Below are 115,343 nucleotides of genomic sequence, written 5' to 3' on the forward strand. Positions count from 1 at the left end.
CAAATCGGCTTGGAAGCGGCAATGTGCATGGCCACGTCCTTGCCAATCTGGTCGTCGCCAGCGAAGTCCACCAGCACGCCAATCTTGGCACCGTGCAGGTAGGCAGCCACCTTGCCGGCGGTGTCGTAACGCACAAAGCGACGCACCGACATGTTTTCGCCCAGTTTGGCGATCAGCGCCTTGCGGGCTTCTTCGACGGTCGGGCCTTCGGCGGTGGCCACATTGGCCAGCGCATCCACATCAGCCGGGTTGCCGGTCACCACGGCTTGCGCCACGGCCTTGGCAAATGCCACAAAGCCTTCATCCTTGGCCACGAAGTCGGTTTCGCTGTTCACTTCCACCAGTGCGCCCACTTTGCCGTCGGCGGAGATGAATTGAGCCACCACGCCTTCGGCAGCGGTACGGCCAGCCAGCTTGGAAGCCTTGTTGCCGGACTTGATCCGCAGCAGTTCTTCAGCAGCCTTCAGGTCGCCTTCGGTTTCCACCAGGGCTTTTTTGCATTCCATCATGCCCAGACCCGTTGCAGCGCGCAGGTCAGCGACCATCTTTGCGGTAATGTCCGCCATATTTCACTCCTCAGTTCTTTAACGGGATGCCACATCAAGTATGTCGCAGCCCGATGACAATTCTTCAGATCAATGCGTGGATTTGAAAAAAGGGGCTTGCGCCCCCTTTTCGGTCAGGCCAGCCGGAATTACTCGGCGGCAACCGGCTGCTCGGCAGCAGCAGCGGCGGCGACGATTTCCTGGATGGCCTGAGCACGGCCTTCCAGCACGGCGTCGGCGATGCCACGGGCGTACAGGCGAATGGCGCGGCTGGAGTCATCGTTACCCGGAATCACGTAGTCGATGCCTTCCGGCGAGTTGTTGGTGTCCACCACGCCGATCACCGGGATGCCCAGCTTCTTGGCTTCAACCACGGCACCCTTCTGGTAGCCGGTGTCGATCACGAAGATGGCGTCCGGCAGGCCCTTCATTTCGCGGATGCCGCCCAGCGAGCGCTCGAGCTTTTCCACTTCGCGTTGCAGGTCCAGCAGTTCCTTCTTGGAGTAGCCGCTTTCTTCGCCGCTGGCCAAGAGGGCCATCTTGTCTTCCAGACGCTTGATCGATTGCTTGACCGTCTTGTAGTTGGTCAGCATGCCACCCAGCCAGCGGTGGTCAACAAACGGCACGCCAGCGCGCACGGCTTCTTCACGTACGATTTCGCGGGCCTGACGCTTGGTGCCCACAAACATCACGGTGCCCTTGTTGGCAGCCAGACGACGGATGTAGGTCTGCGCTTCCAGGAACAGCGGCAGGGTCTTTTCCAGGTTGATGATGTGGATCTTGTTGCGGCTGCCGAAGATGTACTGATTCATCTTCGGGTTCCAGAAACGGGTTTGATGGCCGAAGTGAACGCCGGCTTCCAGCATTTGACGCATGGTGACTGCAGTGGTCATGAAAACTCCTAAAGGGTTAGACCGCCATTCACGCACAGAATCCCGCAGCCTTGCGGAACACCCTTCGGCGCGAATGTGAGGATTTTGAGTATATCCAGCCGCCTTTGGCCAACTGGATAACTTATAATTCTAGCACCTTACCCGGCAGTTACTCAAGCGTCGTCGCGCGGCTGGCGGCGCTTGCGCGGCTCGATCGTGCCATCGGCCTTCATGGCCTGACGCCTGCGTACCACAAACAGCAGCAGCCAGGTGGGCAAGGCACCCAGCACGATCAATACAAACACCGTCATCGGCAGGGTGCGCTGGCCCAGGGCGAACATCAGCACCACGTATAACCAGCCAATCCAGATAATGTACATTGCACGTCCCTGTATGGTGATTCCGGAGAGGGAGGGGATTGTAACGCAGGCAACTGGGTCATGTTCCATTCGGTACACCTTGCTGATGCCAACTGTACGCAGTCGCGATTATCTGCACAAAGCCACGACCATGATCAGCCAAAACCACGCGAATAGTGTGTATTGAGGACTTGCAGGGACGGAACATGTCCAAGTCAGCGGCTGGCAACATCGAGCTGCCGGGCAAGAACATCCGCGCCAAATCCGGTATGAACTAAAGCCATTTTTAATCAGAGCGGGTTCGAGCTCAGGGGCCAACTGGATGACAAGCTGGCGTGGAGCGATGGACATCTCATCGCCGCGCCGCCACGAAATACGAGTCGGACGTGTCCGTGCTGTGGCCATGCATCGGCAGACAACCGCCAGACGCAGGTGCTGTTTCTGTGCGTGGCATGCGGTTTCCAGGAAAACACCGATCTGGTTAGCGCGATGAATATTCTAAAGGGCGGGACACGTCCGGTTAGTTGTGCAGAGACTTCGCCTGAAGTTGGGGCGTCGGGCCAGGAACCCACCGAAGCGACGCCTTCCGGCTCGATGCCGGGATGGGCGCCGCAGGAATCCCCTGTCTTTGAGTGGGGGAGGATGTCAAGTCACCCGTTGTTTTTACTGGCGGGTGCCACCCATCTTGCGGTAACGCCCCTGACCATCCCCTTCGGCCAGCCCCAGACAGACCAGCCGTTCCAGGCGCTCGACCCCCCAGGTGGCCGGGTGGTCGGCATGGGCGTCCTGGCCGATGTCCACCGCCGAGCGAAAGTGCCCGCTGAGCAGCTTGTGCGCCTGAAAATCGCGCTCAGTGGCCTGCATCGGTGGGTTGGCGTACAGACGCTGGCGCACTTTGCTGAGCAGTTCAGCGTCGGGCAATATTTCTTCGTCATTGGCTTGGCCGGAGGCGGCCACACTCATGCCGACAATACGCCGACGCAAGTCGCAGGCAAAGTTTTTCAGGCCGCGCTGCGAATCGGACGGGCTGCCGGGGATGGTCACCTTGTGCGAACGGCCATCATGGCTGAATAGAAGATGAGCATGCTTGCCACCCATTTCCAGACGGTGATCATGAATACCATAGCGTTCCATGGTTTCTTCGATGATCTTCTTGTATGCAGAATTAATACGCATATGCTGTAAACCTGACGCTTTCCAGAGTGTCCAGACCAACTGGCCCGGTGTGGGCCTTGTGTGATCATGACGTGCGCTGACCATGGTCAACCTGATTTCGGTGCTGAGATTACCATAATCTGGCATTTGAAAAAAACCTCAGCACCAACTTTAAGTAGTTATACGTAGTCTAGCCGAGCCTGCGCTCGCTTGCCAGCCCCATCCAGGGCAAATTCGTGCAGAACTGAGAGTCATCCCCATTTTGTTGGCCCATTTGGTCAGCACAAGCGGCCATTCAGACAGCGGCTGTCTCCCCGGAGCCGAGTGCAATAGTAAAAAGGCAAGGTGGGATCTGCTTGGCTGGCAAGGGGTTAAGCCGCAAATCAGGCGGCCATTTCAGCACAGTAAAGTTACCTATTGCTTAATTCGAAGCTGGCCAATACGCGGTAAACACGGTGGTCATGCGTCTGGCCCATTGCCCGGCAAAATGTCGCACCATTCAGTACACACAAGCTGCGTTGACGGATCAATTGTTTGTTCCGTAACAAGATCACTCCGCTCATGGTCCGGCTGGTAAAAAAGAAAATAGTGTGTTGGTCAAGAGATCTGAAGAGGGGTCGCTGTGCCTGGGCAGGGGGCGTGGGGAAGATATGCGTTCACAATAGCACAAATAAACTATTGTGCTGGCCTGATGCAGGCCAGCACAAAATGGCACGAGGTGCAGGCGGGCCTTAGCCGTGGAAGCGGATCGGCGTACCCAGGCGAAATTCGGCGCTGAAGGTGGCGCGCTGGCCAAATGCCTGATTCAGCGCCAGCGCATCGCTCAGGGTGACATCAAACACGGTCAGCCCGGTGCCGCGCCGTTCAGCCAGATAGCCCTGGCGTTCGCTGCTCAGTGCCAGTTCGGTCAGCACCTCAAGCTGGCCAGGCAGCGCGCGGATATGCACATCGGCGGCCAGGGGAGCCGGGCGACGGAAATGGGCAGCAGCAGTGGGGCTGACGGCAAAGCCGGTATAGCTGTCAGATTGGCAATCGTACATGGCGGCAAACTCCTGAAAGTGAATGCGAAGCCCGTACGGGCCACGCTTTAGCAAGATTTATCAAGCGCCTGCAAGTTGTGTGCATTAAATCGGCGCTGCCGGGCGGGGCCGGCCAAAACAAAAAACCGCCAGCCAAAGCTGTGCGGGTTTCCGTACGCTTTAGCGGCATTTGTAAAGCGCCCGCAAGCTGAAGCTCAAATCGGCGCTGTGGGGTTAATTTAAGCCGGATGGCTGCGGCTGTCAAGCATGAGTCATGCGGTTCTGTGCGCCGCACTGGCGGCGCGATGGGTATAATTGCCGCTTTGTTCCGTCTGCCAAGGAGTGCCTGTGCTGATTCACCCACAGTTTGACCCGGTTGCCCTGTCGCTGGGCCCGCTGGCCGTGCGCTGGTATGGCCTGATGTATCTGGCCAGCTTTGTGCTGTTCATGGTGTTGGGCCTGCGCCGGATTCGCCAGGGACACACCAGCTTCACCCCAAAAATGCTCGACGACCTGTTGTTTTATGGTGTGCTCGGGGTGATTCTGGGCGGGCGGCTGGGCTATGTGCTGTTTTACAAGCCAGCAGACTATCTGACCGACCCGCTGGCGATTTTGCGGGTGTGGGAAGGTGGCATGGCGTTTCATGGCGGGTTTCTTGGGGTGATGGTGGCCATGGCGCTGTTTGCCCGCCGCCATCGGCTGGATTTTTTACAGGTGACCGACTTTATCGTGCCGCTGGTGCCACTGGGGCTGGCTGCCGGACGGATTGGCAATTTCCTCAATGGCGAGCTGTGGGGACGTGTCACCCAGCCCAGCGCGCCGTGGGCCATGGTGTTTCCGCAAGCCCATCAGGAAGACCTGATCCAGGCCGCGCAACACCCCGAATGGCAAACTTGGCTGGCCAGCTACGGCGGCCTGCCACGCCATCCATCGCAGCTGTACCAGTTTGCCCTGGAGGGCTTGCTGCTGTTTGTGCTGGTATGGTGGTACTCGGCGCGGCCACGGGATACCGGCAAAGTGTCGGCGCTGTTCCTGCTGGGCTACGGCAGCTGCCGGTTTGTTGCCGAATTTGCCCGCGAGCCAGACAATTTTCTTGGCCTGCTGGCGCTGAATCTGTCGATGGGCCAGTGGCTGTCGCTGCCAATGCTGATTGCCGGGGTCTGGCTGTGGCGGCGTGCCGGCCAGCAGTCTGGCCGGTTTATCCGTTACTGATGGGAGCCCGGCCCATGAAACCGGCCTGTTTACTGCTGCTGCTGGTGTTGCTGCCCGGCGTGACTCACGCTGCCAGCGTGTTGCGGTTGTCGGCCATTCCCGATGAAGGTCCGAATGAGCAGCAACGTCGCTACGCACCGCTGGTGCGCTACCTGAGCGCCACCCTCAAGCAAAAGGTTCAGTTTGTGCCGATGGCCGACTACAGCAGCGTGGCCGAAGCGCTGGGCCGGGGCAAGCTGGATCTGGCCTGGCTGGGTGGCTTCAGCTATGTGCAGGCCAGCCAGCTGGGGGCCATTCGCCCGATTGCCCAGCGTGAGGAAGACCCACAGCACACCAGTGTGTTCATTGCCCACGCGGACAACGGCGTGGCCCATCTGAAAGACCTGAAAGGCAAGACGTTTGCCTTCGGTGCGCAAACCAGCGCCGCCGGCCATCTGATGCCGCGCCATTTTTTGCAGCGCGACGGCCTGCGCCCGGACACGGATTTTCGCCGGCTGCGTTATTCTGGCTCGCATGAAGTGACCGCACTGTGGGTGGCGTCTGGCAAGGTAGACGCTGGCGTGCTGGGTAGCGCAGGCTGGCAGCGCCTGCTGGATAGCGACAAGATCGACCTGAACGACGTGCGAGTGATCGCCACCACGCCGGCTTATTCCGAATACAACTGGAGCGTACGCCCCGGTCTGGCGTGGCGTGTCCGGCAAAAGCTCAGCCAGGCACTGCTTGCACTGGACCGCCGCCATCCGGAACAGCGTGAAGTGCTGGACGCGCTGCAAACACAAAGGCTGATTGCCGCCCAGCCCGAGCAGTTTCAGGCGCTGGAGCAAGCTGCCCGCAGTGCCGGGATGCTGGATAAAAAACCGTAGCGCCAGACCAGGCTGTTATCTAGGGAAACGCTGAAAAAATCGTCATTCCCGCGAAGGTGGGAATCCAGGGTGTTGATTTTGCTGGGCTTTTCTTTTAGCAAACACGGTTTGTCTGAATCAATCAGCGCGTCCCTAGCGGCAACAGCCTGGCCCTTTTGAGGGGATGTGCTCAGTCAAAAACCCTATCCCGGCCATTGTTGCCGTGCTGTTTTTTTGTCAGCACAGTGCGTGCTGACTGTCACTGTCCACTCCGTCATGCGGGCCCTAGCATGGCTTCATTGCTGCATACACTGCAGCCCATCCTGACGGAGACCCTGCCATGGACACCCTGCTGCTTCCCCTGATCACCTACGCCACCGTGATGTCAATCACCCCTGGCCCGAACAATGTGATGCTGACCGCCTCTGGCGTGGCATTTGGCTACCGGCGCACCCTGCCGCACCTGCTGGGGGTGAGCATTGGCCATTCAGTGCAGATTGGCCTGGTGTGTCTGGGCCTGGGCAGTGTGTTCATTCAGTGGCCGTGGCTGCACAGCGCACTGGCCTGGGCAGGCTGTGGCTATCTGCTGTGGATGGCCTGGCAGATGCTGCGCGCCGGGGCGGTGGCGGATGCGCCGATGGCGCGGCCACAAAGCTTCTGGCAGGCAGCCGCGTTTCAGTGGATCAACCCGAAAGCCTGGGTGATGGCCACCTCCACCGCCAGCCTGTTTCTGCCACCGGAATGGCCGCTGCTGCTGGCGGCTGGCTGGGTCACGCTGGTGGTGGTGCTGGTCAATTACCCGTGTGTGTCGGTGTGGGCGCTGTTTGGCTCGCTGCTGCGCTCACTGCTGAATCAGCCACAGCGTCGCCAGCGCTTTAACCAACTGATGGCGGCATTGCTGGCGGGCACGGCATTTCTGCTGCTGATGGGACGCTAAGCGCAGGATAAACCCGGCGCAAATTGCCACGCCGGGCCGCTTCACCCGCCATAATGCGTCCGTTCCTGTCCTCTTCGGAGAAAGCCCGATGTTTACCCTCGACCCCCAGCAGCCCGCCACCGACCAGATTGTCAGCCAGATGCTTGCCGCCATCGACAGTGGCCGGCTGGGTGACGGCGCGCGCCTGCCGTCGGTGCGCCAGCTGGCCGCCCAGCTGGAAGTGAGCGTGTTTACCGTGGTGAATGCCTACGACCGCTTGCTGGCACGTGGCTGTATCCGCTCGCGGGTGGGGGCGGGCTATTTTGTCTGTCGCCGGCCTGGCATGGGGGCGCCGGCGCTGGTGGCGGCAGAAACCCCCACCTTGCCCAACACGCCGCTGGGGCTGGTGCAGGGCGTACTGGGCGGCAATCCGTTCAGTGTGCCGGCAGGCTCGGGCTTTCTGCCTGAGGCCTGGCTGGAAGACACCCTGGCCCCGGCTGTGATTACCCGCGCGCTGCGCCGTCACCGCTTTGCCACCCAGCCCGCCCCGGCACAGGGCCACCCGGCAGTGCGTGAACAGATTGCCCTGCGCCTGGCTCAGCAGCAGGTGCAACTGCCCGCCGCCCAGCTGCTGACCACCCAGGGTGCCACCCAGGCGTTTGACCTGGTGCTGCGCGCCAGTGTGCGCCCCGGTGACTGCGTGCTGGTGGAAGATCCGGGCTATTTCATGATTCACGCCCAACTGCGGGCAATGGGGGCCAAGGTGCTGGCAGTGCCGCGCCGGGCCGATGGGCCGGATCTGGACGTGCTGGATGCCCTGGCCAGGGAACACCGTCCCCGCCTGCTGTTTACCCAGACCCTGCTGCACAACCCCACCGGGGGCTGCACCTCGCCCCAGGTGGCGCACCGGCTGCTGTTGCTGGCGGAGCGGCATGATTTCTGGGTGCTGGAAGATGATGTATACGGCGAGCTGGCCAGCCAGCCGGGCATGCGTCTGGTGCAGATTGATGGCCTGCAGCGGGTGCTGTATGTCGGCAGTTTTTCCAAGACGCTCAACCCTGGCCTGCGCCTGGGCTATATTGCCGCGCCCAGCGACTGGCTGCCACGCCTGCTGGAACACAAGGTGATGAGCACGCTGTCGGGCTCGGCGCTGAATGAGGCAGTGATTACCGATATTCTGGAAAGTGGTCGCTACCGGCGGCACACCGAGCAACTGCGTGAACGCCTGGCCCGCGCCCGTCGCGCCAGCGTGCCGGCCTTGCAGGCCTGCGGCATCCAGCTGGAGCACGCCGACGGCGAGGGGATTTTTTTATGGGCGCGTCTGCCCGATGGGCTGGATGCCGATCAGCTCACCCGTGCGGCGGCACAGGTGGGCATTCTGCTGGCACCGGGCACGCTGTTTTCACCCAGCGGCCAGGGCCAGTCGTTTTTGCGCATCCATGCCGCGTATGGCAGCGATCCGGCGCTGCTGGCGTTTCTGCGCGAACAGGCTGCCGCCAGTCAAACGTCAGGCCCGCGTTTGCGCCTGGCGTAAGCCCACCTGCCACTGCGCCCCGGTTATCCGCCGAGTGTTAACGCCGCAGCTTGGCCAGTGCGGCGGCCATGGCGTTATTGCTGGGCGGCGCTTCGCGGGCTGGCTTGCCGCCGCCTTTGCGCGGCGTGCTGTCGTCGCGCGGGCCGCGCGCCGTGCTGGCACCCGGTTCGTCGTCCAGACGCATGCTCAGGCCAACCCGCTTGCGCTTGACGTCCACTTCCATCACTTTCACCTTGACCACATCGCCGGCCTTGACCACCTTGCGCGGGTCATCGACAAACTGCTTGCTCAAGGCCGAGATGTGCACCAGGCCGTCCTGATGCACGCCGATGTCGATAAAGGCACCAAAGTTGGCCACATTGGTGACCACGCCTTCCAGAATCATGCCGGGGCGCAGGTCGGCCAGGTCTTCCACGCCGTCGGCAAAGGTGGCGGTCTTGAATTCCGGGCGCGGGTCGCGGCCCGGTTTTTCCAGCTCGCGCAGGATGTCCATCACCGTGGGCAGGCCAAAACGCTCGTCGGTGTAGTCGCTGGGCTTGAGCGTTTTCAGCGCGCTGACATCGCCAATCAGCGCGGTCACCGGCTTGTTGCAGCGGGCCACAATGCGCTCGACCAGCGGGTAGGCTTCCGGATGCACCGCTGAGCGGTCCAGCGGGTTGTCGCCGTTCATGATGCGCAAGAAACCCGCCGCCTGCTCGAAGGTTTTGTCGCCCAGTCGCGGCACTTTCAGCAGCGCCTTGCGCTGGCGGAACGCACCATGGCTGTCGCGGTAGCTGACAATATTGCCGGCGATGGTGCTGTTCAGCCCGGACACCCGCGCCAGCAGCGCCGCCGAGGCGGTGTTGACGTCCACGCCCACCGCGTTCACGCAGTCTTCCACCACCGCATCCAGCGAGCGCGCCAGCTGGCTTTGGTTCACATCGTGCTGATACTGGCCCACGCCAATCGATTTCGGGTCGATTTTCACCAGCTCGGCCAGCGGGTCTTGCAGGCGGCGGGCAATCGACACCGCGCCGCGCAGCGATACATCCAGCTCGGGAAACTCGCGTGCGGCCAGTTCCGAAGCGGAATACACCGAGGCACCGGCTTCGGACACCACCAGCTTGGTCAGCTTCAGCTCGGGGTGCAGGCGCATCAGGTCGGCGGCCAGCTTGTCGGTTTCCCGGCTGGCGGTGCCGTTGCCAATGGCGATCAGCTCCACCCGATGACGGGCGCACAGCGCAGCCAGAATCGCCAGGGATTTGTCCCATTCATTGCGCGGCACATGCGGATAAATCACCCCGGTGTCCACCAGCTTGCCGGTGGCGTCGGTCACCGCCACCTTCACCCCGGTGCGCAGGCCGGGGTCCAGCCCCAGCGTGGCGCGCGGGCCGGCGGGCGCAGCCAGCAAGAGGTCGTGCAGATTGCGGGCAAACACCTGAATCGCCTCGGTTTCTGCGGCTTCGCGCAGGCGCTGGGTGAGTTCCAGCTCCAGCGACAGCACCATCTTGGCCCGCCAGGCCAGGCGCACACTGTCCAGCAGCCATTTATCTGCCGGGCGGCTCTGGTCGGCAATCTGGAATACGTCGGCGATCATCTGTTCGTAGTCGCTGCGCTGGGTGGTCGGCGTATCTGCCGGCTGCCAGGCCAGCTGCACATTCAGCACGCCTTCGTTGCGCCCACGCAGCAGCGCCAGCGCCCGGTGCGACGGAATCGCCCGGATCGGCTCGGCGTAGGCAAAATAATCGGCAAACTTGGCCCCGGCTTCGGCCTTGCCTTCCACCAGGGTGGCGCGCATTTCGCCCTCTCGCCAGAGTTTTTCCCGCAATTCACCCAGCAGGCCAGCGTGCTCGCCCATGCGCTCGATCAGGATGGCGCGCGCGCCGTCCAGCGCCGCCTTGGCGTCGGCCACGCCAGCGTCGGCGTTGATATAGGCCAGCGCGGCCTGTTGCGGGTCTTGCGTCGGGTCGGCCAGCAGGCTGTCGGCCAGCGGCTCCAGCCCGGCTTCGCGGGCCATCTGCGCCTTGGTACGCCGCTTGGGCTTGTAGGGCAGGTAGAGGTCTTCCAGCGTGGTCTTGTCCTGGGCGGCGTACAGCGCGCTTTCGAGTTCGGCAGACAGTTTGCCTTGCTCGCGGATACTGCCCAGGATGGTGTCGCGGCGGGCGTCGAGTTCGCGCAGGTAGCGCAGGCGTTCGTCCAGCTGGCGCAGCTGGGTGTCGTCCAGGCCGCCGGTGGCCTCCTTGCGGTAACGGGCAACGAAAGGCACGGTGGCACCTTCATCCAGCAGCTGGATGGTGGCGGCCACCTGGGATTCACGAACCGCCAGTTCGGCGGCCAGACGGGAAGCAATCGAGGGCAACATCGGCATCAACAGGTTGGGCAAAAGCGTGACTTTAACGCATTCTGCCGGGCAGGCGTAGCCCTGTGCTTACCTGGGCCGGCGCGAAGTTGACATCCTTCCTCATTTGTAAGGTGAAGGATCCTACGGTGCTCAGGCGCGGCATTGAGGCTACCCCTGAGTCACTTCGTGACGGCATGACTGCAACCATTCACTTGACCGGCTCACCGGGCGGGCGTGCCCTCAACACATTGATTGCGCCGGGTCAGCACCTTCCTAACTCGAACAACTCACGCTCAGGGTGTGTGCCCAGTCTGGCGGCAGGCCGGCGTAGTCGGCATATTCTGGCCGTTCGGTAAACGGATCGCTCAGGCAGGCACGCAGGCGGTTGATTTCCTGATAATTGCCCGCCTGCGCGGCCTGAATGGCCAGTTCGGCCAGGTGATTGCGCAGCACATAACAGGGGTTGATCTGGCGCATGGCGGCACTGCGCTGGGCGTCGGGCTGGCCATCCTGTTGCAACCGGACGGCGTAGCGCTGCCGCCAGGTGTCAAAGCTGGCCCGGTCGAGAAACAGGTCGCGGCAGTGTTCCGGATCGTCGCCGTGGGCGGTGACGGCGCACAGCCGGCGCCAGGTCAGCGTGTGGTCGGCCCCCTGGGCGGCCATCAGGTCGAGCAGGTCGGTGAGCAGGGTCCAGTCGTCGTCCTGCCAGTGCTGCAAGCCCAGCTTGGCCTGCATGCGGCTGGCCAGGGCCGCTTCCAGCGTGGGCTGAAAGGTTTCCAGCGCCTGCAACAGGCGTTCTTCGCGAATCAGCGGCCACAGCGCGGCAGCCAGCCGTTGCAGGTTCCAGTACACGATGTGTGGCTGACGGCGGAAGGCGTAGCGGCCCTGGTGGTCGGAGTGGTTGCAGATATGCTCCGGGTCAAAGCCATCCAGAAAGCCAAACGGGCCGTAATCCAGGGTCAGGCCCAGAATCGACATATTGTCGGTATTCAGCACGCCATGGCAGAACCCTACCGCCTGCCAGTCGGCCACCAGCCGGGCGCTGGCGGCAATCACCTGCTCAAACCAGGCGGCGTAGGGCTGTTCGGCCTGCTGACACTCGGGAAAATGCGCGGCAATCACATGGTCGGCCAGCTGGCGCAGTGCATCGGGCCGGTTGCCGTGGCAAAAATGCTCAAACATGCCAAAGCGGACAAAGCTGGGGGCCACCCGGCAGACCACGGCAGCGGTTTCCAGGCTTTCACGTCGCACCAGGGTGGACGACGCCACCAGTGTCAGCGCCCGGCTGGTGGGAATGCCTAGGCCAGCCATGGCTTCCGAACAGAGAAATTCCCGGATCGACGAACGCAATACTGCACGGCCATCGCCCATGCGTGAAAACGGCGTCGAGCCCGCGCCTTTGAGCTGGATTTCATGGCGCTGGCCATCCTGGCCGTCGCGTTCACCCAGCAGCAGGGCGCGGCCATCGCCCAATTGTCCGGCCCAGACGCCAAACTGGTGGCCGGAGTAGGCGGTGGCCAGCGGCGGCAATCTGGCGGGCGGGCGGCTGCCGGCCAGTACGGCCAGGGTGTCGTCGTCAAAGTCGTGGGCAGGGTCTAGCCCAAGCAGGCGGGCGCAATCTGGGCTGATGGCGGCCCAGTGCGGTTCGTTCAAGGCTTGTGGGGCCACCACCCGGTAAAAGATCGGGGGCAATGCGGCGTAGCGGGGGCTGTGCAGCCCGGTTTCGATGGCAGACATGGCAAGTGCGTCGTGGGGGGAGACACCCCACTATAGCAAGCTTGCCAGGCTGACCATAGACACATGGCAGACAGGGTTTTATCCAGCGGGCCGAGCGGCGGCGCGGCACCGGTGGCAGGATGGAGCCGGTGGACGGCAAGCCCTATGGCTCAGTGGTGGCGCGCGCCCAGATGCTGGCGGGCGTGCTTGACGGCACGCAGTGAGGCAGCGGACAGATTGGTGCAGGCAAACTGGTTGACCTGGCGGGTGGCTTTGGACATGGATTCGTAGGCACAGCCGCCAACCGCCACGGCGGATTCCAGCGCATCGCGGCTGGGGCGGGTCATCGGGGCCTGGTTGAGTTGCTTGACCAGATCGCGGTTCAGGCTGGACACCAGCCGCTCTGACAGCATCATCAGGTCGTTGCCGGCCTGCACCTGGGCAATCAACAGCGACTGGGTGGCCTGCAGCGGGCCATCCAGCGGGCCGTCGTTGGCCGGGTTGGGCGTCGGGGGCGTTTGCAGCGGGCGACAGGCTTCCACCCATTGTCGGTAGACATCAAGCTGGGCATCGACCAGACGGCGCTGATTCTGGGCCAGAACATCGGCCAGCGCGGTCATTGCATGGGTCAAGTGGGTGAATAGCATGGCGACCCTCCATCCGGGTAGTGGCTGCGCAAACAGCCGGTAAGAAAACGGTGTTTCAGTGGCCGGGCACCGTGATCCGGATGCGCGGGATGTGCCAGCACGACCGGCCTGGGGCAGGTCAAGAACCACACAGGCGCTGACTGAGTGGAGTTTACCCCGTTTTGCGTCAGGATCAATAAACCATAAGCATAAAGCCTGGGTATTTTTACGTAGTCATGACCGACAGGCTTGTCAGCACAGGATTTTGTGCCGATTTGGCACATGGGCCGGGGCCACAGACAAGCGTTGTATGCGCGCGACACCTGTCCGCCCCGGACCCATTCAGCCGTGGTGGTGGCTCAGTGGTGCCACATGGCGTCGAGTTCGGTCAGCAAGGCTTCGATGATCGGGTCGCCAGCGCGGTCGGCACTGTAGATGAAATGCAGCTCGGTGGTTTTGCTGTAATCGCCCACCAGCACCACGTCACCGGCTTGCTGCATCACCAGCGCTTCATCCTCACGCATGATGGCCAGCCCCACCCCCGCCCGCACCAGGCTGGTGATGCAGGGGATGTGATCGACTTCGGCCACTTTTTTCGGGGAAATGTTCATTTCCCGCCACAGCTCGCTGGTCAGTTTGTGCAGGCTGGACAGCGGCGAAATGCCAATCCACGGCAATTTGCCCAGCTCCTTGTTGCTCATGCCGCTCAGTCGCTCGCGCCAGGCGGGTGGGGCCACCACGCGAAAGCGCATGTCGGTGAGATATACGGTATTGACATTCACATAGGGGTTTTTGCCAATGTAAAACCCGGCGTCGAGTTCTTTTTTGCGCACCCGGTTGAGCACGCTACCGGTGACGCCATGCTGCAGCTGGATGTCCAGCAGTGGGTATTTTTCAATCAGCGCGGCCACCCACGGGCCGATGTTGATCATTTCTGGTGTGGTGATGGCACCAATGATGGCGCGTCCGGCCAACTGGCCTTTCAGGCTGCGCGAACGGTAGAGCAGTTCGCGGCTGGCTTCCAGAATGGCCTGGGCCTGGGGCAGCAGTTCCTGGCCAATGCGTGACAGGTTCACCCCGCCGGCGGTGCGTTCAAACAGCGGCATGCCGACTTCTTCTTCCAGCGCCTTGATCTGCGCGGTGACGGCGGGCTGGCTCAGGTGCAGCAGCTCCGCCGCCTGGGTCAGGTGGCCTTGTTGCGCCACCGTGACAAAGGTGCGCAATTGATAAATTTCCATGACGATCTCTCTCCCCAGCAGGCAGTGATGTAGTGGGTTGTCTGTGCCGGTCAGCCGGGGTGGGCAAGGCCCGAATCGTCAGCCAGCGCACCCGGATCGCCCTGCCTGGACAGCCTCCGGATGCTGTATTCCCCTGATGCGTCGCCGTGATGGTCGCGCGCAGAGTTGTCGTTTTACCCGCAATTTTACGCCAATTTTGCCTGGCTTTGCTGACTCATCTTGGCGTCATTTTGTGAGTGTAAACCACTGATGTAAAACATATATTGCTACGCAGCATTCAAATGGCTGATTTTTTTCATCAGAAATTGCGATTAGCACGTTTACGCTAACGTTAAGTAGATTCGTCGCAAGCAAGCCTTTCCGGGGTTTGTGTCACAAAGGAGGAAACACATGAACGAAGACGTTCTGAAACGGGTGCAGCAGAACCCGAAGTTCGCCGAACTCGTCCACAAGAAGACGACATTCGGATGGACCCTGTCGATCGTGATGCTGGTGATCTACTACGGGTTCATCCTGATTCTGGCATTTGCACCGAAGTCGCTGGGTGCAACGATCGGTGGCGGCGTTACCACCCTTGGCATGCCGGTGGGCGTGCTGATCATTCTCTCGGCGTTTGTGCTGACGGGCATTTACGTGCGCCGCGCCAACACCGAGTTTGACCAACTCAACCAAGAAATCGTTGAGGAGTCCAAATAAATGAATCGTTGGCTCAAATACGCAGGTTACGCAGCACTGGCGCTGGCGCCAGTGGCTGCATTCGCGGCCGGTGACGCGCTGCAGGGCGAAGTGAAAAAAGCCCCGCTGAACGTCGCGGCCATCGTGATGTTCTTCGCCTTTGTGGCATTTACCCTGGGGATCACCTACTGGGCAGCACGTCGCACCCGGTCGGCCTCTGACTTCTACACCGCCGGTGGTGGTATCACCGGTTTCCAGAACGGCCTGGCCATTGCCGGCGACTACATGTCGGCAGCCTCGTTTCTGGGTATTTCCGCCATGGTGTTCGAAAAAGGCTACGACGGCCTGATCTACTCCATCGGCTTCCTGGTCGGCTGGCCGGTGATCCTGTTCCTGGTGGCAGAGCGTCTGCGTAACCTGGGCAAGTTTACTTTCGCCGACGTGGCCTCCTATCGTCTGAATCAAACCCAGGTTCGCATCCTGGCGGCGACCGGCACCCTGGTGGTGGTGGCGCTGTACCTGATTGCCCAGATGGTGGGCGCAGGCAAGCTGATTCAGCTGCTGTTCGGCATGGACTACGCCACCGCTGTGGTGCTGGTGGGCGTGCTGATGGTGCTGTACGTGATGTTCGGCGGCATGCTGGCCACCACCTGGGTGCAGATCATCAAAGCGGTGATCCTGCTGTCCGGTGCCTCGTTCATGGCCTTCATGGTGCTGGCTTCGGTGGGTTTCAGCCCGGAAGCCATGTTCTCCAAGGCCATTGAAGTACACGACAAGCACGCTGCCATCATGGAGCCGGGCCAACTGGTGTCCAACCCGATCGACGCCGTGTCGCTGGGTCTGGCGCTGATGTTTGGTACCGCTGGTCTGCCGCACATCCTGATGCGCTTCTTTACCGTGTCCAACGCCAAGGAAGCCCGCAAGTCGGTGTTCTTTGCCACCGGTTTCATCGGCTACTTCTACATCCTGACCTTCATCATCGGTTTTGGCGCCATCTTCCTGGTGGGCACCAACCCGGAATTCAAGGATGCAGCCGGCAAGCTGATCGGTGGTAACAACATGGCTGCCGTGCATCTGGCCAAGGCCGTGGGTGGCAACCTGTTCCTGGGCTTCATCTCGGCTGTGGCGTTTGCCACCATCCTGGCCGTGGTGGCGGGTCTGGCCCTGTCCGGTGCTTCGGCTGTGTCGCATGACCTGTACGCCTCGGTGATCAAGAAGGGCAAGGCTGACGAAGCTGCTGAAATGCGCGTGTCCAAGATCACCACCCTGGTGCTGGGCGTGATTGCCATCGTCCTGGGCATCATCTTTGAAAAGCAGAACATCGCCTTCATGGTGGGCCTGGCCTTCTCCATCGCCGCTTCGGCCAACTTCCCGGTGCTGTTCCTGTCGATGTTCTGGAAGGGTCTGACCACCCGTGGCGCAGTGATTGGTGGGTTTGCCGGCCTGTTCTCCGCCGTGCTGCTGATTGTTCTTGGCCCGGCAGTGTGGGTTGATGTGCTGAAGAACGCCAAGGGTACCGAGCTGTTCCCGTACAAAAACCCGGCGCTGTTCTCGATGACCCTGGCTTTCGTGACCACCTGGCTGGTGTCCGTGATGGACAACTCCAAGCAGGCTCAGGAAGAACGCAAGCTGTTTGACGCCCAGTTCGTTCGTGCCATGACCGGTATCGGTTCGGCAGGCGCCTCCAAGCATTAATTTGATCTGAAAGACAAGCTGGTCATGCCGTGGGTGTGGCCAGCCACCCCCCCTGCACTACAAAGGAGCTACTGAATGTCCACCATCGAATCCGTCCTGAAAGAAACGCGCAGCTTTCCGCCGTCCGACGCTTTCCGTCAGAAGGCCACCATCTCGGGCATGGAAGCCTATAACGCACTGTGCGATCAGGCCAATCAGGATTACCCCGGCTACTGGGGCGGCCTGGCCCGTGACCTGCTGACCTGGCACAAGCCGTTCACTCAGGTATTTGATGACAGCAATGCGCCGTTTTTCAAATGGTTTGCCGATGGTGAGCTGAACGTCTCCTACAACTGTATCGACCGTCATCTGGCGCAAAACGCCGACAAAGTCGCGCTGATTTTTGAAGCCGATGGGGGTGAAGTCAACAACGTCACTTACGCAGATCTGCATCGTCAGGTGTGCCTGTTCGCCAACGGCCTCAAAAGCCTGGGCGTGACCAAGGGTGATCGCGTCATTATTTATATGCCGATGGTGGTGGAAGCCATTGTCGCCATGCAAGCCTGCGCCCGTATCGGTGCCATCCACTCGGTGGTGTTTGGCGGCTTCTCCGCTGGCGCAGTGAAAGACCGTATCGAAGACGCCGGTGCCAAGCTGGTGGTGACCGCCAACGAAGGCATGCGCGGCGGCAAGACCGTTCCGCTCAAGGCCACCGTTGACGAAGCACTGACCATGGACGGCACCAGCTCGGTGCAAAACGTGATTGTGTACCAACGTACCCCGACCGACGTGGCCTGGACTGCTGGCCGCGACGTCTGGCTGCACGACCTGGTCAAAGACCAGTCGGAAACCTGCGAACCGGAATGGATGAACGCGGAAGACCCGCTGTTCATTCTGTACACCTCCGGCTCCACCGGCAAACCCAAGGGCATCCAGCACAGCACCGCTGGCTACCTGCTGGGCGCGATGAATTCCTTCCGCACCGTGTTTGACTTCAAGCAGGACGACGTCTACTGGTGCACAGCCGATGTGGGCTGGATCACCGGTCACTCCTACATCTGCTACGGCCCGCTGGCCAATGGTGCCACCCAGATCGTGTTTGAAGGCGTGCCGACCTACCCGAACGCCTCGCGTTTCTGGCGCATGATTCAGGACCACAAGGTCTCGATTTTCTACACCGCCCCGACCGCCATCCGCTCGCTGATCAAGCTGGGTGCCGATCTGCCGAACCAGTTTGACCTGACCAGCCTGCGCCTGTTGGGCACGGTGGGTGAGCCGATCAATCCGGAAGCCTGGATGTGGTACTACGAAGTGGTGGGCGGCAGCCGCTGCCCGATCGTGGACACCTGGTGGCAAACCGAAACCGGCTCGGCGATGATTGCCCCGCTGCCGGGTGCCGTGCCGACCAAGCCGGGTTCTTGCACCCTGCCGCTGCCGGGCATCATCGCGGATATCGTTGACGAATCCGGCGCTCAGGTTGAGCCGGGCCGTGGCGGTTTCCTGGTGATCAAGAAGCCGTTCCCGTCGCTGGTGCGCACCATCTGGGGTGACCCGGACCGTTTCAAGAAAACCTACTTCCCGGACGAATTCAACGGCCAGTACTACCTGGCAGGCGACTCGGCCAACCGTGACGAAAACGGCTACTTCTGGATCATGGGCCGTATCGACGACGTGCTGAACGTGTCGGGTCACCGTCTGGGCACCATGGAAATCGAATCCGCCCTGGTGGCCAACCCGCTGGTGGCTGAAGCCGCCGTGGTGGGCAAGCCGCACGATGTGAAGGGTGAAGCCGTGGTGGCCTTTGTGGTGCTGAAGGGTGCCCGTCCGGAAGGCGAAGAAGCCAAGAAGATTGCAGCTGAACTGAAGGCCTGGGTGGCCCATGAAATTGGCAAGATTGCCCAGCCGGATGACATCCGCTTTGGTGAAAACCTGCCGAAGACCCGCTCGGGCAAGATCATGCGCCGCCTGCTGCGCTCGATTGCCAAGGGCGAGGAAATCACCCAGGACGTGTCCACGCTGGAAAACCCGCAAATCCTGACCCAGCTCAGCGCACCGCTGTAATACGCGCCTCGGCGCAGTCCGGCTGATGCCTGCCCGGCCAGCCGGACCCCAGTTTTCCCTGCGATTGCCGCACCTTATCCCGTGTTTCGGGATAATGGTGCGGTTTTTTTTGTCTGGAAATTAGGCGGGCAGCAGACTTCACGCATAGCCGGATTACACCGGTTTGGTGGCCAGCCGGTACTCCAGCATGGCGACAAAGGCAGACAACGACTGGTCGTGGAGAATTTCCTCCATGGTCAGCGACAGATGCAGGCGACGCTCAATCTCACTGGCCAGCATCAGGCTGCTGAGCGAATCAATGCCATTGTCGGCCAGGGATTGTTCCGGGGAAATGCGATCCACTTCCACGTCCAGAATCTCGGCACATACGGCCTGTAATTGCGTCAGCAGATCTGCGCCACTGGCGCTGATCATGGGGGCGGCACCTGCCACGCTGCGGCCCGAAGCCTCCTGCAGCAGACGCAGCGTGCCAAGCGGCCCGGTCTGCAAGGCGTGCCAGTCGGCACCAAATGGCAGCAGGTGGGCGCTGCGGGTAGTGAACACTTGCGTCAGTGCGGATAGCCCTGACGCGGTGGACAGCGGCAACAAGCCATAGCGGCGGAAAATCGGCAAGGTGCGTGCATCCCGCTCGGCAATGCCACTGTCCCACGGCCCCCAGCCCAGACTCAGGGCCGGCAGCCCCTGGCCACGACGCATCTCGGCCAGCGCATCCAGCATGGCATTGGCGGCGGCATACGCAGCCATGCCAGGCAGGGCCAGCAAGGCACCGAGTGAAGAAAACAGCACAAAATATTCCAATGGCTGTTGGTCGAGTGCCTGATGCAAATGCCAGGCCGACAGGGCCTTGGCGGCAAATACCCGGTCGAATGCCTGTGGGTCCAGATCACGGTATCCCTGATCTTCAAGATGCGCGGCACAATGCAGCACGCCCAGTATGGGTTGGCCGGTCTGCTGGCAAAACTGATGAACATAGTCTGTCAGCCGAACCGGATCGGCCAGATCAACCGCCGCGTAGCGGACTTGCACGCCTTGCTCGCGCAACTGGGTCAGCCACGCCTGTTCCGTATCGTCCAGCGTGCTGCGCCGCCCGAGCAACAAAACATGGCGCGCGCCATGGGTTACTGCCCATTCAGTAACGTGTCGGCCAATGGCCCCCAATCCGCCTGTAATCAGATGCACGCCCACGCGGCTTAAGCGCACCGGAGGCGTGGGCGGCACGGCATGTGGCAGCAGGCGCAAGCCAAAACGCTGACCCGCCCGCAGCGCCAGCTGATCTTCGCCATCATCGGCCAGCAAGGCATCCCGCACGGCACCGGCGGAACTGGCCTGGTCGATATCCAGCAGTCCGCCCCACAAGGCAGGGGCTTCCTGCTGGCCAATCACCCGTAATAACCCCCAGAGCGCCGCCGGAAAAGGATCACCGATCACATCGCTGTCCACCACCTTTTGGGCTTGTTGGGTGAGTACCCATAGCCGCACGGGCGTGGTGCGCCGCGATAGGGCCTGACACAGCTGAATCAGCCGATGGCATAGCGCAGCTGGGCCATGTGGCCAGGCCAGAGGCCATAGCACCAGCAGATGGAGGGCAGCTTGAGGCAGGTCACTGACCAACTGGGCAATATCAGCTTCGCTGCCCGGCAGGCTGGAATACACCCGGCATGGCTGGTCTGGTTGATCCAGCGCAGCACACAGTGCGGCCTGCTGTTCGTCACCGTCGCCAAGCACCACCCATGGGTGGTGCAGCATGCCTGGGCCGGGCGGCGGCAGTGCCTGCCAGTTCAGACGGTGTACGCTGGCCGTGGCGGGGGAAACTGGGCGGGTGCTGGCACGACTGCGCAGGCCACGCACCCGACACAATAGCGTGCCTTGTGGTGTGAAAGCATCGATATCGCTGCACCAGCTGCCATCGTCGTTGGTCTTGAAACAGGCATGTACGCTCACCCGGCCAGTCAGTGGGCCAAACAGGCGGATTTCATCAATCGCCACCGGGGCCGGCACTTCGGTGGGCAAAATGCGTTGCGTCACCGTGGCCGCCCGGATGGCCAGCGCAGCCTGGAACAGGCCATCGAGCGCAGCCGGATGAAAGCCGAACTGGGTGGGTGCCTCAGGCAACGTCAGTTCACACAGGGCATCGTGCTCACCTACGCGTGCCTGTTCAATCGACCGGAACGCACCGCGATAGTCAAAGCGCAGCAAGGCAAATGCCGCGTACACTGCATCGGCCTCCATCAGAAGCGGGCAGCGCGCCGCCACATCCGCCAGCTGGCGCGGTACGCCAGGCCGGCCTGGCGGCAGCACGCGCAAGCGGGCGCTGGCCGCCAGGGTCAGCGGACGACTGTCGTCTGGGCTACTGTAGATGCGCACCTGCCATTGCCGATCATCACAATGGGTTTGCAGGCGAAATGCGCTGCTGGCGTGCAGCGGCAGTGCGTGCGTCAGGGTCAGCTGCTCAATGGCCACGGCATCGCCTGGCAGGGTTTCTGCCGCAACCGCCAGCAATGCTTCAATATAAGCCGCCGCAGGAAACAGCGCTTCGCCCATCACACGGTGATCCAGTAGCCATGGCAAGCTTTCCACCGTCAGGTCAGCATCCCACGCGGGTTCTGCCTGTCTCTGCCGCTCACCCAGCAGCCGGCTTGACCAAGGGCGCAGGCGGTGGTGCTGGCTGGCGGCGGGTTCACGCCAGTAAGGGCTCAGATTCCAGGGGTAGGCAGGCAGATCTATCCGCCGGGCATCGGGCAATACCGCCTGCCAGTCGGGCGCTATCCCTGCCTCATGCAATTCTGCCAGTACCCGCTGGAGTGGGTGTTTGCCTCGGCAGGCAAACACTTTGCCGCGTTGCGGGTGCAGCCAGGCATCCAGCCCACTGGCCAATGTGGCTTGCGGCGAGATTTCCAGCACATGGCGCTGCCGCGCTTTCAACAAGGCGGCGACGGCGTGGTCAAAGCGGATCGGGTCGATCACATTGGCCGCCCAGTGCCCGGCGGCAATCTGGCATGCCTGGATCGCCGTTCCGGTCACGGAAGAATATAAAGGGATGACCGGTTCGGCAGGGGCGATGCTTGCTGCACCTTCGGTTAGCGCAACACGCAGCCCGGCCAGTTGGGGCGAATGAAAGGCAATCCGGGTATTGACTGACTGGCTGGCGATTTTTTGCTGGCGCAGTGTGCGGGCAATGTCCTGCAGGGCGCAGGCCGAACCTGACAGGATGCAACTGTGCGGGCCACTGGCACCGGCAAGTACGATATGGGGGTGATGGCGGCCGGTCAGTTCGGCCAGTCGGCTGGCCATGGCTTCAACCGGCATGGCCACCGCCAGCATGCCTCCACCTGCCGGCAATGGTGCCAGCTGGACATATCGCTGATGCAACAGCGCCATGGCCTGCTCCAGGGTGTAGACCCCCGCCAGGTGAAAAGCCGTCATTTCGCCCGCGCTGTAACCCAGCACGGCTGAGGCTTGCAATCCCCAGTGGTGCCATAGTGCTGCCTGCGACACTTGCAGGGCAAATAACCCAGGCTGCATGATGCAGTCATTGGGTGCCGACCAGAGGCTGCGCAGCGGCACGTCGCAGTGCTTTGCCCATGCCGCTTCGCACGCGGCAAATGTGGCTGCGTAGACGGGCTCCTGCGCCAGCCAGCGTGCGGCGGTGGCCAGACCGGCCCCGCCTATGCCCGGAAACACCCAGACCAGACCGTCCGGCACAGCCGGCCCCGCTGGCTCGCCCAGCGTATCAAGCTGCTGGCGCAGCTCGGCCAGTGAGGTAAACACCAGGGCCTTGCGTCGGTCAAATCGCTGGCGCGTGGTGGCCTGGCTGTAGCTGAGGTCTGCCGGGGTGATGTCTGGCTGCGTGTCGAGAAAATCAGCCAGGCTGCGCGCCACCCGGCGCAAGCCCTCGCTTGAGGGCGCGGACAAGGGCAATACGAAAGCATCAGCGGGTTCAGCGGGTGATGAGGCTGATGACGGCGACTGTCCTGCCAGATCTGGGGCATTGCTCAACACCACATGCACATTGCTGCCGCCAAATCCAAATGAATTGACCCCGGCCAGCAGCGGTCCATGGCTGGCCAGTGGGGTCAGTCGATGGGGTAATTGCAGGCGCAATGCCTCAAATGGTATGCGTGGACTGGGTGCATCCGCATGCAGATTGGCCGGCACCTGGCGATGCTGCAGGCACAGCACGGTCTTGATCAGGCCGGCAATTCCTGCTGCCGCTTCGGTATGGCCAATCACCGATTTGCATGCGCCCAGCAGCAGGGGCCGGCTGACGCCTGGTTCACACCGGCAAACCTGGCCAATGGCGTCGGCTTCGATCGGGTCGCCCGTTGGTGTGCCGGTGCCATGTGCTTCAACAAAGTCCAGCGCCCCCGGGCTGATTCCAGCCTGGGCGCAAGCGGCACGAATCACCGCCTGCTGGGCCTGACCACTGGGCAGGGTGATGGTGGCCGTGTGGCCATCTTGGTTGGAGGCGCTGCCGCGAATCACCGCCAGCACCGGGTCGCCGTCCTGCAGTGCCTGAGCCAGTGGCTTAAGCAATACGGCACCAACGCCTTCACTGCGCACGTAACCATCGGCCCCTGCGGCAAAGCTGCGGCAGCGCTGACGCGGAGACAGAAAGCCTGTGCGGCTTTCCACCACCGAAAAATCCGGTATCAACATCAGCTGGCTGCCTGCGGCCACCGCCAGATGGCTCTCTCCCCGACGCAGGCTGTCGCAGGCCAGGTGCACGCTGAGCAGAGAGGACGAGCAGGCGGTATCGACCGTCATCGACGGCCCCCGGAAATCAAAGGTGTGCGACACCCGGTTGGACAGCATGGTGCCCAGCGAACCGGTGGAGGTATAGCCGGAAGCTTCGCGCAGATTGGCAAACTGCAAGTGCAGATAGTCATGGGTGAACGCCCCGACAAATACCCCCACGGCTTCACCCGCCAGGGTGCCAGGTGCCAGCCGGGCCTGTTGCAGCGCCTCCCAGGTGACCATCAGCATCAGACGATGCTGGGGATCCATGAAAGCCGCTTCGGTGCCGCTGAGGCCAAATACCTCGGGATCAAACCCGGCCACATCGTCGAGAAAGCCGCCCTCCTGGGCAACGGTGCGACCGGGCAGATTACGGTTGCGTGCGGCATACGCCGCAGTGGACCAGCGTTCCGGGGGAACCGGGCGGATGGGGTCGCGACCGCTGCTCAGCAGTTGCCAAAAGGCTTCTGGTGAGCCTACCCCACCCGGAAAGCGGCAGCCCATGCCGATAATGGCGATAGGCATGGCCGTTTCCGGCCCGGAGGGGGCAAGCATCATGGGGCTTCTTCCTGATTTCATCATCCTGCTGGGGCGTGCAAAGGGTTATGTGCACCACTGGTCCGGGCTGGGCACACATTTGGGTGGATGGGGAGGCTGGCCGGGGGTCATCAATGCTTCATAACTGATGCCATTGCCGAGCATTTTGTAACGCAGGCCACTCGGGCAGGTGGTTTCGCCGTTCATGGCCTGAGCCAGTCCAAGCGTTTCACCATAGGCCACCGTAATCGGCTGTAGCGCATTGCCATCTGTGGTGCGAATCACCCGCAATGGCGGCGAACCCGAGGTTTGAATGAATGCCCGTCCGGCCTGAGTGTCCATCACCAGCATGAACTGGGTGTAGCCCCGGGTGACCAGATCGGTGGAGGGCGGGGTGTTGTTGATCAGCCAGCGTTGGGTTTTTTCCTGTACGGTCAGCTTGGCAGCACTGACCAGAGGGTAACCATGATCAATAAATGCTTGCCGCACGCTGGACGACAACACGCCAGTATCCAGGCTGGCAGCCAGGGCAGGATCCATTGGAAACAGCGGCGTGCCAATGGTGCGGGTTGGCCCATTGGGCAATACCAGCGCCACGGCGGCATTGGTCAGGTTGGCCCCAGCCAGGCTGGCTGCAGTGAAGATGGTGCCCTGCAGGGAAGCAAACGCCAGCGACGCCGGTTTCTGGCCCTGGGTCGGATCCAGATTGGCCTTGCTGAAATCGGCATTGACCAGATTGGCGTACGACAGATTGGCACCAAACATCCGGGCCTGGGTGAAGGTCATGGTGGCCAGATTGGCACCCGACAGATTGACCTGTTCCAGATTGGCATTTTCGGCGCGGGCCAGGCTGCCGTACCACTGCGCGCCAGACATGTCCACCGCGTAAAGATTGGCCCCGGTCAGGATGGCATCCGGCATGAAGACATTGGTCAGAATGGCGGCATTGCCCGTGCTTTGCATCACCGCCAGCTGGCCATCCTGCTGGCGACGCACCCGCAAGGCAATATCGCCCTGTTCAACCAGCCAGTCTTCACCGGGCAGGCGTGTGGTCACCTGAATGCCGATCCGGGTATTCAACACCGCCTGACCCTGGTGTTCCAGCGCATGCAATGTGTCGGGCATCTGGCCAAGATCCAGCTGCGCGGCAGCATGCGCATCAAGCTGGCCAATGGTTTGCAGGCTGCCAAACTGTCCGCCGGTGATATCGGTGCGCGCCAGGCTGGCGTTGGAAAAATTCGCGCCCACCATCGATACATTGCCGGTGATGCTGGCCCCGGTCAGGTCAGCCCCCACCAGCACGGCATCGTTGAGCGATGTATTGTCAAATTTGGCCTGCTTGAGCGATGCTCCCTGAAACACCACCCGATCCAGGGTCTGGGCGGTCAGGTTGACGCCGTCCATTTTTGCCTGGGTAAAGTTGGTTTGCGCCGTCAGAGTGGCGTCACGCAGGTCCATGCCGGTCAGCGTGGCCGCCAGCAGCAGGGTATCGCTGAGGTTCAGCCGTGCCGCGCCAGTGACTTTGGACAAGGCCGCATTGGTCAGATTGGCTTGGGCAAAGTTGACGTCGTTGATGTCGGCACCAGTGAAATTGGCACTGGGCAGCGAAGCCTGGACAAAGATGGCGGTTTGCAGCGTGGTGTTCTGCAGATTGACCATGCTCATCAACGCCTGAGTAAAATTGGCCGTGCTCAGGCTGGCATGACTCAAATCCACATCCAGCAGCGTGGCTTTGCTCAGGTCTGCGTGATTCATCACCGCATACGCCAGCCGCGCTCCGGTAAAATCGGCCGCCGTAGCACTCAGATTGTTCATGCGCACAGCCGTGCCATGGCTGTTGCAACGGCGAAAGCTGGCATTGGGCAGGGTGGTGCCGCTGAGCAGGGTGCTGGCGTTGAACGTCACATCGTCAAACAGCACATGGCTGCCTGTGGCACCAGAAAAATCCACTGCCGACAGATCGCAGCCGGTAAAGTTGGCCCGATCGATGGTGGTGCCCACCAGACGGGCGCTGGTCAATGTGCAGCCATGCAGGTCGGCATCCGACAGGGCCGCCCCCATCATCACCAGGCGAGCGAGATTCTCGCCGGCCAGAAAGGCAAACCGCAAGTCTGCCCCCATGGCACCAAAGGCTTTCAGATCGGCCAACCCAGCGGTCACGATGGTGCGGTTGAACAGTGCGCCAGCAGGAGGATTGGCCGTGACCGGCTGCCAGGACAATGTCGTGCCGCTGGCCACCAGATAACTGTCACCACTGCTGCTGCGCCGGCGCAAGCGAAACTGGTCATTGACCGGCTCTGCCGCCAGCAGCGCCACCGCACCATCACGGGGCTGATTGGCGACCGCTACCGCCCCCGATGCTGCTGACAGATACAGGCCATTACCGGCCTGCATCCACACATTGGTGCCAGCCACATCGCCATAGGCATTCAGCATTTGCGAGAGGGCACCACTGTCTGCGGCGGCCAGCGCCAGCGCACCGTGGCTGTCAACCGTGATGGTTTGGCCGGAAGCATTGGCAAACTGCCATTTTCCGGCAAAGGGCATGGGGGCAGTCATCGCATCAGGCTCCTGGAGTATGGGTGATCTGCACCGATCCGGGCTGTCCGCCCGCACCGCCTTGCGCACTGTGGCCGCCATTGCCGTTGCTACCATCCGCCGCAAACGAGCCATCGCCATTCTGCCCGCTGCGCCCGGCCAGGCCGCCAACACCACCTGCCTGGCCCATCCCGCCATCACCGCCATCCGATCTGGCTTTGACCGGCAAAGGCTGATTGCTCTGGGTGTAGCTGACCCAGATGGCTCCACCGTCGGCACCTTGGCCACCATAGCCGCCATTGCCGCCATGCCCGCCATTGCCGCCATGTCCACCGGACATGGTGGGCAGATTGCTGCAGCGGTCATGCTGGCGGCCAGCATTGCCGCCATCCCCCCCATTACCCCCACTGCCAGGGTTGCCGCCATTCCCGCCATGCCCCCCCTGGCTATTGATTTCAATCGGGGCAATCAGGGCAAAATTGGCGCATTTCAGGGCAAACCACCAGGATTCGCCCGGCTGGCCATCGCAGCCACTGCTGCCGGCAGTGCCATCACTGCCGCTGGTGCCACTGGTGGCCGTCTTGCAACCACCAAACAGGCTTGAGGAGCCATTAACGCCATTGCTGCCCTGGGTGCCAGGCGTGCCCGGCGCGCCATTGGCCCCATTGGCTCCATTGACACCGGTAATCAGAATATCTGCGGACATCGTGCTGCTCTCCTTGTCTGTCTATGCAGGAATCTGCACGCCGTTGACGTAAATCTTGCCCGATGCGCCTGCCTTGCCCGCAGTGCCAGAAGAGCCAGTGCCGCCTACGCTGCCGTTGCTGCCGGCAGTTTTGCCTGAGCCACCGCTCCCACCCGCCCCGCCGGAACCTCCGCGCCCCCCCGTACCGCCTTGCCCACCCACCGCCTTGGCTTGAATGGACGGAACCCCGCTGCTGTAAGTGATGTAAATCTGGCCACCATTGCCGCCATCGCCACCCGCCCCGGCATTGCCCCCTTTACCGCCATTGCCACCGGCTCCGCCATTGCCTGCGCTGCATTGGCTGGTAGATGCCCCACCGTTGCCGCCCTTGCCACCGGCTCCGCCATTGCCACCATTGCCGCCGGCACCACCGTTGCCACCCTGGGTCAGCGCGACCACCTTGCCATCCAGCTGATCGACCGCCAGATAGACATCATTGGCCGTTTCGCCTTTGCCACCCGCGACGCCATCTGCGCCAGCGGTGCCACCACCGCCCGCCGTGCCATTGGTGGCCGACTGGGCGCAAGAGCTCTTGTTGTCCTTGCCCGCATTGCCATCACTGCCGGCTGCGCCGTTGTTGCCATTGCTGCCGCTGCCGCCGTTACCGCCGTTGCCGCCAACATTGTTGAAGTTGTAATCCGGTGTGGCATTGGCCACCACCACCATTTTGCTGGCCTTGACGGTGCCGTTGGTCTTGTAAATGATCCGCCCGCCCGGCTCGACGGTAATCGAGTTGTAGGCCAGCACCACAGGGTCACCGTGGCCATCCTTGTCTTCGACAATCAGGTCATGGCCCGGTGACACCACGATATCGTCGCCGGTATACACGGCCACCTGCATCGGAAAACGCTTGCTGTTGAGAATGTCCTGATAATCCTGCACCAGCGCCGAGTTGCCATACATATAGGCACGCAATGCCGTGCACAGATCGGCATGGTTGCCGGTGGCATTCCTGAGCCGCTCAGCCGAGAACGGTGCCGGCAGCGGGTGATGGTCGGGCATGCCATTGCTGCCGTACAGGCTGTCGGGCACGCCACCCAGCGCCTTGAGTTCCTGGATCGAGTTCACCGTGAAAAAGGCCGGTGGCACCGATGCCGTGTCCGGATCGTTGGACAACACCACATCGCCTTCATGATCTGCGGTCTTGAGTATCTTGGGCTGGCGCTCGACACCCATGACACGCTGGGCCAGCAGGTCGGTCAGGCTTTCGCTGTAGGTTTTCAGTTGGCTCATTGGGGAATCTCCTGGGTAAAGGTTTGAACATTGAGGATGAGCGATGCCGCACAACGCAGCAGGCCGCTACGCTCCAGCACCAGCGTATTGACCACCAGCGCCACAGGCTGCCCTGGGTTGCCCTGAATGGTCAGGACTTGCCCGGCGCGAATGATCAGCGTATCGATGGCAAAGACACTGAGCGTCACCGGAAAGCCTACCGGTGGCGAACTGGGAGGAATGCCGGACAAGGCCTGCAATTCATCCGTGGTGGTCAGTGTGGCGCTGAATGCCGGGGCCAGCGACCCGGCATCCGCCGGACTGAGCAAGCCTTCGGTCTGTCCAGCGGGCAGGGAAACCTGCGCGCTGGCGTCTTCCGGAGCAATGCCAAGGCTTTGCAGCACCTGGACAAACCCCGAACTGGAAAGGTGAATCGTCATGACAAACTCCGCAGTCAGAGTGGGAAACCGTAAACCGAAATCACCTGTTGATCGTCACCATTGACAGTGGCAACCACCGGGTAGTGAAGGGGCGCATCCAGCACGTCAAAGTGGCCGGCCGGATTGATCGTGACCAGGGTGGCGCTGGCCGACAGCGGGTGACCCTTGCTGGCAAACAGCGAGCGGATCTGGGTCATGTCGCCTTGCTGGAAGATGGGCAGGGTGGCAATGTCCAGATCAAACAATGGCGTGCTGGGGGTCCACTGGCTGACCACCGGTTCGGTGCGGTCGTTGGGGCCGAGGAAGCTGCCGTAGTTCAGTGCCACCACGGTGCGGAATGGATCGACCACCAGCCGGGCGGCGGCCAGATACTGCCGCTTGGCCGGGTCGGGAATCAGTGCAGCATCCGGCGAGGTCACCAGGAAGCGGCCATCGGGCTGATAGATGTCCAGAATGTAGTCGGACGGGCGCATGCCGTCGCCACGGTGCGACAGCACATAGATGTAGCCCTTGGCTTCGACGGCAATGTCCAGGTAGGTGATGCCTGCCGGCTGGTGTAGCGGCATGTAGGACAGATAATCGGCCACCGAAATCTCGGCAGGCTTGGCCGGGTCAACGGTCAGCAGGTACGAGCGGGCACCTGCGCGGTCGTTGACCTGCCACTTGACGCCACGCGCCATCATCTTGACGTCTACTGCCGTCAGGTCGTCGCTGACCTGCACCGCACCATTGGCCAGCCACAGGGTGTAACTGGCCGGCATTTGCGGGTCGGTCACCACCCAGCGACTGCCTGGCGTCACCACGGTGACCGTGCTGCTGCCAACGGGATCAATCCCGCCTTCGGAGGTCTGGTTGTAGCACAGGAACACGCCTTCTTCGGCAAAGGCGGCAATGATGATTTCATTGAGCACCGCGCCATCCAGCGCCCGGCGGAAATCAGGATTGCTGTTGGCAAACAGGAAGGTCAGGCCGTTGTCGCGGAATGCGGCTTGCAGCGCAGGCGAAAACACCTCGGCGTCCAGTGTGGCCACATAGTCGGCAGTCGGCAGGGTGAAGCGCTGAGCCCCCGGGAAGCTCGGTACCGGGTTGCCCTTGGTGTCAAATGCCTGTACTCGGGCATTCTGGGTTTCCAGCAGCAGTACCCGGCCATCCGGTGTCACCGCCAGTGCAATCGGACCATGCGTCAGGCCTTGCAGCACGCCCTGGCTGGACACGATCTGCGCTTCGGGTGCCAGTGCGTCATCCACCGGGCCTTCACCCAGTTGCAGAATCTGCATCTTGCTGTATTGCCAGCTAACGGCAATCACATAGCCGCTGGGGTGGACGATCATGGCATCCAGATGTGGGATGATGAAGGTTCCCCACGACTTGTTGGCGTCAATCAGCCCAAAGGTGTGGCTGCCGTCGCGCAGGTCGATCTGGCGCAGGTAATACTTGCCAAAACGGGAATCGACAATGAAGTTGTACGGGGTAATGGTTTTTTCATCTGGCCCCACCCCAAAGGTGTTGTAGGCAATCAGCGGCTGCACCTTGAAGCCCACTTCAGATTGTTTCAGCCGTTCGTTCAGCGAATCCACGCTCAAGATGGAAATATTCTGCAGCACATACATCTGGCCACTGTTAGGCGGGCTGTTCGGGTCTTCCAGCGGGATGTTTTCCCCGGAAGCCTGGTAACAATAGCCCACCTGATAATCCTCGTTGAGGATGGTCATGTTGACCAGCTTGCAGATGTTGTGCCCCACATTGCTGCAGTTGATGCCTTCCAGCGTGGTGGCGGGCGGCGAGCCCTTGATCCAGGTATGCTTGTTCTGTGTCTTGTCGTAGTTGAGCTGCTGCCAGTATTCGTACTGGGTGAGTTGGGTCAGCGGCACCAGCATTTCCTTGATGGTGCCATCCACGGCCATGATGCCAATATCGGCATTGTCTGGCTGCGCCGCCAGCAGCTCACTGACGTAGGCCCCGGCCAGCCAGCCATTGGCAGAGAACACATTGGCCTTGATTTTCAGCGTGCCGCCCCAGCCGATATTGGCAAAGTTGAACACCAGCGGGGTATTCGAGCCGGTTTCTGGCAGACGCTGGGTCTGGGTGTAATAGGTGCCGTTGGTGTATTCCACATTCACCACGCAACTGGCCCCCACTGGCGGCCAGATGGCGGTTTCCGGACGGCCTTTTTCGCCATGTGCCGGATCCGGATGCAAGGTGAACGACAAAGTCATTTGACGTTTGATGTCCACTTCCAGGGTGGCCGGGCTCGACAGCAGCTCACCCGTGGTCACCGCCATTTGCGCCATGTCCAGCGCAATGGCGGCCAGACGCACCGCCCAGCCCACCACCGGCGTGGCTTCAATGGCCATCGCGGCGGCAATCCGCGTGGCCACATACGTGGCCAGCACTTCCATGCCCTTTTTGGCCAGAATCCCCATGGCCACATTGGCCACGGTAAACAGCACCTGCTTGGTGTTCAGCAGTGCGGCTGCCACCGTGGTGCCACCGGCCAGCATCGGAAAGGCAATGGCGGCCAGCGCGGCCACGTTGTCCTTGTCGTTGATGAAGCTCTTGTACCACTGGCTGTCGGTCACCGCTGCGCCACCCAGCATGCACAGGGTAGGAATGGCGTACTGGAACATTGAGGTCAGGATCACCCCCGGCCAGACAATCGGATCCTGCCAGTTAGAGGTGCCCAGCCCACCAAACAGGAAGCGTGCAGCCTGGGCCTCACTCGGCCAGGGCGTGGAGAAATTGGTCGGGTCGGTGGGCATCGGAATGCCCATGATGGTGTTGACGTTGGACAGCACGCCAATGGATTTTTGTGAAGGCGTCTCAAACCAGCTGGCCATCGATTGCGGAAAGTAAAACGGCCACGTTCCGTTGACGGTTGGGTTGTTGATCGGCTTTTGCATCGTGGTGTCTTCAAAGAACTCGATGAACACGCCCAGTTGCCGCAGATAGGTGTTCTTGAAGTCGATGGCGAAGTTTTTCTTGACCGGATCGTAGACGATGCTGCCAGGGTAGACATTCATCCCGTGGTTGGGGGTCTGGTTGGTGGCGGTCCAGATCGACGCATTGGCCTTGCCCTGCTCGCTGACTGAGCGGGCGCGGTCGGACTCGGTCAGGTACTCGCGGCTATCAACCGACTGGCTCTGGTTAACGCTCCAGCTCTTGTTCTGCAGGCTGCTGTCGTTGCGGGCGGTGCTCAGGGCATACGAGACGGGGGCACCACAACCGCTTTCGGTTTCTGCCGACAGGTTGTACTGCATCACCGGATCGCCTTGCGGGAAGATCAGCTCACCGTTTTCACCTTCCCAGTCGTACTCGTAAATCATGCCCAGGCCGGTGTTCGGATCCACGACCTGAGCGTAGGTGGCAAAGCCGCCAAACTCGGTAGCAGGCCCCTGGCTGGAAATCAGCAGCGACAACTCGTACACCCGGTTGTATTGCTGCGGGTCAACTTCGGGGGGTGGCGCGATGTGGTCATTCATCACGATCGCGGCAGTATAGCCCTGGCTACTGGCCAACTCCGGATGGGAAAACAGGATCGAGCACGCCGTGTCCCACGGGGTGGCAAGGCTGCTGGCCGCCACAAACAGGTCACTGATATCCAGACTTTTCTGCAGTTGCAGATGTGCCGAAGTGACGCCATAGGCGGCCAGTTTGCCCGGCAGCGCCAGGCCACCATTACGTGCGGCCAGCTTGGCTGCCTGGCGGCGGGCGTAACGGCGTATATGGGCATCCGGAATATGGTAGGACAGATGGTACAAGTCAGGCAGGGAGGACGCATGCGGCCCATTCTTTTCGCCCACGACCTTCATCAGGGTGACATGGTGGGGTAAAAAACAGCTTTCAGGTACTTCGGCGTAATGGCTGAACCCATGCGTGTTGCTGCGCACCGCCATGGCCAATGCCATATTGCTTTTGGCCGCCAGCGCCAGGCTGGTGTCGTCATGCGGCATGAGATCAAACTGCTGGCCGCCAACCCGCAGGCTGAGGGTGGCGCATTGGGTGCGAAGATGTCCTTTGGCCAGATCGAAGTGGAGTGTTCTCATCGGAATTTCCCCTGAGTGAATGCGAGTTGCGGTGGCTGAGGTGAAGGCAGAGGCAGCGCATCGCCCGACCATGCGGTGTGCTGGCCGTGAAGATGCCTGACATGAAAAACAGCTGCCCATACTAAAGCAAGTAATTTGGCATTGCTTGTTTTTGCTGTAATTTAAGATGACTTACGTTTATTTTTTGCGACATCATTACGTAATTCTACTTGGGCGTACTCGCGTTTATTGTTTTTGCCGATAAAGCTATTTGCCATAAAATGGCTTGTAAAAATGGTGCAAAGCAGCATGAATGGCATGCATCTCTTTGATAAAAATCATAATATACCAGCCAAGATTCAATAGCATAAGCTATTGATTTATATTAGTTTTTGTTTTACGTAATTAAAAAAACCCATTTAGTATTCATGGGATTTTCATGCCTTGCTTATCACATTCCAGCCAAACTTCTATTTTAGGTATTTCTACCTTTAGTCATAAGAAATAGTCTGAATGATAGTATATTGGCAAATTTTCCACGTCAATGCCAATGGTAAAAAATAGGGAGGTGATCAAGCCACTGCCGCGAAATTAGCTAAAAATCATACACCGTGCAACCTTCCCTTACGGTAGAATAGCGCGCACAACCAATTGATCAGTATGTAAAAATGACAAAAAAACCGCCCCTCTCAATACTCCAGTTCAATCCATAAAATTCACACCCTCATCACGTCCGTGGACTTCATTGCCCGACATCGCCAGGCTGCTCGCGACTTTACCCGCCGCGCCGTTTTCACCTTCGAGCGTGTCGTCGGCGTCTTGCTCGTCAATCTGATGCGCTCGCTGCAAGTCGAGCTTGATCAGTTCTTCTCCCGGATTTCCTTGCCCTTGGGCCGTCGCGCTCATGACGATGCTTTCCGCATGGCGCGCAAGAAGTTGCGTTGGCAAGCCTTTGTCGAACTTAACCAGGCGGTTCTGGCAGACCTCCATCCCGCACCAGATTGGCACGGCTTGCGTGTGGTTGCCTGCGATGGCACCACGCTTTATCTGCCCACCACACACCCTGACACCATCAGCAGCGGCCCAGATGGATTCAACTGCTACCACTCGCAGGGCGGCATCTACAGTCTTGCCCGCGCCAGCGCCTTGTGTGAAACCAGTTCAGGTCTGATTCTGCACGCCAGTCTGGCTGCCGACACCCGTGACGAACGCAGCATGTTGGCCGAACAGTTTGAGCATCTGCGCCCTGACGATTTGTTGGTGTTGGATCGCGGGTATCCGGCTTATTGGCTGTTTGCCTTGTTGCTGGCGCGCCAGCAACATTTCTGCATTCGTCTGCCACAGAGTTTTTCGCCACAGGTTCAGGCTTTTGTGGCGTCTGGTCAGGCTTGTGCTGTCATCAGGATGCAGCCTGGCCACGGGCAGCGCCAGGATTTTGTCCAGCACCAGCTGCCGATGGATGCATTCTCGGTGCGCCTGGTGCGTGTTCCGCTCAAAACAGGCCAGATTGAAATTCTGGCCACGTCGCTGCTGGATGCGTCACGCTGGCCCGCAGTAGACTTTGCAGCGCTGTATCAGCAACGCTGGCGCATCGAAGAGGCGTTCCGGCATCTCAAATGTCGCTTGCAACTGGAGCAGTTTGGCGGAGAGACGCCACAGGCGATTCGTCAGGAGTTCCACGCCTCAATCCTGTTGCACAATCTGACCATCATTGCCGCGCAGGATGTGTTGGCGGAACAGGAGCTGGATGCGGCCACGCTGGTGCCAAACCTGACTCATGCCACACATCTGGTGCGTTTGTATCTGCCGCAGTTGCTGGAAGACCCGGCATCAATCGACAGGATTGGGCCGGCCTTGTTTGCTGGAATTGCTGGGCAGATCAGCAAACGACGGCCTGGCAAGCCAGCGCCGCCACGTAAGCCGAACCGGAAGAAACCACGCCGTCACCGGGCTTATAAATGACGGTAGGGTCATGCGATGTGGCTATTTTCGCGGCAGTGGGTGATCAAGCGGGGGTGTCGCTTGATTGTGACAATGTCAAACGCAAAAATTGACTCGACAGGGGGAGATAGCCGCCGTAAGAGACGGTCGAGGAGCGCAACAGGCCGCGCATCAGCGACAAGATGGCTGAATCTGTCCTGACAGGAAGGCTTTCCTGACACAGGGTGTCTGCCTTCAGGATGAGGCGGAAACAGAACAAAGGATGAATGAAACAGCAGCATGGGCTAGTAGCCAGTCACCATGATATGAATCGACTGACAGGCGATTAGGGATGCGCTGATTTATTCCCCGACAGCTGGCCCGAAGCCTCCTGATCTGCGAACATCAGTACATTGAACGTGGATGGTCACATGACAAAGCAAGCCAGCTTTTCCGAACTGGAATACACAACCAAGAAGAAGGTCACGCGGCGCGACCGGTTTCTTGACGAAATCAACAAAGTCACGCCATGGGCCGCCTTGGTCGCGCAGATTGAGCCGTTCTACCCGAAAGGAACAGGCCGGGGCCGACCGCCGATTGGCGTAGCGCGGATGCTGCGAATGTACATCGCCCAACAATGCTTTGGACTCTCAGACGAAGGCATCGAAGACGCCATCTATGACAGCCAGGCCATCCGGGGATTTGTTGGCATAGACCTGTCGCGGGAGTCTGCACCAGACGCCACCACCCTGCTCAAGTTCCGCCGCCTGCTGGAAACGCACCAGCTGACCGAGCGCATCTTCGAGACCATCAACGCCCTACTGGCCGCGAAGGGCCTGATCCTCAAGGAAGGCACGGTTGTTGACGCCACCATCATTGCTGCGCCGTCCTCGACCAAGAATCGAAGCGGTGAGCGTGATCCTGAAATGCATCAGACCAAAAAGGGCAACCAGTGGTACTTCGGCATGAAGGCGCACATTGGAGTGGATGCTGAAACGGGCATCGTGCATACCCTGGTCACCACGTCAGCCAACGTCAGCGATGTCACCCAGGCGCATGCCTTGCTGCATGGAGAAGAACAGTTTGGCGTTGGCGATGCCGGCTACCAGGGTGTTGAGAAGCGGGAGAAGAACCAGGGGCTCAAGATTCAATGGGAAATTGCCATGCGTCCGGGCAAGCGCAAGGCGTTGCCGGATACGCCGGTTGGGCGACTGCAGGAGCGGATCGAACAGGCCAGGGCCAGGATCCGGGCCAAGGTTGAACATCCATTCAAGATCATCAAGAACCTCTTCGGCATGAAGAAGGTGTCCTACCGTGGGCTGGCGAAGAACACGGCGCGGCTGTACACGCTCTTTGGATTGGCGAATCTGCTGATTGGCAAGTCCTGGAGCGCTCGCAATGCCAAAAATGCGTCCTGAAGAGACAAAATGAGGGAATTTGCTGTGAGATAGCGTGACTTCTGACTGAAACTGGCGATGGGGCTGGTGTTTTTTACTCATCGACGCCTCACTGCTGAATTGATGTAGGCTGCGTGGCTCGCCTTAAGCCAGATGTTGGTTTGTTCAGCGCGTCCTTAGAGCGCTTTCGGCATGAGTTTCACCTCAGGTGTCGTTCCCGCGAAGGCGGGAACCCAGACCGCGCCACAGCGTGCGCCGTGGGCATGGGACGGGACGGTCGTGAGCGCTCACCCCGCTGCACGCTGTGGATGCCCCTGGATTCCCGCCTGCGCGGGAATGACGCGGTGGGGCGCGGCGAGTGGTTCGTCGTGGAACGTGAGCCATCGTGTTTCAACGTGACTGGCTACTAGGTGTCGCATCAGGCACACACCCTGTGACTGCTTGAGCATGTCGGCATTGCGGTGTCTGAGCGGGCTGCCGTCACCTTTTGCAATGCTGGTGATGGCCGAACCGATGCACGGCGGGCCATGGCAAGCGTGGCGGCCAAGTGCATGTTCGGCCCCGATGCATTCCCAATGCTGCCCAACGCTATTTCAGCGCGGGCAAGTCTTCTCCCAGACGAATCAATTGGCCTGCCTGCAATGGCACATGCAAGGCCTGACGCACGGCTTGCACCGCCAGCGCCGGGCGGTCGGCGGTCAGGCTGTGGCCGCCGTGGGCCACCTGAATCAGCGGTGCGCCCAGCGCGGTGGCCAGCGCCTGGCCCAGCGGCAGCGGAAACACCGCGTCAGCCTCACCCCACACCACCACACTGGGCGGATGGATACCCTGCATGCGCGTGCGATAGCTGTCGGTGTGTTGCAACAGCTCATCCATCAGCGCCGTCAGCCCGGCCTGACGACCTGCGTAGTAGCGCGCCAGCATGTCGTTAAGCAGCCAGTCGCTCACTTCCACCGGCTGGCTGCGGGTCATGCCAATCAGCCGGCGCATGTCGCTGGCCGACTGTGGCACAAACAGCTGGGTGGCGGACTGCACCCCGGCGCGGCGCAGCAGGCTGTGCAAATCCTGGTCACGGTAAATTGGGCCTGGCGAATTGATGATCACCGCACGGCTGACGTGTTGCGGCAGGCGGCGGGCCAGCTCCAGCGCCAGAAACCCGCCATAGGAAATGCCCACCACGCTCACCCGCTCGATCCGGCGTTCACGCAGCAGCGCTTCCAGCGCGTCGGCCTGGGCGTCCAGTGACGGCGGGCGCGACGAATGCGAATCGCCAAAGCCCAGCAGGTCGGGCGTCAGCACCCGATGGTCGGCCACCAGATCGCCCATTACCGTGCGCCAGTGCAGCAGGCCGTTGCCGCCAAAGCCGTGAATCAGCAGCACCGCATCCCCCTGGCCACCCTCGCGGTAGGCCAGTTGCCCGCCCTCGCCCAGCGGCAGCTGGCGGGAGACAAAGCCCTGGGCACGGCTGGCCGAGGCGGTCCACCAGGCATGCAGGGTAATTGGCGAGCAGGCAGCCAGGCTGACCAGCACAAGCAACAGAACGGCCAGCGGCAGGCGCATGCGGCGTAGGGTGGATTTCATCAACACACTTTCATGGAATGCGAGGGCAGAACGGGCAGGTCTTTTACCATGGCCGACCGGCATAAATCAATCAAATGGCATGACTGGCCACGGCATATCGCTGCAGAATGGGGCGCACGGCGTGGGTGCTGCCCGTATCCGCCGCCGCCCCGCATGGCAGGCACGCGATGCAATTCCCCTGCCAGCCACGACAGGGCAAGAACGAGACAGTATGATGCGCAACCATGCCGTGACGGCCAGCTTGGCTGACGCGGCGCTCGGGGAGTGGAATCATGTTATTGAATGTCATCTGGGCCGGCCTGATCCTGTGCGCCTTGCTGGCCGCGCTGGTGCAGGCGCTGTGGCTGGGCCAGGCCGGGGTGTTTGCCGAAATGGTCAAGGCACTGTTTGACGCCAGCAAGACCGGCTTTGACATTGCCCTGGGCCTGACCGGAGTGATGACCCTGTGGCTGGGCATCCTGAAAATCGGTGAACGCGCCGGGTTGATTGCCCTGGCGGCACGCGCGCTGGCACCGTTGTTTGCCCGGCTGTTTCCTGGCATCCCGCGCGATCACCCGGCGCTGGGCAGCATCACGCTGAATATGGCGGCCAATATGCTGGGGCTGGACAATGCCGCCACCCCGCTGGGGCTGAAGGCCATGCGTGAGCTGCAAACGCTCAATCCCCATCCGGACACCGCCACCGATGCGCAGATTCTGTTTTTGGTGATCAACACCGCCTCGGTCACTCTGTTTCCGGTGACCATTTTTGCTTACCGCGCGCAAATGGGTGCCGCCGACCCAACCGATGTCTTTATCCCGCTGCTGCTCACCAGCTATATCGCCACCCTGTCTGGCGTGCTGCTGACTGGCATGATTCAGCGCCTGCGCCTGTTCGATCCGGTAGTGCTGGCTTATCTGGGCGGACTGAGCGCGCTGGTGCTGGGCAGCGCCTGGTGGTGTGCCCGCTTGCCTGCCGAGGTGATGCAGGCGCAGTCGTCAGTGCTGAGCAATGCCCTGCTGCTGGGGATGATCGGCACTATGCTGATTGCCGCGCTGATCAAGCGGGTGAATGTATACGACAGCTTTATTGATGGAGCCAAAGAAGGGTTTCAGGTGGCAGTGGGGATCATTCCCTATCTGGTGGCCATGCTGGTGGCGATTGCGCTGTTTCGGGCATCCGGGGCGATGGCGCTGTTGATCGACAGCCTGAAGCAGCTGGTCAGCCTGGGCGGCTGGGATACCCGCTGGGTGGACGCACTGCCTACCGGCATCATGAAGTCGCTGTCTGGCAGCGGTGCGCGGGCGCTGATGCTGGACACGCTGAAAACCGCCGGGGCAGATTCATTTGCCGGGCGGCTGGTGTCCATTCTGCAAGGCAGCAGCGAAACCACCTTCTATGTGCTGGCGGTGTATTTTGGCGCAGTGAATATCCGCCACACCCGCTATGCTGCAGGATGTGGGATATTTGCCGATGTGGTGGGTTTTATCGCGGCAGTGGGCGTGGCGTATGTGTTTTTTGCCTGAAACGCAGCATGGCGTTTTGCTGGGCGGAACAACCTGGCCGTTAAAGGCAGGGCGCTGCGTATTCTGCCCCGTTCAATCCGACCTAAGTCAAGCTTTCCCTGGTTTTCTCATGCAGTGCAGCAGCGCGTCAGTATAATCCTTGCAACCATTGTAGGATTGTAAAGCTGCGTGACTGCTGATAGGCAGGTTGCGCAGCACGCCGGCAAAGAGACAGGAATGGCCACGCCATCGCGGTGGCCGTCTTCCCTGAGCAGGCTTATCCGGCCTGTGTGATTCAAGTAAGGAAAAAGACCTCATAATGACCGACCGTCTGACCCTCGGCCAACGCCTGCTGCTTCTGGTTTGCCTGCCTTTGCTGGGCATGATGGGCTTTGCCGGGCTGGCTGCCTGGACCCACTGGCAGGAAGCCGCCAATATGCAGCACGCCGCTGCGCTGATTGAACTGTCCACGCGCACCGGGGATGTGATTCACCTGATGCAGGTGGAGCGCGGGGCAAGCGCCAGCGGCGGCGAGCCCCTCAAGCAGGCCAGGACGGCGCTGGACACCGCGCAGCAAGGCATGCTCGCCGCCGCCGAGCAGGCCAGCCTGAGCGAGGAAGACCGCACGCTGGCCAAGGATGAGTTTCAGGCGCTGCAGGCGCTGAACGCCTTGCGCCAGCAGGTGGACCAGCACAGCGGCACAGCCACGCAACACCAGGGGCAATATACCGCCCTGATTGAAAAGCTGATGGGCCTGGCTACCCTCACCGTGCAGCGCAGCACCCATGCTGAAATCACCCGGCAAATCACCGCGCAACTGGCGCTGCTGTGTGAAAAGGAATTTGCCGGACGCGAGCAGGCGCTGCTGGCCAGTGCGCTGGCACGGCAAACGCTGGACGACGCCAGCCGCCGGCAGGTGCAAGAAGGCATGGGCCGTCAGCAAAGCTGTTTGAGCCAGTTCAGCTCACTGGCCACCCCGGCGCTGCGCGATGCCTATCTGGCAATTGGCACGATTCCGGCCTATCAGGAAGCGCTGGCCTTGCGGGAAAAAATTCTCACCGCCGGTCCGGCGCAGTCCGGCATCAGCCGGGAGGTCTGGTCTGCGGCGGCAGCCAGCCGGATTGAAGCCATCAAGGGCATGCTCGACACCTTTTCCCATGCCATGATTGCCCAGGTGTCCGAAATGAACGACAGCGCCAGACAGCGGGCGGCCTTGTCTGCCGGCGCGGCGGTGCTGACCACCCTGGCAGCGATTGTGCTGTCGATGCTGACCATGCGCGCGCTACGTCGCGAGGTGCGCGCGCTGCAAAGCGTGATGGACAACACCAGTCATTCGCTGGATCTCACCTTGCGCGCCAATCTGCCAGGGCAGGATGAAATTGCCGGTATTGGTCGCTCGTTTGACCAACTGGTCGACGCCTTTGCCCGCGCGCTGTCGCAAGTGGAGCAGGATGCCCGCCGGCTGGCCGACGCAGCAGGCAGTCTGTCGTCGCTGTCGCGCCAGGCAGCAGCAGGCTCGACAGAGCAAACCCACGCCTCCAGCCAGATTGCCGTTTCCACCGAAGAAATCAGCACCGGCATCAACCATGTGGTGGACAGCGCTACCGCCAGCGAAGCCTGCGCCAGCGAAACCCGCCGCCAGGCCCATGCTGGCCGCGACAGCATGCGCCAGGCGGCGGATGAAATTGTCGAAATGGCCGACGCCGTCAACCATGCTTCAGACAAAATTCATCAGCTGAACCAGCGCTCGCAGTCCATCAGCCAGCTGATTGGTGCCATTCAGGGCATTGCCGATCAGACCAATCTGCTGGCGCTGAACGCTGCGATTGAGGCCGCCCGCGCAGGTGAACAGGGCCGGGGCTTTGCCGTGGTGGCCGACGAAGTGCGCAGCCTGGCCGAACGCACCAGCCGCGCCACCCAGGAAATCACCCTGCTGATTGAAGCCATCTGTAGCGACACGCAAAGCACGGTGGAAGGCATGCAGGAGGTGAGCCAGCGCATGCACGAGGGCCTGGCCCGGCTACAGGAAACCCAGCATGTGCTGGAGCATATCGAAGCCACCGCCGACGATGCCCTGGAAAAAGCCTCGTCAATCAGCCACGCCATGCGCGAACACAGCCAGGCCAGCCACGATGTGGCGGAGAATGTGGCGCGGATTGCCAGCCATGCGCAGGAAAACAGCGCGCTGATCGACGAAGCCTCCAATATTGCCCAGACCATGAACGGCACCGCGCAAGAGCTGAATACCCTGGTTGGGCGCTTTGTGCTGCCCCGTCAGGGCTGAATCCAGGCAGCCTTCACTGCCCTTATGCACCCCATGCCACCGCCTGCCGCGCTTTGCCCGGCGGGCGGTGTGTTTTGTTCAGGATGGGCGCTCAGATCACGGCGGTGAACAGCTCCAGCTGCGGCGGCCCCAGATACAGCTCGCGCCGGGCACCGGCATTGGCGTGTGCCTGACGGAAGGCGTCGGAGCGGGTCCAGTCCTGAAATGCGCTTTCCGACGCCCATTCGGCGTGCGAGGCAAACAGGGTGTATTCATCAGTGCTGGCACCTTGTAGCAGATGAAAGCGGATAAAGCCGGGCACTTGGTCCAGATAGCTGTTGCGTTCACGCCAGATGGCGATAAACGCGGCTTCTTGGCCACGGACAATGCGGAAACGGTTCATGGCAAGATACATGACGGACTCCTGTGGGGGCTGTGGGGGTAAGGTAACGCCATCATACTGGATGGCTGGCGATGGAGGGCCTGGTCGGCACAAAACCGCATCAGCCCTGATTCAGGCGGGTTTGTCTGCCGGCGGTGGCAGGATGAACTGGCCTGGCCGCTGGCCCAGCCGGCGACCCACCGCACGCAGGATTGCCCAGCCATGGCCCAGTTGGGCGTCACGCGCGCGCAAGGCGGTGCGCAGCGCCAGGGCAAAGCTGACAACAGTGAGATTGACCCGGTGCGCGGCAAGCCCCGCCGTTCAGGGCGGGGAAGGATAGCGCGGACGGCGTAGCCGTCCTTGCCGTCGATGGGGGTAGGTTGTATAAAAACCAGTATGCAACGCCTTCAAGCCTACAAATACGAACTGATGCCGACCGGCCAACAGCAGCGCGACATGCGCCGCTTTGCTGGCTCGTGCCGTTTCGTGTTCAACAAGGCATTGGCCTTGCAGAAGGCGCGCTACGAGCAAGGCGAGAAGAAGCTCGGCTACGCAGGGCTATGCAAGCTGCTCACCGAGTGGCGCAATGGATCTGAAACGCCGTGGCTGGCCGATGCGCCGGTTCATCCGCTGCAACAGACGCTCAAGGACCTGGAGCGCGCTTACGCCAACTTCTTCGCCAAGCGGGCCGACTTCCCGCGTTTCAAGAAAAAGGGCCAGTCCGACAGCTTCCGTTATCCAGACCCGAAACAGATCAAGCTCGACCAGGCCAACAGCCGAATCTTCCTGCCCAAGCTCGGCTGGCTGCGCTACCGCAACAGCCGGGAAGTATTGGGCGCGGTGAAGAACATCAGCGTGAGCCAGTCTTGCGGCAAATGGTTCGTGAGCATCCAGACCGAACGCGAGGTCGAGCAGCCCATCCCGCAGGGTGGTGCAGTCGGCATCGACCTGGGCATTGCACGGTTCGCCACGCTCTCGGACGGCACGTTCCATGCCCCGCTCAACAGCTTCAAGCGACACGAGACGGCCTTGCGCCGCGCGCAGCAGGCGATGAGCCGCAAGACCAGATTCAGCCACAACTGGAAGAAGGCGAAAGCCCGCGTCCAGAAGATTTATTGCCGCATCGGCAACGCCCGCCGCGATTATCTGCACAAAGCCACGACCACGATCAGCCAAAACCACGCGATGGTGTGTATCGAGGACTTGCAGGTGCGGAATATGTCCAGGTCGGCGGCAGGTACAACCGGGCAGCCGGGCAGAAACGTTCGGGCAAAATCCGGGCTGAATAAGGCTATTCTGGATCAAGGATGGGCCGAGTTCCGCCGCCAACTGGACTACAAACTGGCGTGGAACGGTGGACATCTCATCGCCGTGCCGGCGCAGAACACCAGCCGCAGGTGTCCATGTTGCGGCCATGTGTCGGCGGACAACCGCCAGACGCAGGCACGGTTCGAGTGTGTTAAATGCGGTTTTAAGGAAAACGCCGATCTGGTCGGCGCGATCAACGTGCTTCGCCACGGCGAAGCGCTACTGAGTAGCGAAGGGCAGGACGATGCCCGGATCGCCTGTGAAGTGAGCGGTGCAGTCATGCTGCCAGCAGCAGGAACCCGCCGAAGCGACTTATGCCGGCTCGATGCCGGGATGAGCGCCGTAGGAATCCCCCGACTTTAGGCGGGGGAGGATGTCAACGAAAGCATGTTCATGGACCAGATTGAACAGTCGATCCACACCATGCAGCAGCTCAAGGACTTTGGCGTGCGTCTGTCAATCGACGACTTTGGCACTGGCTATTCGTCGCTGGCCTATCTGAAGCGCTTTCCCATCGACAAGCTCAAGATCGACCAGAGTTTTGTCCGGGGCATTGCCCACGACGCCAGCGACCGCGAAATCACTGCCACCATTGTGGCCATGGCGCGCAATCTGGGCCTGGAAGTCTTGGCTGAAGGGGTGGAAACCACTGAACAGCTGGCGTTCCTGCAGCAGCTGGGCTGCCAGTTTTATCAGGGCTACCTGTTTTGCAAGCCGCTGCCGGTGGAACAACTGCACGCCTGGATGGACACTCGTCCGCTGTAGCGTGCCCTGCCGTGGCCGATTGTTTGTTACAATCCGCCCTTGCGCCATGAAACGCCTGCTGGCGCTTCACCGGGCCTGCCCCGCCGACACGCCATCTGCCTGTCCGGCCTCCTTCGGCGTCTTGCGCCGTCACTTTTGCAAAGCCCGCCCATGAAAAAAACCGATCTGTACAAAAACCTGGCCCTGAAAATCGAAAATCAAATGAAACAAGCCGGCACGCCGGACCGCTTTGCCCAAGGCGAAGTCCTCGACCGCAAAGCACAACGCAAGCTCGACCAGTCGCAAGGGCTGATTCCGTTTGCCGTCAAACTCAATCAAGACTTGGTAAATGAACTGCGCACCCTGGCCACCCAGCGTGAAGTGGATTTAAACAGCCTGGTAGCCGAGCTGCTGCGCAAAGGCCTGGCAAGCGACGCATAATATCTGAAAGGCATTGCCCGGCCTGAATGAGATCCGGGCAATATCTGCTTGTGCCCTGCCTGCTTGTGCTGAGTGTCGTGGTCTAATCTTGAGGCCGGGATAAGCGCCGTAGGAATCCTTCGTCTTCAGGCGGGGGAGGATGTCAACAGTACGCCGAACTGTTGCGAGCGGCGCTCAAGCGGCACGCACCGGACGGGCGCGCCATGCCCAAAAATCAGGATGGTGGGTGGCGTTAAAACAGCCAGCCGGTGTCGCTGGCCGTGGAAGTCAGCTGGATATCCGGCCCCGCGTCTGCCGGGCTGGACATCCAGCGGCTGACAGTGGCTTCATCCAGCGGCAGGCTGGGGCGCAGCTGGTGCAGCACATCGCCACCCAGGGTGTTCAGCCCGGCAATCCGGCTGAACATCTGCTCCAGCTCCGGGGTAAAACTGCCGCTGGGCAGGCCCTGTTGCTGGGCTTCGTTCCAGCATTGCATGAAATGCTGCTCAAGCTGGCCCAGTTCGCGGCCCAGCGAGGTGAAAAACTGTTCGGCCCAGGCCAGATCCGCGCGCGGGAGCACCGGCAGTCCCCCCAGGGACAGGGATTCACCGTTCAAGAAAAGCTCTGAAGTATCGGACATGTACACAACGCCAAGAAGTTGTTTGGTTTGAATAAAACACCAGTAAGCACATATTGTACCGTGTCTGCGCCAGATTGGAACCCACTCCTGACGCCAACTCGCGGATAATTAACCTTTATTAACTTTTTTCTACCTGGGTTAACCGTCGATGGGCCGCTGCTCGTGCCCGATGCGGCGCTGCCTCTGCCGGCTGATGCGGCGTTGCCAGCCGCGATGGCCCCCTTGCCAGCGGCCTGCCTTTGGCTGCAAACCGGTGATTTGTCTACCAGGCCGAATGAGTGTTTGCGCTGACAGGGTTTTTCATTGGAAAATCCGGTTTTGACTTGCCATCCAGACTGATTACGCATGAAAGCTTCCGAAATCCGCCAGAAGTTCCTCGACTTCTTTGCCAGCAAGGGCCACCAGATTGTTTCTTCCAGCTCGCTGGTGCCGTGGGAAGACCCGACGCTGCTGTTCACCAATGCCGGGATGAACCAGTTCAAGGATGTGTTTCTCGGTTTTGACAAGCGCCCGTATACCCGCGCCACCACCAGCCAGAAATGCGTGCGCGCCGGCGGCAAGCACAACGACCTGGAAAACGTCGGCTACACCGCCCGCCACCATACTTTCTTTGAGATGCTGGGCAACTTCAGCTTTGGCGACTACTTCAAGCGCGACGCCATCAGCTACGCCTGGGAATTTCTCACCAGCCCGCAATGGCTGGGCCTGCCCAAAGACAAGCTGATGGTCACCGTCTACGCCAGCGATGACGAAGCCTTTGACATCTGGAACAAAGAAATGGGCGTGCCGGCGGACAAGATTGTGCGCATTGGCGACAACAAGGGCGCGCCGTATGCGTCGGACAACTTCTGGCAGATGGGCGACACCGGCCCGTGCGGTCCGTGCACCGAGATCTTTTACGATCACGGCGCCCATATCTGGGGCGGCCCGCCCGGCAGCCCGGAAGAAGACGGCGACCGCTTTATTGAAATCTGGAACAACGTGTTCATGCAGTTCAACCGCACCGAAGACGGTGTGCTGCACCCGCTGCCCAAGCCCAGCGTGGACACTGGCATGGGTCTGGAGCGCATCTCGGCTGTGCTGCAACATGTGCACGCCAACTACGAAATCGACCTGTTCGTCAATCTGCTGAAGGCCGCCGCACGCGCCACTGGCGTGGAATACAGCCAGGAAACCCCGTCGCTGAAAGTGGTTGCCGACCATATCCGCGCCTGTTCCTTCCTGATTGCCGACGGCGTGCTGCCGTCCAATGATGGTCGCGGCTATGTGCTGCGCCGCATCATCCGCCGCGCCATCCGCCACGGCTACAAGCTGGGTCAGAAGGGCCTGTTCTTCCACACCCTGGTGGCTGATCTGGCCGCTGAAATGGGTGATGCCTACCCGGAACTGCGCCAGCAACAGGCCAGGATCGAAGACGCGCTCAAGCAGGAAGAAATCAAGTTTGCCGAAACCCTGGACAAGGGCATGGCGCTGCTGGAAGGCGCGCTGGCTGGCGAGCAAAAAACCCTGGATGGTAAAGTGGCCTTCCAGCTGTACGACACCTATGGCTTCCCGCTCGACCTCACCGCCGACATCTGCCGTGAGCGCGAGATCGCCATCGACCAGGCCGGCTTTGACGCCGCCATGGATGCCCAGCGCGCGCAAAGCCGTGCCGCCTCCAGCTTCAAGATGGGCGGCCAGCTGGACTACAGCGGTGCCGACACCCGCTTTGACGGCTACACCCTGAGCAGCAGCCCGGCGCATGTGCTGGCGCTGTACAAGGACGGCCAGCCGGTGAACGCGCTGGCGCAGGGCGACGCGGGCGTGGTGGTGCTGGACAACACCGCGTTTTACGCCGAAGGCGGCGGCCAGGTGGGCGACGTGGGTGAAATCGTCGCCACCGGCGGCCTGGATGCGCTGTTTGACGTGAAAGACACCCAGAAAGTCACCGCCAGCGTGTTTGGCCATCACGGCGTGCTGGCGCGTGGCAACCTGACCGTGGGCGACAGCGTCACCGCCAGCATCGACCTGCACGCCCGTCGCGCCACCCAGCGCAACCACTCGGCCACCCACCTGCTGCATAGCGCGCTGCGCCATGTGCTGGGCAGCCATGTGCAGCAAAAGGGCTCGCTGGTGAATCCGGAACGCGCCCGCTTTGACTTTGCCCACGGCCAGCCGGTGAGCGCGGCGGAACTGGCCGAGGTGGAGCGTCTGGTCAACCAGGCAATTTTGGCCAACCACGAAGTCAAGGCCGAGCTGATGAACCAGGACGACGCGCTGAAAGCCGGCGCGATGGCCCTGTTTGGCGAAAAATACGGCGATGTGGTGCGCGTGCTGAGCATGGGCGATGTGTCGATCGAGCTGTGCGGCGGCACCCATGTGGGCCGCACCGGCGATATCGGCCTGTTCAAGGTGCTGAGCGAAGGCGGTGTGGCCGCTGGCGTGCGCCGGATTGAAGCGGTGACCGGCGAAGGCGCGATTGCCCATATCCAGACGCAGGACGCCCTGCTGCGCGAGCTGTCTGCCACGCTGAAGGCGCAAAGCCTGGACGACGTGGCCGGCAAGATTGCCGCCATGCAGGATGGCGTAAAAACCCTGGAAAAAGAACTGGCCCGCCTCAAGGGCAAGCTGGCCGCCAGCGCTGGCGACGAACTGGCCGCCCAGGCGGTGGACATCGGCGGCGTCAAGCTGCTGGCCACCGAGCTGGAAGGTGCCGACGCCGCTGCGCTGCGCGAAACCCTGGACAAGCTGAAAGACAAGCTCAAGTCCGCCATCATCGTGCTGGCCAGCCGGGGCGACGGTAAGGTGCAGCTGGCGGCCGGCGTGACCGCTGACCTGACCGGCAAGGTCAAGGCCGGCGAGCTGGTCAACTTTGTCGCCGGCCAGGTCGGCGGCAAGGGCGGTGGCAAGCCGGACATGGCCATGGCCGGCGGCAGCGAACCGGCCAAGCTGCCGGAAGCGCTGGCCAGCGTGGTCGCCTGGGTGGGTGGCAAGCTGGGTTAAGCGCTAGCTGCATTGAAAAAAACCGGCGATTGCTCAGGCATATCGCCGGTTTTTTTATAAAATCCCCACCCCGGAAATCTCCCGCGCCAGGCCGGCAGCGGCGTTGTCGGTCATGCTGCCCACCCAGTCCAGCACCTGCATATAAGCGGTATACAGCGTGTCGTGGCGGCTGGGCGGGCGGTCGAGCAGGGCCAGCTGAATCTGCTCGCGCGGGCTGAGCTGGCCATGGGTCACAGCGGCATGGACCGCTGGAATCACCGTATCCAGCAGCACGCCCAGGCAGGGATAGGCGGCCACCTCGGTAACCAGCTTGGTGCGATGGCGGTAGATTTTCTGGTTGGCCAGCGCCTTGGCTTCAATCAGCACATCGCGCACTTCGGCGCGGCAGACGGCAATCAGGTCTTTGGCGGCAAAGCGGCCTGTCAGCAGGTCGTCATGGTGGGCCATAAAACGATCGGCCACTTCCGTCACGCACTTGCCCACCACTGTGCCGCGCATGGCCGCACATTTTTGCCGGGGATCGTCAGTGGACCACACCCGGTCCAGCTCCACCAGCGGGCCAAGCAGGCGCTCAAATTCACCCGCGCTGAGAATGCCAATTTCCGCCGCGTCTTCCAGGTCAACAATCGCGTAGCAGATATCATCTGCCGCTTCCATCAGATACGACAGCGGATGGCGCGCCCAGCGTTCGCGCTCCAGCGCAATCAGCCCCAGCTCTTGTGCCACCGCCTCAAAATAGGGCAGCTCGGTGCGGTAGAGGTTGAACTTGCCGTCTCGCGGCGAGCCTTGCGCCGTCCACGGGTATTTCACCAGGCTGCCCAGCGCCGCACTGGTCAGGCGCATGCCGCCGGCGTGGGCGTACATTTCCAGCGTGGCCAGCATACGCAGGCCGTGGGCATTGCCTTCGTAGGTTTGCACATCGCTGCGTTCGCCATCGCTCAGGCCGTGCAGATAATGCGCGTGCTCGGGCCGGCGAAACCAGTCACGCAGCGCGTCTTCGCCGGTATGGCCAAACGGCGGGTTGCCAATATCGTGGGCCAGACACGCCACCTGCACCACACTGCCAATATCAAACGGGGTGAAATCCGCTGGCAACTGCTGCCCCGCCGCCAGCATCGCCCCCACCCGATTGCCCAGGCTGCGGCCCACGCAGGCCACTTCGATGCTGTGGGTCAGCCGGTTATGGGTGTGGTCGTGGGCCGCCAGCGGATGCACCTGGGTTTTGCGCCCCAGCCGGCGAAACGCGCTGGAAAACACCACCCGGTCGTGGTCGATATGAAACTCGGTGCGCAGCCCGGCCATGCTTTCCGGATTGGCCGCTGCGGGTGCCAGCACCACCTGGCCGGCGTTCAGCTGAAAACGCTGGGTGGACAGCAGGGCGGTCCAGTTCATGCGGGGAGACATCATCGCGGAGGGCCTGTTGGGTGGGTCAGATTTCATCAAGCGCCGCGCCATCCAGATGACGAGTGTCGGCCCAGAGTTCAATCCGCCAGCCGCTGGCATCGTGCACCAGCCAGTTCAGCGCGGCATTGGGAATCGGGAAATTACGTGGGTGGCTGCTGGGCAGGCGGTGAACCTGCCGGTAAATGATGTCCAGCACGCCACCGTGGGTGACCACCAGCCAGGTATGGCCGCTGGCCTGCATGGCCAGCTGGTTCAGGCAGTCCATCACCCTGGCGTGATGGTCGGCAAACGATTCCCCGCCCACCTCTGGCCGCCAGTCTGGCGGGCCACTGCGCAGCAGGGCAAACGCCTGCGGATGCTGGCTGCACGCCTGGTCTGGCGTCAGCCCCTGAAAACAGCCATAGTGGCGCTCGCGCAGCGCCGGGGTGTAGCGCACCGCCAGCTCCGGCTGATGCGCCAGCAGCGGGGCCACGGTTTGCCGGGTGCGGCTGAGGTCGCTACACAGACAGCCGGCAAACGCATGCTGCACCAGCCCCCGCGCCAACTGACGCGCCTGGGCGTGGCCAACCGCATTCAGCGGGATATCCAGATGCCCCTGCAAGCGGCGGGCGGCATTCCAGTCGGTTTCGCCATGGCGCACCAGGCACAGGCGGGTGGGAGCAAGGTCAGCAGTCATGGCCGGGATGATAGCAAACTGTGGCGGGAGGTGGTGCGGTACGACCAGCACTTGCCGCAACACCGGCTGCAGGATTCAGACGCTGATTCTGGCGATGAAGCTGTGGTGGGGAAATAAGATGGGGTTGTTTAAAAAAGCTGTGAGTCATCGTGCGGGAATTGACAGCTAAACAGTTAGGCGACACACCACACTTATGCACGCAATTCACGCAAAACCTCAGGATGAGTAACGGCAACTTGAAGCAGTGTTTTAGCAGCACCTGTTGGTGATCTGCGCCCTTGCTCCCAGTCTTGTAGCGTACGCGTGGAGACACCCAGCAGCAAAGCAAACGCCTGTTGAGACAGGCCCATTTTGGCGCGAGCCTCAGCCGCTTCTGGTAACTTGACTTGAGTGGTTCGGGCGGCTTCGCCGCGTTTCATCTGTTTGACAGATTCAAGCAGATCACTTTGGAATTTTTGCATTTCAGATGACATCTTCAACTCCTTGCTTCAACTTCACCAAGAAAGATGTGGGGAGATTGTCAAACTTGGCTTTTTTGTAGACGATCAAGAGCCAAATTGTTTGGGTACTCGCATTGAAGTAAATCACTCTAGCACCACCACGTTTGCCTTGTCCTGCAGAAGACCATCGAACCTTACGGCAGCCACCGCTGCCACGGATCACGTCACCAGCTTCGGGATTCGCGGCGATCCAGTTGATAAATTCAACACGCTCGGCTTCCGACCAGACTTCGCTGGCATAGCGCTGAAAGATGGCGGTTTCGGCAACTGTTCTCACAGAGTGTGTATATACGGCATTGCCGTATTTTTTGCAAGCCACTTTGCTAACCACTGCGGCTGAATTGTGTTGCCTAACGTATAGTTGACAGTTGAGCAGCCTGCGCGGCTTTTCGCGCAGGTCCGCTCGAACGTAGTGTTAGAAGCCTATTTTTTCTCGCCTGCTGGCGTAGAGGGAGTTGCTGGAGCCGCAGCCGGGGTAGGAACCGAATTTGTGGGGCTGAGTTTTGATATTCCCTCAATGCTCAGCTTTGCGATACTAACATTTGATGGAGCCATGTTAGCGACACCATTAATTGACTCGCGCAAAGCAGTTTTCTGGGGTGTCTGGGATTTTTCCTCAGTCATTTTTTGCTCCTTTTCTTGGTAAGAGTGGACAGCAGTTGAAATACCAATAAGCACCGAAAGCAGAACGCCCAGTAGAAAAGCGGCAAGGGTAACCGTATCGAGTATCACCAGAAGAGGGTCGGAGGTTTCACTTCCTTGAACAACCCCCTCCAAGTGCCTTGCATTCCTACGGAATATCCATAGTAGCGCTCCCAAGCATGAAATGAACGCTATTAGCGTGAAAGAGCCCACCACCAGGACGAGCGCCACCCTGGCCCGAAGGCCATGTAAAAAAACGCCCATGCAGAATCAGGCGCAGGCTGGCGTGATAAAACCAAATTTAGTCAGCGCCTTGATCCAGCGTGGGGCGTTGCGCTGAACAGAGAGCGCCTCGTAATCCGTCGCGCAATCCCGGTAATGCTCGCGCCGCTTGAGCATGAAGAACAGCGTGCGCAGAATTTTGTGACCAATTGCAATAATGGCGCGTTTGTAGCCACGCCTGACCACAAGAGCCTGGAACTTCGACTTGAACACCGATGTGGTGCGACTGGCGGCATGCGCAAACTCGCACAGCAGGCGGCGCACATATGGGTTGCCCTTGCGGGTGTGGCCTGACTTGCGCTTGCCCGCCGACTCGTTGTTGCCCGGGCAAACGCCAACCCACGAAGCCAAACGATCTGCGCTGCCGAAGGCGCCCATGTCCGAGCCAATTTCCACCAACAGCATCGCCGCGCCGATCAGGTCAACGCCAGGGATCGTTTGCAGCAGCGCCAGCGTGCCCCGCTCGGATTCAAGCCCAGCCAGCAATCGGACGTCGAAGCGGTCGATCCTAGCTTCGATCTCCTCAATATGCTGCATCAGTTCGTCGAGCACGAAGCGGTGACTGGCGGTCAGATCGCCTTGTAGGGCATCGAAGATCTCCTCACGGCTGGCCTTCAGTCGGCGGCTGGCCAGGTTGATCACCTGCTGTGGGGCTTGCCCGGCGATGATCGCCTTGACCATGGCGCGGGCAGATTGCCCATGCAGATCGCTGACCACTACGCCAAGGCGAATTCCACTGTCGGTCAGCACTTTGTGCAGCCGGTTCTTCTCAGAGGCCAGTTGGCCAACCAGTTTCTGTCGCTGACGGGCAATCAGGCGCAATTCGCGCAATGCTGCAGGCGGGACAAACGAGGCGCGCAACAAACCGGCCCGCGCCAGCATCGCCAGCCAATGGGCATCGCCCACATCGGTCTTGCGGCCAGGGACATGCTTGACGTGGCGGGCATTCACCACCTTGGCGCGGATGCCGACTGCCTCCAGCGCGGCATACGGGCTCTTCCAGTAGATGCCGGTGCTCTCCATCACGACTTCATCCGGGTGCAAGGAAGCGGCCCAATCCGCGAGTTCCCGGCGGTCGCGGGCAAAGCCGCCAAACTGCCGCTGCTCGATGCGCGTGCTGCCATCGGGTTGCTGAATCAATGCGCAGGCGGTGATTTGCGCCTGATGGACGTCGAGTCCGATGACGCATTTGTACAGTGCTGACAGTTCCATGGCGCTTCCTATCGATTTACACTTGAGGATGGAAGGAGGCCAGGGCAATCGCATGAATGCCATTGCCCTAACGCCTACAAGCCATGACGCCCCAGACTGTTCACCTGCCCCTGATTTGTGTAGCGTCCCGCTTTTTGGGAGCGACTCATGGAGACAGAAGGCAAGTTGCAGCTAGCGGATGTGTTTGTCTCCATCACCGACCCTCGCCAAACCCGCAAGACACGGCACGATCTGGTCGAAGTGCTCGTGGTCGCCGTCAACGGCGTACTGGCCGGTGCCGACACCTTCGTCGAGATCGAAGCCTGGGCCAACGAGAAACTGACATGGTTTCGTCGCTATCTCAAGCTGGAACACGGCATTCCCTCTCATGACACGTTTGGGCGGCTGTTCGGGCTGATTGATCCAACAGAATTCGAGTCTGCCTTTCAACGCTGGGTTCGCAGCATACTGCCCGCTCTGGCTGCTCAGGATGTGGTGGCAATCGACGGCAAAACCAGCCGACGCTCCGGCAAGGTGGACGCCACCGCACTGCATCTGGTCAGCGCCTTTGCCGCCGGGGCCGGGCTGGTGATGGGACAAACGGCAACGGCAAAAAAATCCAATGAAAAAACCGCCATCCCGACGCTGCTCAATACCCTGGCGCTGGAAGGTTGCATCGTGACCATCGACGCGATGGGCACGCAAACCAACATTGCCCAGGCCATCCGCGACAAGAAAGCTGACTATGTTCTGGCGGTCAAGGACAACCACCCTACGCTCGCCGACTCAATGCGCGACTTCTTCACACAGTTCCAATCTGCCCCGGCGGAACAAACCCCGCACAGCTTTCATGAGCAGATAGAGAAGGATCACGGACGTATTGAACATCGTCGCTGCTACGTCTTCGACCAACTGGATTGTCTGTACAAACCAACGCAATGGCCTGATTTATATGCTTTTGTGGTGATGGATTCAGAGCGTCTGGTCAAAGGCAAAACCACCCGCGAGCAGCGCTACTACCTCACCAGTCTGGCAGCGGATGCACAACGCCTGGCGCATGCCATCAGGGCGCATTGGTCAGTTGAGAACCGCCTGCACTGGTGCATGGACGTGGTGTTTGGTGATGATCAGATGCGTGCCCGTACGGGCCATGCCGCGCACAACCTGGCGGTGCTCAAGCACATCACGCTGAATCTGATTCGGCTGGATCCGATTCCGCGCAAGGGGGGCATCAAGGTGCGCCGACTGATTGCGGCGACGTCGGATGAATACCGTGAGCAGCTCTTCGGACTTGGGCGGGCGTGAATTCATGCGATTGCCCTGTCGACCGGGTAGTGGCGCGCTGGATAAAACACCGGTTGCAGAACAGAATGCCCGGACTGGCCGTGCCCGATGCCGAAGAGTTGACGAAAGGGATGGACATGCTGGAAACCCATATTGACCGCTGGGAAGCGCAGGCGATTGCCAAGGGCATGCTTCAGGGGATGCAACAGGGTGAAGCGTGGCTGTTGCAACGACACCTGAGCCGCCGTTTCAGCCCGCTACCGGCAGCACGACTGGCCAGTCTTGCCACCGCCACCCCCGCCCAGTTGGAAACCTGGGGCGGCCGGGTGCTGGATGCCACCTCGCTGGACGAGGTGTTTGGCGAAACACGGCACTGACCGAGGTTCACCCCTGTCGGAACAAATGCACATACTGCGCCGCCACCGGCAGCCGTTCTGGCCGGGTAGTCAGGCTGAGCTGCCATTTGCCGCGTTCGTCACGGTGGGCGGCGCTGACGTGGCGGATATTGACCAGAATGCTGCGGTGAATCAGCCAGAAATATTCCGGGTCGAGCTGGGTGTGCAGGGTTTTCAGCGAGGTGCGCAGCCAGTGTTCGCCATCGGCGGTCAGCACCCGCACATATTTGTCTGCCGCTTCCAGGTACACCACGCTGTCGCTGGCAATCAGCTGCACAGTATCGCCCTGGCCGGCGCGCAAAAAGCGCAGCGGCACCTGGCCTGGCGGCAGGCTGGCAGGCGGCGGCGGGGCGTCGGGGCAGGCGGTAGGCAGCAGGGTTTTCAGCCGTGCCACGGTGGCGGCCAGGCGCAGCGGATCGACCGGCTTGCACAGATAGTCCACCGCCGCCACGCCAAATGCTTCCAGCGCATGGTCCTGGTAGGCGGTGACAAACACCACCCTGGGCGCATCGGTCTTGCCCAGCTGATGCTGGGCCAGCAGCAGGCCATCCAGGCCGGGCATGCGGATATCCAGAAACACCACGTCCGGGCGCAGCTGTTCGATGGCGTCGCGGGCCGACAGCCCGTCATGCCACAAGCCCAGACACTGGGCGTCGGGCCAGGCCACCGCCAGGCGCTGGGCCAGGCGCTCAGCCAGCCGGGGTTCGTCATCAACAATCAGGTAGCGTGGCGTCATGGGTCGTGAGCGGGAGAACAGGCAGGGTCAGTTGGGCACAGGTGCCGTGCGGGCTGAGCGCATCCAGCGCCAGGCTGGCGTCAGGGCCATACAGGGCTTGCAGCCGGGCGCGCAGATTGCTTAGCCCGACCCCGCCGCCAGGGTGGCGGCAGGGGGCATGCAGGCCGGCACCATTGTCGCGCACGCTCAGGGTCAGCGTGCGCCCATCGCTGTCGGCGTGGATCTCGATGCAGCCGCCCGCCACGCAAGGTTCGATGCCGTGGCGCACGGCGTTTTCCACCAGCGGTTGCAGCAGCATGGGCGGCAATGGGCAGGCAGCGGCGGCGGCGGAGATGTCCAACTGCCAGCGCAGGCGCGGGCCAAAGCGCACGCGCAGGATTTCCAGATAAGGTTCGATCAGGGCGATTTCATCGGCCACGCAGGCATGCTCGCGCCGGGTGGCCGATAGGGCACCGCGCAAGTAGCGGGTTAGATGGTCCAGCAGTTGCTGGGCCTGCGCCAGCTCGGCTGGCGACAGCAGCGCGTCCAGATGGGCCAGGGTGTTGAACAAAAAATGCGGTTCAATCTGCGCCTGCAGCAGGCGCAGTTCGGCCAGGGTTTGTCCGCGTTGTGCCTGCTCGGCGTGCAGCCGCGCTTCGGCCAGCCGCGCGCGTTGCCACAGCCATAGCGAAATCAGGCAGCTGGCAACCATGGCAATCCCCAGCACCACCAGCTGGTGGGTAATCGCCGAAGGATGCTCGAACAGCCCCAGGTCGGGCGGTAGGCCGGTGAGCCAGTTGGCCAGCGATGCGCCGGCCAGCGTGCCCAGCGGAATTACCGTGATCATCATCAGCACAAACTTGGATAAGGGCGGCCATGAGCAATGAGCCCAGAACGTGCGGCGCAGCAGTTCTTCCAGCAGGGTGATGCTGCTGCCAATCAGGTGGCTGTATACCAGGTTGACCCACAGCGGCGTGCCGGACAGCAGGGACAGCATCACCGCCAGCAGGGTGTCGAACACCAGCAGGCTGATGACAATTTCCCGTGTCGAGACAAACATCGGCGATTGCGTCATGCGGCAGTGGATCATAGGGTATGCCATAGCCAGCGCCCCAGCAGCCGGTCTGGGGTCAGGGTAAACACAAACGCCACCGTCAGCCCGACCATCAGCCCGCGCATGGCCTGGCGGTGTGCCTGCACCCGGCCGCGCCACAGGCTCCACATGCCCATGGCCAGACCCAGCACGGTCCACCCCGACAGCAGATGGATCCACGACAAATGGCCCCGGCTCTGAATCCAGAACGACCCCAGCGCGGTCACCAGCATGGCCCCCACCCAGCTGCCGCCCAGCACCCGGTGCAATGGCGTGCCTTTGCGCAGCGACAGCAGCACCAGCCCGCAAAGCAGGCTGTATCCCGCCGCCAGGACGTGGGTGGCAATCACCGGCGACAGGCTGCGCCATAAATCGGGCAAGGTATTCTGCAACATGGGCGACTCCTGCAAGGCTTGGTCATTCAATCACCCGCGCAGTGTGCCATGTTGCGTGGCATTTGCCAGCCAGCAGGTGACCAAACCCGGCCAGGGCGGCGTGAAGCAGGGTGATGACAGCGCGAAATGGCGGACAGCGGTTTCGCGCCGGCCTGAGCCCACTTGGCGCAAGATGGCGCGGTTTGGTCGCACCGCACTGGGCAGGCGTGCGGGGGGTGGGCAAGCTGGTGGCAATCTTCCTGAACAAGGCCCCACATCATGGACACCCGCTCCCTGCTGACCCAGTGGCTCTCCCATCCCCAGCTCAGCCAGTGGCCCGCCGAATGGCGCGCGCTATTGTGCGTCAGCGCCGCCAAACTGCGCCAGGCCGATGGCCGGCCAGAGCTTGCCGGACGCTGGCTGAAACGCGCCAGAAGCCTGACCCGCCATCCGCTGACCCTGCGGGAGATCCAGCAACTGGAAGCCGGCTATTGACGCTGCGGCTGTCAATGGGTAAATCAGCGTATATCGCCATGCACGCACGCCAACAGGAGGCGCTGGATGTCCATTTCGGTATTTGCCCATTTTGCCCCCTTGAGCCCACTGATTGGCGACGTGCTGGCCGCCACCCTGCCCGGCGGGCCGTATCAGTTGCCCGCCACCTTGCAGCCGATGCTGCTGGTGATCCTGCATGGGGAAATCCGCCTGCGCGCATGGCCCGAGCAGCCGCTGGCCCAGGCACGGCGTTTGCCGATGCTCAGCGTGTGCGGGGCCACCACCGGGATACGCTACGCCTGGGCCACGCCAGGGACGCAGATTTTGCTGGCGTCGGTGCAGCCAGGGCAACTGCCCCGGCTGTTTGGTGTATCCGGGCTGGCGGTAATGGAAGATTGTGTGCCGCTGGAGGCGCTGCTGCCGCCGGGCTGGGCCAGCGAATGGGCCGAACAGCTGCTGCAGGCCACCACTGCAGCGCAACAGCGCCGGCAGCTGGAACAGGGTCTGTGGCGGCTGCACACCCACCATGGCCAGCGGCCAGCTGACCTGGCGCTGCCTGCGCCTTTGCTGGCCCGACCACTGCTTGAACTGGCCGATATATTCAGCCTGAGCCCACGCCAGTTTGAGCGGCAGTTTTTGCGCAGCTACGGCCAGAGCCTGCGCGCCTTTCGCCAGCAGGCGCGCTGGAGCCAGATGCTGATCCACCAGGTATTTGGCCGCCAGACGCTGGCACGCTGGGCCGATATTGCCGCCGACCAGGCGTATTGCGACCAGGCGCACCTGAGCCGGGACATGCGCCGGTTTGCCGGCTACACCCCGGCGCACCTGAGCCGCCAGCTGGCCGCCGACGACCCGGCGCTATGGCCGTACCGACTGAGCCAGGCCGATGCACTGCGCCTGTTTGGCCAGATGGACGGCGCATGAAGCGCTGTGCGTGCCGGCTTCGGGCTTAGGGAAGCGCTGAAAAAATCGTCATTCCCGCGAAGGCGGGAATCCAGGGCGTTGATTTTGCTGGGTTTTGCTTTTGGCAAACACGATTTTTCTGAATCAATCAGCGCGTCCCTAGTAGCCAGTCACGCTGAAACACAAGGGTTCATGTCGCCACGAAGAACTACTCGCCGCACGACACCGAGTCATTCCCGCGCAGGCGGGAATCCAGGCGTGTCCACAGCGCACAGCGGGGTGAGTTCTCACGAGCGCTTACCTGCGCCATACCCACCGTGCACACTGTGGTGCGGTCTGGGTTCCCGCCTGCGCGGGAACGACACGTCAGATGAAACTCATGCCGAAAACGGTCGAGTCGCCTGTCATTCGGTTCATATCATGGTGACTGGCTACTAGACTTTGAACACGCTCTTAGCGCGTGCCAGTGCTGCCAAAACCGCCTTCGCCACGTTCGCTGGCGGCAAATTCTTCCACCAGATTGAATGTTGCCTGCACCACCGGCACAATCACCAGCTGGGCCATGCGCTCCATCGGCGTCAGGCAGAACGCCGTCTGGCCGCGATTCCACAGCGACACAAACACCTGGCCCTGATAGTCCGAATCAATCAGCCCAACCAGATTGCCCAGCACAATGCCATGCTTGTGACCCAGGCCAGAGCGCGGCAGGATCATTGCCGCATAGCCAGGGTCGGCCAGGTGAATGGCCAGGCCAGTGGGCACCAGATGGGTTTCGCCGGGTTGAATCAGCAAGTCGGCGTCAATGGCGGCGCGCAGGTCCAGCCCAGCGGCACCGGGGGTGGCGTAGGCGGGCAGCTGCTGATGCAGGCGGGCATCCAGGATTTTCAGGTCAACAGTCGGAAACATGGGCGGGCTTTCTTTCGGGCCGCCACCGTCACAGGCGGGCGGCAAAAAAAGGGGTGGAGAATACCTGAGCGGGCCAGGGAAAACCAGCCGGGCCAGCGCATCCCATCACAATAGGCGCAAGATGTGACTCCCGGCAGATCGGGCGCAGGGCAATCGCATGAATTCACGCCCACCCAAGTCCGAAGAGCTGCTCACGGTATTCATCCGACGTCGCCGCAATCAGTCGGCGCACCTTGATGCCCCCCTTGCGTGGAATCGGATCCAGCCGAATCAGATTCAGCGTGATGTGCTTGAGCACCGCCAGGTTGTGCGCGGCGTGGCCCGTACGGGCGCGCATCTGATCATCACCAAACACCACGTCCATGCACCAGTGCAGGCGGTTCTCAACTGACCAATGCGCCCGGATGGCATGCGCCAGGCGTTGTGCATCCGCTGCCAGACTGGTGAGGTAGTAGCGCTGCTCGCGGGTGGTTTTGCCTTTGACCAGACGCTCTGAATCCATCACCACAAAGGCATGCAAATCAGGCCATTGCGTTGGCTTGTACAGACAATCCAGTTGGTCGAAGACGTAGCAGCGACGATGTTCAATACGTCCGTGATCCTTCTCTATCTGCTCATGAAAGCTGTGCGGGGTTTGTTCCGCCGGGGCAGATTGGAACTGTGTGAAGAAGTCGCGCATTGAGTCGGCGAGCGTAGGGTGGTTGTCCTTGACCGCCAGAACATAGTCAGCTTTCTTGTCGCGGATGGCCTGGGCAATGTTGGTTTGCGTGCCCATCGCGTCGATGGTCACGATGCAGCCTTCCAGCGCCAGGGTATTGAGCAGCGTCGGGATGGCGGTTTTTTCATTGGATTTTTTTGCCGTGGCCGTTTGTCCCATCACCAGCCCGGCCCCGGCGGCAAAGGCGCTGACCAGATGCAGTGCGGTGGCGTCCACCTTGCCGGAGCGTCGGCTGGTTTTGCCGTCGATTGCCACCACATCCTGAGCAGCCAGAGCGGGCAGTATGCTGCGAACCCAGCGTTGAAAGGCAGACTCGAACTCTGTTGGATCAATCAGCCCGAACAGCCGCCCAAACGTGTCATGAGAGGGAATGCCGTGTTCCAGCTTGAGATAGCGACGAAACCATGTCAGTTTCTCGTTGGCCCAGGCTTCGATCTCGACGAAGGTGTCGGCTCCGGCCAGTACGCCGTTGACGGCGACCACGAGCCCTTCGACCAGATCGTGCCGTGTCTTGCGGGTTTGGCGAGGGTCGGTGATGGAGACAAACACATCCGCTAGCTGCAACTTGCCTTCTGTCTCCATGAGCCGCTCCCAAAGAGCGGGAAGCTACACAAATCAGGGGCAGGTGAACAGTCTGGGGCGTCATGGCTTGTAGGCGTTAGGGCAATGGCATTCATGCGATTGCCCTGAGATCGGGCGCTGCCCGCACAGCAATACACAGCCAGTGTGCGCGTTAGGGATGCGCTGATTTTGCCAAAAACAAAACCCAGCAAAATCAATATCCTGGATTCCCGCCTTCGCGGGAATGACGATGTACTGCCGCCAGGCCGGGGCCACCCTGCATCAAATCCCCAGCCGGGACATTGATCAGACATAACCGCACGCCGGCATCGGTGCAGGCGGCGGCCAGGGTGTCGGCGGCAATGGATTCATCGGGAAACTGGATTTCCACGGCGATAAACCCGGCGCGTGCGGCAGCAGCGGGACGCTCGGGCCAGGGGAGGGTGGTGAACAGCATGGAGAGCTTGGCGGCGAAGTGAGGCATGGTAGTCTCGGTTAGGGATACGCTGAAAAAATCGTCATTCCCGCGAAGGCGGGAATCCAGGGCGTTGATTTTTCCTGCCATATGTTTTTAGGAAAACTAAATTTCTATCTTTGAAGCCTTAAGCCTATCGCAAATTATCATAATTTCATTTCCTGATTTAATGGCATTATAAATATCGGTGCATTGAAATTCGAGGCGTTCCATCATATCGGGGATGGATTCGCTCTGTGGAGAAAGCTCCACCTCTCCATAGAGGTCGCAACATTTCCGACTCCAGCAAAAAACATAATCTGACAAGGGCTGAATTACACGAACCTCCCCATGCTGAGCATAGTTTGTAGCATTCATATAGTCCCCTGTTACAAATAAAGAGCTTTCACGGAATCTGTAACCAAACCTCTGTTCAAGCCAATTATCGACTTGAATCTGGACATCCAAAGGGGTATCTCGTGGATGTCTATTTTTTGGGGAGGATATCTCTATTACGTGCTCTGCACGCTCCCGACCAAACCCCCTGTAAACAAATAAACCTTTACTGTCGCAAGGCCATGTTATTGCATTGTTTTTTAAATTATTCATAATATTTTAATCGTATTCAGGTTTCGAAGAAAAACGCCATCCTTCAGCAGGTTCATAGTGGGAAGGATTCAGCAGATAACTATGCAATTCATGATGATCTCGTGGAACGAAGTTTTCAATTCTCAAATCCCACATCACTCTTTCTACTATTTGCACATTCATTCTTTCATGCGGGTTTACCTTTATCAATCTGTAAAAAACTTCAGAAAGAAGCGCTGCATGTGGTGTCTCTAGCTGTGCCACAATAGCTTTGCAAGCTCTTGCGATGCCCTCTATTTGCCCATTAATAACTGCTGAGACATAATCGCCGATTCCTTCAAAAACAAAAGCGTCTTTGTGTGTTAGGATTTTATACAGCAACAAGCCCAACGCCCATGAATCATAATTTTCCAAGTGCTGTTCAAGTGGCTTTAAAAACACCTCTGGGGGAGCACTGTAAAATGAGGCTGTAAATTCTCTGCCAATATTTTTATGCAAAATAAACGAAAAGTCTGGGCTATCATCATACATTGGCAGAAACGCTGAATAAGCTTGACCCCAGTCAATTATTTTCACAAAAAAATCTTTAGAGCGCCGTGCGCGCCAATCAATTTCACCTTCTTGCAAAATTATGTTTCCAGGGTGCAAATCTCTATGCTGAGCCATAATAGAGGCAACATAAGACCTAGAGACAGACGATGAAATTCTATGAAAAACCTCCAGTCTCTTGGTTATGTCTGAGCACATCAAAAATCTATCCATCCAGTCTGCTAGAGTTAAGCCATCTGCCTTTTTAGTAATAAAATACAATACATTTCCATGTTCAGCCGATCCGTCATGTAAAATTTTAGAGAAAGAAGACATTCCGGGCGAAAGGCCTTGTTTTAAAATAAAGATCTCATTCTCGAATCGGGCTTTCTCCATCTCGGTTCTAGGAAACAAAAGGAATTTTATAAAAACCGCTTCATTTGTTTCTCTATCTACTCCGTAAAATGCCCAGGAGCTTTTTCCTGAAGAAACTTCTTGAGTAGGCTCATACCTATCTGCCAATAAATGCAAATCGAGCTTTCTTAGAATTTCTAATTTATGATTCATTTTTATCGTACACTTCTTTGGAATATTTTATTTGACATATATTTTATGGTATGATCTTGATGTAGTCTACTCTAAGGATACGCTGAAAAAATCGTCATTCCTGCGAAGGCGGGAATCCAGGGTGTTGATTTTTCTGGGTTTTGCTTTTGGCAAAAACGGTTTTTCTGAATAAATCAGCGCGTCCCTAAAAAACGCCACGGCAAAATTAAAACCATGCGATCGTAACCCCCGCCAATAATTTTTTTAATATTTTATTTTGAGCGGCAAGCAAAAATCAACGAAACGATCCTGGCTAGGCAGTCTAACTGCAGGAGGTATCGGTCGTTCACCAGACAACAAAACAACACCAAAAAGGATTGCGTCAGCCGCTGTTACTACAGCCGCTCCTTGGCTTGTTCCAGCCACTGCACCATCTGCGCATGGGCGGGATCATCCGGCAACAGGCCGCGGGCTTCAGCTGCCTGCAACAGCTGTTCGACCATGGCATGCTGGCGCTCGGCCCGTCGGCGCTTGCCCAGTTGCGCCAGCGCCTCTGCGTCAAAGTCGGCAAAATCGCGCAAACAGGCGCTCAGCCAGGCGTCGGCGGGCACAAAATAATCGCTGCCTTTTACCCGACGAATGCTCTGATTCAGAAATTCGTCAAACTCACCGGCTTGCTCACCGTTATCGGGCAAGCGTCCGTCGTTGTCAGCCACGGCCTGGCGGCAGAGGCGCACCACTTCATTGATATGCGCTTGCACGCTGCGGTCGCTGCCGGCATGAAAGCGAAATGGCCCGTGACTGCGCATCACGCGGTCAAACATCTTGCGCGCAGCAGCCCTATCCATCACGCCGCTATCCTCTGCCAGCCAGAGCAGATGATTGGCGATCCGCTCGTAAAACATGCTCAACAGCGCTTTGCCATCGCCTTTTTTCAGCCCCCAGAACACCATGACAAAGCGGGTGTCGCCGTGCATGGCCACCAGCACCTGCCGACGGGCAATTTTTACCGCGTGCAACTGCCACCCCCATGGCTGCGCGCCCTCTGGCGGCGGAGCATTGTCCACCCAACAGTGTGTCTTGCCCTGATGGGTGGCGGTTAATGCCTCAATGGCGTCTTTTGTGCAATGAAACAACAACATTATTTATTCCAGTCCAACGCTATCGCGTTGCCGTTGTTTGTCTACCGCCGCCGCAATCAGCGGCGTCACCTCATATAAGCCTGCCAGCGTCAGCTTACCCTGCTGATACCTCTGATGCCAGCTGCGCCGTTGCCGCAGCCCCCGTTCGTCGTCGCACAAATGTAGCCGGTGCAGCGTCTGCTGCGCCAGCTCGCGCGAGTCCTCGGGGGTGTTGGCAGGCACGGCCACCAACTGTCATGACGGCAACAGTACCTCAAACCAGCCTGTTTTTACCCAAAGTGGGTCAAGTATCGCCACGGCCTTGCTCTTGCTGCTGTTTGTGGCGGTGCGGTCTGATTCGACGATGGCCACAAGCTGCGCGGCGTCGTCTGCCTGAATTTTTGCTGGGCGCCCCATTTTGGCCATGTGACTTGCTCCCTTAGGGACGCGCTGATTGATTCAGAAAAACCGTTTTTGCCAAAAGCAAAACCCAGCAAAATCAAAGCCCTGGATTCCCGCCTTCGCGGGAATGACGATTTTTTCAGCGTATCCTTAGCTGGCGCATCAGTTCAGCGGCCAGCCGGCGCGCACGTCCAGCGGGGCATGCGGTTCCATCCGGTATTCTGCCGCGCAATAAGTGTCGGGGTAATGCTGGTCAATCAGCGCAAACAGCCTGGGCCAATCCAGCGCGCCACTGCCGGGCGCACCCCGGCCCGGACAATCGGCAAACTGCAGGTGGCCGATGGGCAGCGGCGGCTGGGCCAGTAAGGCTGGCAAATCCTGACCTTCTCGGGCCATATGGTACAGGTCGATTTGCGCATCCAGCAGCGGATGACGCCCCAGCGCCTGCCACACCTCGGCCAGATCCACCGGGGTGTTGAGCAAGAAGCCGGGCATGTCGTGGCGGTTGATTGCCTCCAGACCGACGCGAACGCCCGCTGCCGCAAAGCGCGGCAAGGCTGCGCGCAGATTTGCTACCAGGGTGGCCAGCGCCTCGGCGCGGCTCACTCCCTCGGCCAGCCGCCCGGCCAGTACATTCACCCGCCCCGGTGCCTGCTCACCCAAGGCCGCCAGATAGGCCAGGCACGCGTCCACCGCCTGGGCAAACGCCGCCTCGCGGCCCGGCCCCGCCGCCAAGCCCGGCCCGCCCTGCATTAAATCGCCAGCCGGGACATTGATCAGGCATAACCGTACGCCGGCATCGGTGCAGGCGGCGGCCAGGGTGTCGGCGGCAATGGATTCATAGGGAAACTGGATTTCCACGGCGGTAAACCCGGCGCGAGCGGCAGCAGCGGGGCGCTCGGGCCAGGGGTGGGTGGTGAACAGCATGGAGAGGTTGGCGGCGAAGCGCGGCATGGTGGGTCCTGTTCTTGATGTTTTTCCCCATTTGAATCGGGGGCGAGGGCAGGTCTCAGCACAAAACGGGCGGGCTTTCTTCAGAAAGCCCGCCCGTTGGCCTGCGGCATTTGTGGCTTGGCTGCCCGGTGTTATTCCACCTTGGCCTGCTGCTTGAGCTTGCCCAGGTAAGCATCCAGCTGAGCGCCCTGAATGCGCTGGGCCAGCTGCGGTTTCAGCTCGTCAAACGACGGGCCTTGCGCATCGCGCACGTCAATCAGCTGAATCACATGCCAGCCAAACTGGGTTTTTACCGGTGCGGCGGCCACCTGGCCACGGCTGAGCTTGGTCAGCGCGGTGCTGAACTCGGCCACATAGCTGTCTGCCGGTGCCCAGTCCAGTTCACCGCCCTTGTCCTTGCTGCCGGTGTCTTTCGACACTTCCTTGGCGATGGCGGCAAAGGCCTTGCCCTTTTGCAGGTCAGCCAGAATCTTTTGCGCGTCGGCTTCGTTGTCCACCAGCACATGGCGGGCGCGGTATTCCTTGCGGCTGAACTGGGCAACGACCTTGTCGTATTCGCCGCGCAGCTGGGCTTCGCTCACCGGGTGGGCGCGCATCCAGTCACGCACAAACAGGTTGGCCAGCAGACGGGCGGAGAAGGCGTCGATTTCCGACTTGTATTCTGCCGACTTGTCCAGGCTCTTCTTTTGCGCTTCCTGGCGCAGGATTTCGGTCAGCACCAGCTGGTCACGCACCATGGCGCGCAGCTGCGGAGAGTCGGTCTGGCCTTGCTGTTGCAGTTGCTGCAGCATGGCGTCAACACGGGCTTGCGGCACGGCAGTGCCGTTAACCGAAAACGCCGGTTTGTCAGCCAGCACCGGCAGGGCCAGGGTGGCGGCGATCAGGCCGCACAGAAGCTTGGTACGCATGAAAAGATTTCCTGAATGGGGTTACTGGATTTTGGCTTTGTTGCGCAGCTCGACCAGGGTTTTTTCGATTTGGGCGTTTTGCATCTGACGCGCCAGCTGTTGCTTGGCTTCGTCAAAGCTTGGCACCTTCACGTCACGGATTTCTTCAATCTTGAACACATGAAAGCCCAGTTCGGTTTTAAACGGCTGGGCTGATACCTGGCCCTTGCCAATCGACTTCAGCTCATCGGCCAGCGGCTTGGGCATCATGCCCAGATTGCCCCAGCCCATGTCGCCGCCACTTTGTTTGGCCGCCGGGTCGCGCGATTTGTTACGGGCCAGCTCTTCAAACTTGCCGCCTTTTTTCAGCTGGGCAATCACTTGCTTGGCGTCTTCTTCGCTGCCCAGCACAATCTGGCGGGCTTTGACTTCTTTCTGGCCAACAGTCTGCCCCTTCAGGCGGTCGTATTCGGCCTTGACCTGTGCTTCGGTCACCGGGTTGGCGCGGGCGATGTCTTCAAACAGCGCCTGTTGCAGCAGATCGTTGCGAATGTCTTCCAGGCGCTCCTTGAACTGGGCGCTCTTGTCCAGGCTGCGGCGGCTGGCTTCCTGCAGGATGATCTGGCGGTTGATCAGCTGCTGCTTGAGTTCGGCACGCAGTTCCGGGCTGTCCTTCACCCGGCCATTGCTGCCCTTCACCACGGAATCGGTCAGTTGGTCGAGTTCGGTCTGGGCAATGGCGGTGCCATTGACCACTGCCACCGATTTATCGGCTGCCTGTGCGCCGGCAGCCAGCGACAGCGTCAGCAGCACTGCGGCAATGTGGTTCAAACGCATAAAATCTCCTGAAAAACTTGGGCTCAGAGCTCGTCAGGCGCGTAGGCGCGCAAGCTCAAAGCATGAATATGGGAAGGAATAAGCTCACCTAGCGCGGCGTATACCCGCCGGTGGCGTTCGATGCGGGAGCAGCCGGTAAAGGCCGGCGATACCAGCATCAGGGAAAAATGTCCGCCACCGCCCGCCGCACCGGCATGGCCAGCGTGGGCGGCGCTGTCGTCGTCCAGCTCGACCAGTTCAGGCTGCAACACCGCCAGCCGCTGGAGAATCTGCTCGCGCAGTGGCACAGAATCAGCGTGTAGGGTCACGGGCTCAGAACACCTGTTTGAACGGCAGGATTTCTACCGAAGCATAGACGCCAGCAGCCACATAGGGGTCGGCATCCGCCCAGGCGCGGGCGGCTTCCAGTGAGTCGAAATCGGCAACAATCACGCTGCCGCTGAAACCCGCCGGGCCAGGGTCGGCAGCGTCGATGGCCGGGCAGGGGCCGGCCATTACCAGACGGCCAGCGTCGCGCAGGGCGGTCAGCCGGGCCAGGTGGTCGGGGCGGGCGGCCAGACGTTGGGCCAGAGAGTTGGGCACGTCGCGGCCAATGATGACATAACGCATCAGTTTGGATCTTCCATATAGCGGGACAGGACAATACTTTGCCCGATGACAAACAGCAACATCAAGCCCATGCCGCCAAACAGTTTGAAATTGACCCACACTTCCTCGCTGAAAGTGAAGGCCACATACAGATTGAGCACACCCATGCCGGCAAAAAACGCCACCCAGGCCAGCACCAGGCGCTTCCACACCGGTTCGGGCAGGGTGAGCTGCTTGCCCATGAGCGCCTTGAGCGGCTGCTTGCCCAGCCACTGGCTGACCAGCAGGCCCGCGCCCATCACCCAGTAAAGCACGGTGGGCTTCCACATGATGAAGGCTTTGTCATGAAGCAACAGGGTGGCACCGCCAAGCACGACAATCAGCCCAAGCGACACCCATTGCAGGGTATCCACCTGGCGATGCTTGAACCAGCTGAACGCAACCTGGGCAACGGTGGCGGCCATGGCGACAGCGGTGGCGATATAGATGTCGCGAGTGATGTAGAACGCGGCAAAAAACAGGATGACCGGGAACAGGTCGAAGAGAAATTTCATAGCGTCTGATTATGCCGCCAAGCTCTTTTGCTTGGCAAGTTCAGATATGCGCTTTTGCCCGAGGCAAGGCCGAAAACAGCTGGCCCCACCGCAGGTATTGTTTCGCTCAGCGCCGGTTTTCCTCAATGTCTGTCCAGGCTTTTTGCAGCCGTTTTACCGACACCGGGAACGGGGTTTTCAGCTCCTGGGCAAACAGCGACACACGCAGCTCTTCAATCAGCCAGCGGAAGTCGCGCAGGCCCTGGCTGGCACCGTCCAGCGCTTCCGCCTCGGCCAGTTTGGCTTCCCATTGTTTGTATAGCTGGGTGATTTCCGCGCCGCGCTGGCCATCGCGGCTGGGGTTGGCGGCGTATTTTTCCATGCGCAGCTGCTTGGCCTTCAGGTAGCGCGCCAGTTGCGACAGGCTGTCCCACGGGGTGGCGGCCAGAAAGCCGGGGTAGACCAGCTGGCCAATTTCGCTGCGCAGCGCCGGGCCAAGCTTGTGCCGTTCGGCCAGATTCAGGGTTTTCTGGTATTCGGCAGCGATGTCGGCCAGGTAGCGGTTGACGGCTTCAGTCACTGCCGGCAGGCGGGCGCGGGCGCGCTTGTTTTGCTCGTTAAAGGCTTTTTCTGTGCGCGGCAGCGGGTCTTCGCCAATAAAGGCGCGGTCGCAGATGGCGGCAATGGCGTCGGCCAGCAAGCCGTCGGTGTGGCCCAGGTTGCGCAGCAGCATGGCGGTCTGGGTGAAATTGCCGGGCAGCCCCTTGTTCAGCTGCTTCATCTGCTCCTTCATGGCGTACTGCAGCAGGCGGATCACCCCGCCGCGCATCGCCGCGTCGGCGGTGTGCGCGGTGTCGAACAGACGCAGCGCCACCCGGTCGTCTTCCACCACCAGCGCCGGAAAACCAGTCAACTGCTGGCGGTTGCGGGCAAATTTCAGCGTGGCCGGCAGGTCGCCAAAGTCCCAGCTGGTGACGGTGTCGCGTTCAAATTCCAGCGAGGTATCGCGGAAGGTGAGCTGGGCCACATCGCCAAACTGGCGTTGCAGCGCCAGCAGGTCACGGCCCATGCCCAGCTCCTGCTTGCCATCGTCCAGCACGCGGATATTCATGCTGGCGTGCGCCGGCAGGGTGTCCGGATGAAAATCCGCCAGCCCCACCGGCGTGCCGGCGGTGCGCTGCACAAATGCGGCCAGCTGGGGCAGCAGCGGGGCCAGCATATCAGGCTGCCGATCAAGAAAACGGGTCACGCTGTCGGGCACCGGCACGCAGGCGCGGCGCAATGGCTTGGCCAGCGACTTGATCAGCAAGGCCAGTTTTTCCCGCAGCATGCCGGGCACCAGCCATTCCAGCTGGCCAGGGTTGAGCCGGTTAAGCAAGGGCAGCGGCACATCCACCGTCACCCCGTCCAGCGGGTGGCCGGGCTCAAAGCGGTAGCGCAGGGTGAGTTCGCCGTCGGCGGTTTTCAGCTTGGGTGGAAACTGTTCTTCGGTAATATGGCTGGCCGCGTGCTGCATCAGGTAATCACGGGTCAGATACAGCAGCTTGGGTGCATCGCGTTCGGCTTCTTTGCGCCAGGCGTCAAAGCCGGCAGCGGTGCAAATATCTGCCGGAATTTTTTCGGCATAAAAATCGAACAGGGTTTGCTCGTCCACCAGCACATCTTGACGACGCGCCTTGTGTTCCAGCTCCTGCACCTGACGAATCAGCGCCTGGTTATGCCGGTAAAACGGTGCCTGGGTATTCAGTTCGCCCGCCGCCAGCGCCTCGCGCAAAAAGATTTCCCGCGCTTCCTGCGGGGCTACCCGGCCATACGACACCGAGCGGCGCGGCACGATATTCAGCCCGTACAGCGTCACCCGCTCGCTGGCCACCACCTCGCCCCGGGCTTTTTCCCAGTGCGGTTCAAAATAATGGTATTTGACCAGATGCGGTGCCAGCGCCTCCAGCCATTCCGGCTGAATGCTGGCCACACAGCGGGCATACAGCTTGCTGGTTTCGGTCAGTTCTGCCGACACAAGCCATTTGGGCCGGGCTTTTTTCAGGCCAGAAGCCGGAAAGATATGAAAATGAATCCCACGCGCGCCCAGATAATCGTCGCCTTCCAGCGATTTCATCCCGACATTGCCCAATAGCCCGGTCAGCAGCGCCTTGTGCAGCGGCTCGTAAGTGGCCGGGGTGTCCTGATTGCGGCGCAGTTTCAGCTCGTCGGCAATCTGGCTCAACTGGGCGTGCAGCTCGCGCCATTCGCGCATGCGCAAATGCGACAAAAAATGGGTGTGGCACAGCTGGATCAGCTGGCGATTGGAGCTTTTGTTTTGCAGCGCTTCGTCAAAAAAATCCCACAGCAATAAAAACGACTGGAAATCAGATTTTTCATCGGTAAAGCGCGCATGCGCACGGGTGGCGGCTTCGCGGGCGTCAAAGGGCCGTTCACGCGGGTCCTGAATCGACAGCACCGAGGCAATGATCAGCATTTCGCGCAGGCAGCCAAACTGCTCGCCGGCCAGCAGCATGCGGCCCACTTTCGGGTCGACCGGAATGCGCGACAGCGACTGGCCCAGTTCGGTGATCTCGCCACGCTCGCTGACCGCGCCCAGTTCGTGCAGCAGCTGGTAGCCGTCGGCAATCAGCCGCGACGACGGTGCTTCCAGAAACGGAAACTCGTCTACCTTGCCCAGCCGCAGCGCCGCCATGCGCAAAATCACCGCCGCCAGGTTGGAGCGGACAATTTCCGGGTCGGTGAACGCTGGTCGGGCGTTAAAATCCTGCTCGGAATACAGCCGGATGCACACCCCGGCCTCCACCCGGCCACAACGGCCCGCGCGTTGACGCGCCGCCGCCTGGCTGATTTTTTCCACCAGCAGCTGCTCGACTTTGGCGCGCGGGCTGTAGCGGTTGATCCGCGCCAGGCCGGTGTCGATTACATACTTGATGCCCGGCACGGTCAGCGAGGTTTCCGCCACATTGGTGGCCAGCACAATGCGCCGCCCGCCCGAAGGCCGGAAAATCTTTTGCTGGTCTTCGTTGGACAGGCGGGCAAACAGCGGCAGGATTTCATACGCGGTCAGCCGCGCCTTGCGCAGCTGCTCGGCGGTGTCGCGGATTTCCCGCTCGCCGGGCAAAAACACCAGAATATCGCCGGGGCCATGGCGGGCCAGTTCTTCCACCGCTTCGACAATTGCCGCTTCCATGTCCAGCTCATGCTGGTCTTCGTCGCGCTCGTCCAGTGGCCGGTAGCGCACTTCCACCGGAAAGGTGCGGCCAGACACTTCCATCACTGGCGCGCCGTCAAAGTGCTGGCTGAAGCGGTCGGCGTCGATGGTGGCCGAGGTGATGATCACTTTCAGGTCGGGCCGGCGCGGCAGCAACTGCTTGAGAAAGCCCAGCAAGAAATCAATATTCAGCGAACGCTCGTGTGCTTCGTCAATAATCAGCGTGTCGTAGGCGCTCAGATAACGGTCGGTTTGCGTTTCCGCCAGCAAGATGCCGTCAGTCATCAGCTTGATATGGCTTCTTTCCGAGCTGCGCTCGGTAAAGCGCACCTTGAAACCCACCACTTCGCCCAGGGTGGATTTCAGCTCCTGGGCAATCCGCGTGGCCACCGAGCGCGCCGCCAGCCGGCGCGGCTGGGTGTGGCCAATCAGCCCGCGCGTGCCGCGCCCCAGCGCCAGGCACAGCTTGGGCAGCTGGGTGGTTTTGCCCGAGCCGGTTTCGCCGCAGACAATCACCACCTGATGGCGCTCAATCGCCGCACGCAAATCGTCCAGCCGCTGGTTAACCGGCAAGGCTGGGTCAAACTCCGGCTGCGGCAAGCTGGCGCGCCGCTCGGCCACCCGCGCACGCGACCGCGCCACCGCCTGCTCCAGCTCGGCAGCCAGCCGGTCGGCAGACTTGCCATCGCGGCGGCGCTGTTCCCACTGGCGGATGCGGGACAGCAAGGCATGGCGGTCGCGCGCCAGACAATCATCAAGGGCGCGTTTGAGGTCGGAGGGGGTGGTCATTGCGGGCAGAAAGTGGCGGAAAACCGGGCATTATACGATGGTGTGGGTAGGGTGGGTGAGTGGCGAGCGTCTTGCAAAAAGCACTGACGCCGAATACTGAACCATCCATCCTGTCTTCCTGACGGTACGCTTCGTACCTGACGTCACCCGTCAGTCATGTAAGGCAATTGTCGTATTCAGACCCAACATGACTTTGACCACACAATCATTTCACGTTTATTTCATAAAAAAACTTTCGGTGAAAGATCGGTTTTGCAATCAGCTCGATCAAGTTGCAGTGCTATGCCAGCGCTGGGCAGCGCTCATGAGCCTGTCTGTTGACCCGAAGTAAACAGGTTTATCCCTACTGTTCACCGCGCCACTGGCTACTTTGGTCAGCAGCGCTTTTTCATTTGCACAGCAGTTCGAATGCACTTTTCTCCATCACGTGCACCCCCGCTGCCCGCGCCTGGGCGAGTTTGGCCTCGCCCGCTCGGGGCCCGGCCACCAGCACAGTCAGGTTTTTGGTGATGGACTTGCGCACGCGCCAGCGATGCGCGTCGGCCAGTTGTTCCAGCTCGTCGCGCTCGGCGCGGGAAAAGCCGGTGAACAGCACTTCGCCCACCTGCTCTGCTGCCGGGGCGGGCGCTGGAGTGGCCTGCGGGGCCGGCTTGCCTGGGGCTGGTTTGGCTTTGGGTTTGGCCAGGCCACGCGCCCATGTCCAGGGTTCCTGAACCTCACCGCTGATTTCTGAGGTGATGTCGCCCTGCACACGGTCGAGGCGAAATGTGCGGGTGGCGCGCCGGTTCAGGCATAGCCCCTGAAAACACTGGCCATCCAGCTGGCGAACCACCACCCGGCGGTCGGAGTATTCGCCGGTGGCGTCGATGTAGGCAAATTGTACGGTGTCGAGCTGACGGCCTTCGAGGTAGGGCAGTGCTGCCCGGCTGGCCGCTCGGCGGGGTGGGGGGTGAGCCGGCAGGCGGATGCCGGCCAGATTCTGGAGCTGGTCTTCGATGGATTGGCGCTGGCCGGTGCTCAGCGCGCCTTTGGCCAGGGCATCGCCCAGTTGGGTGGCCAGACGGCGAATGCTGGGTTCTGCGTCCAGCGCCGGCTGGGCACTCAGCCAGGTGTGCAGCGCTTCAAGCTCGTCTTCTTCCACCAGGCCGTCTGCCAGGATGTTCTGGCAGTGCTGGCGCAGTTGGTCGCGCAGGACGGCCACTGGGTGTGGCGCAGGTAGCGGCGCGCGTTTGTCAGGGCGATAGGCGGGTGCTGCTGGCTGGGCAGGTGGTGGGGTTTTTGGCGTGCGCCAGCGCACCCATAGCCATATTCCACCGGCCAATCCGGCCAGCGTCAGTATTTCGCCAATTTCCATTTTCACCTCTTGCTTTGATTCAAATCGTTATTGTTGTGACCTCACACTACCAGCGCACTTCCCAGTCTTCCTCCCCTACCACCAGGCTGCACGCCAGCCGCCAGCGTTCCGGGCTGTCGTCAATCTGCTCTTGCGCCTGGGTGCTGGCATCAATCAGGCCGTGGCGAGCCTGCACATTGCGTTCCTTGCGTGACCACGGCCAGTCGCGCGGCTGCTGGGCGTGGCATATGCGGACCTGGCAGGCGCAGCAGGTGCCATGGCCGCAGCGCCAGTACAAGGGCACATCCGCGCGACGCACCACGTCAATCAGCACTTCTCCCGGTTCCGCCTGCAAGACGGCAGGGGCAGGCAGTGCCGGGTGAATGAAGGTGATGGTGGGCACGGCCAGTGGAATCAGGCCAGCAGGGCAGACAGCGGCAGATAGTCCACCAGATCGCCCGGCTTGATGGTCTGGTTAGGCCCCACCCGCACCAGACCATCAGCCCAGGCCACCGACGTGAGCACGCCTGCGCCTTGTTTCGGGAAGGCTTCCAGCGTCACGCGGCCTTCGGATACCACCTGGCGCACGCGCAGAAACTCGGTGCGCAGCGGATCCTTGCGCGGCCATTCAAAGCCCGCCGGCAAGCGGGTTACCGGCCAGGGCTGCACGTCGAGACGGCCCTGGCGCGCCTTGATGAATGGGGCGATCAACAGCAAGAAGGTGACGTAGCCCGACACCGGGTTGCCCGGCAGCCCAACAAAATCCGCCTCGCCAATCCGGCCAAACGCCAGCGGTTTGCCCGGCTTGATGGCAATTTTCCACAAGTCCAGCTGGCCTTCACGCTCGACGGCGTGCTTGACATGGTCTTCTTCGCCCACCGATACCCCGCCGCAGGTCAGCACCAGATCGCTGGTGGCGGCGGCATCGGCCAGCGCCAGCCGGGTGGCGGCCAGGCTGTCGGGCACAATGCCCAGGTCACGCACCTGGCAGCCCAGGGTTTCCAGCAGGCCGCGCAGCCAGTAGCGGTTGGAGTTGTAAATCTTGCCGGCACTCAGCGTTTCGCCCGGCTCGGCCAGCTCGTCGCCCGTGAAGAATACCGCCACTTTCAGCGGGCGCAACACATCCAGGTAGGCGCAGCCAATCGATGCCGCCAGGCCGAGATCTGCCGGCGACAGCCGGGTACCCGCGCTAAGCACCACGCTGTCCTTGCTGATGTCTTCGCCGCTGCGGCGAATATTCTGCCCCGGCTTGGCCGCTGCGCTAAAGCGCACCTTGTCGCCATCCGGGTGCGCCTGCTCCTGCATGATCACCGCGTCAGCGCCCGCCGGAATGGGTGCGCCGGTAAAAATCCGCGCCACGCTGCCTTCGGCCAGCGGGCCAGGCACAGCACCCGCCGGAATGCGCTGGGAAATTGGCAGCATGCGCTCCGGCTGGATATCGCTGCTGCGTACGGCGTAGCCGTCCATGGCGCTGTTGTCGCACGGCGGCACATCCACGCTGGCGCGGATATCCTGCGCCAGCACGCAGCGGCGGGCATGCAGCAGATGCTGATTTTGGGTGTCGGTGATTGGGCGGGCACGGTCAAGCAGAAACTCCAGGGCGGCCTCAACGGCCAGCATGGCGGGTGCAGTCATGGCAGTACACTCATTCGGATAAATTGGAGAATGCCTTCCACGTCATTGCGGGAAAAGCAGGGCACCGGGCAATCCGGCAGCGGCGCATCACAGGCTACTGCCAGCACGTCCGGGTCGTCGGGATACAGCGGCGGGCGCTGCAAGGCCGGGTCGAACACTTCAATCTTGGCCAGGCCGCGTTCGTGCTTGAAGCCTTCCACCAGCACCAGCCGGCAGGGCTGCAAGGCAGCCAGATGCTCAATCAGCGGTAAATCATTGGCAGCGGGCAGTTCTTCAATCAGCATTCGCCGGCGCGCAGCGGCCAGCATCACCTGGCGAGCCCCCGCCTGGCGATGCCGCCAGCTGTCACGGCCCGGGGTGTCTGGATCGACATCGTGATGGGTGTGCTTGATCACGGCCAGATCCACGCCGTCTGCGCTTAATCGGGTAATCAGTTTTTCCAGCAGGGTGGTTTTACCACTACCGGAATAACCAGCAAGGGCCAGGACTTTCATCGTGTTCCGTTCGGCAAGGAGGGCAGGCAGGCACACCGGCGCAATCAACCGACACACCCCGGCAGGGCCAGTGGCATGCCAGCAAAGCCATCAGCATATCACACGCCCAGCAGGCGTCAGCATGCACCCGGACAGTCACAGCGTCCTTGACCTGCATCATACCGCAGAACGTTCAGCACAACGGCCTATAGCGGCAAATGGGCATCCACCACGCACAGGATGCGGCCTGCTCGTGGTGGATGCCCATTTTACCCTGGCTGACCGGGTGATCAATCGTTCTTGAACACTTCGTGGCAAGCCTTACAGGTTTTTTGTGCCGCGCCAAATGCCGGGCGGATTTGCGCCAGGTCGCCGCCCTTGGCGGCATCGGCCAGCTTGGCAATCAGCACCTGATGCTCATCAGCGGCTTTTTTGAATTCAGCCGGCTTGGTCCATACTTCCGGGCGGGATTCGGTTTTGCCCTTGTCGCTGCCTGCCGGGAAATATTGCCACGGCTGTTTGGACAGATCGACCATCTGCGCGGCCAGCGCGGCAAACTCATCCTTGTTATATGGCTTTTCGCCCTTCATCACTGCGCCCATGCCCTGGCCGAACACTTTTTTGTATTCCTTGAACACAGCCTTGCGGGCTTCCAGCGGGTCTTTGCCATCGGCGGCCACTGCAGAAAAAGCCACCGTTGCCAGCACAGCTGCCAGCAGGGAAGAAACAACGCGCATCAGACACTCCTTGTCACAATTTGGGGATGGGGCGCTTGCCCATGGCAGGGCGAGCAGGTTTTTGGGGTGATGGCGGCAAGCTTAGCCGGAAAGCATCGCCGCAGGCAACATTATATATTAAAGCATAATGATGGGGTGGTTCAGTTTGCGCCGATGGCGGGGAGGGTACTATCTGAACGCGGCAAAAAGCGTTACACTATAACATATCAGTTATCCACTCCGACTAAAGGCCCGTGCTGTGACGCTGCTTCCTCCCGCTCAGTTCCTGGCTGCCGCAGAAAAACACTGCGCAGCGCGGGGTGCCCGCCTGACGGCATTGCGCCAGAAAATTCTTGCTCTGGTGCTGGCCCGTGGCGGTGTGGTCAAAGCCTATCAGGTGCTGGCCGATTTGCAGGCCGAACGTGGCCAGGCCGCACCGCCCACGGTGTACCGGGCGCTGGATTTTCTGGTGGAACACGGCCTGCTGCACCGGGTAGACGCGCTGAATGGCTATATGGCCTGCCAGCATCTGGACTGCCAGCACCATGGCCTGCTGCTGGTGTGCGAATGCTGTAATGAAGTGGCGGAAATCGACGCCACTTCCAGCCTGGACCAACTGGCCAGCGTGGCGGCGCAGGCCGGTTTTCAACCCCGCCGGCAGGATGTGCTGCTGACCGGCCTGTGCAAGGATTGCCAACCCTCATGATGCCGCGTGTTCCTGTTAATTTGCTGACCGGTTTTCTGGGCACCGGCAAAACCACCGCCTTGCTGCACCTGCTGGCGCACAAACCAGCGGATGAAATCTGGGCGGTGATTGTCAATGAATTTGGCGAAATCGGCATCGACGGTGCCGTGCTCAGCCAGGGCGGTGCCGAAGTGCGCGAAATCGCCGGTGGCTGCCTGTGCTGCGCCACCGGGCCGCAACTGCCCATCACCCTGGCCAAGTTGATTCGGGAAAAACACCCGCAACGGGTGCTGATCGAAGCCAGTGGGCTGGCGCATGCCTCCAATGTGGTGGACGAGCTGCGCCGTGCGCCGCTGGGCGAGGCGCTGGATGTACAGGCGTCAATCACCCTGGTAGACCCGCGTCAGTTTATTGACCCCAATTACCGCCGCCACCCGATTTACCGCGATCAGGTAGAACTGGCCGACGTGCTGGTGGCCAGCAAGGGTGATGTGTGCGATGACGCCACCCTGGCCGAATTTCAGCAGCAGGCCGAGGCGCTGTTTCCGCCCAAAACCCGGATTGCTGCGGTGGCCCATGGTGCCATTGACCCGGCCTGGCTGACCTTGCCCGCCCGCCCGGCTGCCCGCTACCGCCCACGCCTGCCGCCAGCGGAAAGTGGCATGAGCAGTGCCGGCTGGACCTTTGAACCCGGCGTGTGCTTTGACCTGGAGCGTATTGGCACCCTGCTGCGCACCCTGCCCGAGCATGTACCGGGGCTGGTGCGGGCCAAGGCGGTGCTGCGCATGGGGCCGCATACCTGGCTGTGGTTCAACTGGGTGGCCGGCGGCGAATGGGCCGCCACTGAAGTGGCCTGGCGGCGCGACAGCCGCTTTGAGCTGATTGCGCCAGCCGGCGAGTGGGCCAGCGCAGTGGAAGCCGCGCTGGGGCAGGCCATTGCCAGCGTGATGGCCTGAACCCAACCCGTTCACGGCTTTCCCCGGTGGGCTGCCCCACATTTGGCAGGACGTATTTTTCAAACCGGCAGGGCATGCATGCCCATGCCATTGCTTGCATTATTCCACCGCCCCGCTTGATCGGGGCGGAATCATGTCGGGAATACCCATGAAGTTAGCAAGGTTGTCTTCATTCAGTTTGCTGGCCGCATCAGCGGGCCAGCGCGTGCTGCTGGCACTGCTGGCAGTGGCCGGTTTATGGACAGCGGTGATCTGGGCGCTGGCCGGAGGCGCAGCGTGAGCGTTCGCCTGGAAAACCTCACTGTCTCCTACCGGCGGCATCCAGCGGTTCACCATGTGTCCGGCCAGTTTGCCGACGGCCAGGCCACCGCAATTGTCGGGCCAAATGGCGCGGGCAAAAGCACCATCCTGAAGGCGATGATCGGCGCGCAGCGTGCCGATGCCGGGCGGGTGGATCTGGGTGGGTTGTCGCCGGCGCGGATTGCCTACCTGCCCCAGGCCGCGCAGATTGATCGCAGCCTGCCGGTCAGCGTGCTGGATACCGTACTGATGGGGGCCTGGCACCGGATGGGTGCGTTTGGCGCGGCGCGCAGCAGCGACTGGCGCGCGGCCCAGCTGGCGCTGGACGCCGTGGGGCTGGGCGAATTTGCCCAGCGGCCAGTCAGTGCGCTGTCTGCCGGCCAGTTTCAGCGCGTGCTGTTTGCCCGGATTGTGGTGCAGGACGCGCCGCTGATTTTGCTCGACGAGCCGTTTACCGCCATTGATGCGCGCACCACCCACGACCTGCTGCATCTGATTGAACGCTGGCAGCACGAACAGCGCACGGTGATTGCCGTACTGCACGATTTTACCCAGGTGCGCCAGTATTTTCCGTACACCCTGCTGCTGTCGCGCGAGGTGATTGGCTGGGGCCCCACGGCGGAGGTATTGACCGAGGCCAATTTGCAGCGCGCCAGCGCCAATGTGGCGCACTGGCACGAGCAAGCCCCGGTATGCCGGGTGGACGACACAATGCCGGGCAGCGCCCCGGCGGAGAAAACCCGATGAACGAGCTGTATACCCTGCTGGTGCAACCGTTTGTCGAGTTTGGCTTTATGCGCCGCGCCCTGGTGGGCTGCCTGGCGCTGGCGCTGGGCTGCGGGCCGATCGGGCTGTTTCTGGTGATGCGGCGCATGAGCCTGATGGGCGATGCGCTCAGCCACGCCGTACTGCCTGGCGCAGCAGTGGGCTTTATCTTTGCCGGGCTGTCGCTGCCGGCGATGGGGCTGGGCGGTTTTATTGCCGGCATTTCCGTGGCGCTGATTGCCGGGCTGGTCAGCCGTTTTACCAGCGTGCGCGAAGACGCCAGCTTTGCCGCGTTTTACCTGCTGGCGCTGTCGCTGGGCGTGCTGCTGGTGTCCAAGTACGGCAGCAATGTGGACTTGATCCATCTGCTGTTTGGCACCGTGCTGGCAGTGGACGACGCCGCGCTACTGCTGGTGGCCAGTATCGCCACGCTCACCCTGCTCACCCTGGCGGTGATTTACCGCCCGCTGCTGCTGGAAAGCTACGACCCGGCGTTCTTGCAGTCGGTGGGGGTGTCTGGTGGGGTGTATCACCTGATTTTTCTGGTGCTGGTGGTGCTCAATCTGGTGGCCGGGTTTCAGGCGCTGGGCACGCTGATGGCCGTGGGGCTGATGATGCTGCCGGCCATTACTGCCCGGCTGTGGGCGCAAACCGTGGGCGGCATGCTGATTACCGCCATCACCCTGGCGCTGGGCTCCGGCCTGGGCGGGCTATTGTGTTCCTACCACTTCGACCTGCCGTCCGGCCCGGCCATCATCCTGTTTGCCGGCACGCTGTATCTGCTGTCGCTGCTGCTGGCACCGGCGGGTGGCGTGCTGCCCAAACTGATTCGTCAGCGCCATCTGGCACACTGATCCGCTGTTGACTGACTGAAGGCATTGAATTGAAAGGAAACCCGATGCAAAAACCCCTGATTCCGCTACTGCTGGCCTTGCTCAGCACCCCGGCCCTGGCCGACAAGCTGCCGGTGCTGGCCAGCTTCAGCATCATGGCCGACCTGGTGCAGGAAGTGGGTGGCGAGCGCGTGACGGTGAGCAGCCTGGTGGGCCCCGACCAGGATGCCCATGTGTTTCAGCCGGCACCGCAGGATGTGAAAAAACTGGCTGCCGCCAAGGTGTTTGTGGTCAATGGCCTGGGCTTTGAAGGCTGGCTGAACCGGCTGAGCAAATCGTCCGGCTTCAAGGGCCAGACCGTGGTGGCCAGCCAGGGGGTGAAACCGCTGGTCATGGTGGACGACGACCACGACCATGGTCACGATCATGGCCACGCCAGCCAGGACCCGCACGCCTGGCATAACCCGCAAAACGTCAAACTGTACGTGCGCAATATCAGCGCCGCGCTCACTCAGGCCGATCCCGCCGGCAAGGACTACTACAGCCAGCGCGCCCAGACCTACAGCCAGCAGCTGGAGCAGCTGGACAACGACGCCCGCCAGCGCTTTGCCGCCATTCCGGCCAGCCAGCGCAAGGTGCTGACCAGCCACGACGCCTTTGCCTACCTGGCCCAGCGCTATCAAATCCGCTTCCTGTCGCCGCAAGGTGTTTCCACCGAAGCCGAAGCCTCGGCCAAGGGCGTGGCCAAGCTGGTGCGCCAGGTCAAGAGCGAAAAAATCCGCGCGGTGTTTATGGAAAACATGAGCGACAAACGCCTGCTGGAGCAGCTCAGCCGCGAAGCCGGGGTGCAGATTGGCGGCAAGCTGTACGCCGATGCGCTGTCGCCCGCCAACGGCCCGGCGGCCAGCTATGTGCAGTTGTTCAAGCACAATGTTGACGGCTTGTGGGGGGCGATGAAGTAAGCGAGCCGATGGGGGCGAATCATGCATGGCTGGCTGCTTTGGCGTGCGCAGGCTGGGTTTCCCCTGTTCAGGAGGGGAACGCTGAAAAAAGTGTCTCCCACGCAAAGGTGGGGCAGCAGCGGCAAAGCGGTAAATGGCCAGCCGATTGGTGTGATGATGTGCGATCAGGATAATCGCCAACGCCTTTGACACGCCGCTGTTTGCCTCACCGCATGCTGCGCCACCATCGCCATGGATATTGCACTGCACGACACAAGACGCTTTGCAGCCATGGCGCAACCGTTTACTTTATCGGTTGCGCTGGCCTCCCCCAAGGCAAGATCGGGCCAGACGCAGGCAGCGCCACGGCGCAACAAGACGCCACCCCGCCCTCATCACGCTCACGAGGAACACCGCATGAAGCTCACCTTGCTTGCCAGCGCACTGGCGCTGGGCCTGCTCACCAGCAGCCACACCCACGCCGGCAATGTTTACTTTTTTGGCGACAGCCTGACCGACACCGGCGCCTTCCAGGGCTTTCCCACCGCCAATGGCGTGCTGCCCACCGGCAGCCGCTGGACCTATAACAACGCCCCGTTTTACGCTGACGTGCTGGCCCAGTCGCTGGGCAGCCAGGCGCTGGCCAATAACCCGGTGAACCCGGCCACCTCGGCACAAGGCAATAACTTTGCCCAGGGCGGCGCGCGCTCTACCAGCCAGGCGCGCATTGCCAGCACCAACGTCCTGCCGATTGTGGATGTGCCCGACCAGGTCAGCTACTACCTGAACAGCCGCCAGGGGCGCGCCGACAGCCAGGCCTGGCATGTGGTGTGGGCTGGTGGCAATGACATTCCGGCTGCAGCAGAAACCGCCGCCGTATCAGGTTCGGCAGCCGGGATTGCCCAGGCCAGCAGCGACGCCAACAGCCTGGTGGCGCAGGTGTTGCGCCTGCAGGCCGCCGGTGCCAACCGCTTTATCGTGCCCAATCTGCCGGCCTTTGGCAGCACCCCGGCCACCTTGCTGTCGGTGATTGCCGCCGCAGTGAACAGCCCGGCGCTGGCCAATCTGCCCGCCGCCACCCGGCTGAACGTGGTGGCGGTGGCCCAGCAAACCCTGTCTACCGGTGCCACGCCCGACGCCGCCAGCCAGCAGGCGCTGCAACGCCAGGTGCTGGCCAACGCCGAAAGCGCGCTGGGCCTGCCGGCCAACACCTTGCGCGCCCAATACGAAGGCAGCAGTGGCGCGCAAAGCAGCGTCAATGCACTGGCCGGGCTGTTCAACAGCACGGTGGGCCTGGGTTTGAGCACTGCCGGGGTGAACATGGTGCGGCTGGATGTGGCCGGCCTGCTGAATGAAATTCTGGCCACCCCGAGCGCCTATGGTTTTAACAATGTCACCGGCACCGCCTGCCCGCCTGGCGTCAGCTCGCTGGTGTGCTTCTCGTCCACCCCAGGCTTTAATGCCGGGCAAAGCTATCTGTTTGCCGATGATCGTCATCCGTCCCCACTGGCCCAGCAAATGATTGGCGACTACGCCGTGGCCACCCTGGCCGCGCCGTACTACGCCGCTGCGCTGCCCGCCGCCGCCCGTTCGGCCAGCGAAGGCATGTATACCCTGCTGGACAGCCGCTACCGCCAGGCCCGCCTGTCGCCGGAGCCAGTGGGCAGCCTGAGCGCCTTTGCCCATTACGGCTATCTGCCGTTTGCCGCCAAGGGAGCCGGCAAGCTGGATGGCCAGGGTGAACAGCACAGCTATACCGTGGGCGTGGAAGCACAACTCGGCCCGAACACCCGCGCCGGTCTGGCCCTGGGCTATGGCCGTGGCCAGCTGGACAGTGGTGCCAGCAGCACCTTCACCTTCAAGCAACAGCGGCTGACCGGTTTTGTCAGCCAGCAGTTTGGCCCGGTGTCGCTGGACGTGGACGCCTTTGCCGCCAATAACGACTACGGCTCAGTGCGGCGCAGCTTTGCCCTGGGCAATGTCAGCCGCAGCGAGCAGGGCGACACCGACGGCCATCAGGCTGGCCTGCGCCTGACCGGGCGCTACCACTGGCAAACCGGCAACTGGACCGTCAGCCCGCTGGCCAGCCTGGCCTACGAGAACCTGAGCGTGGCCGGTTACAGCGAAGACGGCAGCAACAGCACCGCCATGCGCTTTGGCAAGCAGTCGCAATCGGGCTGGCAAGGCCGGCTGGGGGCCGAGCTGACCACCCGCGTGGGCCAGTTCACCCCGTTTGCCGGGGCACAGTATGTGCATCAGTTCAATAGCCGCACCACCCAGCTGGACGCCGGCATCAAGAGCCAGCCGGGCCAGTTCACCACCGAACTGGCGCGCCCGGACAGCAACTGGGGCCTGCTGCGTCTGGGTAGCCATATCGAGCTGACCCCAACCATTCGCGCCACGCTGGAAGCGCAAAGCAGCGTGGGGCGTGACAGTGGCCAGCAGTGGGGCGTGCAGCTGGGGGTGAGTGCGCGCTTCTGATCAACCCGTTATGCTTGATCGGCATGGGAGCGGCCCATCACGGCGGCATCCCGTGCCCATTGCTATTGAATTCAATCCGATTTGATTTGACTTGAAAGGAAACGCATGTCTGTTCATCGTCACTTGCCCGGCGCACGCTTGGCTGAAGCCGTGGTTTGCAATGGCATTGCCTGGCTGGCCGGTCAGGTTCCGGAAAACACCGATGCCGACGCACAGGCACAAACCGCCAATGTGCTGGCGCAAATCGACGCCGTGCTGCGCGATTTGGGCAGTGATAAAAGCCAGGTGATCGACGCCACGATTTTTCTGGCCAATCTGGCCGACTACGAAGCCATGAATGCCGCGTGGGATGCCTGGGTCATTCCTGGCCACACCCCGGCACGGGCCACGGTGGAGGCCCGGCTGGCCAACCCGGCCTGGAAGGTGGAAATCAAGATTGTTGCGGCGGTGGCGGCTATCCCCCCGGCCTGAACAACGTCACATAAACAGCAATGGCAAGGGGTAGGTTGAAAGCGTCGGTTATCACAACAATCGCTTGCCAGACGCCCTTTGCCCATCGGCCATCCCATACAAATATAACACCATTAGCATAAAATCGGGTACAGTAGCCGCTTCCCGCCTTAGCTGGCGACCTTTGCGGTATGCCCCATGCCTTCCTCTCCTGTTTCTTCGGCTGACATGGCCGACTGGTTGCGCCAGCACTGGCTGTTGCAGCCATTTGGCTGCGTGCGTTTCTGGCGATTTGCCCTGGTACGTCCCAACGATCAGCAATTTATCCTCACTGCGGTACACGCCGAGGGCGCGCGGCTGGATTTGTCGGTAGCACACGCCAGCCACAGCGGCCATGCCACCATGTTGTCAGTGTGGGACGCCCAGGGCTGGCAGCGCAGCGGGTCTGGTGTGACGCTGCAACACGCTTCCCGCCTGCGCTGGGATGACAACGAAGCCTGGCTGGACGGTGACGATCAATACCGCATTCGTACCCCGCGTGGCGAAGGCGGCTTTACCCTTCAGCCAGGCCCGGCGCTGACACTGGACAGCTGAGCAGGACATCCCCACCCCATTTTCCCCATTTTTTATCTTACACAGGATAATCATGAACTTGCGTCTGATCACCTCGCTGCTGCTGGCCCTGGGCAGCCCCCTGGCGCTGGCCGATACCCTCACCCTGCCTGGCCAGCTGACTGGCAAGGCCGTGCTGCTGAACCCGGATGACCCGGATTATGCTCGCGCGTCAGTGGAAAACGCCGTCAAGCCGGCAGGCATGGGCGGGGTGTACGCTGCGCTGGTGGTGCGGCTGATCGAAGATATACCGGTGTACCGGATGTGGAATGGTCCGGACGAGGTCAATGCCCAAGGCAACACCAACCGGCTGGGTGGCTGGTGGTCGTATGATGCGCCCAGCGGCCCGGTCACCGCTTACCGGGTGGCCAATGAAATTTGCCTGAGCTGGAACAAGCTGACGTGGGTGGCAACCTGCTCGCTGAAAAAAGGCGCGGTGGTGGCCATTGGGCCGGGCCAGTCGGTGTCGGCAGAAAGCTGTGGCGACCCGACCGGGCAGGAGCATTACCCGGCCAATCCGACCACCTGGCAGACGTTTGTCAACAAGCCATGGGCGCGCACCAGCGAGCTGGAATGCCCGCCACAAACCCAGGACTACCCGGCAGATCCGCTGAATATTGCCCTGCCCAAGCGGTAAGCGCCGCTGCCACGACGCGTCATGCGGCGGCATCACGCCCGGCAAGCCGGGTGCGGTGCCCGCCCTGGCCCAGGCGGCCAGATTTAAGCGCCAGGGCTGACGGCTGCCGTGACACTGCCCACTGACACATCCCCCACCCCACTCACCGCCCCCACTGCCGCGCCGCCATCGGCACTGCCCCCGCTGACCCCGCCCAGGGCACCCACGCTACTGAGGGCGCTGGCCACCACGCTGGCCACGGCACTGCCTGCCGCCTGACCCTGGCCAGACTGATTCAGCTGCGCCAGCATGTTTTGAATATCCGCCAGCACGCGGTCGAGTTCACTCAGCGCGTTGCGGCTATCCTTGTCGGCCTTTTGCCGGATCAAGGCGGCGGCGCGCTTGATTTCTTCCAGCAGGGTTTTCACTTCACGGGCAAACAGTTTGTCGAGCGGGTCTTCCTGCTCGTTGCGGGCGGCTTGGCTGGAATGGGCCTGCTCGGCGGACGCGTGGCCGTCGGCCTCGGCAGCGCTGTCGGCAGGCGCATGCTGGCTGGCGTTGGCATGCGCCTGCGCGCTGCTGTCCTCGGTGCTGATGGTGGCCGCTGCGTCCACCGTCATCGCGGCATTGGCCGATGCGCCAGTGCCGCCCGCCTGGGCCGGACTGGCGGCAGCGCCTGAGGTGCTGGCAGACGAATTGGCGTTGCCGCTCTGGCTCGCACCTGCGGCGCTGGCTCCGGCCTCGCGGGCGCTGGCCCCGGTGTACAGGCCGACCGCCTGCTTGAGCTCGGCGGCAATCTGCCCAAGCTGGCGAGCCAGGCGCTTGAGCAGCGGACCGCTGGCCCCGGCAATCCGCGATTTGAGCATTCTCACCCGCGCCTTGAGTTCGGCCACCTTGTCCAGCGCGCGCAGCTTGGTGTCGCGGCCAGGGCTGCTGGTGACCACCGCCTGACGGTCGTATACGGTGGGCCGCTCGGCTTGTTCCTTCAGCGACACCTTGACGCTGTCCTGCACCGCCTGAGCGTCTTCTCGCAGCTGGGTGAGCAGCTCGGCAGGTGGACGCAAGCGCACGCTCAGCTGAGTAAAGCGGCTACGCAGGGAGTCACCCAAGCTGGACAGGTTCATGGCGGGCCTCGTGGCAGAAAACGGACAATACCGTGTTATCGACCATTTCTGCTGAAAATCAAGCCAGCGTCATGACAGCCCGCCTGTGCTGTCCCCATACGGACAAGGATACCCGGACGGTCCGTCCGTGCTAGAATCAAGCCTATTTTGCTTAGACAGAGACGGCTTGACCTGATCCATGACAGAACATTTATTCGCCAAAGAAACCATCCCGGTCAGCCTCGAAGAAGAGATGCGTCGTTCCTACCTGGATTACGCGATGAGCGTGATTGTGGGACGTGCCTTGCCGGATGTGCGCGACGGCCTCAAGCCTGTGCACCGTCGCGTTCTGTTTGCCATGCACGAGCTGTCCAACGACTGGAACCGCCCGTATAAAAAATCCGCCCGTATTGTCGGCGACGTGATCGGTAAGTATCACCCGCATGGCGACACGGCGGTGTACGACACCATCGTGCGCATGGCGCAGGATTTCTCCCTGCGCTACCCGCTGGTGGATGGCCAGGGCAACTTCGGCTCGGTGGACGGCGACAACGCGGCGGCCATGCGTTACACCGAAATCCGCATGTCGCGCATTGCCCATGAGCTGCTGGCCGATATCGAAAAAGAAACCGTCGATTTTGGTCCCAACTACGACGGTTCCGAGCACGAACCGCTGATCCTGCCGGCCAAGCTGCCCAATCTGCTGATCAACGGCAGTTCGGGCATTGCCGTGGGCATGGCCACCAATATTCCGCCGCACAACCTCAACGAAGTGGTCGATGCCTGCCTGGCGCTGCTGGGCAATGGCGAACTGACCATCGACGAGCTGATCGACATCATCCCGGCTCCGGACTTCCCGACCGCCGGCATCATCTACGGCACCGCCGGGGTGAAGGAAGGCTATCGCACTGGCCGTGGCCGGGTGGTGATGCGCGCGCGCACCCATGTCGAGGACATCGGCAAGGGCGACCGTCAGGCGCTGATCGTCGATGAGCTGCCGTATCAGGTGAACAAAGCCCGTCTGCTCGAGCGCATTGGCGAGCTGGTGCGGGAAAAAACCCTGGAAGGCATCAGCGAAATCCGCGACGAGTCGGACAAGTCTGGCATGCGCGTGGTGATTGAGCTCAAGCGCGGCGAAGTGCCGGATGTGGTGCTGAACAATCTGTACAAGATGACCCAGCTGCAGGACAGCTTCGGCATCAATATGGTGGCGCTGGTTGATGGCCAGCCGCGCCTGCTCAATATCAAGCAGATTCTGGAAGAATTCCTGCGTCATCGCCGCGAAGTGGTGACCCGCCGCACCGTGTTCGAGCTGCGCAAGGCGCGCGAACGCGGCCATGTGCTGGAAGGCCTGGCGGTGGCCTTGTCCAATGTCGATCCGATCATCCTGCAGATCAAGGCCTCGCCCACCCCGGCAGACGCCAAGCGCGAGCTGATGTCGCAAGTGTGGGCCTCCGAGCTGGTTACCGACATGCTCAGCCGGGTGGACGTGGCCCAGGCGCGCCCGGATGGGCTGCTGCCGGAATACGGCCTGCACGGTGGCGAATACCGCCTGTCGGATGTGCAGGCCCAGGCGATTCTGGAACTGCGCCTGCAACGGTTGACCGGGCTGGAGCAGGACAAGATCGTGGGCGAATACCGCGATGTGATGGCCACCACCATGGACCTGCTGGACATTCTGGCCCGGCCAGAGCGGGTGTCGCAGATCATCACCGACGAGCTTAACCAGATCAAAACCCAGTTTGGCGACGCCCGCCGCTCGGAAATCTCGGTATTTGGCGGCGACATCAATATCGAAGACCTGATCACCCCGCAGGATATGGTGGTGACCATTTCCCACACCGGCTATATCAAGGCGCAGCCGATTGACGATTACCGCTCGCAACGGCGCGGCGGACGTGGCAAGCAGGCCACTGCCACCAAGGAAGACGATTTCATCGACACGCTGTTTGTCGCCAACACCCACGACTATCTGCTGAGCTTCTCCAGCCTGGGGCGGATGTACTGGATCAAGGTGTACGACCTGCCGCAAGGCAGCCGCAACAGCCGGGGCAAGCCGATGGTCAATGTGCTGCCGCTGGCCGAAGGCGAAAAAATCAATGCGCTGCTGCCGGTGAAGGAATTCCGCGACGACCAGTTTGTGTTCATGGCCACCGCCAATGGCACGGTAAAGAAAACCCCGCTGGTGGATTTCTCACGCCCGCGCAGCGCCGGCATCATCGCCGTGGGCCTGGACGAAGGCGACAATCTGATTGGCGTGGCGCTGACCCATGGCCAGGATCAGATCATGCTGTTCTCCGACGCCGGCAAGGCGGTGCGCTTTGACGAAACCGACGTGCGCCCGATGGGCCGCACCGCCACTGGCGTGCGCGGCATGCTGCTGGGCGAAGGCCAGCAGGTGATTTCGCTGCTGGTGACCAATTCGGAAGACCAGCAAGTGCTGACCGCCAGCGATGGCGGCTACGGCAAGCGCACCCGCACCGGCGAGTTCCGCCACACCAGCCGGGGCACCCAGGGCGTGATTGCCATGGACCTGACCGACAAGACCGGCCTGAAGCTGGTGGCTGCCAGCCTGGTGGAAGACCGTGACGACGTGATGCTGATCACCACCGGTGGCGTGCTGATTCGCACCAAGGTGTGCGAAGTGCGCGAAACCGGTCGGGCAGCACAAGGGGTGCGGCTGATCAATCTGGACGACGGCGAAAAGCTGGTGGGTTTTGAAAAAGTGGCCGAAAGCGACGACCCGGAAGCCGAAGACGGCGACCTGACCGGCGTGGATGCTGCGGCCAGCGAGGCAGACACTGCCGTTGCCGTGCCGGCCAGCGACAGCACCGCCGCCGACGATAGCCCTGCTGCGGATGCCCAGGCATGACCGAACTGCTGAATACCCTGCAGCGCTGGCTGATCACCCTGCCACACTGCGCCACCCTGGGCTTTGAATTTGTCGGGGTCAGCCACGGTAAGCCCACGCTGAAGGTCAACTACCGGCCCGATCTGGTGGGCAATGGCAGCAATGGCGTGGTGCACGGCGGGGTGATCACCTCGCTGGTGGACACCACCAGCGCCCTGTCGGTATTCAGCCACCTGGACAGCGCCGAGGCGATGGCCACGCTGGACCTGCGCATCGACTACCTGAAGGCAGCCACGCCGGGGCTGGCGATTTACTGCACCGCCGAGTGCTACAAGCTGACCCGGCAAATTGGCTTCACCCGTGCGGTGTGCCACCACGGCGACGCCTCCGACCCGATTGCCCACAGCGTGGCCACCTTCATGCGCGGCTCGTCCAATGCCATTTTGGGCGGCGACGCCACAGGAGCCCCGCTATGAGCGCGTTCATGCAATCGTTTCTGGCGTTGCGCGAGCGCAAGGACTATGCTGGCATCATCGAAACCATCCCCTACGCCAAGCTGCTCGGGGTGGAGTTTGAAGAAACCGGCGAAGACAGCCTGCTGTTCCGTCTGCCCTTCTACGAACACAATATCGGCAACACCCTGTTGCCGGCCTTGCATGGCGGGCTGATTGGCGGCTTTCTGGAAAACGCCGGGCTGATCCACCTGATGTGGGTGCGCGCCACGCTGGAGCCGCCCAAGGTGGTGGATATTTCCTTCGACTACCTGCGCTCGGGCAAACCAGAAACCCTGTACGCCCAGTGCCAGCTGACCAAGCAGGGCAAGCGGGTGGCAAACATGCTGATTGAATCGTGGCAGGGCGACCGCAGCAAGCCGGTGGCCGTGGCCCGCGCGCATTTTTTGTTGAGTTAAACCGCCCCTGCCATCGCCAGAGGCAAGGGGGAGCGGCCCGGTTTCCCGCCCCGATGCGGGCCGGCCCACCGAACAAGGACTGGTCATGACCCAAGTGTACAATTTCTCCGCCGGCCCGGCGGTGTTGCCGCGTGACGTGCTGTTGCAGGCCCAGCAGGAACTGCTGGACTGGCACGGCAGTGGCATGTCGGTGATGGAAATGAGCCACCGTGGCAAAGAGTTCATGTCCATCATTCACGATGCCGAAACTGACCTGCGTCAGCTGATGGGCATCCCGGCCAACTATAAAGTGCTGTTTCTGCAAGGCGGCGCACTGTCGCAGTTTTCCATGGTGCCGCTGAACCTGCTGGGCGACAAAACCCATATCGACGTGGTGAATACCGGTCACTGGTCCAAACTGGCCATCAAGGAAGCGCGCAAGTTTACCGAGGTGAATGTGGTGGCTTCCAGCGAAGACCGCCAGTTCAGCTATGTGCCCGATGTGGCCAGCTGGAAACGCTCGCCAGACGCCGCCTATCTGCATTATGTATCCAACGAAACCATCGGTGGCGTGCAGTTCCCGTTTGTGCCCGACAGCGGCGAGACACCGCTGGTGTGCGACATGTCGTCCGACATCCTGTCGCGTCCGGTGGACGTATCGCGTTTCGGGCTGATTTTTGCCGGTGCGCAAAAAAACATCGGCCCGTCCGGGCTCACCCTGGTGATTGTGCGCGACGACCTGCTGGGCAAGCTGCCGGCGCACATGCCCACCATGTTTGACTACCGGGTTCACGCCGACGCCGATTCGATGTACAACACGCCGCCCACCTACGCCATCTATATTGCCGGCCTGGTGTTCAAATGGCTGAAACAGCAAGGCGGCGTAGCGGGCATCCACAGCCGCAATGAAGAAAAAGCCGGCCTGCTCTACCACACCATCGACAACAGCCATGGCTTTTACCACTGCCCGGTAGACACCGCCAACCGCTCGCGGATGAATGTGCCGTTCCGTCTGGGCAGCGCCGAACTGGAAGCCAGCTTCCTGGCCGAAGCCGAGCAGCGCAACCTGCTGCAACTGAAAGGCCACCGTTCGGTTGGCGGCATGCGCGCGTCAATTTACAACGCCATGCCGCTGGAAGGGGTGAAAGCCCTGACCAGCTTCATGACCGACTTTGCCCGCCGCCACGGCTGAGACTCACCATGCTGACCCCGGCCCTGTTGCTCCAGCTTGATCGTCTGTCCAGTCACGGCCAGAAACACGACGCCGTGACGCTGACCCGCGCAGACAAACTGCTCAATATCACCCCGGATACCGGGCTGATGCTGTACCAGTGGGTGCGTTTTGGCCAGCCGGCGCATATTGTGGAAATTGGCACCTCCAATGGTTATTCCACCTTATGGCTGGCGGCAGCGGCACAGTGTTACGGCGGTCATGTCACCTCGCTGGACAATCTGCCCGCCAAAACCACCTCGGCGCAGCACAACCTCAGCGAAGCCGGCCTGCAGGACAGCGTCACCCTGGTTACCGCCGACGCCAGCGCCTGGCTGCGCCAGCAGGAGGCTGCCTCGGCCCAGTTGGTGTTTCTTGACGCTGACCGCAGCCGCTATGTGGGCGACTGGCCGGCGCTGGCCGACTTGCTGGCACCCGGCGGGCTGATGGTGGTGGATAACGCCGTGTCGCATGCCAGCGAGTGTGCGGATTTTTTTGCCCGGGTGCGCGCCACGCCGGGTTTTGTTTGTGAGCTGCTCCCGATCGGGAATGGCGAATTCATCATCCTCAAGGACTGACGTCATGTCCGACGACCTGCTCAAACACCACCGCGATGCCATCGACAGCATCGACGCCCATATTCTGGCACTGATCAACGAGCGGGCCAGCCACGCCCAGCGAATTGGCGAAATCAAGGGCGGCGGGGTGATCTACCGCCCGGAACGCGAAGCCCAGGTGCTGCGCCGGATCAAGGAAATCAACCCCGGCCCGCTGTCGGACGAATCCGCTGCCCGGCTGTTCCGTGAAATCATGTCGGCCTGTCTGTCGCTGGAAAAACCGCTGTCGATTGCCTTTCTTGGCCCGGCAGGCAGCTTTACCCAGGCAGCGGCCATCAAGCACTTTGGCCATGCTGCCAACACCGTAGCCTGCGCCTCGATTGACGAAGCATTCCGTTCGGTAGAATCACGCGCACTGGACTACGTAGTGGCACCGGTAGAAAACTCCACCGAAGGTGCCGTGGGCCGCACGCTCGACCTGATGGTGAACACTCCGCTGAAGATCTGTGGCGAAGTGGTGCTGCGCATCCATCACCACCTGCTGCGCAAAGACCCCAGCGCCGACAGCCCGCCGCCGCGCAAGGTGTATTCGCACGCGCAGTCGCTGGCGCAATGCCATGAATGGCTGAACAAAAACCTGCCCGACGTCGAACGGGTGTCGGTGGCCAGCAATGCCGAAGCCGCCCGGCTGGCCAGCGAAGACCCCAGCGTGGCTGCCATTGCCGGCGAAGCCGCCGCCGAACGCTACGGCCTGACCCGGCTGGCGATCAACATCGAAGATGAGCCGAACAACACCACCCGGTTTCTGGTGCTGGGCCATCAGGATTCCACCCCGTCGGGCCGCGATAAAACCTCGCTGGTGCTGTCGGCGCAAAACAAGCCGGGGGCCGTTCACCGCCTGCTGGCCCCACTGGCCAGCAATGGCGTGTCGATGACCAAGCTGGAATCGCGCCCATCGCGCACCGGCCTGTGGGAATACGTGTTCTTCATTGATATCGACGGCCATCAGAGTGAGCCCAAAATCCAGCTCGCGCTGGAAGCACTGCACGAACATGCCGCCTTTGTGAAGGTGCTGGGCTCCTACCCGGTGGCGGTGTTATAAGCGCAGCGCGGCAAATGCGCCGCGTGCTGGCCACGATTTTGCTTGGCCAAACAGTTTCATTTTTGAAGGAAAGTCGGACATCATGAAACGGCTCTGCGTCTTTTGCGGCTCCAACCGGGGTGCGCATCCCGAGTATGAACAAGCAGCGGTCAACCTGGGGCAAACCCTGGCTGCGCAAGGCATCGGGCTGGTTTACGGCGGTGGCAATGTTGGCCTGATGGGCGCGCTGGCCAATAGCGTGCTGGCCGCTGGCGGCGAAGCCATTGGCGTGATTCCGACATTCCTGCGCGACAAGGAGCTGGCGCACAGCCAGCTGACCCAGCTGCATGTGGTGGACTCCATGCACACCCGCAAGGCCATGATGGCCGATATGGCCGATGGTTTTATTGCCCTGCCCGGTGGCCTGGGTACCTTTGAAGAGCTGTTTGAAGTGGCCAGCTGGGCGCAGTTGGGCATGCACAACAAACCCATTGGTCTGCTCAATGTGGCCGATTTTTACACCCCGCTGCTGGCCCTGCTCGACACCGCCGCCCGCCAGGGCTTTATGCGCGAACAGCATGTTGGCCTGATGCTGGCCGACAGCGATGCCGATACCCTGCTGGCACGCATGCGTGCCTACCAGCCGGCCAGTGCGCATAAATGGCTGGATCGCACCGCCTGCTAAGGCCCGTGCATCACGCCTGGCCCGTGCGCCATCCTGGCCTGCCGGGCGGTGCGTGGGCCAGGCGCCAAAACCCCTGGCCATTCATGTGATTGCGCAATGGTCTGGCCTGCCTGTGCCCGCTCAGGTATCAGGTATATAGTGTCAGGATACCCCGAGCCTTTTGCCCAAGGAGTTCACCATGTCTGTTCAGCGTCTGGATCCTGCCGTGCTTGCCCGCGCCCTTGCTGGTGTGCCATTTTCATCTGGCACCAGCACGGACAACACCATCTTCGATCAAATGCTGCAAACCCAGCAAGCCCGAATCGACGCCGCGTCAGCCAATAAAACCGGCAATCAGACCAGCGCCCCCGACACCACACCGGCCAGCACCCGCCAGGTCTTTGAAGCGGCACTGTTTTCCGGGTCCAGCGCCAACACGCTGGACCTGGGTGTGCCTCGCCAGGACTTGCGCGCCAGTCTGGCACTGAATGCGTATTACCAGCCGCGCACCCTGAACGCCGAATCCATCAACCGCCATATCGACAGCCTGCTCAGCCCCACCTCAACAGCGTCTACGCCAGAATCGGTCAAGCAGGCCTTGCGCCAGTTTCAAGCCACCCTGAATGCCAGTTAGCGCAAAGCCGCCCCGCCACAGCACCTGCCAGTAGTCAGTCATCATGATATAAACGGATAATTGGTGCGGAGGCTCGACGTCAGCTTGCTCGCATGTACCCTTGCGTTTCAAGGTGATTTGGTGATTAAACCTCTTTCGGCATGAGTCTCACCTGACGTGTCATTCCCGCGCAGGCGGGAACCCAGACGGTGCCACATCGTACGCCGTGGGGGTTTCGCATTGTGGGGCGGTCGTGAGAGCTCGCACCTGCTGCGCGCTGTGGATGCCCCTGGATTCCCGCCTTCGCGGGGATGACGGGGTGGGGCGCGGCGGGTGATTCGCTGTGGCAAAGCAAGGCAAGGTTTTGTTTTAAAACAATAACATAGATATGCCTGACGTCAGCTCGCTCGCATGTACACTTGCGTTTCAAGGTGATTTGGTGATTAAACCTCTTTCGGCATGGGCCTCACCTGACGTGTCGTTCCCGCGCAGGCGGGAACCCAGGCCGCACCACATCGTGCGCCGTGGGCGTTGAGCGTTGAGCGTGGCGTGGCGGTCGTGAGAGCACGCACCTGCTGCACGCTGTGGATGCTCCTGGATTCCCGCCTTCGCGGGAATGACGGGGTGGAGTGCGGGGGGTGATTCGCTGTGGCAAAGCAAGGCAAGGTTTTTTTTTAAAACAATAACATAGATATGCCTGACGTCAGCTCGCTCGCATGTACACTTGCGTTTCAAGGTGATTTGGTGATTAAACCTCTTTCGGCATGCGCCTCACCTCACGTGTCGTTCCCGCGCAGGCGGGAACCCAGACGGTGCCACATCGTGCGCCGTGAGGGTTTAGCCTTGTGGGGTGGTCGTGAGAACTCACACCTGCTGTACGCTGTGGATACCCCTGGATTCCCGCCTTCGCGGGGATGACGGGGTGGGGCGCGACGGGTGATTCGCTGTGGCAAAGTAAGATTTTGTTTTAACAGAAATTCAAGAGATGCCTGACATAAGCTTGCTCGCATGTGCCTTTGTGTTTGAACGTGACTGACGACGAGTACGCCCGCTTGCCGCCACGGCACGCGGGCAGACGGTCGGTGTGTGGCGCGAGCTGGCGCTGATTGCCCATTTTTGCCTTATCTGTGGAGAAGCCCCGATGAAAACCTCCCTGCCTGTTGCCGTGGTCCTGTCCGGTTGCGGTGTTTACGATGGTTCGGAAATCACCGAAGCCGTTGGCCTGCTGATTGCCCTGTCGCAAGCCGGGCTGAGCTACCGCTGTTATGCCCCGGTGCGCGACCAATACCATGTGGTTGACCACTTCAAGGGCGCGCCCGCCGATGGCTCGCGCAATATTCTGGCGGAATCGGCCCGGATTGCCCGTGGTGCCATCCAGCCGCTGAGTGCATTCAAGGCCGCTGAACACAGCGCACTGGCCTTTCCGGGCGGCTTTGGCGCGGCGAAGAACCTCTGCACCTTTATCGAGCAGGGCGACAAGGCGCAGCTGTATGCCGACGTAAACTCGGCAGTAAGCGACGCACTCACCCGCAAACTGCCGCTGCTGGCACTGTGCGCCGCACCGCTGGTACTCGGCATTGCCGCCCGTGACGCTGGCCTGACTGGCGTGCGGCTCACCTTTGGCGACTGCGAAGGCCCAGCCATGAACGCCGCACTGACCGCCTGGGGGCAAACCCATGTGGTCACCCCGCTGCAGGAAGCCTGCGTGGACAGCGTTCACCGCATGATCAGCGCACCGGCGTATATGTACGGCGATGCCAGCCCGGCCGAGGTGTTTGCCAGCATCCAGGCCGCCGTGAAAGCGCTGGTGGACATGCTGGACTGAATCGTTGGCGCTTGTCCGCCTGGCTGGCACGGCCCGGTAGTCATCCTGACGCCGGGCCGTTATCCTTGTCGGTTCCGCCTTCTGTGCATTTTCCGGACCCATACCAATGATCATCGTCATGCAACACGCGGCCAGCGCCGCCGAGCTGGCGGCTGTGGTGGACAAAATCCGCCACGCCGGCCTGACTGAACATGTCTCCTGTGGCACCGAGCGCACCATTGTTGGCGCGGTGGGCGACGAGCGCCGGCTGACGCCGGACTTGTTTGAACGCATGCCTGGCGTGGAACGCGCCATCCATGTGGTCAAGCCTTACCGCATTGTGTCGCGGGAAAGCCACCCGGACAACACCGTGGTCAAGGTGCGCGGGATTCCGATTGGCGGCGAAACCATTCAGGTGATTGCCGGGCCATGTTCAGTGGAAACCCAGGCACAAATGCACGCATCAGCGGCGGCGGTCAGCGCCGCAGGCTGCCGGCTGATGCGCGGCGGCGCGTTCAAGCCGCGCACCAGCCCGTATGCCTTTCAGGGCCTGGGGGTGACCGGGCTGGCGTATTTGCAGGCCGCTGCACGCCCCCTGCAACTGCCGATTGTCACCGAGCTGATGGACGTGCGCATGCTCGACACCTTTCTGGAGTACGACGTGGACGTGATCCAGATTGGCGCGCGCAATATGCAAAACTTTGACCTGCTCAAGGAAGTGGGCCGGGTCAACAAGCCGGTGATTCTCAAGCGTGGCCTATCGGCCACCCTCAGCGAGTGGCTGATGGCAGCAGAATATATTGCAGCTGGCGGCAACCACAATATCATTTTTTGCGAACGCGGCATCCGCACCTTTGAAACCGCTTACCGCAATGTGCTGGACGTGACCGCCATTCCGGTGCTCAAGCGCGAAACCCATTTGCCCGTGCTGGTAGACCCCAGCCATGCTGGCGGCAAAGCCTGGCTGGTACCGGCACTGTCGCTGGCGGCCATTGCTGCCGGGGCTGATGGCTTGCTGGTGGAAACCCATCCCACCCCCAGCGAAGCCTGGTGCGACGCCGACCAGGCACTGACGCCCGAGGAACTGCTGGCGCTGATGGCCTCAGTGCGGGCGGTGGCCGAGGCGATTGGCCGCCGTGTGTAAACCGGGAACAGGGACGGCCCGCCCACCCTGCCGATGGCACCACGCCGGCCTGGGCAGCCTGCTGGGGCTGCTGCTTGGCCTCAGCCAGCCAGCCCAGGCCGCCCGCTACCTTGACCCGTCCCTGCGCTTTACCCTGGAGCTGCCGCCCGGCTGGCAGGTGCGTAGGCATCCACCCGGCGCGCCAGCAGAAAACGCCGTGCGCCTGCGCCCGCCAAAACGCACCGACCGCGACCGGGGCCTGGTGCGCATTGATGTCTGGTCACGCCCGGCGCTGTCTGGCGCGGGCTTGCAACGCTACCTGGCGGGCATTGGCCGCGAAGGCGACGCCATGCGCGTGCGGCGCAAGCCCACCGGGCCGGGTTTACCATACTGGGTAGAGTACCGGATAGGCGCTTACGCCAGCGATGGGCAATGGCAAGTGGAGCGCCGGCTGGAAGGCGTGTACCTCAGCCAGCGCCAGCTGTGGACCCTCCGCTGCGTGGCGGCGGAAAGCGAGTTTCGCCGTTACCGGCGCATGCTGGAAAGCGCCTGCCTGAGCTTTGCGCCACCGGGCGGGCGCTGACGCCAGGCACCTCAACCGGTTTTTTCGGCTTGTTCTGCCACAATCCCCCCGCCCTCCCTTCACACCCGGTACTCGGCAGCGTTTCCTGCCATGTAACGCTGGCTTGCGTTGCATTTCTTGGCTGATTTTAAAAAGGAAGCGCCCATGTCGCTCGACCCCTCGTTTATTGGCTCAGTGCTGAATGCCCTGCCGCTGGACCAGATGATCAGCACGCCCCTGCAGGCCATGATCAGCGCCCAGATCCAGGCGTCCAAAGCCTATGCCGACTTCTTGCTGTCGGTGTGCATCAAGAATGGCAAGGCGGAAACCATCCAGTTTGACTACGAAGAAACCCTGGTGGACAGCGAAGGCAACGCCAAGGGCGTGGTGCGCAAAACCATGCGCATTCCGCTGATGGCCACCGTGGTACACCCGGTGATTACCGTGGAAGAAGGCACCATCGACTTTGAAGTGACCATCTCGCAAAGCGAGATGACGCAAACCAACACCAGCGGCGAAGGCAGCGTCGAAGCCAAGCTGGGCTGGGGGCCATTCAGTGTGGCGGTGCATGGCAAGCTATCGCACAAGGCGGAACAAACCCGCAAGACCGACACCAGCGCCAAGTATTCCATTCACACCAAAGTGGCGCGCCAGCCGGCCCCGGAAGCGGTGCTGAAGGTGATTGATTTTCTCACCGAAGCCGCCACCAGGCCGGCGCTGCTGCCAGAAAACCAGGGCACGCTCACCCCGCTGCCCAGCCAGCCCACGCCAGGCCCCAGCGCCGCGCCAGCCTAACCGCTGACCCGCCATCCCGCATTTCCCGGACACCCCGCTTCCCTGTAGCAAGGACAGCCCATGTGGAATTTTCTGAAAAGACGACCGCCGGTTGCGGTCGCTGCTGACACCCCTGCGCCCATTCCCGAGCCCGTGGCCAGCGCCTCACCGCCGGCAGATGAGCCGCCGCCCACCCACCCGGACAGCAGCGGCGACGGCACCCCGCCGCCCAACCCACCACCCGAGCTGAACGACAACGCCGATGCACCGCTGTCGTTTAATGGCATATCGCTCAGCGACATCACCCGTGGCCTGCAACACGCTGCAGCAGCGGCCAATGTGGTGGTGGCACATCAGTACACCCAGCTGCTTGACCAGTTTTTTGACCAGCAGCCCGATGGCGTGCTGACGCCCAAACTGATGATGCTGGAAACCGCCAATGGCGGGCAGCTGCAGGTGCCGCTGGTGGCGCTGGTCACCCCGCGCGGCATGGCCATGGAAAAAATGCGCATCGAACTGGCGGTGCGCTCCGACCAGGTGCATCCAATCGACGAAAGCCACCCGTTTGACGGCAGCAGCCACCGGCGCGGGCGATTTGCCATTTCCATGGCACCACGCCGCGCCGAAGGCGAAGGCGACGAACGCGAGCGTTCGCTGATGGACATCACCATTGACTTTGTGGCGCTGGAGCCACCAGAAGGCCTGATGCGGCTGATTGACGAATACACCAACAGCATTGTGCCATTGCGGCCCGATACGGCCAGCCCGGCCACCGCGCCTGCCGCCTAGGGATACGCTGAAAAAATCGTCATTCCCGCGAAGGCGGGAATCCAGGGCTTTGATTTTGCTGGTTTTTGCTTTTTGCAAATACGGTTTTTCTGAATAAATCAGCGCGTCCCTAGTAGCCAGTCATCATGATATAAACCGACCATTGGCACAGATACCCAAGGTCAGCGCGCTTGCCTGCACGCGGGTATTTCAACGGGACGGCGACTCGACCGCTTTCGGCATCAATCTCAGCCGACTTGTCGTTCCCGCGCAGGCGGGAACCCAGACCGCGCCACCGCGTGCGCTGTGGGAAGCTTTAGCATGGCGGGGCGGTGGTGAGCGCTCACCCTGCTGCACGCTGTAGATGCCCCTGGATTCCCGCCTGCGCGGGAATGACGCGGTGGGGCGCGGCGGGTGGTTCGCTGTGGCTAGGTAAAGCTTTGTTTCAAAAGAAATTAAACCATAGCACCCATCGGGGGCCAGTCCTCTTCTGGCATCAATCTCAGCCGACTTGTCGTTCCCGCGCAGGCGGGAACCCAGACCGCGCCACCGCGTGCGCTGTGGGAAGCTTTAGCATGGCGGGGCGGTGGTGAGCGCTCACCCCGCTGCACGCTGTGGATGCCCCTGGATTCCCGCCTGCGCGGGAATGACGGGGTAGGGTGCGGCGGGTGGTTCGCTGTGGTTAAGTAAAGCTTTGTTTCAAAAGAAATTAAATCGAATCCCCTACCGGAGGCTAGCCCTCTTCTGGTATGAGTTTCACCCACTTGTCGTTCCCGCGCAGGCGGGAACCCAGACGGTGCCACAGCGTGCGCCGTGGGAAGCTTTAGCATGGCGGAGCGGTGGTGAGCGCACGCACCCGCTGCGCGTTGTGGACACCTTTGGATTCCCGCCTGCGCGGGAATGACGGGGTGGAGTGCGATGGGTGGTTCGCTGTGGCTAGATAAAGCTTTGTTTCAAAATAAATTAAACCGGAACACCCATCGGCGGCCAGTCCTCTTCTGGCATAAATTTCACCCACTTGTCGTTCCCGCGCAGGCGGGAACCCAGACGGTGCCACCGCGTGCCCCGTGGGAGGCTTTAGCATGGCGGGACGGTCGTGAGCGCTCACCCCGCTACACGCTGTAGATACCTCTGGATTCCCGCCTGCGCGGGAATGACACGATGGGACGCGGCGGGTGGTTCGCTGTGGTTAAGTAAAGCTTTGTTTCAAAATAAATTAAATCGAAGCCCCTACCGGAGGCTAGCCCTCTTCTGGCATGCGTTTCACCCACTTGTCGTTCCCGCGCAGGCGGGAACCCAGACGGTGCCACCGCGTGCGCTGTGGGAGGCTTTAGCATGGCGGGGCGGGGGTGAGCGCACGCACCCGCTACACGCTGTGGACGCCCCTGGATTCCCGCCTGCGTGGGAATGACGCGATGGGGTTCTGCGGGTGGTTCGCGGTGGCAAGGTCAGGCACATCATCCAGCCACACGGCAACATCAGCCCGCGCCACCCAAAACACACCAGCCCACCGCCGGGCTGCGCCCACCGTGACAACGCGGCAATCCCCTCCCCCCACTTGTGTCCGCCTGCTGGAAATCTCCTTGACGCGATGCGCAGACGGTTCGGCCAAGCATTGCGCCGCAGCCGCTCAACTACGCCAGCAAGGTGTGATGCGTGGCGCTTAGCCATTCTGGTGCAGACTTATGGCATAATTTTCATCATCTGCCCCGCTGCCCTCCAGACCGGATCCCTGATGTTCTCTCTGAACCACTACGTCGAGTGCGAGGCCGAACGGCTGGTCGCCGAAGCCATCGCCAACCACGCCACCGAGCTGGTTTTTGACTGTCTGCGCCTTGAAATACTACCGGCCAGCCTGAGCCAACTGCCTCAGCTCAAGAAGCTGTCATTGAAAGGGTGTCGGCAGCTGACCGACATCGGGCATATTGCCGCGCTGACTGAGCTGGAAACGCTTGAGTTGGCGGACTGCGAGTCGCTGAGTGACTTACAGCCAATTGGCGCGCTGAAAAAGCTTAGACGGTTGAATGTCAGTGGTTGCGATCAATTGGTCGATCTGACGCTGATTGCTCAGTGCTCTGGCCTCCAGCAACTTGACTTGAGCAGGTGTTGGCGCATTAGGGATCTGACACCGCTCTCCCAACTCTCTTGCCTCCAGCAACTTGACTTGAGCAAGTGCCGGCAAGTCAGCGACCTGACACCCCTCGCCCAAATCTCCGCCCTCCAGCAGCTGAAATTGAGTGAGTGTCTGCAAGTCAGTGACCTGACGCCGCTCATCCAGCTCTTCGACCTCGAACAACTGGACTTGAGCTGGTGCCAGCAAGTCAGCGACCTGACGCCCCTTGTCCAGCTCATCCACCTCCAGCAACTTGACTTGAGCGACGGCTGGCAAGCCAGCGACCTGATGCCGCTCACTCAGCTCTCCGGCCTCCAGCAACTTGACTTGGGTGGGTGTCAGCAAGTCACTGACTTGGAGCCCCTCGCCCAGCTCATCAAACTTCAGCAGCTTGATTTGAGTGGGTGTGACCAAGCTACCGATTTCACGCCACTCACTCAACTTAACGAGCTTCAGCAACTTGACTTATCTTGGTGTCAGCAAATCAGTGACCTGGCCCTTCTCGCTCAGCTCCCCAGCCTTCAGCAACTGGACTTGAACGGATGTCGCCAACTTACCAACTTAGAGCCCCTTGCTCAGCTTATCAGTCTCCAGCAACTTGGCTTGAACGAATGCCTGCTAATTAGTGATATGACCCCTCTCGCTCAGCTCTCCAGCCTTCAGCAACTTGACTTGAGCGAATGCTTGCTAATTAGTGATCTGACCTCTCTCGCTCAGCTCTCCAGCCTTCAGCAACTTGACTTGAGCGAATGCCTGCTAATTAGTGATCTGACCCCTCTTGCTCAGCTCTCCAGCCTCCGGAAGCTGGACTTAAGCAACTGCTGGCAAATCAGCGACCTGACGTCCCTTGCCCAGCTCTCTGCTCTCCAGCAACTGAACTTGGGCTGGTGCCAGCAAGTCGGCGACCTGACGCCCCTCGCCCAACTCTCCGGCCTTCAGCAACTTGACTTGAGCATGTGCGAGCAAGTCAGCGACCTAACGCCCCTTGCTCAGATCCCCGGTCTCCAGCAACTTGATTTGGGCAGGTGCAAGCAAGTCAGTGACCTGACGCCCCTCGCCCAGCTCTCCGCCCTCCAGCAACTGGACTTGCGCCATTCAGGCGTCTCTCCCGATAGCCAAGCAACATTACGATCTTTTCCCAAGCTACAAAGCTTAGCGTGTAGTTTTCCCTTTTCTTGCCTTCCCGCCACGAGCCTCATCCATCAGTTGCCTTATTTGCAAGAGCTGCAAGCGGACACCCTGCACGATGCCCCCCAGGAGCTTGCCTACGTTGGGGGCCGGGATGCCTACTCCGGCGCCGCCTGCCTCGACCGCATCCTGGCCTGGCAAAAAGACATCCTGGCCAGCGGCGAGGCTAGCAATCGCGAGGTGAAAATTTTTGTCCTCGGCAATGGCCGCGTCGGCAAAACCCAAATCTGCCGGCAGTTGCAAGGTCTGCCATTTGACGATGGCGTGGCCAGCACGCATGGCATCCACCTTGGGCGCTTTCCGCTGTTGTGTGATGAGAACGGGGACACCACGCTGTTTGGCAATCTGTGGGATTTTGGCGGGCAGGATGTTTACCTGGGCACGCACAGCCTGTTTCTGGATGAGCGGGCGGTGTATGTGATTGTCTGGACGCCCGAGCATGAAAACACCAAGGCGTTTGAAGAAAATAGCGTGCCGATGCAAAACCGGCCGCTGGTGTACTGGCTGGAATACGTGCGCTCGCTGGCCGGGGCCGAGGCGCCGGTGATCGTGGTGCAATCGCAATGCGACCGAGTCAGCGACGAGCAGGAAGCGCCAATGCCGGGCCAACATGGTTTTGCCCGCCTGCAACGCACGGCGTGCAGCGCCAAACAACGCGATGGCATGGAGCGCTTTGTGCCGGCGCTCAAGGCCGCCGCCCGCATGCTGCAAGAACGCTATGGCGCCGTCCGGCTGCCGCAAAGCTGGGTGAGCATCGCCGACCAGCTGCGCGCGCAACGCGATGCCGGGCACAAAACCCTCAGCTGGCCGGGCTATGTGGCGCTCTGCCAGGCGGCCCATTCGCAGGCCATCCCAGAGGTGTCGATTGACTACCTGCACCGCGCCGGGCAGGTGTTTTGGCGTGCGGGCCTGTTTGACCAACAGGTGGTGCTGGATCAGGCCTGGGCTTTAAGTGGCATTTATGCGGTGCTGGATCGCGCCCACACCTTGCCAATCATCCGAAGCCGGGATGGTGAGTTCACTCAAGAACTCTTGTCTGCTTTGGTTTGGGGCGAGTATTCCGCGCAAGAGCAATCGCTGTTTCTGTCCATGATGCAGCAGTGCGGCGTCTGCTTTGCAATCAGCAAAGGCGTGTATATTGCCCCCGGCTTGTTGCCTGGCTACGCGGCCGCCTCGGCAAAAGTGGCACAAATCTGGCAAGAACGGGCGGCTGAAGCGCGCGCCTATCTGGAATACGCCTTTCTGCACGAAGGCGTGCTGCGCGCCGCGCTGTGCGCCATCGGCCAGCAAGCAGGTCGGCTGGCCGCGTATTGGGATGCCGGCGTGGCCTATTACGATGATGCCGCCAAGGGGCCGGTGCGCATTGCCGTGGAATCGCACACCCCAGATGCTGGCTGCGCCAAGGGGCGCATTGTGGTGGAGGCTGGGGGCAGCGGTGCGGCTAAAGTGGTGGCGCATTTGATTAAATCGATTCAGCAAATCCGCATTGGACAGGCGCCCACCCTGCACTGGGACATCGGCCAAACCCAGCAGGTCACGGGCCATGAAGCAAGCCATGCCCGAAGCAAGCCCGAGCAGCAAGCCTTTGCCGAAATCCAGCCCCGCGCAATACCGTCGGTCTATGTGTCTTACGCCTGGGGCGGCGAGAGCGATGCCACGGTAGAAGCATTACAGCAGGCGCTGAAGCCTTGGGTGAATGTGCTGCGCGATATAGATGTGATGCTCACGGGCGACAGCATTCGCCAGTTTGAGGAAGAAATTGGCCGGGGGTTTTGCGTGATTGTTGTGCTGAGCGGCAAATACACCCAATCGGTGGATTGCATGCGTGAGTTGGGGCTGATGTGGCAATACTCGCAATGCAAGCCCGAGCAGTTTGCCCAGCGGGTGATTCCGGTGGTGCTGGAAGACGCCGGGATTGAAGACGTGGAAGACCGCTTGGCATGCGTTGAGTATTGGCAAGCCAAGCTGACAAGATTAGAAAATTCAGCCCGTAGAATTGGCCCAATGTATGGAGGGAAAAGCACCCCGCAGCGGCTGCAAGACATCAACACCTTCACGATGCATCTCGCCGATGCGCTCGATACCTTTGCCGACCGGGTGATGCCGCGCCCGCCGGCATTGTCAGCGGCGCAGTTTGCGCCTGTGGTTGAGTTGGTAAAAAAGCGTTGCGGGCTTTAAGGACGCGCGGATTTATTCAGAAAAATCGTGTTTGCCAAAAGCAAAACCCAGCAAAATCAAAAACCTGGATTCCCGCCTTCGCGGGAATGACGATTTTTTCAGCGTATCCTTAACCGCTACTCACCACCCCCTCCGCCCCAGGCAAAAGAGCCGGCACCCTTCCAGTTCAGCCAGCGCTGGCGTTCACCTCAACAGTCACATGCACCAGCCCAGCCACGCCAGCCAGCTGCGCCTTGTAATGCGCAGGCGGGGCGGGCTGTTTGGCCTGCAGCGCCACAATGGCGGCATACTGCCCCGGCCCCACCTGCCAGACATGCACATCGTCCAGCCGCACGGCAGCATCAGCCAGCGCGGCGCGAATGGCTGCTGGCAGCGCCGGCGGTGCCGCGTCGAGCAGCACATGGCCGGTGGTGTGCAGCAAGCCCCAGGCCCAGCGCACAATCACCACCGCGCCGACCAGCCCCATCAGCGGATCCAGCCACGCCCAGCCATACTGCTGGCCCAGCGCCAGCGCCACAATCGCCAGCACCGAGGTCAGTGCATCGGCCAGCACATGCAGGTAAGCGGCCTGCAAATTATGGTCGTGGCCATGGCTGTGGCCATGCGCGTGGTGGTGGCCTGATGCAGGCGGGTGGTGATGGCCGTGGCCGTCAGGGTGAGGATGGCTGTCGTGTAAAAACCAGGCCGATGCCAGATTGACCAGCAGGCCCAGCACCGCCACCGCCATGGCCTGGCTGTATTCAATCGCCACCGGGCTCAGTAGCCGCAGGCTGCTTTCCCAGGCCATGGTCAACGCCACGCCGGCCAGCACCATGGCGCTGGCAAATCCGGCCAGATCGCCCACCTTGCCTGTGCCAAAACTGAAGCGCGGATTATTGGCCTGGCGCAATGCATAGCGGTAGGCCAGCGCGGTCATCAGCATCGCCCCGGCATGGGTGGCCATATGCCAGCCGTCGGCCAGCAGCGCCATCGAGCCAAACCAGCTGCCGGCCACAATTTCCGCCACCATCATCGCCGTGGTCAGCGCCATCACCCAGCCTACCCGGCGGGCATTGCGCTGGTGATCATCACCCAGAAACACATGGGCATGCTGGGGCAAAAACCCAGCCGGCAGCGCCGGGGTACGGCTGGCCAGCCGGTAACGGGGAGAAGCAGCAGTCATGGCGGCGGTCCTGGGCAATTAACGGATATAGGTGCGCAAAATGGCGGACAACTCGTCCACCGCCTGCTGGCGGGCGGCATCGTCGCTGGCTTCCAGCACATGCTCGCGCAAATGGCCGTCCATCAGTTCAGCGGTCAGTCCGTTAACCGCACCACGAATCGACGCCAGCTGTTGCAGCACATCAGCGCAAGCGGCATCTGCCAGCAAGGCCCGCTCCAGCGCCTGCATCTGCCCGGTCAAGCGGCGCACTCGCGCCAGCAGTTTGGCCTGGTCACGCTGGGTATGCGACATGGCGGGCTCCGTCAATAATAGTATAGAGGGGTATGGTACTACCGTATGCCATCTGGCGCAAAGAGACAGACAGAAACCGCCTCATCCGGGCAAAGACAAGGGCTCACCTGATTGACCCCTCACCTGGCAAACCTCGCCCTCCAGGGGGGGACGGGCGTATCCGGATCGCCAGCCGCGCATCCCTAGGGACGCGCTGATTTATTCAGAAAAATCGTGTTTTCCAAAAGAAAAACCCAGCAAAATCAACACACTGGATTCCCGCCTTCGCGGGAATGACGATTTTTTCAGCGCTTCCCTAGCGGGCGGCCAGCGCCCGCATCACGGTTTTCCATTGCTGTTCGGCCTGTGGGCCCACTTCGGCAAACACCTTGCCCATCAGCGCATGCTGGGCGGCTGATAACGCCGCTTCCAGCTGGCTGCCGTCTTCGGTCAGCGTCAGTTCACGCACCCGCCGGTCATGGCTGGCCACTTCCACCGCAATCAAGCCACGCTCCACCAGCTGACGCAGCGGCGCATTCAACGCCTGCTTGCTGACCGCCAGAATGCCCAGCAGGGAGTTGACGCTCAGGCGCGGATGGCGGCCCACAAAATACAACACCCGATGATGCACCCGCTGCAAGCCGCGCTGGGCCAGCACCTGGTCTGGCAGAGCGGTAAACGCACGAAAACCATAAAAGAACAGTTCCAGCGCCTCGTCGAGCGCCGGGTCACGATTTTGGTCAACCATGTTGACTATTTTCCTTTGTGTTCCGATAATAGGTCAATATTGTTGACCATATAACTGTTGGAGACTGCCCTATGGTATCCCGCCGCGTTGAACGACTCACCTCTTCCTTGATTCGCGACGTGCTGGCCGCCGCCCAGCGCCCCGGCATGATTTCATTTGCCGGCGGCCTGCCGGCCAGCGAAACCCTGCAGCTGCCAGATTTCGCCGGCGTGCCGGCCAGCGTGCTGCAGTATGGGCCATCCGAGGGCGAACCGGCGCTGCGTGACGCCGTGGCCGAACAGGCGCGCCAGATGGGGCTGCGCTGCGACGCCAGCCAGGTGCTGATCCTGACTGGCTCGCAACAAGGGATTGATCTGGTGGCCAAGCTGATGATCGACCCCGGCACCCCGGTGCTGCTGGAAGCGCCCACCTACCTGGCCGCCTTGCAGTCCTTCCATTTTTTTGGTGCGGACTGCCTGGCCACGCCCCTGGAAGCCAACGGCCCCGACCTGGTGCAATTTCGCGCCCAGCTGGCCCGTCGCCCGGCGTTCAGCTATCTGATTCCCACCTTCCAGAACCCCTCCGGGCGCTGTTATGACCGCGCCCACCGCGATGCCGTGGCAGCCGAGCTGGACGCCGCCCAGGTCATGCTGGTGGAAGACGACCCCTACCGCGAACTGGTGTACGACCCAAGCTGTGACCGCACCCCGATCTGCGCCCGGCTGGAGCGGGCACCGTGGGTGTACCTGGGCACCTTCTCGAAAACCCTGGCACCCGGCCTGCGGGTGGGCTATCTGATTGCCTCGCCCGAGCTGTTTCCGCTGCTGTTGCGGCTGAAACAGGCGTCGGACCTGCACAGCAACCGGCTGGGCCAGTGGCTGGTGCTGCGCCAGCTGGAACAGGGCGATTATCCCGGCCATCTGGCCCGCTTGCGCGCGCTGTACCGCGACCGGCGCGACCAGATGCACGCCGCGCTCAGTGCCGAACTGGGCGGGCTGGCGCACTGGCAATGTCCGCCCGGTGGCCTGTTTTTCTGGTTGCAACTGAATCACGAAGGGGTGGACACCCGCACCCTGCTGCCCAAGGCGCTGGAACGTGGGCTGGCATTCATGCCGGGCGAGCCGTTTTTCCCGGCAGCCCCGGCAGCAGCCAGCGCCATGCGGCTGAATTTCAGCCACAGCGACCCGGCCAGCCTGCAGCGCGGCATGGCCTTGCTGGGGCAGTTACTGCGCGAATCGCCCGCCGGCTGAGGCCGGTATTCAGGGCGTGGTGGCAGGGTGCGGATGCTGCAGGGCATCACGCAGTTCGGTCAGCTGGTCACGCAGGCTGGCCAGCCGGGTCAGTTCAACCTCAGAGGCACACTGGCGCAGCCGGGCAGGTGCCTGGCTGGCGGGCTCTGCCAGCGCCCGGCCCGATTCGGTCAGCCAGATTTGCCGCTGGCGTTCGTCGCTGGTGGCGCGTTCGCGGCGAATCTGCCCTTGGGCTTCCAGGCGCTTGAGCAGCGGGGTCAGCGTGCCGGAATCCAGCTGCAGCCGCTCGCCCAGCGCGCGCACGCTCAGACCGTCGCCATGCCATAACACGCACATCACCAGATACTGCGGGTAGGTCAGCCCCAGTTCGGCCAGCAGCGGCTGGTAGGCCTGGGTCATCGCCCGGCTGGCGGTGTACAGGGCAAAGCACAGCTGGGCTTCCGGTGGCGGCGGCAAGGCGCTCACAGCAGCGCCTCAATCTCGCTGGCCAGCGCCTGCGGCGTGGTTTGTGGGGCGAATCGGGCCACCACCTCACCCTGGCGATTGACCAGAAACTTGGTGAAATTCCACTTGATGGCGCGAATGCCCAGCAGGCCAGGGCGCTGTTCGGCCAGATAACGCCACAGCGGGTGGGCGTGCTCGCCATTGACGTCCACCTTGGCCGACAGCGGAAAACTCACCCCATAATTGCGCTGGCAAAATGCGCCAATCTCGTCGGCGCTGCCCGGCTCCTGATGGCCAAACTGGTTGCAGGGAAACCCCATCACCGCCAGCCCGCGCGGGCCGTACTGGCGGTGCAGCGCTTCCAGCCCGGCATACTGGCCGGTAAAGCCGCACTGGCTGGCGGTATTCACCAGCAGCAGCACCTGGCCCTGGTAGTCGGCCAGCGCCAGCGGGCTGCCATCCAGGCGGGTGGCACTAAATTGATAGAGGGCGGCAGCGGACATGATGGGTTCCTGGGCAAAGGGCAACAGAAAATATCATTGCACACAATTTAATTGTCTACAATGCACTTGGGGGCAGCGGCTTTGTGCCGATTCAATCTTGCTGCAAGGCAGCAGCCTTGTTACTATCAAAAGACAGACCGCTTGAACCCCTATTCTGCGCTGTGGCCGCCAGGGCCACAGGCTAACTGTTTTACTCCCCCCTTATATCTGTGCCGTTTTTGGAGACACACACATGAGCAGCGAAAAGATTTTGCACGTAAGCGATGCCAGCTTTGACACTGATGTACTGAAGGCCAGCGGTCCGGTGTTGGTGGATTATTGGGCCGAATGGTGTGGCCCGTGCAAAATGATCGCCCCGATTCTGGACGAAGTGGCAGAAAGCTACGAGGGCCGCCTGACCGTCGCCAAGCTGAACATCGACGAAAACGCCGAGACCCCGCCAAAATTCGGCATCCGTGGCATCCCCACCCTGATGCTGTTCAAGGATGGCCAGGTGGTGGCCACCAAGGTGGGCGCATTGTCCAAAAGCCAGCTGACCGCGTTTATTGACAGCCACATCTAAAGCGTCTATTCTCTAGCTGTCATGTTTGATTACGGGTGGCGCAATGCCGCCCGGATTCCCCCGCACCTTATCAGTGATTCCCCACGTCTTTTCCGATCACTCGTCTAGAGTTGACCTCCCCTTATGCATCTATCCGACTTAAAACACCTGCATGTCAGCCAACTGGTTGAGATGGCCATCAGCAACGAGATTGACGGCGCCAATCGCCTGCGCAAACAAGACCTGATTTTTGCATTGCTGAAAAATCAGGCCAAGAAAGGCGAGAGCATTTACGGCGATGGTACGCTGGAGGTTTTACCAGACGGGTTTGGCTTTCTGCGCAGCCCGGACACCTCCTACCTGGCAGGCCCCGACGACATCTATGTGTCGCCCTCGCAAATCCGCCGCTTCAACCTGCACACCGGCGACACCATTGAAGGCGAAATCCGCACCCCGAAAGAGGGCGAGCGCTATTTTGCCCTGGTCAAGGTGGACCGCATCAACAGTGAAGCCCCAGAAAAATCCAAGCACAAGATCCTGTTCGAGAACCTGACGCCGCTGCACCCCACTCGCCGTCTGGAGCTGGAACGCGACATCAAGTCCGAAGAAAACATCACCGGACGGGTCATCGACTTGATCGCCCCCATCGGCAAGGGCCAGCGTGGCCTGCTGGTGGCACCGCCCAAGTCGGGTAAAACCGTGATGCTGCAGCATATTGCCCATGCCATCACCTCCAACCACCCGGATGTGATCCTGATTGTGCTGCTGATCGACGAACGCCCGGAAGAAGTCACCGAAATGACCCGCACGGTCAAGGGCGAAGTGGTGGCCTCCACCTTCGACGAACCCGCCACCCGCCATGTGCAGGTGGCCGAAATGGTGATCGAGAAGGCCAAGCGTCTGGTTGAGCATAAAAAAGACGTGGTGATCCTGCTGGACTCCATCACCCGCCTGGCCCGCGCCTACAACACCGTGGTGCCCAGCTCGGGCAAGGTGCTGACCGGCGGTGTGGACGCCAATGCCCTGCAACGCCCCAAGCGCTTTTTTGGCGCGGCGCGCAATATCGAAGAAGGTGGCAGCCTGACCATCATCGCCACCGCGCTGATTGACACCGGCAGCCGCATGGACGATGTGATCTACGAAGAATTCAAGGGCACCGGCAATATGGAAATCCATCTGGATCGCCGTATGGCCGAAAAACGCCAGTACCCGGCCATCAATGTCAACCGCTCCGGCACCCGCCGCGAAGAGTTGCTGATTGCCCAGGAACAGCTGCAAAAGATCTGGGTGCTGCGCAAGCTGCTGTACCCGATGGACGATCTGGACGCCATGGAATTCCTGCTCGACAAGATCAAGGCCACCAAGAGCAACCAGCAGTTCTTCGACTCGATGCGTCGCTGATTGCTGCCCCTGGCCTGACCCCCACGCCGTCTTGCGCTTGCGCCGACGGCGTGTTTTTTTGGGGCAGCGGGTTGGGGCCAATGGACAACAGGGCATCTGTGCCGGGCGTTGCCTGATCGGGTGCATGCGTGCGGGATAACAGTCAGGTAATATCATGGCGTGAACTTTGATTCTCTGGAACCGCCCAGCATGCCCAGCAAACCCTTTGACCCAGGGCGGGGAAGGATGGCACGGACGGCGTAGCCGTCCGTGCCGTCGATGGGGGTGGACTGTATAAAATACCAGTATGCAACGCCTTCAAGCCTACAAATACGAACTGATGCCGAAAGGAGCGCTACGAGCAAGGCAAGAAGAAGCTCGGCTACGCCGGGCTGTGCAAGCTGCTTACCGAGTGGCGCCACAGCGCGGAGACAGCATGGCTGGCGGATGCGCCCGTTCATCCGCTGCAGCAGACGCTCAAGGACATGGTGTGTCTTGAGGACTTGCAGGTGCGGAATATGTCTAGGTCGGCGGCAGGTACAACCGAAACACCGGGCAAGAACGTTCGGGCAAAATCCGGGCTGAACAAGGCCATCCTCGATCAAGGATGGGCCGAGTTCCGTCGCCAACTGGACTACAAGCTGGCGTGGAACGGCGGGCATCTCATCGCCGTGCCGGCGCAGAACACCAGCCGCAGGTGTCCGTGCTGCGGCCATGTGTCGGCGGACAACCGCCAGACGCAGGCACGGTTCCAGTGTGTGGAATGCGGTTTCGAGGAAAACGCCGATCGGGTCGGCGCGATCAACATCCTGTCTCGCGGGATGCAACGATTGCGAGACGAAGGGCAGGACACGGCGGATGCTTCCGCCGGGCGGGAAACCGCCGCCCGGATCACCTGTGAAGTGAGCGGTGCAGTCATGCCGCCAGCAGCAGGAACCCGCCGAAGCGACTTATGCCGGCTCGATGTCGGGATGAGCGCCGTAGGAATCCCCCGACTTTAGGCGGGGGAGGATGTCAAGAGTAGGGCTAGGCGTTCAATTGGCCACATTGGCGCGCTCCAGCGCCATGATGTCGGCCATTTCCTTGTCCACCCGTTGCATCTGCGCATACAGCGTTTCGGTGTGGTTGAGCATGCTTTCCACATCGCCCTTGCCCTGACGGGCGGCGCTGCCCAGTTGCTGCAGGGTGTCCAGCGTGTCGCCCATCCGTTCGGCAAAGCCGCCCACCAGCTCGCCCACCTGATGAATCTGGCTGCTGACCTGGTCAATGGCGCGCAAGACATTATCGATGGAGCCGCCGGTGGTTTCCAGGTTGGACTGGGTGTTGTTGGCCAGCTTGCGCACCTCGTCGGCCACCACGGCAAACCCCCGCCCGGCCTCGCCAGCACGGGCGGCTTCGATGGCGGCGTTCAGCGCCAGCAGGTTGGTCTGCTCGGCAATTTTCTTGATCATGCCCAGCACATTGCCAATCTGCCCGGCATGCTGGGCCAGCTCGCCAATCTGGCTGCGCACCGACTCAGTGGAGCGCACGCCGTCGCTGACATGCTCGCTGAAGTCGCGCAGCCGGGTTTCAATACTTTCCAGCTGCTCGATCTGGGTTTGCGCATTGCCGCGAAACGCTGGCAGGGTTTCGCTCAGCTCGGTGGCCAGGGTCTTGTAGCCCTGCAGGTCGGCAATGATCTGGCTTTTCATCCCGCTGATTACCGTGCTGCGCGACAGCTCGCGGCGGAAGAAATAGTTTTTGTAGTTGGCGTAGTGCAGGGTGAACTGGTCGACAAATTCATCGCGGAAGCCCTGGCTGGCCGGGTAGAAAAACACGGCGGTCAGTGTCTGGTTGATGTTGACGCCAAGCAGTTCGCCAAAGGTGGAAAACCCCGCCACCGGCACATCGCCGTATACCTGGGCGCGGTTCAGCTGCTGGGCATTGTTCAGCCGGCGCAAGATGCAGTCGGACAGGATGCCGCCCACGGGTGCCGGTTTGTTCTGGCTGAAGGCGCGGTAGTCGCTGGTGGTCTTGCCGGCAAAGTCCACGGCCTTGAGCAGATGCAGCGTTTCGCCAAAGGCAATGTCGCAGGCAAAGTGCAGCTTGCGCGTGCTGCGGTTGATCTGCAGCACCGAGCGGACAAACAGCTCGCCGTTGATCTTGATGCCGAAGGTGTGGTTTTGCAGCTTGCTGTCGAGTTCTTCTTCGCGGCAATGAAAATGCTGGCACAGCTCGTCAACCATATCGCGCACTTCGCCGGTCTGGCGGTCCATCACCGAACTGACCGTGCGCAGTTCGGTATTGGCGCCGGCAATCAGGAATGCCTTGCCGGTTTCTTCAAAGTTCTGCGTTTTAAACACCCCGTAGCGATAGGCCGGGGTCAGTTTGACAAAGCACAGCAGCGCGTGGTTTTCCCGGGTTTGCTGGCCGTCGTTCAGCCGGGTGTGGCTGAAGTCCAGCAGGCCACCGGCTGAGCCGCCGACAAACAGATAGGGAAAGCGGTTGGATTCGTACACTGCTTCCATCAAAAAACTTTCGCTATTGGACAGCCCGTCCACCAGCGTCAGCACAAAACCTTCTTCGGCGCGCATGCTAAATGGCAGGCGCAGCTGGCCCAGCGTGTGCGCCAGTTGCGCCACGCGGGCGTCGTGCCTGAGCTTGGGCGCGCCCTGGCGGATGTCCTCGCAGCCCAGCGGCACATTGGCAATCTGCACCTGCTCGATCAGCGCATCACTGAACAGCTGCAGCACCACGCCCTGCCAGCCTTGCGGGGTGTCCTGGTACAGCGCATCGCTGCTGCGCTGGGCGCACAGCTCGCCGGCGGTGCTGGTCAGCAGCACGCTGGCTTTCGGGTAGCGCTCACGCACGCTGCGCGATACCGCGTCCATGTCGGCATTCGGGCTGATATAGCCCAGCACCAGACGAATGCGTGGGTCGGGCTGGGCTGGCAGCGCCTGGCTCAGTTGCGGGGCGCTGCTGCGAATCAGCTGGATGGGCGGAATGCTGGATGCCGGAGCCGAACTGTCGTCGGCAGCAGGTTTCTTGCGAAAAAACAACATGACGGCCTCACTCGGGTGGGTAGATATGCCGGTGCTTCATGGTGGCACCGTACATGGCCGGCACAGCGCAATGTGCCAGCAATTGAAACACCTGCCAGGCGAGGCGGGGCCTGGCGCGCGAGCAAGCCGGGGCGTGTGATGGCCCTGGCGATGCGCACCGGAGACTGACCGCACCAGCGCCGGAAACAGCGGGCGGGTCACGGTAATCTGGCCCGCCGGCTATAGCATAAACCGTTAAGCGCGGCTCACCAAACCTTCCTGGCGCAAGAAACACTTGTGTGCCCAGTCAGGGTTTGGTCAGCGGCGCTATCCTGCAGTGTGCAAGGGTCAGCTCATTCGAGCCATACAACCAAAGTGCTATGCCTGCCCGGCCAATAAGGCCGGGCAGGCTGCGCGGGTGGGGCAGCACCCCACCAGAATCACCGCACTGACGTTGCGGCTCAGAAGCGGTCGATATGGGTTTCGTCGGCTTCCATCACATGCGACGCAGTGCCCACCAGCAGTGAATCGGGCATACAAGCCACTTTCAGATTCTTGTCAGGGTAATCCAGCGAGGACAGGAAGTGACGCAGGCAATTGAGCCGGGCGCGCTTCTTGTCGTCGGACTTGATCACCGTCCACGGCGCATCGGCGGTGTCGGTGTGGAAGAACATGGCTTTCTTGGCGGCGGTGTAGTCGTCCCATTTGTCCAGCGACTGGATGTCGATTGGCGACAGCTTCCAGTGCTTGAGCGGGTCGTCACGGCGGGCAATGAAGCGGCGCAGCTGCTCTTCGCGGTTGACCGAGAACCAGTACTTGAACAGACGCAGGCCGCTGTTGACCAGCATGCGTTCCAGCTCGGGCGTCTGGCGCATGAATTCCAGGTATTCGCTTGGGGTGCAAAAGCCCATCACCCGCTCAACGCCGGCGCGGTTGTACCAGGAACGATCAAAAAACACCATTTCACCGGCAGACGGCAGGTGCTGGACATAGCGCTGGAAGTACCACTGGCCACGTTCGATTTCGGTGGGTTTTTCCAGGGCAATCACCCGCGCGCCGCGCGGATTGAGGTGTTCCATGTAACGCTTGATGGTGCCACCCTTGCCGGCGGCATCGCGGCCTTCAAACAGGATCACGATGCGCTGGCCGGTTTCTTTCACCCAGTTTTGCACTTTCAGCAGCTCAACCTGCAGCTCCTGCTTCTGGCGTTCGTAGTCGGCGCGGCGAATGCGGGTTTTGTACGGATAATCTGCCGGCAGCGGTGCCGTGGCGCTGTCTTCGCTGCTGCCATGCGGTGCATTGGCCACCTGAACGGCCACCGGCGCATCGCTGATGGCGCGAATTTCTTCGGCGGCGTGTTCTTGCTGCGCCTTGCTGCTGACCGGCGCAGGACGGTGACGGAGGCGGGTAGCCGAGGTGGCGGTAATCGGTGCTTCAGCCGGGTGGATGAGGGTAACGGGTTTGTCTTCCAGCTTGTCGGTCATTGCACAACCTCCCTTTCTAGGATTCATCTGTTTTGTATGGATCATGGATCAAGCGTGTCCAGGCCTGGCGTGGCAGGTCGGCAGGCGGTGCCCGTCGGCCCGTCCCGTAGTGGTCTGGCAGCGCGCCTGGGGCACTCATCCCGACACCAGAGGGCAAATGCTGCCCCTGGCCCGGCTTGACGCCCCGTTCTGGCGATTCTGCCGGTTCGGGATGGGATAAACCTCACCCGCTATCCTATGCCTTTCAAATAACCCTGTCGACAGTATTGCAATCCAGTGACGCGTTTTCTGCCTGCCACGACGCATACACAGCGCCATGGCAGGCAGTTTTGGGTAGAATCATGGGCTGATCCGGGTGTCTTCCCTGCTTCCCGCCTGCGCCTTGGGGCCAAATCTGCCCCTGGCTGCAGTGGGACAACGGGCACACCGCAGGCAGACAGTGTGTTCCCAGCCCGCCCGCGCCGACGTTCTTGCCAGGTCGTGACGCGCGCGTGGCGTCGGGACACACTTCTTCTTTCCATGACGCGAGCCACCATGAGCCATACTGACAAAGCCCCCGGCCAGGAGCCGGTCATCTCCAACTTCATCCGCAACA

At 61.3% G+C, this 115,343-nt stretch carries 102 protein-coding genes, 3 pseudogenes and 1 riboswitch (2 of these 106 only partly in view); of the genes and pseudogenes, 49 read left to right on the forward strand and 56 right to left on the reverse strand.

Translation table 11 applies throughout. From position 1 onward, the window contains the following. The 3 genes from tsf to BXU06_RS06160 form a co-directional block, all read right to left on the reverse strand. Positions 1-566, reverse strand: the 5' portion of a protein-coding gene (tsf, locus tag BXU06_RS06150) for a translation elongation factor Ts (protein WP_077297820.1). 319 nt of this gene lie to the left of the window's left edge; only the first 566 of its 885 coding nucleotides appear in the window; it begins with the start codon at positions 564-566; its stop codon lies off the left edge, out of view. Positions 567-694: 128 nt separating this feature from the next. Further along, positions 695-1,438 (reverse strand): 30S ribosomal protein S2, encoded by a 744-nt coding sequence (gene rpsB / locus BXU06_RS06155; RefSeq protein ID WP_077297822.1) that lies wholly within the window; start codon positions 1,436-1,438, stop codon positions 695-697. A gap of 152 nt (positions 1,439-1,590) precedes the next feature. Next, positions 1,591-1,797, reverse strand: a complete 207-nt coding sequence (locus BXU06_RS06160) for a hypothetical protein (protein WP_077297824.1) — start codon at positions 1,795-1,797, stop codon at positions 1,591-1,593. A gap of 261 nt (positions 1,798-2,058) precedes the next feature. Here BXU06_RS06160 and BXU06_RS18590 point away from each other — a divergent pair. Beyond that, positions 2,059-2,268, forward strand: a pseudogene (locus BXU06_RS18590) (zinc ribbon domain-containing protein); the annotation flags it as partial. 171 nt (positions 2,269-2,439) lie between these two features. On the opposite strand, the gene BXU06_RS18090 reads toward BXU06_RS18590, so the two are convergent. Together BXU06_RS18090 and BXU06_RS06170 are read right to left on the reverse strand one after the other, a co-directional pair. Continuing rightward, complete coding sequence (locus tag BXU06_RS18090) at positions 2,440-2,952, reverse strand: hypothetical protein (RefSeq protein ID WP_171982057.1); 513 nt, start codon at positions 2,950-2,952, stop codon at positions 2,440-2,442. A 710-nt stretch (positions 2,953-3,662) separates the two neighbouring features. Continuing rightward, the gene (locus tag BXU06_RS06170) at positions 3,663-3,971 is read right to left on the reverse strand and encodes a hypothetical protein (protein ID WP_077297826.1); all 309 of its coding nucleotides are present in this window, start codon (positions 3,969-3,971) and stop codon (positions 3,663-3,665) included. Between the two features lie 138 nt (positions 3,972-4,109). Further along, positions 4,110-4,187: riboswitch (SAM riboswitch) on the reverse strand. Positions 4,188-4,298: 111 nt separating this feature from the next. Between BXU06_RS06170 and lgt the strand changes: the two genes are divergently transcribed. From lgt to BXU06_RS06190, 4 genes are all read left to right on the forward strand, one after another. Continuing rightward, complete coding sequence (gene lgt / locus BXU06_RS06175; protein WP_077297828.1) at positions 4,299-5,162, forward strand: prolipoprotein diacylglyceryl transferase; 864 nt, start codon at positions 4,299-4,301, stop codon at positions 5,160-5,162. Between the two features lie 14 nt (positions 5,163-5,176). Next, positions 5,177-6,025 (forward strand): putative selenate ABC transporter substrate-binding protein, encoded by an 849-nt coding sequence (locus BXU06_RS06180; RefSeq protein ID WP_150125121.1) that lies wholly within the window; start codon positions 5,177-5,179, stop codon positions 6,023-6,025. Positions 6,026-6,344: 319 nt separating this feature from the next. Beyond that, positions 6,345-6,941 carry a LysE family translocator gene (locus BXU06_RS06185; protein ID WP_077297832.1) on the forward strand — a complete coding sequence of 199 codons (597 nt, stop codon included), beginning with the start codon at positions 6,345-6,347 and terminating at the stop codon, positions 6,939-6,941. Positions 6,942-7,029: 88 nt separating this feature from the next. Then, positions 7,030-8,454, forward strand: coding sequence for a PLP-dependent aminotransferase family protein (locus BXU06_RS06190; RefSeq protein WP_077297834.1), 1,425 nt, complete (start codon positions 7,030-7,032; stop codon positions 8,452-8,454). Between the two features lie 37 nt (positions 8,455-8,491). Here BXU06_RS06190 and BXU06_RS06195 read toward each other — a convergent pair whose 3' ends face one another. The 4 genes from BXU06_RS06195 to BXU06_RS06210 all read right to left on the reverse strand — a co-directional run bounded on the left by BXU06_RS06195 (position 8,492) and on the right by BXU06_RS06210 (position 14,354). Further along, positions 8,492-10,795, reverse strand: coding sequence for a Tex family protein (locus tag BXU06_RS06195; protein WP_077297836.1), 2,304 nt, complete (start codon positions 10,793-10,795; stop codon positions 8,492-8,494). 252 nt (positions 10,796-11,047) lie between these two features. Next, complete coding sequence (locus tag BXU06_RS06200; protein ID WP_077297838.1) at positions 11,048-12,511, reverse strand: YdiU family protein; 1,464 nt, start codon at positions 12,509-12,511, stop codon at positions 11,048-11,050. Between the two features lie 149 nt (positions 12,512-12,660). Further along, on the reverse strand, positions 12,661-13,137 hold the full coding sequence (locus BXU06_RS06205) for a hypothetical protein (RefSeq protein WP_077297840.1): 477 nt from the start codon (positions 13,135-13,137) through the stop codon (positions 12,661-12,663). Between the two features lie 338 nt (positions 13,138-13,475). Further along, complete coding sequence (locus BXU06_RS06210; protein WP_077297842.1) at positions 13,476-14,354, reverse strand: LysR family transcriptional regulator; 879 nt, start codon at positions 14,352-14,354, stop codon at positions 13,476-13,478. 390 nt (positions 14,355-14,744) lie between these two features. Between BXU06_RS06210 and BXU06_RS06215 the strand changes: the two genes are divergently transcribed. The 3 genes from BXU06_RS06215 to acs all read left to right on the forward strand — a co-directional run bounded on the left by BXU06_RS06215 (position 14,745) and on the right by acs (position 18,764). Next, on the forward strand, positions 14,745-15,050 hold the full coding sequence (locus BXU06_RS06215) for a DUF485 domain-containing protein (RefSeq protein WP_077297844.1): 306 nt from the start codon (positions 14,745-14,747) through the stop codon (positions 15,048-15,050). Further along, positions 15,051-16,724: a cation acetate symporter gene (locus BXU06_RS06220; protein WP_077297846.1), complete on the forward strand. Its 1,674-nt coding sequence runs from the start codon at positions 15,051-15,053 to the stop codon at positions 16,722-16,724. Positions 16,725-16,799: 75 nt separating this feature from the next. Then, complete coding sequence (gene acs, locus BXU06_RS06225; protein ID WP_077297848.1) at positions 16,800-18,764, forward strand: acetate--CoA ligase; 1,965 nt, start codon at positions 16,800-16,802, stop codon at positions 18,762-18,764. 153 nt (positions 18,765-18,917) lie between these two features. Here acs and BXU06_RS06230 read toward each other — a convergent pair whose 3' ends face one another. Genes BXU06_RS06230 through BXU06_RS06255 form a run of 6 tightly spaced genes read right to left on the reverse strand, consistent with a single transcriptional unit; the run spans position 18,918 to position 33,013 of the window. Then, positions 18,918-24,056 (reverse strand): type I polyketide synthase, encoded by a 5,139-nt coding sequence (locus BXU06_RS06230; protein ID WP_171982127.1) that lies wholly within the window; start codon positions 24,054-24,056, stop codon positions 18,918-18,920. 45 nt (positions 24,057-24,101) lie between these two features. Then, on the reverse strand, positions 24,102-26,594 hold the full coding sequence (locus tag BXU06_RS06235) for a pentapeptide repeat-containing protein (RefSeq protein WP_171982128.1): 2,493 nt from the start codon (positions 26,592-26,594) through the stop codon (positions 24,102-24,104). Between the two features lie 4 nt (positions 26,595-26,598). Further along, a complete protein-coding gene (locus BXU06_RS17660; protein WP_171982129.1) occupies positions 26,599-27,279 on the reverse strand; it encodes a hypothetical protein in 681 nt (226 codons plus the stop codon). A gap of 21 nt (positions 27,280-27,300) precedes the next feature. Further along, a complete protein-coding gene (locus BXU06_RS18380) occupies positions 27,301-28,551 on the reverse strand; it encodes a hypothetical protein (protein WP_077297854.1) in 1,251 nt (416 codons plus the stop codon). Further along, positions 28,548-28,970, reverse strand: coding sequence for a hypothetical protein (locus BXU06_RS06250; protein ID WP_077297856.1), 423 nt, complete (start codon positions 28,968-28,970; stop codon positions 28,548-28,550). Before BXU06_RS06250 ends, BXU06_RS18380 begins: the two co-directional genes overlap by 4 nt. A gap of 14 nt (positions 28,971-28,984) precedes the next feature. Next, positions 28,985-33,013 (reverse strand): hypothetical protein, encoded by a 4,029-nt coding sequence (locus BXU06_RS06255; protein ID WP_077297858.1) that lies wholly within the window; start codon positions 33,011-33,013, stop codon positions 28,985-28,987. Positions 33,014-33,727: 714 nt separating this feature from the next. Between BXU06_RS06255 and BXU06_RS06260 the strand changes: the two genes are divergently transcribed. Then, positions 33,728-34,954 (forward strand): IS4 family transposase, encoded by a 1,227-nt coding sequence (locus BXU06_RS06260; RefSeq protein WP_171982090.1) that lies wholly within the window; start codon positions 33,728-33,730, stop codon positions 34,952-34,954. Positions 34,955-35,343: 389 nt separating this feature from the next. Then, positions 35,344-36,330: an IS5 family transposase gene (locus tag BXU06_RS06265; protein WP_077297860.1), complete on the forward strand. Its 987-nt coding sequence runs from the start codon at positions 35,344-35,346 to the stop codon at positions 36,328-36,330. A gap of 567 nt (positions 36,331-36,897) precedes the next feature. Here BXU06_RS06265 and BXU06_RS06270 read toward each other — a convergent pair. Continuing rightward, positions 36,898-37,890: an alpha/beta fold hydrolase gene (locus tag BXU06_RS06270; RefSeq protein ID WP_171982130.1), complete on the reverse strand. Its 993-nt coding sequence runs from the start codon at positions 37,888-37,890 to the stop codon at positions 36,898-36,900. A 272-nt stretch (positions 37,891-38,162) separates the two neighbouring features. Here BXU06_RS06270 and BXU06_RS06275 point away from each other — a divergent pair, with 272 nt between their 5' ends. After that, positions 38,163-39,395 (forward strand): nucleoside recognition domain-containing protein, encoded by a 1,233-nt coding sequence (locus BXU06_RS06275; protein WP_077297864.1) that lies wholly within the window; start codon positions 38,163-38,165, stop codon positions 39,393-39,395. A 298-nt stretch (positions 39,396-39,693) separates the two neighbouring features. After that, complete coding sequence (locus BXU06_RS06280; RefSeq protein ID WP_077297866.1) at positions 39,694-41,658, forward strand: methyl-accepting chemotaxis protein; 1,965 nt, start codon at positions 39,694-39,696, stop codon at positions 41,656-41,658. Positions 41,659-41,749: 91 nt separating this feature from the next. Here the strand turns inward: BXU06_RS06280 and BXU06_RS06285 are convergent, their stop codons facing one another. After that, a complete protein-coding gene (locus tag BXU06_RS06285) occupies positions 41,750-42,052 on the reverse strand; it encodes an antibiotic biosynthesis monooxygenase (RefSeq protein WP_077297868.1) in 303 nt (100 codons plus the stop codon). A gap of 99 nt (positions 42,053-42,151) precedes the next feature. Then, a pseudogene (locus tag BXU06_RS17315) lies at positions 42,152-42,304 on the reverse strand (hypothetical protein); the annotation flags it as partial. A 111-nt stretch (positions 42,305-42,415) separates the two neighbouring features. Between BXU06_RS17315 and BXU06_RS06290 the strand changes: the two are divergent. The 3 genes from BXU06_RS06290 to BXU06_RS06300 all read left to right on the forward strand — a co-directional run bounded on the left by BXU06_RS06290 (position 42,416) and on the right by BXU06_RS06300 (position 44,512). Then, a complete protein-coding gene (locus BXU06_RS06290; RefSeq protein ID WP_077302702.1) occupies positions 42,416-43,690 on the forward strand; it encodes an RNA-guided endonuclease TnpB family protein in 1,275 nt (424 codons plus the stop codon). Between the two features lie 24 nt (positions 43,691-43,714). After that, positions 43,715-44,092, forward strand: a complete 378-nt coding sequence (locus BXU06_RS06295; protein ID WP_077297870.1) for an EAL domain-containing protein — start codon at positions 43,715-43,717, stop codon at positions 44,090-44,092. Positions 44,093-44,242: 150 nt separating this feature from the next. Further along, a complete protein-coding gene (locus tag BXU06_RS06300; protein WP_077297872.1) occupies positions 44,243-44,512 on the forward strand; it encodes a hypothetical protein in 270 nt (89 codons plus the stop codon). Positions 44,513-44,744: 232 nt separating this feature from the next. On the opposite strand, the gene BXU06_RS06305 is transcribed toward BXU06_RS06300, so the two are convergent. Further along, on the reverse strand, positions 44,745-45,131 hold the full coding sequence (locus BXU06_RS06305; protein WP_077297874.1) for a hypothetical protein: 387 nt from the start codon (positions 45,129-45,131) through the stop codon (positions 44,745-44,747). Positions 45,132-45,476: 345 nt separating this feature from the next. On the opposite strand from BXU06_RS06305, the gene alaS reads away from it, so the two are divergent. Beyond that, entirely contained in the window at positions 45,477-48,113 is a 2,637-nt protein-coding gene (gene alaS, locus BXU06_RS06310) for an alanine--tRNA ligase (RefSeq protein WP_077297876.1), read from the forward strand. A 54-nt stretch (positions 48,114-48,167) separates the two neighbouring features. Here alaS and BXU06_RS06315 read toward each other — a convergent pair whose 3' ends face one another. From BXU06_RS06315 to BXU06_RS06335, 6 genes are all read right to left on the reverse strand, one after another. Beyond that, a complete protein-coding gene (locus BXU06_RS06315; protein WP_253189535.1) occupies positions 48,168-49,505 on the reverse strand; it encodes a deoxyguanosinetriphosphate triphosphohydrolase in 1,338 nt (445 codons plus the stop codon). 37 nt (positions 49,506-49,542) lie between these two features. Continuing rightward, complete coding sequence (locus BXU06_RS06320) at positions 49,543-50,193, reverse strand: histidine phosphatase family protein (RefSeq protein ID WP_077302706.1); 651 nt, start codon at positions 50,191-50,193, stop codon at positions 49,543-49,545. A 191-nt stretch (positions 50,194-50,384) separates the two neighbouring features. Then, positions 50,385-50,666, reverse strand: coding sequence for a DNA-binding transcriptional regulator (locus tag BXU06_RS06325; protein WP_077297878.1), 282 nt, complete (start codon positions 50,664-50,666; stop codon positions 50,385-50,387). Then, positions 50,656-51,012 carry an L-histidine N(alpha)-methyltransferase gene (locus tag BXU06_RS06330; RefSeq protein WP_216352549.1) on the reverse strand — a complete coding sequence of 119 codons (357 nt, stop codon included), beginning with the start codon at positions 51,010-51,012 and terminating at the stop codon, positions 50,656-50,658. Before BXU06_RS06330 ends, BXU06_RS06325 begins: the two co-directional genes overlap by 11 nt. A gap of 104 nt (positions 51,013-51,116) precedes the next feature. Continuing rightward, positions 51,117-51,470 (reverse strand): hypothetical protein, encoded by a 354-nt coding sequence (locus BXU06_RS17320; protein WP_150125124.1) that lies wholly within the window; start codon positions 51,468-51,470, stop codon positions 51,117-51,119. A 135-nt stretch (positions 51,471-51,605) separates the two neighbouring features. Continuing rightward, a complete protein-coding gene (locus BXU06_RS06335) occupies positions 51,606-52,829 on the reverse strand; it encodes an IS110 family transposase (protein ID WP_077297882.1) in 1,224 nt (407 codons plus the stop codon). Between the two features lie 147 nt (positions 52,830-52,976). On the opposite strand from BXU06_RS06335, the gene BXU06_RS06340 reads away from it, so the two are divergent. Together BXU06_RS06340 and BXU06_RS06345 are read left to right on the forward strand one after the other, a co-directional pair. Then, positions 52,977-54,113 (forward strand): ISAs1 family transposase, encoded by a 1,137-nt coding sequence (locus BXU06_RS06340; RefSeq protein WP_077297545.1) that lies wholly within the window; start codon positions 52,977-52,979, stop codon positions 54,111-54,113. Positions 54,114-54,178: 65 nt separating this feature from the next. After that, positions 54,179-54,469, forward strand: a complete 291-nt coding sequence (locus BXU06_RS06345; RefSeq protein WP_077297884.1) for a DUF4351 domain-containing protein — start codon at positions 54,179-54,181, stop codon at positions 54,467-54,469. A gap of 7 nt (positions 54,470-54,476) precedes the next feature. On the opposite strand, the gene BXU06_RS06350 is transcribed toward BXU06_RS06345, so the two are convergent. From BXU06_RS06350 to BXU06_RS17325, 3 genes are read right to left on the reverse strand one after another with little or no spacing between them, the layout of a single operon-like run. Beyond that, positions 54,477-55,223 carry a LytTR family DNA-binding domain-containing protein gene (locus BXU06_RS06350; protein WP_077297886.1) on the reverse strand — a complete coding sequence of 249 codons (747 nt, stop codon included), beginning with the start codon at positions 55,221-55,223 and terminating at the stop codon, positions 54,477-54,479. Continuing rightward, a complete protein-coding gene (locus tag BXU06_RS06355) occupies positions 55,198-56,277 on the reverse strand; it encodes a sensor histidine kinase (protein WP_171982131.1) in 1,080 nt (359 codons plus the stop codon). Before BXU06_RS06355 ends, BXU06_RS06350 begins: the two co-directional genes overlap by 26 nt. An 11-nt stretch (positions 56,278-56,288) precedes the next feature. After that, positions 56,289-56,690, reverse strand: coding sequence for a DUF2306 domain-containing protein (locus tag BXU06_RS17325; RefSeq protein ID WP_150125126.1), 402 nt, complete (start codon positions 56,688-56,690; stop codon positions 56,289-56,291). A gap of 258 nt (positions 56,691-56,948) precedes the next feature. Here BXU06_RS17325 and BXU06_RS06360 point away from each other — a divergent pair, with 258 nt between their 5' ends. Next, positions 56,949-57,164: a hypothetical protein gene (locus tag BXU06_RS06360; RefSeq protein ID WP_077297889.1), complete on the forward strand. Its 216-nt coding sequence runs from the start codon at positions 56,949-56,951 to the stop codon at positions 57,162-57,164. 66 nt (positions 57,165-57,230) lie between these two features. Further along, on the forward strand, positions 57,231-58,088 hold the full coding sequence (locus BXU06_RS06365) for a helix-turn-helix domain-containing protein (protein WP_077297891.1): 858 nt from the start codon (positions 57,231-57,233) through the stop codon (positions 58,086-58,088). A gap of 432 nt (positions 58,089-58,520) precedes the next feature. Here the strand turns inward: BXU06_RS06365 and dut are convergent, their stop codons facing one another. The 20 genes from dut to BXU06_RS06455 form a co-directional block, all read right to left on the reverse strand. After that, the gene (gene dut, locus BXU06_RS06370) at positions 58,521-58,973 is read right to left on the reverse strand and encodes a dUTP diphosphatase (RefSeq protein WP_077297893.1); all 453 of its coding nucleotides are present in this window, start codon (positions 58,971-58,973) and stop codon (positions 58,521-58,523) included. Between the two features lie 163 nt (positions 58,974-59,136). Next, positions 59,137-60,273, reverse strand: a complete 1,137-nt coding sequence (locus BXU06_RS06375; protein ID WP_077297895.1) for an ISAs1 family transposase — start codon at positions 60,271-60,273, stop codon at positions 59,137-59,139. A 193-nt stretch (positions 60,274-60,466) separates the two neighbouring features. Beyond that, a complete protein-coding gene (locus tag BXU06_RS06380) occupies positions 60,467-60,736 on the reverse strand; it encodes a hypothetical protein (RefSeq protein ID WP_150125127.1) in 270 nt (89 codons plus the stop codon). Between the two features lie 96 nt (positions 60,737-60,832). Continuing rightward, positions 60,833-61,315, reverse strand: coding sequence for a hypothetical protein (locus BXU06_RS17330; protein ID WP_150125128.1), 483 nt, complete (start codon positions 61,313-61,315; stop codon positions 60,833-60,835). Positions 61,316-61,321: 6 nt separating this feature from the next. Then, positions 61,322-62,389 (reverse strand): protein kinase, encoded by a 1,068-nt coding sequence (locus BXU06_RS06385; RefSeq protein ID WP_077297899.1) that lies wholly within the window; start codon positions 62,387-62,389, stop codon positions 61,322-61,324. Positions 62,390-62,763: 374 nt separating this feature from the next. Further along, a complete protein-coding gene (locus BXU06_RS06390; protein WP_077297901.1) occupies positions 62,764-63,510 on the reverse strand; it encodes a hypothetical protein in 747 nt (248 codons plus the stop codon). A 3-nt stretch (positions 63,511-63,513) separates the two neighbouring features. Next, positions 63,514-63,732: a hypothetical protein gene (locus tag BXU06_RS06395; RefSeq protein ID WP_150125129.1), complete on the reverse strand. Its 219-nt coding sequence runs from the start codon at positions 63,730-63,732 to the stop codon at positions 63,514-63,516. 12 nt (positions 63,733-63,744) lie between these two features. Further along, entirely contained in the window at positions 63,745-63,915 is a 171-nt protein-coding gene (locus tag BXU06_RS17670) for a hypothetical protein (RefSeq protein ID WP_171982132.1), read from the reverse strand. A gap of 138 nt (positions 63,916-64,053) precedes the next feature. After that, positions 64,054-64,845, reverse strand: a complete 792-nt coding sequence (locus tag BXU06_RS06400; RefSeq protein ID WP_077297905.1) for a hydroxypyruvate isomerase family protein — start codon at positions 64,843-64,845, stop codon at positions 64,054-64,056. A gap of 131 nt (positions 64,846-64,976) precedes the next feature. Next, on the reverse strand, positions 64,977-65,753 hold the full coding sequence (locus tag BXU06_RS06405; RefSeq protein ID WP_077297907.1) for a peptidylprolyl isomerase: 777 nt from the start codon (positions 65,751-65,753) through the stop codon (positions 64,977-64,979). Between the two features lie 21 nt (positions 65,754-65,774). Next, positions 65,775-66,569: a peptidylprolyl isomerase gene (locus BXU06_RS06410; RefSeq protein ID WP_077297909.1), complete on the reverse strand. Its 795-nt coding sequence runs from the start codon at positions 66,567-66,569 to the stop codon at positions 65,775-65,777. A gap of 23 nt (positions 66,570-66,592) precedes the next feature. Next, complete coding sequence (locus tag BXU06_RS06415; protein ID WP_253189536.1) at positions 66,593-66,877, reverse strand: BolA family transcriptional regulator; 285 nt, start codon at positions 66,875-66,877, stop codon at positions 66,593-66,595. 4 nt (positions 66,878-66,881) lie between these two features. Beyond that, positions 66,882-67,178 (reverse strand): YciI family protein, encoded by a 297-nt coding sequence (locus BXU06_RS06420; RefSeq protein WP_077297913.1) that lies wholly within the window; start codon positions 67,176-67,178, stop codon positions 66,882-66,884. Beyond that, positions 67,178-67,711, reverse strand: a complete 534-nt coding sequence (locus BXU06_RS06425; protein WP_077297915.1) for a septation protein A — start codon at positions 67,709-67,711, stop codon at positions 67,178-67,180. Before BXU06_RS06425 ends, BXU06_RS06420 begins: the two co-directional genes overlap by 1 nt. A gap of 106 nt (positions 67,712-67,817) precedes the next feature. Next, entirely contained in the window at positions 67,818-71,693 is a 3,876-nt protein-coding gene (hrpA, locus tag BXU06_RS06430; RefSeq protein WP_077297917.1) for an ATP-dependent RNA helicase HrpA, read from the reverse strand. A gap of 388 nt (positions 71,694-72,081) precedes the next feature. Continuing rightward, a complete protein-coding gene (locus tag BXU06_RS06435; protein WP_077297919.1) occupies positions 72,082-73,047 on the reverse strand; it encodes a BRCT domain-containing protein in 966 nt (321 codons plus the stop codon). A 46-nt stretch (positions 73,048-73,093) separates the two neighbouring features. Next, a complete protein-coding gene (locus BXU06_RS06440) occupies positions 73,094-73,429 on the reverse strand; it encodes a 2Fe-2S iron-sulfur cluster-binding protein (RefSeq protein WP_077297921.1) in 336 nt (111 codons plus the stop codon). A gap of 11 nt (positions 73,430-73,440) precedes the next feature. Then, positions 73,441-74,661, reverse strand: coding sequence for a gephyrin-like molybdotransferase Glp (gene glp, locus BXU06_RS06445; RefSeq protein WP_253189537.1), 1,221 nt, complete (start codon positions 74,659-74,661; stop codon positions 73,441-73,443). Continuing rightward, on the reverse strand, positions 74,658-75,155 hold the full coding sequence (mobB, locus tag BXU06_RS06450) for a molybdopterin-guanine dinucleotide biosynthesis protein B (RefSeq protein ID WP_077297923.1): 498 nt from the start codon (positions 75,153-75,155) through the stop codon (positions 74,658-74,660). Before mobB ends, glp begins: the two co-directional genes overlap by 4 nt. 269 nt (positions 75,156-75,424) lie before the next feature. Continuing rightward, the gene (locus BXU06_RS06455; protein WP_077297925.1) at positions 75,425-75,871 is read right to left on the reverse strand and encodes a cytochrome c; all 447 of its coding nucleotides are present in this window, start codon (positions 75,869-75,871) and stop codon (positions 75,425-75,427) included. A 238-nt stretch (positions 75,872-76,109) separates the two neighbouring features. Between BXU06_RS06455 and BXU06_RS06460 the strand changes: the two genes are divergently transcribed. From BXU06_RS06460 to BXU06_RS06500, 10 genes are all read left to right on the forward strand, one after another. Continuing rightward, positions 76,110-76,556, forward strand: a complete 447-nt coding sequence (locus BXU06_RS06460) for a Fur family transcriptional regulator (RefSeq protein ID WP_253189538.1) — start codon at positions 76,110-76,112, stop codon at positions 76,554-76,556. Next, complete coding sequence (locus BXU06_RS06465; protein ID WP_077302712.1) at positions 76,556-77,491, forward strand: GTP-binding protein; 936 nt, start codon at positions 76,556-76,558, stop codon at positions 77,489-77,491. Before BXU06_RS06460 ends, BXU06_RS06465 begins: the two co-directional genes overlap by 1 nt. A 148-nt stretch (positions 77,492-77,639) precedes the next feature. After that, positions 77,640-77,771 (forward strand): hypothetical protein, encoded by a 132-nt coding sequence (locus BXU06_RS18385; RefSeq protein ID WP_256364061.1) that lies wholly within the window; start codon positions 77,640-77,642, stop codon positions 77,769-77,771. Beyond that, entirely contained in the window at positions 77,768-78,538 is a 771-nt protein-coding gene (locus BXU06_RS06470) for a metal ABC transporter ATP-binding protein (protein ID WP_077297927.1), read from the forward strand. The genes BXU06_RS18385 and BXU06_RS06470 overlap by 4 nt, the downstream gene beginning before the upstream one ends. Beyond that, a complete protein-coding gene (locus tag BXU06_RS06475; RefSeq protein WP_077297929.1) occupies positions 78,535-79,410 on the forward strand; it encodes a metal ABC transporter permease in 876 nt (291 codons plus the stop codon). The genes BXU06_RS06470 and BXU06_RS06475 overlap by 4 nt, the downstream gene beginning before the upstream one ends. Before the next feature lie 44 nt (positions 79,411-79,454). Beyond that, positions 79,455-80,351: a metal ABC transporter substrate-binding protein gene (locus BXU06_RS06480; protein ID WP_077297931.1), complete on the forward strand. Its 897-nt coding sequence runs from the start codon at positions 79,455-79,457 to the stop codon at positions 80,349-80,351. A gap of 396 nt (positions 80,352-80,747) precedes the next feature. After that, positions 80,748-82,811, forward strand: a complete 2,064-nt coding sequence (locus BXU06_RS06485; RefSeq protein ID WP_171982134.1) for an autotransporter outer membrane beta-barrel domain-containing protein — start codon at positions 80,748-80,750, stop codon at positions 82,809-82,811. A gap of 105 nt (positions 82,812-82,916) precedes the next feature. Beyond that, on the forward strand, positions 82,917-83,282 hold the full coding sequence (locus tag BXU06_RS06490; protein ID WP_077297935.1) for a RidA family protein: 366 nt from the start codon (positions 82,917-82,919) through the stop codon (positions 83,280-83,282). Between the two features lie 177 nt (positions 83,283-83,459). Continuing rightward, positions 83,460-83,855: a hypothetical protein gene (locus BXU06_RS06495; RefSeq protein WP_150125130.1), complete on the forward strand. Its 396-nt coding sequence runs from the start codon at positions 83,460-83,462 to the stop codon at positions 83,853-83,855. Positions 83,856-83,907: 52 nt separating this feature from the next. Continuing rightward, positions 83,908-84,510 carry a hypothetical protein gene (locus BXU06_RS06500; protein ID WP_077297939.1) on the forward strand — a complete coding sequence of 201 codons (603 nt, stop codon included), beginning with the start codon at positions 83,908-83,910 and terminating at the stop codon, positions 84,508-84,510. 83 nt (positions 84,511-84,593) lie between these two features. On the opposite strand, the gene BXU06_RS06505 is transcribed toward BXU06_RS06500, so the two are convergent. Then, positions 84,594-85,613, reverse strand: a complete 1,020-nt coding sequence (locus tag BXU06_RS06505) for a hypothetical protein (RefSeq protein ID WP_077297941.1) — start codon at positions 85,611-85,613, stop codon at positions 84,594-84,596. A 178-nt stretch (positions 85,614-85,791) separates the two neighbouring features. On the opposite strand from BXU06_RS06505, the gene gyrA reads away from it, so the two are divergent. From gyrA to BXU06_RS06575, 14 genes are all read left to right on the forward strand, one after another. After that, positions 85,792-88,464 carry a DNA gyrase subunit A gene (gyrA, locus tag BXU06_RS06510; protein ID WP_077297943.1) on the forward strand — a complete coding sequence of 891 codons (2,673 nt, stop codon included), beginning with the start codon at positions 85,792-85,794 and terminating at the stop codon, positions 88,462-88,464. Then, complete coding sequence (locus BXU06_RS06515; protein WP_077297945.1) at positions 88,461-88,919, forward strand: PaaI family thioesterase; 459 nt, start codon at positions 88,461-88,463, stop codon at positions 88,917-88,919. Before gyrA ends, BXU06_RS06515 begins: the two co-directional genes overlap by 4 nt. After that, complete coding sequence (locus BXU06_RS06520; protein WP_077297947.1) at positions 88,916-89,353, forward strand: PaaI family thioesterase; 438 nt, start codon at positions 88,916-88,918, stop codon at positions 89,351-89,353. Before BXU06_RS06515 ends, BXU06_RS06520 begins: the two co-directional genes overlap by 4 nt. A gap of 85 nt (positions 89,354-89,438) precedes the next feature. Beyond that, positions 89,439-90,524: a 3-phosphoserine/phosphohydroxythreonine transaminase gene (gene serC / locus BXU06_RS06525; RefSeq protein ID WP_077297949.1), complete on the forward strand. Its 1,086-nt coding sequence runs from the start codon at positions 89,439-89,441 to the stop codon at positions 90,522-90,524. A gap of 8 nt (positions 90,525-90,532) precedes the next feature. Beyond that, positions 90,533-91,120: an O-methyltransferase gene (locus BXU06_RS06530; protein WP_077297951.1), complete on the forward strand. Its 588-nt coding sequence runs from the start codon at positions 90,533-90,535 to the stop codon at positions 91,118-91,120. Between the two features lie 4 nt (positions 91,121-91,124). Beyond that, positions 91,125-92,201, forward strand: coding sequence for a prephenate dehydratase (gene pheA / locus BXU06_RS06535; protein WP_077297953.1), 1,077 nt, complete (start codon positions 91,125-91,127; stop codon positions 92,199-92,201). Between the two features lie 82 nt (positions 92,202-92,283). After that, complete coding sequence (locus BXU06_RS06540) at positions 92,284-92,865, forward strand: TIGR00730 family Rossman fold protein (RefSeq protein WP_077297955.1); 582 nt, start codon at positions 92,284-92,286, stop codon at positions 92,863-92,865. A gap of 178 nt (positions 92,866-93,043) precedes the next feature. Next, entirely contained in the window at positions 93,044-93,478 is a 435-nt protein-coding gene (locus BXU06_RS06545) for a hypothetical protein (RefSeq protein ID WP_077297957.1), read from the forward strand. 1,120 nt (positions 93,479-94,598) lie between these two features. Further along, positions 94,599-95,282, forward strand: coding sequence for an isoprenoid biosynthesis glyoxalase ElbB (elbB, locus tag BXU06_RS06550; protein WP_077297959.1), 684 nt, complete (start codon positions 94,599-94,601; stop codon positions 95,280-95,282). 118 nt (positions 95,283-95,400) lie between these two features. Further along, on the forward strand, positions 95,401-96,405 hold the full coding sequence (gene aroF / locus BXU06_RS06555) for a 3-deoxy-7-phosphoheptulonate synthase (RefSeq protein WP_253189539.1): 1,005 nt from the start codon (positions 95,401-95,403) through the stop codon (positions 96,403-96,405). Next, entirely contained in the window at positions 96,398-96,967 is a 570-nt protein-coding gene (locus BXU06_RS06560) for a hypothetical protein (protein ID WP_150125131.1), read from the forward strand. The genes aroF and BXU06_RS06560 overlap by 8 nt, the downstream gene beginning before the upstream one ends. A 144-nt stretch (positions 96,968-97,111) precedes the next feature. After that, positions 97,112-97,741: a DUF2589 domain-containing protein gene (locus tag BXU06_RS06565; RefSeq protein WP_077297965.1), complete on the forward strand. Its 630-nt coding sequence runs from the start codon at positions 97,112-97,114 to the stop codon at positions 97,739-97,741. Between the two features lie 60 nt (positions 97,742-97,801). After that, complete coding sequence (locus BXU06_RS06570; protein WP_077297967.1) at positions 97,802-98,509, forward strand: DUF2589 domain-containing protein; 708 nt, start codon at positions 97,802-97,804, stop codon at positions 98,507-98,509. A gap of 1,714 nt (positions 98,510-100,223) precedes the next feature. Then, positions 100,224-103,967 carry a leucine-rich repeat domain-containing protein gene (locus BXU06_RS06575; protein WP_171982135.1) on the forward strand — a complete coding sequence of 1,248 codons (3,744 nt, stop codon included), beginning with the start codon at positions 100,224-100,226 and terminating at the stop codon, positions 103,965-103,967. A 166-nt stretch (positions 103,968-104,133) separates the two neighbouring features. Here BXU06_RS06575 and dmeF read toward each other — a convergent pair whose 3' ends face one another. The 3 genes from dmeF to BXU06_RS06590 all read right to left on the reverse strand — a co-directional run bounded on the left by dmeF (position 104,134) and on the right by BXU06_RS06590 (position 106,147). Next, on the reverse strand, positions 104,134-105,129 hold the full coding sequence (gene dmeF / locus BXU06_RS06580; RefSeq protein ID WP_077297971.1) for a CDF family Co(II)/Ni(II) efflux transporter DmeF: 996 nt from the start codon (positions 105,127-105,129) through the stop codon (positions 104,134-104,136). Positions 105,130-105,147: 18 nt separating this feature from the next. Then, positions 105,148-105,420 (reverse strand): metal/formaldehyde-sensitive transcriptional repressor, encoded by a 273-nt coding sequence (locus tag BXU06_RS06585; protein WP_077297973.1) that lies wholly within the window; start codon positions 105,418-105,420, stop codon positions 105,148-105,150. 295 nt (positions 105,421-105,715) lie between these two features. Beyond that, positions 105,716-106,147 (reverse strand): MarR family winged helix-turn-helix transcriptional regulator, encoded by a 432-nt coding sequence (locus BXU06_RS06590; RefSeq protein WP_077297975.1) that lies wholly within the window; start codon positions 106,145-106,147, stop codon positions 105,716-105,718. A 71-nt stretch (positions 106,148-106,218) separates the two neighbouring features. On the opposite strand from BXU06_RS06590, the gene BXU06_RS06595 reads away from it, so the two are divergent. Further along, the gene (locus tag BXU06_RS06595) at positions 106,219-107,376 is read left to right on the forward strand and encodes a PLP-dependent aminotransferase family protein (RefSeq protein ID WP_077297977.1); all 1,158 of its coding nucleotides are present in this window, start codon (positions 106,219-106,221) and stop codon (positions 107,374-107,376) included. Between the two features lie 9 nt (positions 107,377-107,385). Here BXU06_RS06595 and BXU06_RS18390 read toward each other — a convergent pair whose 3' ends face one another. After that, positions 107,386-107,841 (reverse strand): MarR family winged helix-turn-helix transcriptional regulator, encoded by a 456-nt coding sequence (locus BXU06_RS18390; protein WP_305764629.1) that lies wholly within the window; start codon positions 107,839-107,841, stop codon positions 107,386-107,388. Beyond that, a complete protein-coding gene (locus tag BXU06_RS06605; RefSeq protein ID WP_077302716.1) occupies positions 107,838-108,323 on the reverse strand; it encodes a glutathione peroxidase in 486 nt (161 codons plus the stop codon). Before BXU06_RS06605 ends, BXU06_RS18390 begins: the two co-directional genes overlap by 4 nt. Positions 108,324-108,555: 232 nt before the next feature. On the opposite strand from BXU06_RS06605, the gene trxA reads away from it, so the two are divergent. The 3 genes from trxA (at position 108,556) to BXU06_RS17840 (ending at position 111,245) form a co-directional block, all read left to right on the forward strand. Continuing rightward, the gene (gene trxA / locus BXU06_RS06610) at positions 108,556-108,885 is read left to right on the forward strand and encodes a thioredoxin TrxA (protein WP_077297979.1); all 330 of its coding nucleotides are present in this window, start codon (positions 108,556-108,558) and stop codon (positions 108,883-108,885) included. 123 nt (positions 108,886-109,008) lie between these two features. Then, positions 109,009-110,265 carry a transcription termination factor Rho gene (gene rho, locus BXU06_RS06615; RefSeq protein ID WP_077297981.1) on the forward strand — a complete coding sequence of 419 codons (1,257 nt, stop codon included), beginning with the start codon at positions 109,009-109,011 and terminating at the stop codon, positions 110,263-110,265. A gap of 464 nt (positions 110,266-110,729) precedes the next feature. Next, a complete protein-coding gene (locus BXU06_RS17840; protein ID WP_253189540.1) occupies positions 110,730-111,245 on the forward strand; it encodes a transposase in 516 nt (171 codons plus the stop codon). A 33-nt stretch (positions 111,246-111,278) separates the two neighbouring features. Here the strand turns inward: BXU06_RS17840 and BXU06_RS18475 are convergent. Together BXU06_RS18475 and ppk2 are read right to left on the reverse strand one after the other, a co-directional pair. Further along, a pseudogene (locus BXU06_RS18475) lies at positions 111,279-113,135 on the reverse strand (methyl-accepting chemotaxis protein); the annotation flags it as partial. A 590-nt stretch (positions 113,136-113,725) separates the two neighbouring features. Further along, entirely contained in the window at positions 113,726-114,748 is a 1,023-nt protein-coding gene (gene ppk2, locus BXU06_RS06630; protein WP_077297984.1) for a polyphosphate kinase 2, read from the reverse strand. A 534-nt stretch (positions 114,749-115,282) separates the two neighbouring features. On the opposite strand from ppk2, the gene BXU06_RS06635 reads away from it, so the two are divergent. Then, positions 115,283-115,343 carry the 5' end (the start) of a glutamine--tRNA ligase/YqeY domain fusion protein gene (locus BXU06_RS06635; RefSeq protein ID WP_077297986.1) on the forward strand. Its footprint extends 1,643 nt past the window's final position, so 61 of the gene's 1,704 nt are visible here — the first part of the coding sequence; it begins with the start codon at positions 115,283-115,285; its stop codon lies off the right edge, out of view.

The sequence above is a fragment of the Aquaspirillum sp. LM1 genome (assembly GCF_002002905.1).
In the GTDB taxonomy this organism is placed as follows: domain Bacteria; phylum Pseudomonadota; class Gammaproteobacteria; order Burkholderiales; family Aquaspirillaceae; genus Rivihabitans.

Bases quoted from the DNA above. Each gene is read 5' to 3' on its own strand.
- BXU06_RS18090 (WP_171982057.1), bottom strand. From the start codon at position 2,952: ATGCGTATTAATTCTGCATACAAGAAGATCATCGAAGAAACCATGGAA.
- BXU06_RS06215 (WP_077297844.1), top strand. From the start codon at position 14,745: ATGAACGAAGACGTTCTGAAACGGGTGCAGCAGAACCCGAAGTTCGCC.
- BXU06_RS06255 (WP_077297858.1), bottom strand. From the start codon at position 33,013: ATGAGAACACTCCACTTCGATCTGGCCAAAGGACATCTTCGCACCCAA.
- BXU06_RS06505 (WP_077297941.1), bottom strand. From the start codon at position 85,613: ATGAACCTGTCCAGCTTGGGTGACTCCCTGCGTAGCCGCTTTACTCAG.
- BXU06_RS06340 (WP_077297545.1), top strand. From the start codon at position 52,977: ATGGAGACAGAAGGCAAGTTGCAGCTAGCGGATGTGTTTGTCTCCATC.
- BXU06_RS06270 (WP_171982130.1), bottom strand. From the start codon at position 37,890: ATGAAATCCACCCTACGCCGCATGCGCCTGCCGCTGGCCGTTCTGTTG.
- BXU06_RS06435 (WP_077297919.1), bottom strand. From the start codon at position 73,047: ATGGAAATTGGCGAAATACTGACGCTGGCCGGATTGGCCGGTGGAATA.
- BXU06_RS06280 (WP_077297866.1), top strand. From the start codon at position 39,694: ATGACCGACCGTCTGACCCTCGGCCAACGCCTGCTGCTTCTGGTTTGC.
- BXU06_RS06530 (WP_077297951.1), top strand. From the start codon at position 90,533: ATGCTGACCCCGGCCCTGTTGCTCCAGCTTGATCGTCTGTCCAGTCAC.
- BXU06_RS06210 (WP_077297842.1), bottom strand. From the start codon at position 14,354: ATGGAAATTTATCAATTGCGCACCTTTGTCACGGTGGCGCAACAAGGC.
- alaS (WP_077297876.1), top strand. From the start codon at position 45,477: ATGAAAGCTTCCGAAATCCGCCAGAAGTTCCTCGACTTCTTTGCCAGC.
- BXU06_RS06250 (WP_077297856.1), bottom strand. From the start codon at position 28,970: ATGACGATTCACCTTTCCAGTTCGGGGTTTGTCCAGGTGCTGCAAAGC.
- BXU06_RS06565 (WP_077297965.1), top strand. From the start codon at position 97,112: ATGTCGCTCGACCCCTCGTTTATTGGCTCAGTGCTGAATGCCCTGCCG.
- BXU06_RS06290 (WP_077302702.1), top strand. From the start codon at position 42,416: ATGCAACGCCTTCAAGCCTACAAATACGAACTGATGCCGACCGGCCAA.
- BXU06_RS06170 (WP_077297826.1), bottom strand. From the start codon at position 3,971: ATGTACGATTGCCAATCTGACAGCTATACCGGCTTTGCCGTCAGCCCC.
- BXU06_RS06320 (WP_077302706.1), bottom strand. From the start codon at position 50,193: ATGACTGCTGACCTTGCTCCCACCCGCCTGTGCCTGGTGCGCCATGGC.
- BXU06_RS06185 (WP_077297832.1), top strand. From the start codon at position 6,345: ATGGACACCCTGCTGCTTCCCCTGATCACCTACGCCACCGTGATGTCA.
- BXU06_RS06355 (WP_171982131.1), bottom strand. From the start codon at position 56,277: ATGACGCAATCGCCGATGTTTGTCTCGACACGGGAAATTGTCATCAGC.
- pheA (WP_077297953.1), top strand. From the start codon at position 91,125: ATGTCCGACGACCTGCTCAAACACCACCGCGATGCCATCGACAGCATC.
- BXU06_RS17330 (WP_150125128.1), bottom strand. From the start codon at position 61,315: ATGAATAATTTAAAAAACAATGCAATAACATGGCCTTGCGACAGTAAA.
- BXU06_RS06295 (WP_077297870.1), top strand. From the start codon at position 43,715: ATGTTCATGGACCAGATTGAACAGTCGATCCACACCATGCAGCAGCTC.
- BXU06_RS06605 (WP_077302716.1), bottom strand. From the start codon at position 108,323: ATGTCCGCTGCCGCCCTCTATCAATTTAGTGCCACCCGCCTGGATGGC.
- BXU06_RS06365 (WP_077297891.1), top strand. From the start codon at position 57,231: ATGTCCATTTCGGTATTTGCCCATTTTGCCCCCTTGAGCCCACTGATT.
- BXU06_RS06570 (WP_077297967.1), top strand. From the start codon at position 97,802: ATGTGGAATTTTCTGAAAAGACGACCGCCGGTTGCGGTCGCTGCTGAC.
- BXU06_RS06410 (WP_077297909.1), bottom strand. From the start codon at position 66,569: ATGCGTTTGAACCACATTGCCGCAGTGCTGCTGACGCTGTCGCTGGCT.
- BXU06_RS06465 (WP_077302712.1), top strand. From the start codon at position 76,556: ATGCCGCGTGTTCCTGTTAATTTGCTGACCGGTTTTCTGGGCACCGGC.
- BXU06_RS06420 (WP_077297913.1), bottom strand. From the start codon at position 67,178: ATGCGTTATGTCATCATTGGCCGCGACGTGCCCAACTCTCTGGCCCAA.
- BXU06_RS06475 (WP_077297929.1), top strand. From the start codon at position 78,535: ATGAACGAGCTGTATACCCTGCTGGTGCAACCGTTTGTCGAGTTTGGC.
- BXU06_RS06495 (WP_150125130.1), top strand. From the start codon at position 83,460: ATGCCTTCCTCTCCTGTTTCTTCGGCTGACATGGCCGACTGGTTGCGC.
- BXU06_RS17670 (WP_171982132.1), bottom strand. From the start codon at position 63,915: ATGGCCAAAATGGGGCGCCCAGCAAAAATTCAGGCAGACGACGCCGCG.
- BXU06_RS06325 (WP_077297878.1), bottom strand. From the start codon at position 50,666: ATGTCATCTGAAATGCAAAAATTCCAAAGTGATCTGCTTGAATCTGTC.
- BXU06_RS06485 (WP_171982134.1), top strand. From the start codon at position 80,748: ATGAAGCTCACCTTGCTTGCCAGCGCACTGGCGCTGGGCCTGCTCACC.
- BXU06_RS06160 (WP_077297824.1), bottom strand. From the start codon at position 1,797: ATGTACATTATCTGGATTGGCTGGTTATACGTGGTGCTGATGTTCGCC.
- BXU06_RS06195 (WP_077297836.1), bottom strand. From the start codon at position 10,795: ATGTTGCCCTCGATTGCTTCCCGTCTGGCCGCCGAACTGGCGGTTCGT.
- BXU06_RS06540 (WP_077297955.1), top strand. From the start codon at position 92,284: ATGAAACGGCTCTGCGTCTTTTGCGGCTCCAACCGGGGTGCGCATCCC.
- BXU06_RS06405 (WP_077297907.1), bottom strand. From the start codon at position 65,753: ATGCGTACCAAGCTTCTGTGCGGCCTGATCGCCGCCACCCTGGCCCTG.
- BXU06_RS06190 (WP_077297834.1), top strand. From the start codon at position 7,030: ATGTTTACCCTCGACCCCCAGCAGCCCGCCACCGACCAGATTGTCAGC.
- BXU06_RS06385 (WP_077297899.1), bottom strand. From the start codon at position 62,389: ATGAATCATAAATTAGAAATTCTAAGAAAGCTCGATTTGCATTTATTG.
- BXU06_RS06335 (WP_077297882.1), bottom strand. From the start codon at position 52,829: ATGGAACTGTCAGCACTGTACAAATGCGTCATCGGACTCGACGTCCAT.
- BXU06_RS18380 (WP_077297854.1), bottom strand. From the start codon at position 28,551: ATGAGCCAACTGAAAACCTACAGCGAAAGCCTGACCGACCTGCTGGCC.
- BXU06_RS06275 (WP_077297864.1), top strand. From the start codon at position 38,163: ATGTTATTGAATGTCATCTGGGCCGGCCTGATCCTGTGCGCCTTGCTG.
- dut (WP_077297893.1), bottom strand. From the start codon at position 58,973: ATGTTTCCGACTGTTGACCTGAAAATCCTGGATGCCCGCCTGCATCAG.
- BXU06_RS06360 (WP_077297889.1), top strand. From the start codon at position 56,949: ATGGACACCCGCTCCCTGCTGACCCAGTGGCTCTCCCATCCCCAGCTC.
- gyrA (WP_077297943.1), top strand. From the start codon at position 85,792: ATGACAGAACATTTATTCGCCAAAGAAACCATCCCGGTCAGCCTCGAA.
- BXU06_RS06500 (WP_077297939.1), top strand. From the start codon at position 83,908: ATGAACTTGCGTCTGATCACCTCGCTGCTGCTGGCCCTGGGCAGCCCC.
- BXU06_RS06350 (WP_077297886.1), bottom strand. From the start codon at position 55,223: ATGACGCCACGCTACCTGATTGTTGATGACGAACCCCGGCTGGCTGAG.
- BXU06_RS06230 (WP_171982127.1), bottom strand. From the start codon at position 24,056: ATGATGCTTGCCCCCTCCGGGCCGGAAACGGCCATGCCTATCGCCATT.
- elbB (WP_077297959.1), top strand. From the start codon at position 94,599: ATGAAAACCTCCCTGCCTGTTGCCGTGGTCCTGTCCGGTTGCGGTGTT.
- BXU06_RS06305 (WP_077297874.1), bottom strand. From the start codon at position 45,131: ATGTCCGATACTTCAGAGCTTTTCTTGAACGGTGAATCCCTGTCCCTG.
- serC (WP_077297949.1), top strand. From the start codon at position 89,439: ATGACCCAAGTGTACAATTTCTCCGCCGGCCCGGCGGTGTTGCCGCGT.
- BXU06_RS06575 (WP_171982135.1), top strand. From the start codon at position 100,224: ATGTTCTCTCTGAACCACTACGTCGAGTGCGAGGCCGAACGGCTGGTC.
- BXU06_RS18385 (WP_256364061.1), top strand. From the start codon at position 77,640: ATGAAGTTAGCAAGGTTGTCTTCATTCAGTTTGCTGGCCGCATCAGCG.
- hrpA (WP_077297917.1), bottom strand. From the start codon at position 71,693: ATGACCACCCCCTCCGACCTCAAACGCGCCCTTGATGATTGTCTGGCG.
- BXU06_RS06265 (WP_077297860.1), top strand. From the start codon at position 35,344: ATGACAAAGCAAGCCAGCTTTTCCGAACTGGAATACACAACCAAGAAG.
- BXU06_RS17325 (WP_150125126.1), bottom strand. From the start codon at position 56,690: ATGTTGCAGAATACCTTGCCCGATTTATGGCGCAGCCTGTCGCCGGTG.
- BXU06_RS06200 (WP_077297838.1), bottom strand. From the start codon at position 12,511: ATGTCTGCCATCGAAACCGGGCTGCACAGCCCCCGCTACGCCGCATTG.
- BXU06_RS06480 (WP_077297931.1), top strand. From the start codon at position 79,455: ATGCAAAAACCCCTGATTCCGCTACTGCTGGCCTTGCTCAGCACCCCG.
- BXU06_RS06390 (WP_077297901.1), bottom strand. From the start codon at position 63,510: ATGTTGTTGTTTCATTGCACAAAAGACGCCATTGAGGCATTAACCGCC.
- BXU06_RS06520 (WP_077297947.1), top strand. From the start codon at position 88,916: ATGAGCGCGTTCATGCAATCGTTTCTGGCGTTGCGCGAGCGCAAGGAC.
- acs (WP_077297848.1), top strand. From the start codon at position 16,800: ATGTCCACCATCGAATCCGTCCTGAAAGAAACGCGCAGCTTTCCGCCG.
- BXU06_RS06345 (WP_077297884.1), top strand. From the start codon at position 54,179: ATGCCCGGACTGGCCGTGCCCGATGCCGAAGAGTTGACGAAAGGGATG.
- BXU06_RS06180 (WP_150125121.1), top strand. From the start codon at position 5,177: ATGAAACCGGCCTGTTTACTGCTGCTGCTGGTGTTGCTGCCCGGCGTG.
- BXU06_RS06455 (WP_077297925.1), bottom strand. From the start codon at position 75,871: ATGCGCGTTGTTTCTTCCCTGCTGGCAGCTGTGCTGGCAACGGTGGCT.
- BXU06_RS06205 (WP_077297840.1), bottom strand. From the start codon at position 13,137: ATGCTATTCACCCACTTGACCCATGCAATGACCGCGCTGGCCGATGTT.
- BXU06_RS06490 (WP_077297935.1), top strand. From the start codon at position 82,917: ATGTCTGTTCATCGTCACTTGCCCGGCGCACGCTTGGCTGAAGCCGTG.
- mobB (WP_077297923.1), bottom strand. From the start codon at position 75,155: ATGAAAGTCCTGGCCCTTGCTGGTTATTCCGGTAGTGGTAAAACCACC.
- BXU06_RS06285 (WP_077297868.1), bottom strand. From the start codon at position 42,052: ATGTATCTTGCCATGAACCGTTTCCGCATTGTCCGTGGCCAAGAAGCC.
- BXU06_RS17840 (WP_253189540.1), top strand. From the start codon at position 110,730: ATGGTGTGTCTTGAGGACTTGCAGGTGCGGAATATGTCTAGGTCGGCG.
- BXU06_RS06515 (WP_077297945.1), top strand. From the start codon at position 88,461: ATGACCGAACTGCTGAATACCCTGCAGCGCTGGCTGATCACCCTGCCA.
- BXU06_RS06380 (WP_150125127.1), bottom strand. From the start codon at position 60,736: ATGCCTCACTTCGCCGCCAAGCTCTCCATGCTGTTCACCACCCTCCCC.
- BXU06_RS06315 (WP_253189535.1), bottom strand. From the start codon at position 49,505: ATGAACTGGACCGCCCTGCTGTCCACCCAGCGTTTTCAGCTGAACGCC.
- trxA (WP_077297979.1), top strand. From the start codon at position 108,556: ATGAGCAGCGAAAAGATTTTGCACGTAAGCGATGCCAGCTTTGACACT.
- rho (WP_077297981.1), top strand. From the start codon at position 109,009: ATGCATCTATCCGACTTAAAACACCTGCATGTCAGCCAACTGGTTGAG.
- BXU06_RS06375 (WP_077297895.1), bottom strand. From the start codon at position 60,273: ATGGAGACAGAAGGCAAGTTGCAGCTAGCGGATGTGTTTGTCTCCATC.
- rpsB (WP_077297822.1), bottom strand. From the start codon at position 1,438: ATGACCACTGCAGTCACCATGCGTCAAATGCTGGAAGCCGGCGTTCAC.
- dmeF (WP_077297971.1), bottom strand. From the start codon at position 105,129: ATGACTGCTGCTTCTCCCCGTTACCGGCTGGCCAGCCGTACCCCGGCG.
- aroF (WP_253189539.1), top strand. From the start codon at position 95,401: ATGCAACACGCGGCCAGCGCCGCCGAGCTGGCGGCTGTGGTGGACAAA.
- ppk2 (WP_077297984.1), bottom strand. From the start codon at position 114,748: ATGACCGACAAGCTGGAAGACAAACCCGTTACCCTCATCCACCCGGCT.
- BXU06_RS06400 (WP_077297905.1), bottom strand. From the start codon at position 64,845: ATGCCGCGCTTCGCCGCCAACCTCTCCATGCTGTTCACCACCCACCCC.
- BXU06_RS17660 (WP_171982129.1), bottom strand. From the start codon at position 27,279: ATGTCCGCAGATATTCTGATTACCGGTGTCAATGGAGCCAATGGGGCC.
- BXU06_RS06545 (WP_077297957.1), top strand. From the start codon at position 93,044: ATGTCTGTTCAGCGTCTGGATCCTGCCGTGCTTGCCCGCGCCCTTGCT.
- BXU06_RS06300 (WP_077297872.1), top strand. From the start codon at position 44,243: ATGAAAAAAACCGATCTGTACAAAAACCTGGCCCTGAAAATCGAAAAT.
- BXU06_RS06425 (WP_077297915.1), bottom strand. From the start codon at position 67,711: ATGAAATTTCTCTTCGACCTGTTCCCGGTCATCCTGTTTTTTGCCGCG.
- BXU06_RS06590 (WP_077297975.1), bottom strand. From the start codon at position 106,147: ATGGTTGACCAAAATCGTGACCCGGCGCTCGACGAGGCGCTGGAACTG.
- glp (WP_253189537.1), bottom strand. From the start codon at position 74,661: ATGACTGCACCCGCCATGCTGGCCGTTGAGGCCGCCCTGGAGTTTCTG.
- BXU06_RS06585 (WP_077297973.1), bottom strand. From the start codon at position 105,420: ATGTCGCATACCCAGCGTGACCAGGCCAAACTGCTGGCGCGAGTGCGC.
- BXU06_RS06220 (WP_077297846.1), top strand. From the start codon at position 15,051: ATGAATCGTTGGCTCAAATACGCAGGTTACGCAGCACTGGCGCTGGCG.
- BXU06_RS06235 (WP_171982128.1), bottom strand. From the start codon at position 26,594: ATGACTGCCCCCATGCCCTTTGCCGGAAAATGGCAGTTTGCCAATGCT.
- BXU06_RS06595 (WP_077297977.1), top strand. From the start codon at position 106,219: ATGGTATCCCGCCGCGTTGAACGACTCACCTCTTCCTTGATTCGCGAC.